Genomic DNA, 115343 nt, shown 5'->3' on the forward strand with positions numbered 1-115343 from the left:
TGCCCGGCGGCCAGGCGGGCGGTGCGCAGGCCGATGCCGCCGTGGATCATCGGCAGCACCGCGTTCGGCAGCACCAGGCCGACCACCAGGAACGGCAGCAGATCCGGTGCGGGCAGGGACTTCGCGGCCACCAGGGGCAGGCCGACGGCCAGCACCACCGCGAGCACGGTCAGCTCTGAGCCGAGCACCCGGTTGAGCGCGGAGCTGTAGCGCACCTCGTCCACCCAGACCCGGAAGGCCCGCTGCTGCTCGCGCACGGCGGCGTGGAAACGGTCCAGCACCCGGCCGCCCGCGCCGAAGGTCTTGGCCACCGCGATGCCGTCGCCGTACTCCACCGCGGCGGCGCTGACCTCGCGTTCGGCGGCGATCAGCCGGGCCACGTGCTGCGGCATGGACCGCATCGACACCCGGTAGCAGAGCAGCGCCAGCGCCGGGATGAGCACGGTGACCAGGGCGAGCCGCCAGTCCACCAGCAGCAGATAGCCCAGGCCGCAGCCGATCGCGGTGGCCGCGCCGAGGATCTCGCCGAGGGAGTGCGCGAACAGGTTGTGCATGTCCTCCAGGTCGTCCGTCATCGCCTTCTTGATCTGCCCGGAGCCCGCCGCGCGGAACCAGCCCAGCGGCAGCACGCCCAGCCGCCGGACCAGGCCGCGGCGCAGGTGGTGCAGCATGCGCGCGTCCGCGTGGTGCCCCAGGTGTGAGGACAGCGCGAGCAACACCAGCCGCAGCACCGCCCCGGCCGCTCCGGCCACCGCCCACCACAGCACGCCGCCGGATCCGGTCAACGCCGACCGCGCGATCTCGGCCACCGCGAGGTAGGGCGCGAGCCCCGCCGCCTCACCCAGCGCGGACAGCACCGCGCAGGTGATCAGGTGCCCGCGCACCGGCCGCAACATCCGCCCCGCCGCGCGAATTCCGATCAGCCGCGGCCCGACGTCGACGCTCATCCTCAACCCCCTAGGAAGGTTAGCCTTACCTAGGGCGAAAGGTTGCCGGTTCAAGTCGACTTGATGTCAACTGGCACGGTGACCCCACCCGCCGTCGCCATCAGCGAAGCCGCCGCCCTGTACGACCTGCCGCCCTCGACGCTGCGCTGGTGGGAGGAACGCGGCCTGCTCGGCCCACCCCCGCGCGACGGCGGCCGCCGCCGCTACCGCGAGGCCGACCTGCGTCGCCTCGGCGTGGCCTACCTGTGTTGCGTGACTGGGCTGATGCCGCTGTCCCAGGCCGCGGTGGTGGCCGCGGGCCAGGCCAGCCGGGAGGATTGGCAGGGCACCGTCGCCGGGCAGATCGGCGCGCTGGCCGACCGCATCGACCAGCTGACCGCCGCCCGCGACTACCTCCAGCACCTGCTCCAGTGCGAGGACGCGGACATGACCGACTGCCCGTACCTGGAGCGGGAGCTGGCCGAGCGGACGCCACGGGGGCGGTTGCCGCAGGAGGATCTGGTGTCTGCGGCTCGGGCGGCGAAGACCGGCGGGCGTGATGAAAAGGCGGAGCTGGGTGACGAAACGCGGTGTGTGAGTTGCGCGCGGGTGGTGGGGGAGGGGGTGCGGGGGCGGCCGCGGCGGTATTGCTCGGCGGCCTGTCGGCAGCGCGCGTACCGGGCCCGGCGGCGGCCGGGGTGAGGTGGGTGTGCGACAAGTGCCAACGTGGCGTGCGAGAACGGCCAACTCACCGTCCATAACGGCCAAGTCGGCGTCCATAGCGGCCAAGTCGGCGTGCGAGAACGGCCAACACGGTGTGGGGTTTGGCGGGGTGGGGTTAGGTGGTGGGGCGGGGGCGGAGTCGGGCGGTCAGGGTGGCGAGGCGGGTGGGGCGGGGGGTTCGGGTGGGCAGGGTGCCTGCGATGGCGTCTGTGAGGAGGGTGCCGACTGTCTCGGCTGCGCAGGCTTTGTTCGCGCCGATTCCGCCGGTGGGGCCGCGTTTGATCCAGCCGACCACGTAGGTGCCCGGCTGGACGCGGCCGCCCTTGTGCGGAATTGTGCCGGTGTCGGCGTCGAAAGGCAGGCCTGGCAACGGGTTTCCGCGATAGCCGACTGCTCGGATCACCTGGCCGGTGGCGATCTCGATCTCACCGTCCGGGCCGGTGACGCGTAGGCCGCGTACCTCGGTGTCGCCGACGATCTCCAGTGGCGCCGAGTGGAATCGGAGCACGATCCGCCTTCGGCCCGGCGCGGGTGGGGCGGACCAGTCGACCGTCTGCCGGGTAATCCCTTGCAGCAGCGCGGCTTTGCCGTCGCCGGTGTCGATGGCCTTGGTGGTGCGGGGGTCCTGGTCGTCGAGCACCAGGTCGAGGTCGGACCGCTCGGTCAGGGCGAGTAGTTCCGGCATGGTGTAGGCCGCCTCGGCCGGGCCTCGGCGGGCCAGCAGCACCACCTCGCGGACCTTGCTGGAGGTCAGCTGGGCCAGTGCGGCAGGGGCGATCGTGGTGCCGGTCAACGTGTTCGGGTCGGCGGCGAGGATGCGGGCGACGTCCAGGGCGACGTTGCCGTTGCCCACCAGCACAACGCGTTCGGCCGACAGATCCACCGCGGTGGCGGGGACGTCGGGGTGGCCGTTGTACCAGGCGACCACGGTGGTGGCGGCCAGGCTGCCGGACAGGTCTTCGCCGGGGATGTCCAGGGTGCGGGCGGCGGAGGCGCCGACGGCGTAGATCACCGCGTCGTACTGGGCGGACAGCTCGGCGGGGGTGAGACCGGCGCCGACCTGGACGCCCAGGCGCAGGGTCAGGCGGGGGTGCTGGTGGAAGCGGGCGAAGGTCTCGGCGATCTTCTTGGTGGACGGGTGGTCCGGGGCCACGCCGTAGCGGATCAGGCCGCCGGTGACCGGGAGGCGGTCGATCAGGGTGACCCTGGCGTTGGTGTGCAGCAACAGGTCCGCGACGGTGTACATGCCCGCGGGGCCGGTGCCGACCACCGCGATGTCCAGTGGCGCGAAGTCGGCGGGGATGGTGCGGCTGAACTCCGGCGGGCTCCAGGCGTGGAACATCGGCGCGGGTGCGGTCTCGGTCGGGGTGCGGCCGCTGTAGTAGTCGGCGTTGATCCGGGCGTAGGGCTTGAGACCGGCGGGCAGTTCGGCCACCGGGAAGATCGCGTCCACGGGGCAGGCGTCCGCGCAGGCGCCGCAGTCGATGCAGGCAGCCGGGTCCACGTAGAGCAGGTCGGTTTTGCCGAAGTCCGGCTCGTCGGGGGTCGGGTGGATGCAGTTGACGGGGCAGACCGCGATGCAGGACGCGTCGGCGCAGCAGGTCTGGGTGATCGCGAAGGCCATGGCTCAGATCAGGTTCGCTCGCTGGTAGAACCAGGTCGCGGCCTTGGTGAGCAGGCCGGCCGAGTTGAGGAACTCCATCAGGCCGGCGCAGCTGGAGCGCATCATGGACTTGTAGTTCTGGTTCGCCCTGGCCTCGCGCAGGGCCCGCCTGGTGTCGAGTCCGGCGTTGGCGTAGACCTTCGGGCTGACCATGCTGGTGACGATGCAGTAGGACACGATGGCCACCACCAGGCCGTTGATCTGCTTGCGCAGCCAGCCCGCGCCTTGCAGCCGTTCCAGGGTCTCCTCCCTGGCGAACTTCATGTGCCGGGACTCCTCGACCACGTGGATGTTGTTGATGGTGCGGACAAACGGCGCCACCCGGTCATCGCGCATCCAGTCCCGCTGCATGACGTCGAGGACCTCCTCGGCGACCAGGATCGAGGCGTAGGCGGCCTCGCCGTAGGCGACCGTTTTGAAGGCCCGGCCGAGTTCGATCACCAGCCGCTTCGGCCGGTACGCGGGTGCGCCCAGTTTCGCCGAGCCGCGGGCGAACATGATCGAGTGGCGGCATTCGTCGGCGATCTCGGTCAGCGCCCACTGGAAGGCCGGGTCGGTGGGGTCCTTGGCGTAGAAGTCCCGCAGGATCATCTGCTGCAGGATCATCTCGAACCAGATCCCGGTGCTGGCAACCGAGGCCGACTCCTGCCGGGTCAGTTCGCGCTGCTGTTCCGGGGACATCTCCGCCCAGTAGGCGGTGCCGTAGAGGCTGCACCATTCCGGGCTCATGCCGTGGTGCGCCGCGTCCAGGGGGGTTTCCCAGTCCACCTCGGTCGCCGGGTCGTAGGACAACTCCGACGACGAGTCCAGCAGCCTTCGGGCCACGGCCTGGCGGTCGGGTCGGGCTTCAACGGTGGCCATTCGCGGACTCCTTGTAAGCCGAGTAGCTGTTACTCAAGGTTACTGTAACCAAAAGTAACACATATGTCCGGTCTGGCCCAGACCCCGTGAGCAGCCAGGACTGCGGGCGCTCTGCCACCCGGGTTGCATCCGGCGCTGGACATCGACACCGGGCGGGCCCTCGGTCACGATCAGAGTCGGAAATCCCTCCACCAGAAGGGGGCCCGACATGGCAACCACCAACATCTCCCGCCGCGCCCTGCTGCGTGCCGCGGCCGTGCTCGGGGTGTCCGCGCCGCTGCTCGGCGCCTGTATCACCGGCGGCGGGCCGGGCGCCGGACCGGGTGAGCGCGGGGAGCGCAGTGCGCGCAACCCGTTCGGGGTCAAGCCCGGGTCACCGCTGGAGGTGGTGGTCTTCAAGGGCGGCTACGGCGACGACTACGTCCTAGCTGCGGAGAAGGTCTACCTGGAGCGATACCCGGGCGTGGCGATCGAGCACCGGGGCATCCAGCAGGTCGGCGACACCCTGCGGCCGCGGTTCGTGGCCAACACCCCGCCGGACGTGGTGGACAACACCGGCGCCGGCGCGCTGGACATCTCCGCGCTCGCGGCCGCCGGTCAGCTCACCAACCTGGCCGAACTGCTCGACGCCCCCTCCTGGGACGACCCGAACGTCACCGTGCGGAACACCCTGCTGCCCGGCGTGGTCGAGGACGGCGAGCGGGACGGCGTCTGCGTGCACCTGAACTACACCTTCACCGTGTGGGGCCTGTGGTACTCGAAGTCCTTGTTCGACCGGCAGGGCTGGACCTACCCGGCCACCTGGGAGGCCATGCTCGCGCTGTGCGCGGAGATCAAGAAGACCGGTATCGCGCCCTGGACCTACCAGGGCAAGTACCCGGACTACGTCACCGATCCACTGCTCACCATGGCCGCCAAATCCGGCGGCATGGACCTGGTGCGGGCCCTGGACAACCTGGAACCCGGCGCCTGGCGGCACGAGGCGGTGCGTGGCGCGGCCGAGGCCTTCGCCGAACTGGCCGGACGCGGTTACCTGATGCCCGGCTCGGAAGCGTTGTCGCACACCGAGGCCCAGGCCGCCTGGTGCCAGGGCAAGGCCGCGTTCATCCCGTCCGGCTCCTGGCTGGAGAGCGAGCAGCGCGAGGTCACCCCGCCGGGCTTCGAGATGACCCTGGGCGTGCTGCCCGCGCGCACCACGGCCGACAAGCTCAAACCCACCGCGCTGGAAGCCTCCAGCACCGAGTCCTACCTGGTCCCGGCCAAGGCCAAGAACATCGCGGGCGGACTGGACTTCCTGCGGATGCTGTTCTCCCGCAACGCCTGCCGCGAGTTCGCCCGGACCGCGGGCACGCTGCCCTCGGTGGCCGGGGCCACCGACGGACTGACCCTGTCCAGCGGACTCGGCTCGGTCAGCGCCGCGGTGCGCGCGGCAGGCACCGAGCTGATCAGCTTCCGGCACCGCGGCTGGTATCCGCAGCTGCGCAAGGCCACCGACGACGCGGTCGGTGAGCTGATCACCCGGCGACTCACCCCGGCGGCCTTCGCCGACCGCGTGCAACTGGCGGCCGACGCACTCGCCAAGGACTCCGGCGTCAAGAAGTACACCCGCAAATGAGACGGCGGGGGCTGGGTTTTGTCGCCTGCGCCTTGTTACCCGCGTTGCTGCTGCACGTGGTGTTCGTGCTCTCCCCGTACGCGCAGGCGTTCTACCTCTCGCTCACCGACTGGAACGGGGTGGCCGGGCAGGCGCGGTTCGTCGGGCTGGACAACTTCGTCCAGCTCGGCTCGGACCCGCTGTTCCTGGCCGCGGTGCGCAACAACCTGATACTGCTGCTGACCCTGCCACTGGGCACCATCGCACTCGGCCTGTTCCTGGCCACCGCGCTCAAGTTCGGCTCCCGCGGTGGCCGCTCCGGGGTGCGCGGGGCCCGGTTCTACTCGATCGTGTTCTTCTTCCCGCAGTTGCTCTCGGTGGCGATCGTGGCCGTGCTGTGGGGATTCGCCTACAACCCGAACAGCGGACTGATCAACGGCGGGCTGCGCGCACTCGGCCTGGACGGGCTGGCACGCAGCTGGCTGGCCGAGCCGGGACTGGCCCTGTTCGCGGTGCTGGCGGTGCTGATCTGGTCCGGCGTCGGCTTCTACCTGGTGCTGTTCAGCGCGGCCATGGACGCCATCCCGCGCGAGTTCTACGAGGCCGCGCTGCTGGACGGCGCCGGTCAGTGGACCACGTTCCGGCGGATCACCTTGCCGCTGCTGTGGGACAACGTGCAGGTCGCTTTCGTCTACCTGGGCATGGCCGCGCTGGACGGCTTCGCGCTGGTGCAGATCATGACCGTCGGACCCGGCGGACCGGACGGCGCCACCGAGGTCATCGGATTGTCCCTGTACCGCAACGCCTTCAGCTTCAGCCGGTTCGGCTACGCGGCCGCGATGGGGGTGGCGTTGTTCTTCGGCACCCTGGTCTTCGCGGTGCTGGCACTGCGCGCGGGCCGCCGGGAGCGGGTGGAGCTGGCATGAGACGGATCCCGCTGCACCTGGCGCTGCTGGGCTGGACCCTGGTCACCGGGTTTCCGTTGCTGTGGGCCGCGCTCAGCGCGCTCAAGACCGACCGGGAGATCCTGACCAGCCCCTGGTCGCTGCCGGAGAGTCCACAGTGGACGAACTTCGGCCGGGCCTGGACCGAGGCCGACATCGGCCGCTACTTCCTCAACTCGGTGCTGGTGGTCGGCGGCGCGCTGGCGCTGACCATGCTGCTTGGCGCGCTGGCCGCCTACGCGCTGGCCCGCTATCCCTTCCGTGGCAACAGGTTCGTCTACTACCTGTTCGTCGCCTCGATGTTCTTCCCGACCTTCCTGGCGCTGGTGCCGCTGTTCTTCACCGTGCAGCAGCTGGGCCTGCTCGGCACCCACCTCGGGCTGATCCTGGTCTACACCGCCTTCGCCACCCCGTTCACCATCTTCTTCCTGCACGCCTTCTTCCGCGGCCTGCCCAGCGCGGTGGCCGAGGCCGCCTTCATCGACGGCTGCTCGCACGCCGGGGTGTTCTTCCGGATCATGCTGCCGATGGCCCGCCCCGGCCTGATCTCGTTGGCCATCTTCAACTTCCTCGGCCTGTGGAACCAGTACCTGCTGCCGCTGGTGCTCAACCCGGACCCGGACAACTATGTGCTCGCCCAGGGCCTGGCCGCGCTGTCCACCAGCCAGGGTTACCGCGGGGACTGGAGCGGGCTGTTCGCCGGGCTGACCATCGCGATGCTGCCGGTGCTGGTGGCCTATGTGGTGTTCCAGCGGCAGATCCAGGCGGGGGCCACCGCGGGCGCGCTCCGCTGACTGTGGTCTGGATCACGTTGGGCAACCTAGATCAAGACTCCAGTGTGTACAGGAGAAGCCACGCGCGGTGGGCGCGCGGGCAGTCGAGGGGGAACAGCGCATGGGGTCGTTGTTATCGGCACGCGTGCTCACCGGCGCGGTTGTGTTGTCACTGGCGGTCAGTGGGTTGGTCGCGGGCACCGCGTCGGCGGCGGAGGGGCCGGACATCCGCAGCACGGTCTCGGTGCCCAGCGGGACCTACCTGCCGGGGGACCCGATCACCGTCAAACTCACCGTGACCAACGTCGGTGACCGGGGCGCCTACTACCTGCGCAAGCACGAGCAGTACGTCTCCGGCACCGGGTTCCACATCCAGGACATCAGCGACTGGGGTGATCTCGGGCCGGGCGGGCTCGGCGCGAGCTACCTGCCGGGGCAGTCCCGGGAGTACACGCTGCGCGGGCACCTCGGCGGGTGGGGCGGCGGGGACGCCCGGTTCAAGCTGGGCCCGTTGTCGCGCAACGATGTGAACCCGGCCGACGACCTCGGCGAGGCACTGGTGCCGGTGGTCTCACCGGAGACCAAGGTGGTGGTCAGCGGGCAGATCTACGGCGACGCCGACCTCAACGGCGCGCCCTCGGCTGGGGAGGGCCTGGCCGGGGCGACGGTGGAGCTGCGTAACAACGAGGGCGCGCGCACCGCGGTCACCGGCGCCGACGGCGGGTACTCCTTCCCAGGGGTGGCCACCGGCAAGTACTCGGTGAGCGTGCAGAGCCTGCCGGGCGGCTGGATCAGCCACGGGCACCAGGAACTGCGGCTGGACGGCGCGTCACCCGAGGTCAAGGTGCCGTTCCGGGCGCTGCGACCGCTCGCGGAGTCGCTGCGGGTCACCGTTGGACTGGACCAGGCGAGCTACCCGGTCGGCGCTGAGGCCGAGATCCGCCTGACCCTGACCAACACCGGGACCCGGCCGCTGACCGGGATCCACGTCGCCTGCGACCGGATCGACAACCGCCTGCAGCTGGAGGTCCCGCCGGAGGGCTGGGGCGAACTCGGCTACGACGCGGCCGGTGCGACGGTCCAGCCGGGACAGACCCGGGAGTTCCGGGTGCGTGGCACGGTGCCCGCGCACGGCGGGGTGCGCGGCTACCTGTACCAGAGCTGCGACTTCTACCAGCTGGAGGAGCACTCCGACGGGCAGCCCAGCGGACTGCTGGTGGCCAAGGTGACCGGGCGGGACGGGGCCGTCAGCGGCACGCTGTTCGACGACCGGAACAACAACGGCGCCGTCGACGCGGGTGAGGGGCTGGCCAACCAGGAGGTCCGGCTGATCGACCTGGACAACGGCCACGAGTTCACCGCACAGACCGACGGCGCGGGCCTGGTCAAGCTGGCCGGTCCGGCCGGGCGGTACCGGATGACGGTGCAGGGCTGGGGTTTCGTGCGCAAGGACGTGGTCTTCGACGTGGTCGCGCCGCCGAGTGACTTCAGCGGCTGGGCACACGTGCTCCGGCCGATTCCGGGGCGCTGAACGCGCGAAGGGGGACCGGCGAACTCGCCGATCCCCCTTCGCGGGTCAGGATTTCTCAGTGCATGGCCGGTGCGGCCGGGGCGCTGCCCGGCTGCTTGGCGCGGACGAAGAACGATCCGGCCAGGGCGACCAGGCCGATGACACCGGCCACCAGGAAGGCCATGTGCAGGCCCTCGACGTCCGGGCTGCCGGTGGAGCGGTCCACACTGCCCACCGTGGCCACGGTGATGAACACCGCGGTGCCCAGCGCGCCCGCCACCTGCTGGAGCGTGGCCAGGATCGCGCTGCCGTGCGAGTAGAGCTGCTCCGGCAGCGAGCCGAGGGACTCGGTCATCAGCGGGGTCATCATCAGGCCGAGGCCGATCATCAGCAGCACGTGGATGCCGATCACCGCGAGCAGCGGCGAACCCGGGCCGAGCAAGGAGAACAGCCACAGCGAGACCGCCATGGACAGCGCGCCGGGTATCACCAGCGGGCGGGCGCCCACCTTGTCGAACAGCTTGCCCACCGGGCGGCCGAGCAGACCGAGCACCAGACCGCCGGGCAGCACCGCGAGGCCGCTGACGAAGGTCGAGGTGTGCAGCACGGTCTGCAGGTACAGCGGTAGCAGGATCGCGCCCGCGCCGATCAGGCACACGAACAGCAGTGCGCTGAGCACGAGCCCGACCACGAACGAACGGTGCGTGAACGGCCGCAGGTCCAGCAGTGCCTTGTCCTCGCGCTGCAGGCGCAGCTGCCGCCAGCCGAAGATCAGCAGCGACACCGCGCCGACGAGCACCGCGACCCACGGCGGCACCGGCGAATGCCCGCCCGCGGACTCACCACTGGCGGAGAGGCCGTAGAGCAGACCGCCGAAACCGAGCGCGGACAGCAGCACCGAGAACAGGTCCAGCGGCACCGGGCGGGTCTCGCTGTGGATGCGCAGCAGGGCCAGGCCGGCCACCAGGGCGCCGACCGCCAGCGGCAGCACGATCAGGAACATCCACCGCCAGCCCAGCGAGGAGAGCACCGCGCCACCGATGGTCGGCCCGACGGCCGGGGCCACCGCGATCACGATGGTGATGGTGCCCATGGTCGCCCCGCGCCGCTCCAGCGGCACCAGGCGCATCACGGTGGTCATCAGCAGCGGCAGCATCACCGCGGTGCCGACGGCCTGCACGACCCGGCCGGCCAGCAGCACCTCGAAACCGGGCGCGACGCCGCAGAGCAGGGTGCCCAGGGAGAACGCGGTCAGCGAGACCGCGAAGACCTGGCGCGGGGTGAAGCGTTCGAGCAGGAAGCCGGTGGTCGGGATGACCACGGCCATGGTCAGCAGGAAGCCGCTGGTCAGCCACTGGATCGTGGTGGTGGGCACCTTGAGGTCTACGGTGAGGTCCCGCAGCGCGACACTCATGATGGTCTCGTTGAGGATCATCACGAACGCGGAGAGGACTAGCACCCCGATCAGCAGACCGGGGCGCGCCGGAGCTTGCTCCGGGCGCGGCGGGGCGGTGGTGGTGCTGGTCGTCATGGGGAGTGCTCCTGGCGGATCCGAGCCTGCGGTGATCAGGGAGGATGGGGAAACGATGGGCGACGGGCCCGGACAGCCCCCCAGCGTCACCTGATTAGGGTAACCGTTCTCCCGATCTGGTTCTTCCCAATTAGCCAGCAGCTGAAAGAGGCGCGGATCACAGCGCGGATCAGCGTTTGCCGTGCACAAAAGGATCCAGTTCGGCGGCGAAGGCGGCCTCGCCAACGCGCTGGCCGATGTTCTGGGCACCCGCCACGAGCAGCCCGCGTGGGCAGTGGTTCTCACTTCCGGGCAGGGTGAACTGCCCGATTTTCCGCCCGGTCCGGGCTTCTAGGACGGTGAAGCTGTAACTGGCGGGCACGATGTCCACGGCGCGCGGCCGTTTGGTCTCCTGGTCGGCGCAGTCACAGGTGCCGGTGCGCTGGGTGCCCGCCGGGGTGGGCAGGTACGCGCAGACGACCAGGGTCACCCGGTTCCGGTCGAGCTGGTCGGACATGGCCGGGTACCACCGCCGGGGTAGCAGCGGGGCGCCTGGACTCAGCGTGCTGACCAGCCAGCTCCCGCTGTGCAGCGCGGCCACGGTGGCCAGGTGCGGGCCGGGGCCGCGGTACTCGGGGCTGCGCGGGTTGTACGGGACGCCGTCGTAGCACCACTGCCGTTCCGGCACGGTCTCGGTGGGCCGGGGTTTGCCCGAGGTGGGGGCTGCCACAGCTGTGGTGGCGGGTGGTGGGGGCATGCAGCCGGGGAGCGAGAACAGCACGCAGACCACCGCCGCGACCCGGGCGGTCGTCACGATCTTCATCCGGGGATCGCACCACGGCTGGTGTGGCAGGTGTCCAGGGTTGGCAGGGTCCGGCCAGTCGAACGCAGTTTTGAGCGATCGCTTAATTCTGTTGTACGGTGGTGCCATGAGGATCGTGCTGCCCGGGGGAGCCGGGCACATCGGGGAATTTCTCGGCCGCGCGCTGGTCGCGCTCGGCCATCAGGTGGTGGTGCTGAGCCGGCGTCCCGCGCCCGCGCCCACACCGGGGATCGAGTGGCTGCACTGGGACGGTCGAACGCTCGGGCCGTGGGCCGGGCGGATCGACGGCTGCGACGCGGTGGTCAACCTGGCCGGGCGCAGCGTGAGTTGCCGCTACACCGCGGCCAACCTGCGCGAGATGATGGACTCCCGGGTGCACTCCACCCGGGTGATCGGCGAAGCCATCGCCCGCGCCGATCGCCCACCGGCGACCTGGTTGCAGATGAGCACCGCCACCATCTACGCGCACCGGTTCGACCAGGCCAACGACGAGACCACCGGCGAGATCGGCGGCGGCGAACCCGGGGTGCCGGACTACTGGGCCTACAGCGTGCGGATCGCGGAGAACTGGGAGGCGGCCCAACGGGAATCCGGCACCCCGGACACCCGGCAGGTCGCCCTGCGCACCGCGATCGTGATGAGCCCAGGACGCGGCGGCGCCTTCCACGTGCTGCGGCGGCTGACCCGGCTCGGCCTGGGCGGCCCGGTCGCGGGCGGGAAGCAGTACGTGTCCTGGATCCACGGCCAGGACCTGGTCCGCGCGGTGACCTTCCTCCTGGACCACCCGGAGCTGACCGGCCCGGTCAACCTGGCCGCGCCGAACCCACTGCCGCACCGGGACCTCATGCGCGCACTGCGTGCGGCACAAGGGATCCCGGTGGGCCTGCCGGCCACGAAGTGGATGACCGAACTGGGTGCGTTCGCCCTCCGCTCCGACACCGAACTACTGCTGAAAAGCAGGCGGGTGGTGCCAGGACGACTGCTGGAGGCGGGTTTCCGCTTCGACTTCCCGGACTGGCCAGCCGCGGTGACGGACCTGCTGCGCCGGGAACCGCGTCACCACAACGCCGTGATGCCGTAGGTGGCCGCGGCCACCGCCGCCGAACCGGGCAGGGTCAGCACCCAGCCCTTGGCGATATCGGCCGCCACCGACCAGCGCACCGCCGAGCGCCGGGTGGTGGCCCCCACGCCCATCACCGCCGAGGTGATCACGTGCGTGGTGGAGATCGGCGCGGCGAAGACGAACGCGGTCAGGTACAGCACCGAGGACGCGGCCAGTTCGGCGGCCAGACCGTGCGGCGGGGTCAGGTGGAAGATCCGCCTGCCCAGCGTGCGCATGATCCGCAGGCCGCCCGCGTAGGTGCCGGCGGCCAGTGCCAGCGCACAGGCCAGCACCACCCAGAACGGGACGTGGAAGCCGACCTGCTGACCGCCGATGACCAGGGCCAGCACGATCACGCCCATGCTCTTCTGCGCGTCCTGCAGGCCGTGACCCAGCGCCAGGCTGGAGGCGGAGACGATCTGCGCCCGGCGCATGCCGCGACCCACCTTGTGCGCGTTGCCGTTGCGGAAGGCCCACATGATCCCGGTCATCACCAGGTAGCCCAGGGTCAGCCCGACCAGCGGTGAGACCACCATCGGCACCACCACCTTGATCAGCACCCCGGACCAGTGCACGGTGGTGGCCGAGGCCAGCGCCGCGCCGACCAGACCGCCGATCAGCGCGTGCGAGGAGGAGGACGGCAGGCCGAAGTACCAGGTGATCAGGTTCCACACGGTGGCCCCGACCAGGGCGGCCAGCACCACCCGCAACCCGTGGTCGCCGACCGGGGTGTCGATCACCCCGGAGGCCACGGTGACCGCGATCGCGGTGCCCAGCAGCGCGCCGATCAGGTTCATCACCGCCGCCAGGGCCAGTGCCGCGCGCAGGGTGAGCGCTCTGGTGGACACCGCGGAGGCGATGGCGTTGGCCGCGTCGTGGAAGCCGTTGGTGTAGTCGAAGGCCAGCGCGAGCACGACCACCACCACAAGCATGGTGGACAGCATCAGGATTCCTTGACCGCGATGGTGCGCACCACGTCGGCGACGTGCTCGAAGGCGTCCGCGGCGGCCTCCAGCTGGTCGACGATCTCCTTGAGCTTCATGACCTCCAGGGCTTCCAGCCGCCCGTCGTAAAGCCGGGAGAGCAGTCGCCGGTAGGCCTTGTCCGCCTCGTTCTCCAGCGAGTTGATCTCGACCCAGTAGTCGGTCAGCCCCTGCGGGTCGGCCAGCCTGGGCAGCGCCTCGGCGGTGAGCTGGGCGGCCCGGCTGAGCAGCTCGACCTGGTCGTCCACGCCCTCGGGCAGCACGTCCACCCGGTACAGCATGGTCAGGTCGACCGCGGCGTCGATGTCGTCGACCACATCGTCGAGGCGGACCGCGAGGCGGTAGATGTCCTCGCGGTCGAACGGGGTGACGAAGGACCGGTCCAGGTGCTCGATGATGGCGTGCGTGGCACGGTCACCGACGTGCTCCAGCTCGTGCAGGCGCTCGGCCAGCTCGGCACGCCGCTCATCGGGCGCGCGCACGAACTCCCGCAGCACGTCCACGCTGGCGGCGATGTTCGCACCGGCTTCGGTGAACAGCTCGAAGAACCGCCGACTGGTGGGCTTCCGGCTTAGTCGCATTGTTGGTCAGCCACCCCGTCGTGGTTGGTGCTTGGTCATGCGCGCAACCTAATACGCGGTATCGGACCGGTTGCGCGTGGGTTAACGGGAGCTGGCCGGGTCCTTGGCGAGCAGCCGGGCGAGGTCCTGTGCGGGGGCGTCGGCGATCTTGCCGGCCTGTGCGGCCAGGGCCCAGCGGTTGGGTTCGTCGGCCGGATTCCAGCTGGCCGCGGTGTCCAGATGGTGCCGGGTCAGCCGGGTCAGGGCGGCCTGGCAGGCGGCCTCGCCGTCGGTGATGAGGGCCTGGGCGCGGGCGGCGCGGCGCAGTGGTCCGCGCAGCCGGTAGCGGCCCTCGGCCACCGGCTCTAGGAGGTGTGTCTCGACCAGGGCGTCGAGGAGGTCCTCGGTGGTGGCCGGGTCGGCGTCCAGGAGGGCCGCGGCGGCGGGCAGCGTGGTGCTGTCGCCGTCGGGCACGGCGAGCAGCCGCAGCGCCCGGCCCTGGTCGGCGGGAAGCGCTTGCAGGGTGGCGGCGTAAGGATCCTCGGCGGGCGGCACGGCTGGGGCGCTGAGGCGGCGGAGGGCGGTGGCCAGGCTCCAGTCCGGGCGGGCGGCCAGCCGGGCGGCCACGTTGTGCAGCACCTGGGGCAGGCCGTCGGCGTGCGCGAGCAGGGCCCGCACCGACTCGGGGTCGGTGTCGAGGCGGTCCGCGCCGATCGTGCGGGCCAGCAGTTCGCGCTGTTCGTGGGGGTCGAGGCCGGGCAGGGTGTGCCAGCGGGCGTGGGTGAGGCCGTGTAGCCGTTGGCGTGCGGTGAGCAGCATCGCGGGGCCGCCGGTGCCGGGCAGCACGGCGCGGATCCGGTCCTCGTCCACCGCGTCGTCGGCGACCAGCAGGATGCGCTGCCCGCAGGTGAGGGTGCGCCACAGCGCGCTGCGCTCGGCTCCGTCCGCCGGGACCTCGGTGACGCCCAGCGCGCGCAGCAGCACCGGCAGCGGGTCGGGGGTCTGGGCGCCGCGCAGGTAGACGTAGAACTGCCCGTCCGGGAAGTGCTCGGCGACCAGGTGCGCCAGGTGCACCGCGGCGGCGGTCTTGCCGATGCCGGGCCCGCCGGTGAAGGCGTGCACCGGCACCCCGGATTCCTGGGGGCGCAGCTGGGCGGCGATCCCGGTCAGCAGGGCCTGGCGGCCGGTGAACTCGGGCAGGTCCGGGGGCAGCTGCATGGGTTTGCGGGCGCGTTCGGCCGAGGACAGCGGGCGCACCGGGGTGGGTCCGGTCAGGCCGGGGTCGGCACGCAGGATGCGGCGCTGCATCTCGCGTAGTTCCGCGCCGGGGTCCAGGCCCAGTTCGTCGGTGAAGCGGCGCACCGCGTCCTGGTACAGCTCCAGCGCCTCGGCCTGCCTGCCGGAGCGGTAGAGCCCCAGCATGATCAGCACCCGGGCGCGTTCCCGCAGCGGCTCCTCGATGATCAGCGGGGTGAGCGCGGAGACCGCCTCGACGTGCCTGCCCAGTTCCAGTTCGGCCGCGGCCAGGTCCTCCGCCGCGGTGAGCCGCAGTTGCCGCAGCCGTTCGCGTTCCCGCTCGGCGTACTCCCCGCGCACCCCGGCCAGGGGCAGGCCCTGCCACAGTTCGAGGGCGGCCCGCAACGCGGTGGCCTCGGCGTCGAGTTCGCCGGTGCGGCGGGCCTCGCGGGCGGCGGAGAGCTGCTGCTGGAAGTCGGCCAGGTCCAGCTGACCGGGTTCGGTGGCCAGCGCGTAGCCACCGGCCACCGACCGGATCACCGAGGCGGGCCGGGCATCGCCGAGCGCGCGGCGCAGCCGGGAGATGTAGGAACGCACCATGCCGCCGACCGCGGGCGGCGGCGCACTGCCCCACACCGCCTCGACCAGCACGTCCTGGGTGGCCACCGTGCCCTCATGCAGCAACAGCACCCCCAGCAGCGCGCGTTGCTGCGGCGCCCCCAGATCGGTCTCGGCCCCATCCAGCCAGGCGCGGACCGGACCCAGCAACTCGAACCGCAGCCGTCTGCTCACCCGCCCCACCCTAGGCCCGATCGGCCTAGTGCCCGGCCCCGCCGCCACCGTCGACTTGGGCAAAGTGGTACGCCCACTTGGGCCAACTTGGCGTACGAGTTGGGCCAACTGGGCGGCGGAGCGGGCTGGTGACCGGGTCTGGAGCTGCGCGTCAACAACTCGTTCGCGGGGAGTGTGCACGGGGCTGGTCTGGTGGTCGGCATGACAGCGACTGAGTACACCGCCGCCGTGACCGTGACCGGCGAGGGCCGCAACGGCGGCCGCGCCGTGGCAGCCGACGGCGCCCTGGACGTCCGCTTCGCCATCCCCAAGGAACTGGGTGGCGCCGGCGGCGCGACCAACCCCGAACAGCTGCTCGCCGCGGGCTGGGCCTCCTGCTTCCTCGGCGCCACCCGCCGCGCCGCCACCGCCGCCAAGGTGCCGCTCAAGGACCTCGCGGTGGTGGCCGAGGTGACCCTGCACCACGACGGCGCCGGCTCGTTCACCCTCAGCGCCGCCCTGCACCTGGAGGTCACCGGCATCGACCAGGACACCGCCGAGCGGCTGGGCCGGGAGGCCCACCAGATCTGCCCCTACTCGAAGGCACTGGGCCCGACCATCCCGGTGACCATCGACGCCACCGTCGCCTGAGCCGCCGCGCTCAGCCGGCCGTCGCCGCGGCCGGCTGGGCCCCGAACCGGACAACCGGCAGTCTTGTTCACTTCCGCTTTGTGGCAGATCTGGTGCGAATCGGGGTAGGGGTGGTGTAAGGCAGCCCACCCTTTGTAGGTTCCCTACAAAGTGACGGCCCCGGCATGCGCGATCCGGGACATAGGTTCGCGCGACTGCGATCCAGCAGGGTATGTACTCGGTGCAGGCGACGCTCCGGGACCCGGACGTCGCCTTCCGCACGCGCGTACTTGGGAGGCTCTGCCGGTGTTCAGTCGTGTCGCCATCGTCAACCGTGGAGAGGCCGCGATGCGGCTCATCCACGCCGTCCGGGATCTCTCGGCGGAAACCGGGAAGCGGATCGAGACGGTCGCGCTCTACACCGACGCCGACCGCAACGCGACCTTCGTCCGGGAGGCCGATCTCACCTACCCGCTCGGCCCGGCCGCGAACCGCCCCTACCTCGACCTGGCCGTGCTGAAGCGCGCGCTGGTCGAATCCGGCGCGGACGCCGCCTGGGTCGGCTGGGGCTTCGTCGCCGAGGACCCGGCCTTCGCCGAACTCTGCGAGAAGGTCGGCGTCACCTTCGTCGGCCCCAGCGCCGACGCCATGCGCAAACTCGGCGACAAGATCGGCGCCAAGCTGATCGCCGAGGAGGTCGGCGTGCCGGTCGCGCCGTGGAGCCGCGGCGAGGTCGCCACCCTGGAAGACGCGCTGCGCGCCGGGGACGAGATCGGCTACCCGCTGATGCTCAAGGCCACCGCGGGCGGCGGCGGGCGCGGTATCCGCATGGTCGCCTCCGGCGCGGACCTGGCCGAGGCCTACGAGCGCACCAGCCAGGAAGCGTTGCGCTCCTTCGGTTCCGGCGTGGTGTTCCTGGAACGCCTGGTCACCGGGGCGCGGCACGTGGAGGTCCAGGTCATCTCCGACGGGGAGACCGCCTGGGCGCTGGGTGTGCGCGACTGCTCGGTGCAGCGGCGCAACCAGAAGATCATCGAGGAGTCCGCCTCCCCGCTGCTGTCCCCGGCGCAGACCGCCGAGCTGAAAGCCTCCGCCGAGCGGCTGGCCGTGCGGGTGGGCTACCGCGGCGCCTGCACGGTGGAGTTCCTCTACCACCCCGGCGAGAAGCTGTTCGCCTTCCTGGAGGTCAACACCCGGCTCCAGGTCGAGCACCCGATCACCGAGATCACCACCGGCACCGACCTGGTCCGGCTCCAGCTGCACGTGGCCGGTGGCGGCAAGCTCGACGGCGAGCAGCCCGCCGAACTCGGGCACGCGGTGGAGGCCCGGCTCAACGCCGAGGACCCGGACCGCGACTTCGCCCCCGCCCCCGGCCGGATCGCCCGCCTGGTGCTGCCGGCCGGACCCGGCATCCGGGTGGACACCGGCGTCAGCGAGGGCGACACCATCCCCGGTGACTTCGACTCGATGATCGCCAAGATCATCGCCTACGGCCAGGACCGCGAGCAGGCCCTCGGCCGGTTGCGCCGGGCGATGGCCGAGACCACGGTGATCATCGAGGGCGGCGCGACCAACAAGAGCTTCGTGCTCGACCTGCTCGACCAGCCCGAGGTGATCGACGCCAGCGCGGACACCGGCTGGATCGACCGGGTGCGCGCGCAAGGCCGCCTGGTCAACCACCGGCACTCCGCCATCGCACTGGCCGCCGCCGCCATCGAGGCCTACCTGGACGAGGAAGAGGTCGGCAGGCAGCGGCTGCTTTCCACCGCGCACGGCGGCCGCCCGCAGGTCCAGCACGAGGCCGGCCGCCCCCTGGACCTCAAGCTGCGTGGTGTCGGCTACCGGGTCTCGGTGGCCCGCACCGGCCCCAACCGCTTCCGGGCGGGCATCTCCGGCGGCGGCGACGTGCACACCGCCGAGATCGAGGTGGAGCGCTTCGACGAGCACTTCGGCCAGATCGTGGTCAACGGCCGCCGGTTCCGGCTGGTCTCGGCCACCCACGGCCCGATCCACCTGGTCGAGGTCGACGGCGTCACGCACCGGATCAGCCGCGATGAGGGCGGCGTGGTCCGCGCCCCCGCGCCCGCGCTGGTGGTCGCCACCCCCCTGGCCGCCGGTGACGAGGTCGAGTCCGGCGCGCCGATCCTGGTGCTGGAAAGCATGAAGATGGAAATGGTGCTGCGCGCGCCGTTCCGGGCCAGGGTCCGCGAATGCCCGGTGTCGGTGGGCAGCCAGGTCGAGACCGGCACCCCGCTGCTGCGCCTGGAACCCCTGGCCGAGGAAGGCGCCGAGGAAGCCGCCGCCGAGGAGACCGGCACGGTCGAGATCGACCTGCCCACCGAGCAGTCCGGGATCTCCGCGGCGCACCGGGCCGAGCGCGGCCTGCAGGACCTGCGCAGCCTGCTGCTGGGCTTCGACGTCGACCCGCACGACAACGGCCGGGTGCTGGCCGAATACCTGACCGCCCGTGCCGAACTGGGCAGCAGGCCGCTGCCCGGCGAGCTGGACCTGCTCACCGTCTTCGCCGACCTCTCCGAGCTGAGCCGCAACAAGCCCGGCAACGAGCTGGAGGTCGAACCGCACAGCCCGGTGCACAGCCCGCGCGAGTACTTCCACAGCTACCTGCAGAGCCTGGACGTGGAACGGGCCGGGGTCACCGAGGACTTCCAGGCCAACCTGCGCCGGGTGCTCGGCCACTACGGCGTCACCGAGCTGGACCGCACCCCGGAGCTGGAGGCCGCGGTCTTCCGCATCTTCCTGGCCCAGCAACGGATGTCGGTCGACGTCGCGATCGTCTCCGAGCTGCTGCGCCAGTGGCTGGCAGGCGCCGCGCCGCTGGAATCGCTGCGGGAGCGTGCGGGCCTGGCGCTGGAACACCTGGTGCAGGCCACCCAGGTGCGCTTCCCGGCGGTGTCCGACCTGGCTCGTGGCGTGGTGTTCCGCTGGTACGCCCAGCCGCTGCTGCGCCGCACCAGGGCCAAGGTCTACGCCGAGATCCGGGACGAACTGCGGCACCTGGACCGCAACCCGGACGCCGCCGACCGCGCCGAGCGGATCCAGGCCATGGTCGCCTGCTCCGAACCGCTGGTCCGGCTGATCGGCCAGCGCATCGGCCGCCCCGGCCGCGACCACGCGCCGCTGCTGGAAGTCCTGACCCGCCGCTACTACGGCAACCGCGGCCTGTCCGAGGTCACCGCCACCGACACCGCCGGCTGCCGGTTCGTCACCGCCGAGCACACCGGGGACGACGGCGCGGCCCGGCTGGTCACCACCGCGGTGGACATCGCCGCACTGCCCGAGGCCATCGCAGCCCTCGGCGGCTTCGCCAACGGCGTGGCCGAGCACGCGCTGGTCGCCGACCTCTACGTCACCTGGGAGGACCAGCCCGACGCGGACGCGATGGCGGTGCGGCTGGGCGAACTGCTCGCCGCGCACCCGCCGCCGGTCGCGGTCCGCCGGATCACCACCACGGTGGCAGGCACCAGCGGCGCGGTCATGCACCACCACTTCACCTTCCGCCCCGAGGCCGACGGGTTCGCCGAGGACCGGCTGATCCGCGGACTGCACCCGCAGATCGCCCAGCGGCTGCAGCTGGAGCGGCTGCGCGAGTTCGACCTCACCCGGCTGCCCTCGGCCGATGAGGAGATCTACCTGTTCAAGGCGGTGGCCAAGAGCAACCCGGCCGACGAGCGGCTGATCGCGATGGGCCAGATCCGCGACCTCACCCCGCTGCGCGAGTCCGAGGGCCGCCTGGTCGCGCTGCCCGCGGTGGAGGACGGCGTCAACGCCTGCCTGGGCGCGATCCGCAACATCCAGGCGCAGCGCCCGCAGAACAAGCGCTTCGACACCAACCGGATCATGATGTACGTCTGGCCCTCCACCGAGCTGGCCACCGACGAGCTGAACCAGCTGGTGCAGCGGATCCTGCCGACCGCCACCGGCGCCGGGCTGGAGGAGGTCCAGTTCCTGGCCCGCCGCCGCAAGTCCAGCGGCGAGCTGACCGAGGTCTCGGTGCGGATCACCCTGGACCCCGGCAACGGCGCCCGGCTGCACGTGGGCGAGCCGGACACCGAACCGGTGCGGCCGCTGGATGACTACCGGCAGAAGGTGCTGCGCGCGGCCCGCCGCGGCAACACCTACCCGTACGAGCTGACCGACCTGCTCGCCGGGCCCACGGGCGCCTTCGTCGAGCACGACCTGGACGAGCAGGGCGTGCTGGTCCCGGTGGATCGGCCCAAGGGCAAGAACAGTGCGGCGCTGGTGGCCGGGGTGGTGCGCACGCCGACCGAGCGGGTGCCCGAGGGCGTGACCCGGGTGCTGCTGCTGGGCGACCCGACCAAGGCCCTGGGCGCACTCTCGGAGCCGGAGTGCTCGCGGATCATCGCCGCGCTGGACCTGGCCGAACGGATGCAGGTCCCCCTGGAGTGGTTCGCGCTCTCCGCCGGTGCGCGGATCTCGATGACCTCGGGTACCGAGAACATGGACTGGGTGGCCGCGGCGCTCAAGCGGATCGTGGAGTTCACCCAGGCCGGTGGCGAGATCAACATCGTGGTCGCCGGGATCACCGTGGGCGCGCAGCCGTACTGGAACGCCGAAGCCACCATGCTCATGCACACCAAGGGCATCCTGGTGATGACGCCGGACTCGGCGATGGTGCTCACCGGCAAGCAGTCGCTGGACTTCTCCGGCGGCGTCTCGGCCGAGGACAACTTCGGCATCGGCGGCTACGACCGGGTGATGGGGCCCAACGGCCAGGCGCAGTACTGGGCGCCGCACCTGCCGGGCGCCCGCGATGTGCTGATGGGGCACTACGACCACACCTACGTGGTGCCGGGCGAGACCGCGCCGCGCCGGGCGGTGACCAATGACCCGGCCAACCGGGACGTCACGCCGTACCCGCACGCGATCGTGGACAGCGAGTTCAAGACCGTCGGCGAGATCTTCTCCAGCACGCACAACCCGGACCGCAAGAAGCCGTTCGACATCCGCACCGTGATGCGGGCCCTGTCCGACCAGGACCACCCGGTGCTGGAGCGCTGGGCCGGGATGGCCGACGCGGACACCTCGGCGGTGCAGGACGTGCACATCGGCGGCTGGCCGGTCTGCCTGATCGGCATCGAGTCCAAGTCGGTGCCACGCCGCGGTTTCCCGCCCACCGACGGCCCGGACACCTACACCGCGGGCACCCTGTTCCCGCGCTCGTCCAAGAAGACCGCGCGGGCGATCAACTCCGCCTCGGGCAACCGGCCGCTGGTGGTGCTGGCCAACCTGTCCGGCTTCGACGGCTCGCCGGAGTCGATGCGCAAGCTGCAACTGGAGTACGGCGCGGAGATCGGCCGGGCGATCGTCAACTTCGACGGCCCGATCGTGTTCTGCGTGATCTCCCGCTACCACGGCGGCGCGTTCGTGGTCTTCTCCAAGGCACTCAACCCGAACATGACCGTGCTCGCGCTGGAGGGCTCCTTCGCCTCCGTGCTCGGCGGCGCCCCGGCGGCGGCCGTGGTGTTCTCCGGCGAGGTCAACAACCGCACCGCCACCGACCCGAGGGTGGTCGAGTTGCAGGCCCTGGTCTCGGCGGCCAGTGGCGCCGAACGGGCCGGGCTGACCACCCAGCTGGCCGAGGTGCGCTCCTCGGTCCGGGCGGAGAAGCTCGGCGAGGTGGCCGCGGAGTTCGACCGGGTGCACAGCATCCAGCGCGCGGTCGAGGTCGGCTCGGTGGACGCGATCATCAGCGCCGCCGAACTGCGGCCGCGGATCATCGAGGCCATCGAACACGGCATGAAGCGCTGAACCCCGTCCCGGCAGCCGACCGCGCCCCCACCGGGCGGTCGGCTGCCGGTGCGTAGAACCGCGGATTTCCCCGATACGGGTCGATGTGCCAAGTTCTCGGGGTGCCCGAGACCACGGTCGTGACCACCCGGCGCCTGCTCGCCCACGCACTCGCACAGGTGCTCACCTCGGGTGTGGTGGGCGCGGTCGGGGTGATCTTCGGCCTGTCCGTGGTGGTGGCCAGCGTGCTGGTACTCGGCCCGGCGGGCGCGCTGGTGGGCCTGGTGGTGATCCCGGCCGGGCTCGCGCTGCTCTACCTGATGGCCACGCTGACCCCCGCGGCCTCCGCGCTCACCGACACCAGAGGCGGCCGGATCTGCTGGTCGGTGCTGGTCGGCGGCGTGGGCGGGCTGGGCTGGTGGCTCAGCGTCACCGTCAGCGAGGGCGTGCTGAGCACCGGCCGCACCGGCCTGCTGCTGGGCGGGGTGCCCTTCGCCCTGGTGGCCGGAATCCTGCTGCGCCGCTGGTACCTGTCACTCGGCTTCCTCGCCCTGACCCTGGCCATCGCCTACGGCTTCCTGCACGTCCTGGCGGTCGCGAGCCCGGAGCTGAGCGAACCCGACCGCAGGCTGGCCGCCGCCCGCCACACCCGCGCCGAACTGGCGATCACCGACCTCCCCGGCTACCACCGCACCCTGGGCGACCGCGGCTGGCAACTCACCCCCGTGGACCCGGCGGCGAACCGGCCCGAGCACCGCGTCTCGATCATCGGCAGCACGAGCTGGGACCCCGGTTCCTGCGCCACCCAGACCAGGCCCGGCGGGCCGCTGCGGGAGTGCGTCGCGGAGCAGCCCGGGCTGGAGTATCGGCGGGGGGAGGACTGGCATGAGTACCGGCGGGACGGGGTGCGGGCGGCGGTGCGTGGGGGGCTTGGGGTGGATCGGGGCGTGCTGCGGGAGGCGGCGTCGCGGGCGCGGGGGGTGACGGACGCGGAGATCCTGGCGTTGTTCCCGGCCGCGCCGCCGGAGCCGGAGACGGTGGTCGAGGCGGTGCGGAAGTTCGCCAGGTGGATCGCGGGGTAGGCGGTTCGTTCGCGCCGACGGATTCCGCGTCCCAGATTCGTCCGCTGCCACGAGGTGCCCGCAGCCGCCCATGCCTAGCGTTGGTCGTGATCCAGGTCACGTCAGGGCGAAGGGCGAAGGGCGCGGATGTCGAAGCTTGCGGAGATCGACGGCTGGCTGCGGGAGCGGCTGCCGGAACTGCTGGCCGCGCACGAGGTGCCGGCGGCGAGTGTGGCGGTGCTGGCCGGGGATGCGGTGGTCGAGGCCGCGGCCGGGGTGCTGAACCAGAACACCGGGGTCGGGGCGACCACGGATTCGGTGTTCCAGATCGGGTCGATCACCAAGGTGTGGACGGCGACGCTGGTCCTGCAGCTGGTGGATGACGGGCTGGTGGAGCTGGACGCGCCGGTGCGGACCTACCTGCCGGAGTTCCGGTTGGCGGCGGAGACCGCGGCGGCGCGGATCACGGTGCGGCAGTTGCTCAGCCACACGGCGGGCTTCGAGGGCGACATCATGACCGACACCGGGCGCGGGGACGACTGTGTGGCGAAGTACGTGGACCTGCTCCGGGACGTCGCGCAGGTCTTCGAGCCGGGGGAGTTGTTCGGGTACAACAACGCCGGGTACTCGGTGCTGGGGCGGATCGTGGAGGTGCTGCGCGGGAAGTGCTGGGAGGACTGCCTGCGGGAGCACCTGTTCGGGCCGCTGGGGCTGACGCACGCCGCGGCGGGGCCGTATGAAGCGATCCTGCACCGGGTCGCGGTGGGGCATCTGCGGCCGGATCCGGAGCGGCCGCAACGGGTCGCGCCGGTGTGGGGCATGTTGCGCTCCAACGGTCCGGCCGGGTCGATGCTGGCGATGACCGCCAGGGACCTGATCGCCTTCGCCCGGATGCACCTCGCCGACGGCCTCGCGGCCGATGGCACCCGGGTGCTTTCGGCGGCGAGTGCGCGGGCCATGCGGGCGGTCGAGGTGGAGCTGCCGGAATTGCGGGTGGTGGGTGATTCCTGGGGGCTGGGCTGGGAGCTGTTTCACCGTCCACAAGGGACAGTTGTTGGACATGACGGTGGGACCATTGGGCAATCCGCGTTCCTGCGGCTGGTGCCGAAGCACGGGGTCGCGGTGGCGCTGCTGACCAACGGCGGCAATCCGTTGGGGCTGGCCGAGAACATCGTGACCCGGCTGGTGCGCGACCTCACCGGAGTGGAACTGCCAGGGTTGCCCGAACCGGATCCGGCCCCGGCCCCGGCCGATGCGGCGCGGTACGTGGGCAAGTACTCCTCCTCGGTGGTGGACCGGGTGGTGAGCCAGGACGCCGAGGGGCGGCTGTGGCTGACCATGACGCCCAAGGGGCTGATCGCGGACATGCAGGGCCGTGCGGAGCAGACGAAGGAGTTGCTGCCCTGGCAGCGGGATGTGTTCCTGGTGGCCGAACCGGCGATCGGCGGGTACCTGCCGCACGCGTTTGTCGGGGATGACGGGCAGGGGCGGGCGAAGTTCCTGCACACCACCCGGGCGGATCGGCGGGTGTCGGCATGAGCGACATCGTCGAGCGGATCACCGAGGTGTTCACCGCGGCGGGCGCCCGGGGCTTCGTGCACGCGCGTGAGGTCGGAGTGACCGGCGGGGCGGAGGTCTCGGTCAGTGCGGACGAGCCGGTGGTGCTGGCCTCGGTGTTCAAGATCCCGGTGGCGGTGGCCTACGCCAGGGAGGTCGCGGCCGGGCGGCTGGACGAGACCGAGCGGACCGTGGTCACCGCCCGGTACCGGATCGGCGGGATCGGCACCGCGGGCAGTGCGGACGATGTCGAGATGAGCTGGCGGGACCTGGCCCGGTTCATGATGATCATGAGTGACAACGCGGCCACCGACGTGATCTATCAGCGGGTCGGCCAGGCCGCGATCGACGCCGTGCTCAGCGATCTGGACCTGCGGCGCACCCGGCTGATCGGCGACTGCCAGGGCCTGTTCGACTCGGCGTACGCCGAACTGGACATGGATGGCCTGGACCTGGAGCAGGGTTTTGCCCAGCTCCCGCCGGAACAGGTGTGGCAACTGTCCATTGTGGACCCCGAGCGGACCACCTCCTCCACCCCGAGGGAGATCACCGCGTTGCTGGAGGCGGTGTGGACCGACCGCGCCGGGCCGCCCGCGGCCTGCGAGCGGGTCCGGAAGATCATGGCGGAGCAGATCTGGCCGCACCGGCTCACCTCCGGGTTCGACTCGGCGGTCAAGCTGGCGGCCAAAACCGGCACGCTGCCCGCGGTCCGCAACGAAGCCGGGGTGATCACCTACCCGGACGGGCGCCGCTACGCGGTCGCCGTGTTCACCCGCGCGCACACCCTCGACGAGCGGTTGCCCGCGGTGGACGCCTCGATCGGCCGGGCCGCCCGGCTCGCCGTCGACCACCTCCGCGCCGGTTGAGACCCGACCCAGTCCGGGAGAAGACGATGAGATCTGTGCGCACCGCGATCGCCGTGCTCGGCATCGCCGCCCTCGGGGCCGCCGGCTGCGGCGCGCCGGGTGATTCGGCCGCCGGGAACCGGAAACTGGCCGACGGCAAGACCTTCACCATCGCCATCGCGGTGGAACCGGGCACCCTGGACCCCGCGATCACCTCGCTGTCGGTCGCCCGCGGCGTGGGCGCCTTCCTCTACAGCAGGCTGATCAGCCTCGGGCCGCGCGGCGAATTCCTGACCGGCCTCGCGGCCAAGTGGGAGGCCGACACCAAGACCGCCAAGTTCACCCTGCGTCCTGGCATCACCTGTTCCGACGGCGCGCCGCTGACCGCGGCGGACGTGGCCGCCAACATCGCGCACATCGGTGATCCGAAGAACAACTCGCCGCTGATCGGACTCCAGGTGATGCCCGGCACCACGGCCACCGCGGACCCGGCCACCGGCACCGTGACGGTGACCAGTGGCACGCCGGATGCCTTCCTGCTCAACAACATCGGCACCCTGCCGATCGTCTGCGGCAAGGGACTGGCCGACCGGTCCAGGCTGGCCAAGGGCGAGCAGGGCTCGGGCATGTACGTGCTGTCGGAGATCGTGCCCAACGACCACTACACCCTCACCCGCCGCAAGGACTTCGCCTGGGGACCGGGGGACTGGCCGCAGAACCAGCCCGGACTGCCGGACAAGATCGTCTTCCGGGTGATCCCGAACGAGGCCACCGCGGCGAACCTGTTGGTGTCCGGGCAGATCAACGCGGCCACCGTGCTCGGACCCGACCAGCAGCGGCTGACCGCGCTCAAACTCGCGCGCGTCGACCAGAAGGTGCCGATCGGGATGCTCACCTTCAACCAGGCCGCCGGGCACCCCGGTCAGGATCCGGCGGTGCGCCGGGCCCTGGTCCAGGCCGTGGACCTCAACGAGATCGGCAAGGTGCTCACCAACGGCGCGGGCAAACCCTCCCGCGGCGTGGTCACCTACGACGGACGGCCGTGCACCGGGGACAACGTCACCGGCAACCTGCCGGCCCCCGACCCGGCCGCGGCCGCCAAGGCCCTGGACGCCGCGGGCTGGCCGGCCGGGCCGGACGGGATCCGGAGCAAGAACGGGAAACCGTTGGCCATCAAGGTGATCCAGCCCACCGTGCTCGGTCCGACGCTGGCCGCCGCGGCGGAACTGATGCAGCAACGCTGGCAGGCCGTCGGGGCGCGGGTGCAGATCCAGCCGGTGGACGCCGCCGGGATGAACCAGGCGCTGTTCAGCACCGGTGACTGGGAGGTGTCCATGGCGCCACTGAGTTTCACCCTGCCCAGCCAGCTGCTCCCGTTCTTCGCCGGCACCCGGCCACCGCAGGGCGTGAACTACGGGCACCTGGACAACAAGGAGTTCACCGACCTCTCCCGCCAGGCCGCCGCCCAGCCCGGCACGAGCGGCTGCGCGCTGTGGGAGCGGGCCGAGGCGGCGCTGGTGAAGTCCCTGGACATGGTGCCCTACTACGACTCGGTGCGGCCCACCTTCATGAAGGGCGCCGAGTTCTACCTCGCCGAGGGCATCGAACCGACCTCGATCCGGATGTTCGCCGGATGAACCGCCACCGTGTGCAGAGAGGCGGAGCCCGATGACCAGCGCCACCGCGACTCCCGTGTCAGCCGGGCGGCGGGGCGGCCCGTGGCTGTCCTTCGCCCGGCGGCGGGTGCCGCGCTTCCTGCTCTCGCTGTGGGTGGTGATCACCGCCGCCTTCCTGATGATCCACCTGGTCCCCGGCGACCCGGTGCGCGCGGCACTGGGCCTGACCGCCTCGCCGGAGTTGGTCGCCGCCCGCCGCGCCGCGCTCGGCCTGGACCAGCCACTGCCGGTGCAGTACTGGCACTACCTCGGCAACCTCTTCCGCGGTGAGTTCGGCACCTCGATGCTCAGCGGCCTGCCGGTCTCCGAACTGATCGCCGACCGGCTGCCCGCCACCGTCGAACTCGCGGTGCTCGCCTTCCTGGTGGTGCTGGTGGTGGCGGTCCCGGTGGGCGTGCTGATGGCGGTGTGCACCAAGGGCGGCCGCCGCCGGGGCGCCGAACTCGGCTTCACCACCACCAGCGTGTTCCTGGCCGCCATCCCGGAGTTCCTGCTCGCGGTGGGCCTGATGAGCCTGTTCGCGGTGCAGCTGGAGTGGCTGCCGGTGGCCGGCCGGGAGCAGGCCGGGTCGATGGTGCTGCCGGTGCTGGCCATGGCCGTCGGTCCGGCGGCGGTGCTGGCCCGGATCGTCCGGGTCGAGCTGCTCTCGGTGCTGGGCAACGACTTCATCCGCACCGCGCGGGCGAAACGGTTGCCAGCCAGGCTGATCTACCTGCGGCACGCGCTGCCCAACGCGCTCACCGCGAGCCTCACCCTGGCCGGGATGCTGCTGCCCGCGCTGGTCGCCGGGACCGTGCTGGTGGAGAACGTGTTCGCCTGGCCGGGCCTGGGCTCGACCATCGTCAGCTCGATCCAGCAGCAGGACTACCCGGCGGTGCAGGCCATCGTGCTGGTCTACGGCGCGGGCGTGCTGCTGGTGAACCTGCTGGTGGACGCGCTGCTGGCGCTGCTCGACCCTCGTTCCGAGATCCGGGAGGTTTGATGCGTGCGGGTGGATCCGGCGCCCTGGCGGCGCTGCGCACCCCGGTCGGCGCGACCTCGGCCGCGCTGCTGGTCCTGCTGGTGGCCACGGCGGTGTTCGCGCCGATGCTGTGGGCCGAACGGGCCGCCGCGGTGGACACCAACGCCCTGCAGGAAGGGGCCTCGGCGAGTCACCTGTTCGGCACGGACACGCTGGGCCGGGACATCTTCCACCGGGTCCTGGTCGCCACCCGACTCTCCCTGGGCCTGGCCGTGCTGGCCACCCTGCTCGGCGTGCTCACCGGCGTCATCCTCGGCGCGGCGCCCACGGTGCTACCACCCTGGGCCGGTCGCCTGGTCACCTCGGCGGTGAACATCGCGGTGGCCTTCCCAGGACTGCTGCTGGCCCTGTTCTTCGCGGTGATCTTCGGCATCGGCACCGTGGGCGCGGTGCTGGCCATCGGTTTCGCGGTGGCGCCCGGTTTCGCCCGGCTCACGCACACCCTGACCGCCTCGGTGAGCGGACGCGGCTACATCGCCGCGGCGCGGGTGTCCGGGGTGGGCAGGCTGCGGATCCTGGTGCGGCACGTGCTGCCCAACATCGCCGAACCACTGGTGATCAACGCGACCATCGCGGCAGGCTCCGTGCTCACCGCCTTCGCCGGACTGTCCTTCCTGGGCATCGGCGTGCAGGCCCCGGCCTATGACTGGGGCAGGCTGCTGGGCGAGGGGCTCAACCGGATCTACCTGAGCCCGTGGTCGGCCCTCGGCCCGGCCCTCGCGGTGATCATCGCGGGGCTGGCGTTCAACCTGTTCGGCGAGGCCGCCGCCGCGGCGGCCGGTGGCCGGGAACGCGTGGACCACAAGGCCGTGCCACCCGAGAAGTCCACTGTGGACAGTGGCGGGCAGGCTTCGGACGGAGTGCTCGCGGTGGACAACCTGCGGGTGTCCTTCCCTGGTCCGGCCGGGTGGGTCACGCCGGTGCGCGGGCTGCGCTTCACCGTCCACAGTGGAGAGATGATCGGCGTGGTCGGCGAGTCCGGTTCGGGCAAGAGCCTGACCGCGCTGGCCGTCTCCCGGCTGATCGAGTCCCCTGGTCTGGTCACCGCCGACCGCCTGGACTTCCGCGGCACCCCACTGCTGACCCGCTCCGAACGCGAGTTGCGGCCGCTGCTGGGCACCTCCCTGGCCATGGTGTTCCAGGACCCGATGACCTCCTTCAACCCCACCCAGCGGATCGGCAGGCAACTCGCCGAGGTCGCCGAAGTGCACCACGGGCAGTCCCGCCGAGCCGCCCTGGAACTGGCGGTGGACCGGTTGGAGTCGGTGCGCATCCCGGACGCCGCCAAGCGGGCCAGGCAGTACCCGCACGAGTTCTCCGGCGGCATGCGGCAGCGCGCGATGATCGCGATGGGACTCATGGGCGAACCGGCCCTGGTCATCGCGGACGAGCCGACCACCGCGCTGGACGTCACCGTGCAACGCGAGGTGCTGCGGCTGCTGGCCCGGATCCGGGCCGAGCATGATGCGGCGATCCTGTTGATCAGCCACGACATCACCGTGGTCGCGCAGACCTGCGACCGGGTGCTGGTGATGTACGCCGGGCGGATCGTGGAGGACCTGCCCGCCGCCGAGTTGTTCACGGCGGCCCGGCATCCCTACACCAGGGCACTGCTGGCCGCGGTGCCCGATCTGGACACCGACCGGGACGCACCCCTGGCGGTCATCCCTGGCCGCCCGCCCGAACCGGGGGACCTCCCGCCGGGCTGCCCGTTCGCGCAGCGTTGTGCCGGTGCCGACGAGCAGTGTCGTACCGAGGAACCCGCGCTGGTCCAGCTCGGCACCGGCAACCGCCTCGCCTGCTGGCATCCCGGAGAGTCCGAAGTGGACGGACGGGCACTGGAGAACGTCACCGGGGGAGGGGCCGAATGAGAACGTCACCGGGGGAGGGGCCGAATGAGTGAGCTGGAGTTCGACCGGGTCAGCGTGCACTACGGCAGCAGGCAGGCCGGACTGCGCGCGGTGGACGAGGTCAGCCTGACCGTGGCGCCGGGTGAGATCCTCGGCCTGGTCGGCGAATCGGGCTCGGGCAAGTCCACCCTGGCCTGCACCGCGGCCGGACTCGTCCCGGTCAGCGGCGGACAGGTCCGCCTGGACGGCCAGGACATCCGGCGGTTACGGCCGCGGGAGCGCCGGTTGCAGATGGTGTTCCAGGATCCGTACTCCTCGCTCGACCCGCGGATGCGCATTGGCGAGTCCATCATGGAGGCCATGCCCAAAGGCGCGCACGGCGGCAAGGCCGGTCGGCAGGCCGAGGTGGCCCGGTTGCTGGAACTGGTGAACCTGGACCCCGGGCGCGCCGCGATGCTGCCCGCCCGGCTCTCCGGCGGGCAGCGGCAGCGGGTCGCACTGGCCAGGGCACTGGCCGGGCAGCCCAAGGTGATCATCGCCGATGAGATCACCTCCGCGCTGGACGTCTCGGTGCAGGGCGCGGTGCTCAACCTGGTCCGCGCCCTGCACCGCGAACTCGGGCTCACCATGCTGTTCATCTCGCACAACCTCGCCGTGGTGCGTTATCTCAGCGACCGGATCGCGGTGATGCGGCACGGCCGCATCGTGGAAACCGGCCCGGCCCAACAGGTTCTCGACGATCCCCAACACCCCTACACCCGCGAACTGCTGGCCGCCGCACCGTCCCGGCATGCCAGCCTGTTCGCCGAGGAGGCAACCCGATGACCGATGACCTGCACCGGCGCAGCGTGGTCGCGGACACGCACAACGACCTGCTCTGCTCGGTCGTCGGCCGCCCGGTCGAACGCTGGTCGCCGTACTTCCGCGAGCAGTGGCTGCCGCAACTGCGCCAGGGCGGGGTGAACCTGCAGGTGCTGCCGGTGTTCATCGACGACCTGTACCGGCCCGAGGGCGCGCTGCGCCAGACCCTGCGCATGATCGAGGCCGCGCACCGCATCGCCGAGGGCAACCCGGACGTGGTCGAGTTGTGCTTTGACGGCAACGACATCGACCAGGCCCTGGGCGCGGACCGGATCGCGCTGGTGCTCGCCCTGGAAAGTGCGCCGGGCATCGGCGAGGACGTCGAACTGCTGGAAACCCTGTCCCGCCTCGGCGTGCGGATCGCCTCGCTGGCGCACTTCGGCCGCACCGCGCTGGCCGACGGCAGCGGCGAGGACCACACCGGCAGCAAACTCACCAGGGCCGGGATCGCCGCGGTGGCCGAGATGGAACGGCTCGGCATGCTCTTCGACGTCAGCCACCTCGGCGCGGCGGGCGTGGACCACGTGCTGGAACTGTGCACCCGCCCGGTGATCGCCACCCACTCCAGCGCCCGCGCCCTGCGTGATCATCACCGCAACCTCACCGACGAGCAGCTCCGGGCCATCGCCGCCAACGGGGGCGTGGTGTGCGTGAACTTCTTCGCGCCGTTCCTGCACGAGACCGACTACCGGATCGAGCGGCTGATCGACCATATCGAGCACATCGCCGGGGTGATGGGCGTGGACAAGGTGGGCCTGGGGCCGGACTTCGTGAAGGAGGTCCTGGCCGACGTGGTCATGCCCTGCTGTGAGGCGGCGGAGGTCGAAGGCGTGCCCACCGACCAGTTCCTGCCCGGACTGGAGGGCCCGGCCGGACTGCCCCTGGTCACCGAGGCGCTGCTGGCCCGCGGCTGGGCCGAGGACGACATCGTGAAAGTGCTGGGCGGCAACGTGCTGGCCCTGTTCCGCGCCCAACTCGGCCGCCCCACCCACTGACGAGGAGCTGTCGCACCATGAGCAAGCGAGTCACCATCGAGGACCTGTACGGGTTCGCGCTACCGGAACAGCCCGCGGTCTCCCCGGACGGCACCCGGATCGTCTACGTGCTGCGCACCACCGACCGGACCGCCGACCGCGACCTCCGTACACTGTGGACGGTCCTGGTCGCGGGCGGCGAACCCCGGCAGCTCACCAGGGGCACCGCCGACGCCGCACCCGCCTGGTCCCCGGACGGCAGCCAGATCGCCTTCCTACGGGCCCAGGACGGACCGGCCCAGCTCTGGCTGCTGCCCGCCGACGGCGGCGAACCCGAGCAGCTGACCACGCTGCCACTGGGCGCGGGCGCCCCGGTGTGGCGACCGGACGGCGGCGCGCTGGCCTTCAGCACCGCGGTGGACCTGGCCGCCACCGACGGCGAGGACGAGGCCACGCGCACCGCCCGCGGCACCGCGCCGGTGGTGACCGATCGCCTGGGGTACAAGGCCGACGGCACCGGACTGCTGCGCACCTACCGCAGCCACCTGCACGTCCTCGACCTAGCCACCCGCGAGGTCCGGCAGCTCACCACGGGCGACTGGCACGCCACCAGTCCGGCCTGGTCCCCGGACGGTGCCCGGCTGGCTTTCGCCGCCGCTCAGGACCCCGATTCCGACCTGACCTTCCGCACCCCGGTGCACGTCGTGGCCGCCGATCAGCCTGGCGCGCAACCGGAACTGGCCGGACTGCCCACCGGCGCCGCCGGGACGGTGAGCTGGACCGCCGACAGCGCGGCACTGCTGGTGACCGGCCGCGACGACACCTCCTCCGGCCATCAGCACCTGCTCCGGGTGGACCTCGGCGGCGACGTGCACGACCTGTCCGCGCCCTTGGACCGCAACGTGATGGCCGGGATGCCCGGCTACCCCGGCGGCACGCCGACCCTCATCGATGACGGTCAGACGGTCCTGTTCTGCGCCAGGGACCGCGGCTACACGCACCTCTACGCCGTGGGTGTGCACGGCGGCGCCCCGCGGCTGCTGATCGGCGGCGAACAGGTGGTGTCCGGGCTGTCGGTCAGCGGCGATATCGCGGCCATCGTGCTCGGCACCCGCTCCTGCTACGCCGAGATCGCCGTGCTCAACCTGGCCACCGGCGAACTCGCCGTCCGCACCGGGCACAGCGAGTCCGCGGCCGAGCTGTTCCTGCGCGAGGAACGCGAGTTCACCGTCTCCGACGGCGTGGTGGTGCACGGCTGGCTGCTGCGCGACCCCGACCGCACCGGGCCGCTGCCGCTGCTGCTGGACATCCACGGCGGCCCGCACAACGCCTGGAACGGCGTGGCCGACCCGGTGCACCTCTACCACCAGGTCCTAGTCGCGCAGGGCTGGGCGGTGCTGCTGCTCAACCCGCGCGCCAGCGACGGCTACGGCGAGGCCTTCTACACCGCCGCGCTCGGCGCCTGGGGTGTGGACGACGCGCGTGATTTCCTGGAACCACTGGACGATCTGGTCGCCGAGGGCATTGCCGACCCGAGGCGGCTGGCCGTCACCGGGTACAGTTACGGCGGCTTCATGACCTGCTACCTGACCAGCCGGGACCCGCGCTTCGCCGCCGCGGTCACCGGCGGCGTGGTCAGCGACCTGACCAGCATGGCCGGTACCTCCGACGCCGCGCACTACCTCACCGAACTGGAACTGGGCAGCACGGCCGAATTCGGGCCGATGTCGCCGCTGACCAAAGTCGGCCAGGTGCGTACGCCCACGCTGATCCTGCAGGGCGGCGCGGACGACCGCTGCCCGGTGGGCCAGGCCGAACAGTGGTTCACCGCATTGCGCGAACAGGGCGTGCCCACCCGGCTGGTGCTCTATCCGGGCGGCGACCACCTGTTCATCCTCAACGGAAAACCCAGTCACCGGGCCGATTTCAACCAGCGGGTGGCCGACTGGGTCCGCCAGTACGCGGTCGAACCCGGCAAGCCGCGGCGCACGCCGATCGACGCCGCGCACTGGCAGCGGCGACTGTCCGCACTGTGCAAGGAATACGGTGTGCCCGGTGCGGGCCTGGGCATCCTGCGGCTGGACGGTGCCGCCGAGGTGGTCCAGGCCAGTCACGGCGTGCTCAGCACCGCCACCGGTGTGCCGGTCACCGACGATTCGGTGTTCCAGATCGGCTCGATCAGCAAGGTGTGGACCGCGACCCAGGTGCTGCGCCTGGTCGATGAGGGCAAGCTGGACCTGGACGCGCCCATCGCCGAGGTGTTGCCCGAACTGCGGCTGGCCGATCCGATCGCGGCCACCAAGGTCACCATGCGGCACCTGCTCAGCCACACCAGCGGCATCGACGGCGACGTGTTCACCGACACCGGCCGCGGCGACGAATGCCTTGCGCGCTATGTCGATTCGCTCGCCGAGGTCAAGCACAACCACCCGCTGGGTGTGACCTTCTCCTACTGCAACTCCGGGTTCATCCTGGCCGGCCGGGTGATCGAGAAACTCACCGGGCTGACCTGGGACGCGGCCCTGCGCGAGCAGCTGATCGAGCCACTCGGCCTGACCCACACCGGCACCCTGCCCGAGGAAGCCCTGCTGCACCGGGCCGCGGTGGGCCACGTCGGCGAAGGCGAGGCCACACCCGCCCCGGCCTGGATGCTGCCGCGCTCGTGCGGACCGGCCGGGCTGATCTTCGCCAGCACCGCCGACGTGCTCACCTTCGCCCGTATGCACCTCTCCGGCGGACTCGCCGCCGACGGCACCCGGGTGCTCTCCGCCGAGTCCGCGCTGGCCATGACCGACAAGCAGGCCGAGGTGCCGGACCCGCACGTGCTCGGCGATTCCTGGGGCCTGGGCTGGATCCGGTTCGGCTGGCACGGGCACCGGCTGATCGGCCACGACGGCAACACCATCGGCCAGTCCGCGTTCCTGCGGGTGCTGCCCGAGGCGGGTATCGCGGTCACCCTGCTCACCAACGGCGGCCAGACCAGGGACCTGTTCCTGGCGCTGTACCGGGAGATCTTCGCCGAACTCGCCGGGATCACCATGCCCGCACCCCTGGCACCCGCGCCGGAACCGCCGGTGGTCAACGCCGCCCGGCACCTCGGCCGATACGAACGGGCCGGGCAGCTGATCGAGGTCTTCCAGGGTGCGGCGGGACTGCGACTGCGGATGACCATCACCGGGCCGATGGCCGAGCTGGCCCCGGAACCACCGCGGGAGTTCGACCTGGTGCCGATCACCGACTCACTGTTCGCCTGCCGGATGCCCGGGGCCAAGGCGTGGATGTCGGTGACCTTCTACGCGCTGCCCACCGGTGAGCCTTACGTGCACCTCGGCGTGCGGGCCACCCCCAAGGTGTCCTAAGTGGACACCACAACCGGGCTCGCCATCCGGCAGCTCGACGACTTCGCCGAACTCGTTGCCGTGCAACGGTTGTACGAGCGGATCTGGCGGCCGGCGGCCGGGCAGCACCCGCCGATCACCGCCGAACTGCTGCGCGCGCTGAGCAAGTCGGGCGGCTACGTCGCGGGCGCCTTCGACGGCGGGGAGCTGGTCGGCGCCTGCGCCGGGTTCTGCTCCCCGCCCGCCGAACGCTCACTGCACAGCCACATCGCCGGGGTGGCGGCGCACCAGCGTGGCCGCGACGTGGGGTACGCGCTCAAACTGGACCAGCGGGCCTGGGCGTTGCGGCACGGGATCACCGAGGTGTGCTGGACCTTCGATCCGCTGGTGCGCCGCAACGCCTACTTCAACCTGGGCAAACTCGCCGCGGGCGTGGCCGAGTACCTGCCCGACTTCTACGGCCACCTGCGCGATGACCTCAACGGCGACGGCGCCAGCGACCGGCTGCTGGTGCGCTGGCGGCTGACCGACCCCGCGGTCATCGCGGCCAGTGCTGGACACCGGCGGCAGGCCGACACCACCGGCGCGGCCATCGGACTCGGTATCTCCGACTGTGGGATGCCGTTGCACGGCAACGACTCTGGCCGACGGACCGTGCTGGTCGCGGTGCCAGCGGACATCGAGGCGTTGCGGCTGGCCGATCCGGTGGCCGCGGCGCAGTGGCGACTGGCCCTGCGCGAGGTGCTCGGCGGGCTGCTCGCCGAGGGGGCGCGGGTCACCGGCTTCGACCGAACAGGCTGGTACGTAGTGGAAAGGACCGCGGAATCGTGAAACTCACCGGCGTGGAGCTGCGGCGGATCGAACTGCCCCTGGTGGCCCCGTTCCGCACCTCCTTCGGCACCCAGACCACGCGCTCGACCCTGCTGCTGCGCGTGGTCACCGACGAGGCCGAAGGCTGGGGCGAATGCCCGGCGATGGTCGATCCGGTGTACTCGCCGGAATACCTCGATGGCTGCGTGGACGTGCTCCGCCAGTTCCTGCTCCCGGCCCTGGCCCGCCACGAACACCTGGACGCCACCGCGGTCGCCCCGGCGCTGGCCAAGTACCACGGGCACCGGATGGCCAAGGGAGCACTGGAAATGGCCGTCTTGGACGCCGAGTTGCGGGCCAGGGGAGTGCCGCTGTCCCGGGAACTGGGGGCGGTGCGGGACCGGGTGCCCTGCGGGGTGTCGGTGGGCATCATGGACTCCATCCCGGAACTCCTGGCGGCGGTCGGCGGCTACCTGGACCAGGGCTACCGGCGGATCAAACTCAAGATCGAACCCGGCTGGGACCTCGAACCGGTACGCGCGGTCCGCGAGCACTTCGGTGCGGAGTTCCCGCTCCAGGTCGACGCCAACACCGCCTACACCCTCGCCGACGCCCGCCACCTGGCCCGGCTGGACCCGTTCGACCTGCTGCTGATCGAACAACCACTGCCCGAGGAGCAGATCCTCGCGCACGCCCAGCTGGCCAAGCTCATCCGCACCCCGGTCTGCCTGGACGAGTCGATCACCTCCGCGCAGACCGCCGCGGACGCGATCACCCTGGGCGCCTGCCAGATCGTCAACATCAAACCCGCCAGGGTCGGCGGCTACCTGGAAGCCCGCCGGATCCACGACCTGTGCGCGGCGCATGGCATCGCGGTGTGGTGCGGCGGCATGCTGGAAACCGGGCTGGGCCGGGCCGCGAACGTGGCACTGGCCGCGCTGCCCGGGTTCACCCTGCCCGGCGACACCTCGGCGTCGGACCGCTACTACCGCACCGACATCACCGAACCGTTCGTGCTCCAGGATGGGCACCTGAGCGTCCCCAGTGGACCGGGCCTCGGCGTCACCCCGATCCCGGACGCCCTGGCCGCGGTCACCGTCGGGACCGAGTGGATTCCTTTGTAGCGGAGATGGCGGACAATCAGCTGATGGGCAGCCCCCGGGCCGGACTCGGCCGCGTACTGGACGACCTCGGCAGCACCCTCGTCGACCTGGTCTGCGGCGACCCCGGCCCGGCCGGGCAGCTCGGCGGGGTGGTGATCCACGACCCCCTGGACGACCAGGGCCTGCCGCGCCAGGCCCTGGTGCTCGGCGTCGGCCTGCACACCCCGGCCGAGATCGTCACCCGGCTGGACGCGCTGGGCAGGCAGGGCGCGGCCGCGCTGGTGGTACGCGGTCCGGTGGCGGTGGACGCCGACATCGCCGCGGCCGTGCGCCGGTCCAAGGTGGTCCTGCTCGGCCTGGCCCGCGGCGCCTCCTGGACCCAGCTCGCCGCCATGCTGCGCTCGCTGATCGCCGAGGGCGAGGTGGGCGAGGCCGGTCCGGAAACCCTCGGCGGCATGCCGTCCGGGGACCTGTTCGCGCTGGCCAACGCGGTCGCGGCGCTGCTGGACGCGCCGGTGACCATCGAGGACCGCAGCTCCCGGGTACTGGCCTTCTCCGGGCGGCAGGAGCAGGCCGACCCGTCCAGGGTGGAGACCATCCTGGGCAGGCAGGTGCCCGCCCGGTTCGCCCAGATCCTGGCCGACCGCGGCGTGTTCCAGCAGCTCTACCGCAGCGAACGCCCAGTGTTCGTGGACGCCATGCCCAGCGAGGAACCCGGCGCGCTCACCCTGCCCCGGATGGCGGTGGCCGTGCGCGCGGGCGATGAGGTCCTCGGCTCCATCTGGGCCGCGGTCCGCGAACCCTTCGCCGACGACCGGGCGCAAACCCTGTGCGACGCGGCCAAACTGGTCGCCCTGCACCTGATGCGCTTGCGCGCGGGCGCGGACGTGCAACGCAGGCTGCGCGCCGACCTGGTCAGCACCGCGATGGAAGGCGGCCCCGGCGCGGCCGAGGCGGTCCGCAGACTGGGCCTCACCGACCAGTCCGCGGTGGTCCTCGCCCTGGCCCTGGCCGACTCGCACGGCGACGACCCGGCCCAGCACGCCCAGCTGGTCGCCGAACGCCAGCAGATCGCCGACGCCCTCGCGATGCACCTCAGCGCCGTGCACCCACGCGCCGCCGCCGCACTCGTCGGCGATGTCGCCTACGCGATCCTGCCCGTGCCACAGGATGATCCGGCCGCCGAGGAGCGGGTGCACCGCATCGCCACCGACTTCCATGGCCGGGTCGGCGACCGGCTGCCCATCCTGGTCGGCATCGGCTCCGTCGCCGTGGACGGCATGGCCCTGACCCGCTCCCGCGCCGGCGCCGACCTGGTGCTGCGGGTGCTGCGGGCCGGACGTGGCAGGCGCCCGGTGGCGCGGGTGAGCGAGGTGCACAGCGAGGGCCTGCTGCTCGAACTCGCCGACCTGATCGCCGAACGCGGCGACACCCTCACCGGCCCGGTCGCCCGCCTGATGGCCTACGACCGCAAGCACAACAGCGCACTGGTGGAAACCCTCAGCGCCTGGCTGGACGCCTTCGGCGACGTGGCCGCCGCCTCCACCGCGGTCTTCGTGCACCCCAACACCTTCCGCTACCGCCTGCGCCGCCTGGCCGAGGTAGCCGAACTCGACCTCACCGACCCCGCAGCCCGCTTCGCCGCCATGCTCCAACTCCGCCTCTGGCGCGCCTAAACCCCCACACCTCGTGTTGGCCGTTGTCGTACGGTGAGTTGGCCGTTATGGACGGCGAGTTGGCCCAACTGGTACGCCGGTTTGGCCAAAGTGGACGTACCAGTTGGGCCAAGTGGTACGAGTTCGGCCAAGACTGGGTACGACAACGGCCAACACGATGTGTGGGGTGCGGGTGTGTTCAGGAGGCGCGGGCCAGGGTCCGGCCGCCGAACTCCAGGCCGCGCAACCGGCCCTGCTGATCACGCAGGAACCGTCCGCTGCGGTGCCGGGTGTCCGCGGCCCGGCTGATGACCTCCTCGTCCACGAAGGCCAGCTCGAACGGCGGCGGCACCGGGAGATCGCCGTTCCCGGGGAAGACCAGCTGCGCGGACAACCTCGCGCCGGTCAGCGTGAGATCGAAGGCCAGATCCCCGTTGTGGTAGCGCCCCACGTACTCACCGAGCCCCGCCACCGGCTTGTCCACCACCGGCCGCGGCGCCAGCCGGGGCAGTCCGGCCAGGTTCTCGATGCACCAGTCCACGATCACCGGTCCCAGTTCGCCGCCGCCACCGCTGTTGGCCAGCACGGTGACCGCCAGGTTGTGCGCGGGCAGCGTGACGAATTCCGAGACCTGCAGGTTGCTGACATTGCCGCCGTGCCGCACGACCTCGGCGTCCCCGTGCGACATCCGCAGCCAGCTCAGCCCCACCTCCTCGAACGGCAACGCGCCGGTGCGCTGCGGCACCCACATCGCCGCCCGGGTGGTCGCGCTGATCGGTTCGGTGCCGCTGGTCTCCCCGGTGACCCAGAACCGCGCCCAGCGCAGTTGATCCCGCGCGGTGGACCACAGCCCGCCGGCAGGCCCGGCCGCGCGGTCGATGCCCAGCATCCGGGACACCCTGGGCGCCCCGTCCACCATCGCGTGGCCCACCGCGTGCTTGCGGGTGAGCACCTCCCAGGGCAGGAACACCGAGTCCAGCATGCCCAGTGGCGCCAGGATCCGGGTCCGCACCAGGTCCTCGAACGGGCTGCCCGCGATCACCTCGGCCAGGTAGCCTGCCAGGGTGAACCCGCTGTTGCTGTAGGAGAAGGCGTCCCCCGGCGGGAAGCACTGCGGCAACTGGCCGAACTGCTCCACCGCGGTCCAGATCGCGTCCTCGGCCCAGCCGCCGCCCAGGTCCCGGTCACCGAGCAGGCCCGAGGTGTGGGTGAGCAGGTGCCGGGCGGTGATGGTGGCCTGCGCCACCGGATCGGCCAGCCGCAGCTCCGGCAGGTAGGTCGAGATCGGCTGGTCCAGCTCCAGCGAGCCCTCCTGCGCCAAGGACATCAGCAGCGCGCCGGTGAAGGTCTTCGTGGTCGACCCGATAATGAACAGGGTGTCCGCGTCCACCGGCTGCCCGGTGTCCAGACTGGCCACCCCGGTGCACAGCACGCTCTCCCGCCCCTCGTGCAGGATCCCCAAGGCCGCGCCGGGAACCCCTGCCTGTGCCGCCGTGTCCGCCAGCAGAGCCCGCAGCTCCGCCAATGCTCCCACCATGGTGTGCAGGCCCCTCGCCGGTTGGTCTGTGCTGGTATCCACCGACGCTAGTAACGGGCTGCGGGCCCCGGTTGGTTCTGTGAAACGAATGATCGCCGCCGGATTCGTCAATCCCGACGACCGTATTCCTTGCCTGTTGAATACGGCTCGGCGCCCCCCAGGGACCCGCCGCGGCCGCAGAGTCAGTGCGACCGGTGGATCACTCGCACCGGACCCTGACTGTCTGAGGAGAACAGGATGCGTTCTCGACTGCGGCGCTCCGTCGCGGCGTTACTGGGGGGTGCGCTGCTGGCCGGAACGCTGGCCGCGGCTCCCGCGGCGGTGGCGCAACCGCCGCTGGACAACGCCGGACTGGCCAACGCCATGCTCGGCGGCTACGTCCGCATCGCCGATCTGGACCGCGACTACGCCCGGCACCTGGTGGCCAGCGCGGAACTGGTGGACTGGCGGAGCAAGAACCCGGCCGCCGACCAGACCGCCGCCACCACCCACTTCAACGCCATCCAGCGCGCCATCGAAACCGCGGTGCCCGAGGTGATCTGGGCCCAGGACACCGAGGACATCGTCGGCGCCTGCCTGGTCGCCCTGCAGGGCGTGCCGGGTGCGGTGCTCGACGGAGCCAAGATCACCGCGTTGCGCGGCGCACTCACCGTCCGCGACGTCACCGCGATCACCGGTCGCATCGAGGACCGGATCATGGGCGCGCTGCCCAAACAGTCCTTCAACGCCGGTTTCGCCGCGGCCGAGGCGGGCGCCTGGGCCGGGGTCGCGGCCACCGCCCGCGCCGACGCCGCCTTCAAGGGCGCCTGGGATCTGGGACTGGGCAACACCCTCGGGGTGAGCGCGGCCGCCAGCGGGCAGCAGATCGGCGCGCTGCCGAAGTTCACCCAGGTCCTCGACATCAAGCCGATCCTGGAGTGGTACGGGAACAAGCCCAAGTTCGAGGACGCCACCAAGGGCGCGGTCAAGCACCTCGGCGAGGGCCTGACCAACCAGCGCGGCGACATGGTGGTGGACCTGCGGAACCGGACCACCACGCACAAACCCGGCAAGAAGCCGGTCGAACCGGACCAGGCGGCCAAGGACGCGGCCGAGGAGCTGGAGAAGAAGCGGCAGAGCTACATCAGCGGGGCCAAGGGCGGCCTGGACGCGGTCGCGTTCCTGGTCGGCATCAACGATCCCGAGGGCGCCAAGCAGGTCCGCCAGTTCGCCGCGGGCGCGGTGCAGCTGGCCACCGCGGTGAACAAGTGCATCACCGCGTTCACCCTGATCAACAGTGTCTTCTCACTGGCCACGGTCGCCTTCACCGGCAACGTGATCGGCGCGATCAGCACCCTGGTCTCGCTGTTCGCCTCCTCCGGACCGACGGTGGAACAGGTGATCCTGGAGGAGATCGGCAAGCTGCAGAAGCAGGTCGAGCAGCTGAGTCAGCAGCTGAGCAGCCACTTCGCCCTGCTCGACGGCAGGCTCAACGACATCTACGCGGGCCTGACCGTGCAGCTCGGCCAGATGGACGCCACCCTGGAGGTGGTCAGGGGCCGGGTCACCGACATCGAGCGGGAGCTGACCAAGCTCGACAACACCACCAGGGTCATCGGCCGGACCGTGGTGCAATCCCTCGGCGACCTGTTCACCGAGCCCACCTGGCGGGCGGCGAACACCTTCGTCGACTTCCGCAAGAACTACCCCGGCCGCACGCCGACCTTCGAGGACTACAAGGGCCCGGAGAACGAGTTCCAGCGCCTGGGCAGCGAGGTCATGGCCAAGACTGCGTTCGCGGTGCCCGATGACAACCGCGACCCGAACGACGTGGCGGACAACCTCGACCTGTACGGACCCGAGGGCAGCATCGGCTACCTGGCCTTCTACGCCGCCAGGCTGTCCGGTCAGCCGTTCCCGGCCGCGCCCAAGGTGGGCAACCCGCTGCCGTGGAAGATCGCCGCGAACGCCTACACCCTGGCCACCGAACAGAATCCCGCACTGGCCAAGCAGTTCGCCCCGGAACGCGCGAACGCGGTGATCCAGGCCGGGCTCAAGATCAGGGACGGGGCGCTGCGGTTCAGCGAGCCGGGCCCGAACGGGACCGTCAACCCGTTGTTCGGCGGGCTGATGTCCCACTACACCAACAAGATCGCTGAGTTCTACGGCAGCAACGCCGAGCTGGAGAAGGAGATCACCCGGGACCGGTACGGCCTGTTCGACGGCCCGACCCAGAAGGTCCAGGACAAGGGCGGACTGGAGGGCGACGGTCAGACCAAGCGTTGCGACGCCGACGGCGGCGACCGGATCGACCGGCCGAACAACGCCAACGGCACCCAGCTCAAGCCCGCGATGATGCTGGCCCGCAACATCCACGACGCCCCGCCGTCCTACGACGCGTGCTGGATCGCCCGCTTCGACAACGAGGAGACGGTGGTCACCAGGATGGACTGCCCCGGCACGACGCCGTGCTACGACCGGAGCAAGTTCGGCAACCTGCGGGTGGAGTTCTACCAGCACACCCAATGGCCGGGCGCCGAACAGCGGCAGGCCCGGCGGATCGGCGCCTGGGTGGAGTACCGGGTGCGGTTCGAGAGCTGCTGGCTGATCGGCGAGTTCGAGGCGGGCTGCTCGCTGAAGACCACCGCGCCGCAGCAGACCGTCAAGGAGTGGCCGCGGTACCGCGTGGAGTTCGAGGCCAAGGGCATCGCACTGCACCCCGCCGACACCGAGGTCGACGCCGAGGCGCGGATGCGGAAGTTCCTCACCGCCCGCCAGCAGGACCACTACCGCTGGACGGCCAGGCAGATCCGGGAAACCAGCAGGCCCAACGAGGTCAACCTGGCGGTGCGGCTGCTGCGCGCCTACACCGAACTCGGCTTCCCCCGCGCGCTCAAGTCCGACGATCACCTGCGGGCGCTGCTGTACGGCTCCCACGCGTTGCACAACAGCGCCGCGGCCGAGCACCACGTGCTGTCCTGGATCTATGACCACGCCGCGAACAACCTCGGCAACGGGGTGTCGCCGTGGCTGTCCGACCAGTTCGAGGAGCCGGGTCCGCTGGGCTGCCAGCGCCTGCCCGGCCTGACCACCAAGGACCCGCTGGCGGTGTGCATGGCCTGGGCGGCGAAGGTGCGCCTGGACCGGCTGGCGGCCCGCTACACCGAACAGTTCGCCCAGCGCTACGAAGGCTCGGACCAGACGCTGCCGGAGGTGCAGCAGCAGTTGCGCAAGCTGTGGCTGGCGATGAAGGCGGTGTACCCGGCCTTCGCCTTCGCCGGGCCGATCGACTCGCTGCCGGTGGCCGCGCCCGCCATCCAGCGCTGGTCGAGCCCGGTGCCGGTGGCCGGTGGCGTGGCCACCGACAGCGAACCGGCGCTGACCGAACTCAACGGCAGGCAGATCGCGGTCTGGCGGGAGACCAACCACAAGCTGTACACCGCGGTCAGCGCGGACGGCCGGACCTGGAGCGCGAAATCGGAACTGGGCGGCGGATTCCCGCTCGGCACCGCGCCGAGTGTCACCGTGTTCAACGGGAAGGCGGTGGCCACCTGGAAGGCCATGTCACCGCAGCGGGTGCTGTTCCACTACTACAGCACCAGCACCGACGGCAGCACCTGGACCACCGTCCAGGGACCGCGAACCGACCCCGGCGGGCTGGAGGCGCCGGCGCTGGCCGTGGCCAACGGGCGGCTGTACGCCCTGGCCAGGAACACCGGCGGCGAAATGGTCCTCGCCTCCAGCACCGACGCGGTGAACTGGACCGGCTATGCGCGCATCCTCGGCGCCAACCGCACCAGCTTCCGCCCCGCGCTGGCCGCGGTCAGCGGAAAGCTCGCCGTGGCCTGGAAACACCCTGATGCCGCCGGTGCGGTCCTGTCCACCAGCACGGACGGCACCACCTGGACCGCACCGAGCGCGCTCGCCGGTGGCGCGGGCAACTACGCGAACCCCGCGCTGACCGCGGTGGCGGGCAAGCTCTACGCCCTGTGGCCCGGAGTCTCCGGTGATCAGCAGATCTGGGCGGCGAGCAGTGCCGACGGCATCGCCTGGTCCACCGCGGTGCCGGTGATCCGCCAGGCTCGCACCGCCCGGCCGCCCGCGGTGACCACCTTCAACGGTCGTCTGAACGTGGTGTGGAGTGACCAGGCCAACCGGCTGCACTCCGCGGTCAGCGCACCGCTGAGCTGACCGGACCGGGGCGGCCGGGCCAGCCCCGGCCGCCCCGGCTCAGCAGGCAAGATCGGGATTGTCGGTGGTCGCCGCTACGTTCTGCGTTGTCCCCGCCACAGTGGTGTGCGGACGGGTCCTCGCAGGGAGATGGTGCGTTGTCAGACTGGGAGAGGGCGAGCAGCGCGCGGGTGTTACCGCCCGCGCGGCCGCGCAAGCTCGCCAAGGTGCCGTTCGTCGAGCTGGCCGACGGGCGGTTGCAGGGGGTGGTGTCCAGTGGGTCGGACATCGGCCGGGTCTACGTGTCCTCGGTGGCGGTGGGGACGTACGCGTTTTCCTGTAGCACCAACAACAATCGGCCGTGTGGTGGGGCCCGCGGGCTGTTCTGCAACCACATCCTGGCGCTGATCACCGAGTCGGTGCTGCAGTACGGCGCGGCGCGGGTGGCGCGGTATCTGCGGGTGGAGGTCGCTGGCGAGGAACTCGACGCCCAGGCCATGTCCTCGTGCATGAGCGGCACCCACCCCGTGCAGGCGGACAGTGCCGCGGCGGCCCAGGTGTTCAGCCGGTTCCTGCGCCATCTGGCCTATCTGGAGCTGGCCCCGACCACCGCGCCGTTGCCGGAGATGCAGTGGTTCCCGGCGAGTCGGGCGGTGCCGTGATGCGGGCCGATCTGCTGGTGGAGCCGGTCGCCGGGCTGGCCGAGGCACTGGCCGCCCTCGACGCGGCGGACCGCGCGCTGGTCACCGGGTTGCTGCGACCGCAGGCCGCTGACCTGGCCGAACTCGCCGACGCGGTGGCGGGATCGCCGTTGGCGGGACGAGTTGCCGAGGCGGCGGAGAAGGCCCTGGCAGGCGCGGCGGGGGAGGAGCACTTCCTGGCTCTGGCCGCCGCGCGGACCGCGGTGGCCGGTTCGGTGCACGACGCGTTGCTGGACCGGGTGGCCGAGGCCACCGGACGGTCCCGCGATGCGGAGTTCGAACAACAGTCCACTGTGGACTCAGTGCCAAATGTGCTGCTGGCGGCCAGATCCTGGCTGTCCGACCTGGCGCGAGCCGGGTGGCGGGGGATCGACCAGGACCTGATTTCCGGTGCCGCGCCGGTCATCTCGGCCCTGCTGCCGGACCCGGCCCTGCGCCGCCTGGCCGCGCTGCTGGACGGATTCGCCGCCGAACTCGGCGCGTCCTGCCCCGGCTCGGCGCTGGAGCGGATCCCGGCCCGCCGCTGGGGTGACCTGTGGTCGCGGGCCATGCTGCTGACGCTCTCCGTTGGCACGCCGGAAATCGGCGCCGTCACCGGCCGACTGCTGCCGCTCGGGGTGGACCTGCACGAGCACGCCACCGCGGCGCAGGCCCAGGTGCACGCGATCCTCGAACCCGCCGACGGCGGACCGGCCCGGCTGGTGCGGGCCAGCGTGTCCACACCCAAGCCGGACACCGTGATCGGCGCCGGAATCTGGCAGCTGCTCCGGCCGCACCTGTCCTTGCTGGCCGCACTCGGCGCGGGCCGTTCCATGGACCTCACCGACATGCCGATCACCGCCGAGGGCGACCTCATCTGGCGGGACGAGCACGCCCGCACCGGCGAATCCGCCGACGCCTTCGTCACCGCGCGGGTGGCCCTGCCCACCGCGATCAGCGCACCCGCCGCGCCCCTGGACCGGCATCCGGCCCGCCTGGCCGTTCCGGTGTTCCTGGAGGGCTACGCCGTCGAACGCACCGGCGACACGCTGACCTTCACCGTCGCCGGAGAGCAGCTGAGCGTTGCCGCGGAACGGATTCCGGCCGCTGGGCCGCTCACCCCGGAGGCGGTCGCGACCTCCACCGCCTGCCTCGGGCTGCTGCGCTGGGACGCCGGGGAATTCAGCGTCCAGCCGCTCGCCGTGGAGACCATCGCGCGCAAGAAAACCGTTGCCCTGCATGCCGGAGCGTGGGCCGGGGGCACCACGGACAAGGTCGGCGCCAAGGCGGAGAAGGCCGCCACCGAGGCCACCGCGGTGCTGCGGGAGCGAGCCGGAAGGCTGTTGCGGAAATGACCCAGACGCAGGAGAACCGCCGCCAGGTGCTGTACTGGCGGCTGCTCGCCCGGCTGTTCGACCAAGAGGAGCAGGCCAGTCTGGAATCGGCCGGCCTGGCCGTGGTCGAGGACATCGGCCTGCCACCGGCCCTGCTGGACCCGCAGGTGGCGGTGGACTCGATCGTGCAGCGGCACCCGGAGCTGGCCGCGGAGTTCGACGGTCTGATGCTCCCCGCGGCCCAGGACGAACGCGATGGCGCGGCCGAGGTGCGGCGGGCGGCGCTGGTGTCCAAGGTGCTGCTCAACGTGTTCAACACCGGCACCGGCACGGTGAGCGCCGGACAGCTCTCCCGCTGGCAGGCCGACGCGGGCTGGCTGGAACGGGCGCTGGGCTGCAAGCCGGGGGAGTTGCGCGGCAACCGTTCCGGGGGCCGCGGGGTCAGCCCGACCGGCACCGGCGGCGCACCCGCCCCCGACCTCAGCACGCTGTTGCCGGAGATCGGGCCGGAACTCGGCGCGCTGGAAGGCGATCTGGTCAAGCGCATGCACCTGCGGGAGGTGCTGGCCGACCCGGTGCTGGCCGCGCGGCTCACCCCGAGCATGTCGCTGATCGAACAGTTGTTGCGGGACAAGGACAATCTCTCTGGAGTGGCGCTGGCCAACGCCAAGGCGCTGATCCGCCGGTTCGTCGACGAGGTGGCCGAGGTGCTGCGCACCCAGGTGCGGAAGGCCACCGTTGGCGCGCTGGATCGCTCGGTGCCGCCCAAGCGAGTCTTCCGCAACCTCGACCTGGACCGCACCATCTGGAAGAACCTGACCAACTGGAGTCCAGAGGAGGAACGGCTCTACGTCGACCGCCTCTACTACCGGCACACCGCGCGCAAAACCACGCCACAGCGGCTGATCGCGGTGGTGGACCAGTCCGGTTCCATGGTCGACTCGATGGTCAACTGCACCATCCTGGCCTCGATCTTCGCCGGACTGCCCAGGGTGGACGTGCACCTGATCGCCTACGACACCCAGGCCCTTGACCTCACCCCGTGGGTGGCCGATCCGTTCGAGACGTTGCTGCGCACCAATCTCGGCGGCGGCACCGACGGCACGGTGGCGATGACCCTGGCCCAGCCCAAGATCGCCGAACCGCGGAACACGGTGGTGGTGTGGATCTCCGACTTCTACGAGTGGCACGGCGAGCAGCTGTTCGAGAGCATGGCCGCCATCCACCGCTCCGGGGCCAAATTCATCCCGGTCGGCTCGGTGACCAGCTCCGGCCGCGGCAGCGTGAACCCGTGGTTCCGGGAGCGGTTCAAGGACCTGGGCACCCCGGTGATCTCCGGCCACATCAACAAGCTCGTGCACGAACTCAAGACCTTCCTGACTTCCTGAAAGGCACCACGATGTCCGACCTGTTGCGCGCACCGGCCGAACTCAAGTACGCGGAGGAGCTGGACTGGCTGGAGTCCGTCGACGACAGCCCCAAGCCGTTCTCCTGGCGGCTGTCCCCGAAGATGGTGCGCTTGTTCGTGCTGGGCGCCGAACGCGCCGACGGCCTGGACCGCCCGGTGGCGCAGAAGTGGTTCGGCGACCGCGGCATCGTCGAGCGGGCCATCGTCACCCTGGCCTCCGACCGTGGTCTGCTGCTCATCGGCGACCCCGGCACCGGCAAGAGCTGGCTGGCCGAACTGCTCGCCGCGGCGATCTCCCGCAACTCCACCCTGGTCGTGCAGGGCACCGCAGGGACCACCGAGGACCACATCAAGTACTCCTGGAACGTCTCCATGGTCATCGCCAAGGGCCAGTCCAGGGCCTCGATGATCCCCTCGCCGATCATGACCGCGATGGAGACCGGTCAGCTGGGCCGGTTCGAGGAGCTGACCCGCTCCACCAGCGATGTGCAGGACGCGCTGATCTCCATCCTGTCCGAGAAATACATCTCCGTGCCCGAGCTGGACAGCGACGGCATTGTCTTCGCCAAGCCCGGTTTCTCCATCATCGCCACCGCCAACAGCCGGGACCGCGGCGTCAACGACCTGTCCTCCGCGCTCAAGCGCCGGTTCAACTTCGTGCGCATCCCGGTGGTGACCAACAAGAAGAGCGAAACACAGATCGTCCGCTTCCGCACCGAGGAACTGTTGCGGCGGCACCAGATCGAGCTGGACGTGCCGCCCACCCTGCTGGACGTGCTGCTGCGCAGCTTCGCCGACCTGCGGGCCTCGGCGGCCGCGGCGGGCAGCGATGAGGAGAAGCTGGAATCCGCGCTGTCCACCGCCGAGCAGATCGGCGTGCTGGAGGACGCCATCCTGCACAGCAACTTCTTCGGTCAGCGCGCGCTGACCGCCCGCACCCTGGCCTCCTCGCTGGTCGGCTCGCTGGCCCGGCGGGAGCCGGAGGATCTGGCCATTCTCAACAAGTACCTGCACGGCGTGGTCGAACCGCGCAGCAAGGACGAGGGCGGGGACTGGCCGGAGTTCCTGGAGGGCGGTCGGGACGCGATCGCCAGCCTCGCGTGAGCGCGGTGGAGGGCGGCGCCTTCGCCGCGCTGCGCGGCCAGCTCAGCGGTGCCGCGGCCGAGTTCGCGGACGGACCCGGTGCGCTGGAAGGGATCCTGCTCGGCATCGTGGACGATGTGGACCGCGCGGTGCGCGAGCCACTGGAGATCTTCCCGGTCTGCCACCACTCCCCGGCCTCGGCCGTGGCGATGGCCAGGCGGCTGCGGGAGAAGCAGCCCAAGGTGGTCTACCTGGAGCTGTGCGAGGACCTGGCCCCACTGCTGACCGAGTTGCGCAACTGCCGCCTGCCGGTGGCGGTGCAGGCCTTCGCCACCGAGGTCGAGGGCTTCCCGGCCGAGTGGGCGCCGCTGTCGGTGGTCGCGCCGATCACCGAGGCGTCCGCGGAGTACCAGGCCATCGCTTACGCCCTGGACACCCCTGGCGTGGAACTGGTCCTGGTCGACCGCTCCGCCGACCACGTTTTCCAATGGGAGGAAAGGGAAAACCCTGCCCCCGACCCGGACGCGCCACCGGCTGAGGAAGAAGCCGCACTGCACGGCGACGCGATCGGCGTGGAGATCGGCGACCTGCGGCCGCGCTTCGCCGAACTGGAGGAGCACCTGCTGCGGCACGGGCGGGTGCGGCACTGGTCGGAGTGGTGGCACCAGTACGTGGAACTGCCGCTGGGCGACAGCGATCACGACACCTACCGCCAGGTGATGTTGTTGATCGGCAGCCTGTTCCGGCGGCTCGCGCCAGGGGATCCGCACCGGGTGCGGGTGGATGAGGACCGCGAGCGGTACATGTGGACCCGGATGCGCGCGCACCTGGCCGCCACCGGCACGGATCCCGCGGACTGCCTCTACCTCTGCGGCGCCTTCCACGCGGCCAGCCGGGTCGCGGAGTTCGGCGTCGAGGGCACGGACGGGTTCGTGATCAGCCCGCCAAGTGCGAGTAGCTGGCAGTACGGCCTGATCCCGTCCAGCCACGCCGCGATCGAAGCCCAGTTCGGCCTGGCCGCGGGTTCGGTGTCGATCGCGGCCACCGAATGGGCCAAAAACGTCAAGCGCACCCGGGTGCCCCCGTTCCAGCTCGACGGCCAAGCCGGTGGCGGCAAACGGAAAAAGCCCGCCGCCCTGCCCAGTCCGGTGCCCGCCATCGCCACCGCGGACCAGCTCTCCGGTTTCCTGCGCCGCCCCGCGGTGCTCGACGAGGTGGACCAGGCCGAGCTGCTGGGCTGGTCGGTGGAGATCGTCCGCGCGGCCCGCCGCAACGGTTACCTGGCCTCCACCGCCGACGCGATCTCGGTGTACGAGACCTCGATCCTGCTGGCCGGTATGCGAGATCGGGCCAAGCCGACGCCGTATGACTTCCAGGACGCGGCGGTCACCTGTATCGAGAAGGACGTGGTGCCGGGCAGGCGCGATGTGCGCCGCATCGTGGAGATCATGATGGGCGGCGACCGGATCGGCCAGGTCGGCTACGACGCGCTGCCGCCACTGGCCCGCGACGTGCACGACCGCCTCGCCCCGCTCAACCTCAAGCTGCACCAGCGTGGCGTGCAACGAGCGCTGCTCGACATCGCCAGTCAGCCGGAGCTGGCGCGCTGCTCGGACGTGCTGTGGATGCTGCGGTACCTGATGCCGCACGGCACCGCCCGCCCGATCATGGGCCAGCGCAGTCTGGGCGAAGATCCGATCCAGGAGTCCTGGGACCTGGCCCTGGGCACCCACCAGCGGGCGCTGATCGAACTCGGCTACGAGGGCGTCAGCCTGGAACAGGTCCTGGAACAACGCCTGCGCCGCAACGCCCACGACCCCCAGGCCACCGCCGCCAAGGTCCTCGAAGCCGTCGAGGACGCGACGCTGTACCTGCGCGGCCACCGGCTGGCGGGCGAACTCGGCACCCGCGCCCTGGAGGTCCTGGCCACCGAACGCAGCGTCGACGGCGCCCCGGACGTGCTGCGCCGGGTCCGCCGCCTGCTGTCCTACTACCGCACCAGCCAACCCGCCCTGCCGTCCTGGATCGAGTCCTTCGTCAAGACCGGCTACGCCCACTACTGCACCCTGCTGCCGACCGCCTTCACCGACGAGGACGCGGGCGTGGACCAGGTCGCCGCCATGCTCGGCTTCCTGTTCAGCATGGAAACCCTGGCCCTGTCCCTGGGCTGCGATCGCACCCAGCTCGAACTCGCCATCGCCCAATCGCATCCACAGGACCCGGCCAAGGTCGCCCTGCTGTGGGCCGCCCAGGTCCAGCTCGGCACCCTGTCCCGCACCGAACTGCGCAGCCGCTGCGACGACCTGCTGGCCAACCCCTTGGTGCTGCCCGCCTATCCCCGCTACCTCAGCGGCTTCGTGCACGCCCTGGAACCGGCTCCCGGCCTGGCCGACTTCGTGGTGGAGGCCATCTCCAACGCCTTCGCCCGCCTGCCCGACCCGCTGCTGCTGCCCTGGCTGCCCACCCTGATCACCACCCTGCGCGCCCGCGGCAGCGAGCAGGTGCCGATGCTGATCCGGGAAGCGGGCCGGATCTTCCCCGGCAGGCTGACCGCGCTGGACGAGTGGGTGCCGCCCTGGCAGGTCCAGCCGGAACCGGTCCCGGTACGCCGGTCGGCGAGCGGTCAGGGCAGCACGTTGCTGGCGGCACATCCCGCTGCCTGCGACGCGGTGGCGAGCCTGCTGGGCTGCACCGACCCTTGGGCGGCAACGGGTTCAGCCCCGGCGGGCGCGGAGTTGATCAGCCGTCACCCGGCCACGGCGGTGACACTGGCGGGGGTGCTGGCCGCGTTGTGAGCCGGTGCGCCCTCAGCGGGCGAGGAGCCGGGCGATCCACCCCCGGCGAGGGAGCAGCCAGTCGGCGATATCGGCGACCACAGCCGGATCAACGTGCTGGGGTGACTCGTAGTCCGCCGGGGCAGACGGCCCGGATCCGGCGAAGAACAGGTGGTCGTCGGCCTCGTGCACCCGGATGACCACGTCCGCCCGGTGCGCCAGTCCCGCCCGCCAGCTGACCAGATCCTCGGCCACGGTGACCTGGTAGTCGCGGCCGCCCTGCAGGATGAGCATCGGCTTGTCCAGGGCGGCCGCGGTGCCGACCGGGTCGTAGTCGCGCAGGTCCAGCCAGTACGAACCCGGCCACCCGAAGAGCAGCTCCGCACCCGGGGTGTCCGCCGCCAGCCCGGGATCCTCGACCAGCGCGGCCTGCCGGGTGAAGGACTCCACCACACCCGCCGTCGCGGGGCCCGGATCCAGCTCGGCCAGGTAACCGGCGACCCTGATGATGGCCCGCGGCAACGGCAAGGTGTCCCCGGCGAGGATGACCAGCCCAGCCACCGACGCCTCAGCCGCCGCGACCCGGGGCGCGGCCTTGCCACCCCCGCTGTGCCCCAGCACGAACACCCGTGCCGGATCCACCCCCGCCTGCCGCTGGAGCAGCTGCACCGCGGCCACCGCGTGCGGCACGTACTCCTCGACCATGGTGAACCCCGGCTCCGCCGCGACCCGCGGGTGCACGTGGTTGACCTTGTCGAAGCGCAGCACCGCGACACCCCGGCTGGCCAGCCCCCAGGCCAGGTCCTTGAACGGCTTGTTCGGCCCGGTGGTCAGGTCCCGGTCGAACGGCCCCGCGGTGAGCAGTACCACCGCCGGATGCGGCCTGGACCCGCGCGGCAGGGTCAGCGTGCCGGGCACCGCCAGCGGCCCGGACCCGACCGTGATCTCCTGCTCGGTGAACTTCGGCGGCGCGGCATAGCGCGGCGGCGTCCACGCCGCGGCCGGTGGCCGGAGCACCAGATCGTGCAAGCTGCCGTGGTCGTCCACCGACAGCTCCACCGTGAGCCCACCGCGCTCATAGGTCACGGGCACACTCGCCCGCACCAGCCCGGCCCCGGCAGGCGCGCACACCGGATCCCCGACCGAGACGATCGCCCCAAGCCTGGCGAGCTGCCCCTCCCACCCCACCCGCAACGCCGGTGTGGGCGCGGCCGCCCGCAATCCCGGTGAGAACAACTCCTCGACCTCCGCGAACCGCCCCTCCCGCGCCATCGCCACCACCGCCGTCGCCAGCACCACCGGATCCGCGCCCACAGTCATCCCCTCACCAACCGTTCTCATCTTTTGCGAACGGTAGCATGACATGAGATCGTTCCGGGGTGGACACCCTGGAACTGCTGGCCCACCCGGTACGCCTGCGGATCGTGCACGCCATGAGCGGTGGCCGGGAACTCACCACCGCCCAGCTGTGCGCCCGCCTGCCCGACACCTCGAAAGCCATGGTCTACCGCCACGTGGACCTCCTGGCCACCGCGGGAATCCTGGCGGTGGCCGAGGAACGCCGGGTCCGCGGCGCGGTGGAACGCCGCTACCGCCTCCGCCACGACCGCGCGGCCGTCGACGCCGAAGCCGTGGCCGCGGCCACTCCCGATGACCACCGCCGGGTCTTCGCCACCGCGATGGCCGTCCTGGTCGCCGAGTTCAACGCCTATCTCGACCGGGAGAGCAGCGACCCGGCAGCGGACCTGGTCGGCTACCGGCAACACGCGGTGTGGCTCAGCCGGGAGGAACTGGAGGAGCTGATCGGGGAGTTGCGCCGGGTGCTGGTGCCCCGGCTGACCAACCAACCGGCGGCGGACCGCGCGCGGTATTTGCTCAGCCCGATCCTGTTCCCGGTTGAGCCGTCAGGGTGACGGGCGTGCGGACTCCGGTTCCAGCACGGCGGCCGCACGATGTCGGCGCCCGGTGTACCAGGCGATCGCGCCGCACAGCAGCGCCAGCCCCGCCACCGCCAGCAGCACATCGGTCACCGAGGACACGATCAGGGCTAGGACCACCGGGCCGGTCAGGCCGCCGAGGCGGTTGAAGAAGGACACCGTGCCGGTGGCGCGGCCGCGGCGTCGCGGGTCGGCCAGGTCGGCGGCGATGGGCAGGAAGACCGCGGCCATGGTGTTGACCGCGAACAGGGCGGCGGCCAGGACCGCGGCGGAGAGCCAGGAGACGGCGGCGGTGAGGCCGGAGGTGGTGAGGGCGAGCAGGAGGGCGGCGGTGCACAGGGCCAGGCGGACGGCCAGGGGGATGGGGCCGGTGCGGCGGTAGATCAGGGCGAGCAGCACCGCGCACGGGACCATCACGACCGCGACCGCGGTGAGCAGGGCGTTGGCGGTGGTGAGGGTGAGGCCGCTGGCCCTGGCCAGGGAGGGCACCCAGGTGGTGAGGCCGAAGGTGAGCAGGCCGACGGTGGCGGCGTAGAGCCATTGCAGGCGGGCGCCGAAGGCGTTGCGGGCGTGGGGTTGGGGCTGGGCTTCCGGGGTGGGCTGGGTGTGGGCGCGGTCGGGCACCAGGAAGGTGGCCAGGACCAGGAGCAGGCCGGTGGGGGCGCCGATGAGCCACAGCACCCGCCAGCCGTAGGTGGGTTCCAGCCAGAGGGCGGAACCGGAGGCGATGAGGTAGCCGATCGCGGTGGCCACCATGGACAAACCGGCCACCACCGGGCCGCGGGCGCCGCCGGGGAACAGGTCGGCGAGCATGGTGATCAGCAGCGGGGCCAGGCCGCCGACGGCGGTGCCCATCAGGAAGCACATCACCACATTGCCGGCGAAGGTGGGCATGCAGCCGCACATGCTGGTCGCGGTGAAGGCGAGCACGGCGATGAGGTAGGAGTTTCGGCGGCCGATCCGTTCGGCCAGGCGGGTGAACAGCAGGGCGCCGGTGGCGGTGCCTGCCAGGCCGCCGACCGCGAGCAGGGAGGCCGTTTGCGGGCTGATGCCGTACTCCAGGCGCATGCCGGGGATGACGAAGCCCAGGGTGGAGGTCTTGCTGATGTCGATGGCCAGTGCGGCGGTGGCCACCAGCGCGACCAGCGGGCGGCCGCGGGTTCCGGTGGCGGCGCGGGCGGGTGCGCGCGCCGTGCCCTGCCACACCGCGGCGGCCAGGGTGGCCAGGATTCCGGCGCCTGCCAGGAACATCTCCGGCATCTCGGCCAGTGGCATGCCGTGCAGGATGCTGTCGCCGGGTGCGGCCATGCCGGGCATGGGCATGCCGGTGGTGTCCATCAGGAACGCGCGGAAGAACCCGACGATCGAGCAGATGATGGTGGTCGCCGCACCGGCCACCATGATCGCTCGGTAGGGCCGCGTTGGCGGGGACAGCGCGACGGACATCCGGACCTCGCTCTCGCTGCTCGGCCTACTTCCTTGCCGGACAACGGTATGGCCGGGATCGGGTTTCGCCATCGCCCGTCCGCGCTAGTCCGGTTGCACCGGGAAACCGGTGGCTCGTCCGGAAAAGGCCCTGTTCGGCAGGTGGTCCATTGTGGACAGTCGAGCGCGATCGCCGGGCCGCGACCGTTTCCGGTCACCGGTCGAACCACTACGGAGAAGCGACCTCGGCGAAACGCACGGCGCCGCCGACCAGATTTCCCTTTTCGGCGATCCGGGCAAGATCGACGGTGATGTCCGTTTCCCTGGATTCGGCCGTTCGGGCCAAACGCAATCCAGTGCCAATCAACAGCACCACCCGGCCGGTGCGGTTCGCCGCCCAGCGCCACGGACCTGGCAGAACAATGGGCGCCGCGGCCACCAGACTGCGCTTCGCAGGCCACACCACCGTCAGCAGATCGGCGCGATCCAGGTGGACCCGCCAGCCGGCCGGAGTGGGTAAGAACAGGCGGTTCAGGTCGGTGACCGTGCGCAGGCCGGCGGCCAGCGCGGCACTGGTCAGCAGGCCCTGGCCATCGGTTGACCTGCTGGTTTCCCCCTCGGCGAGCAGGACCGCGATCCGATTGTCCGTTTCCCCCCAAATGCTCGCTTTGATGTGCAATCGAGCCTCGATGCTCATCCCGGCACGATACATCCGATGGCCCTACCTCGCGTCAGCAGATTGGGTGATCCGGCACCGTAGAAAGTAGTCAAACGGACATTGCCCCCAAATTCTGTGTATTTACCCGGAGTTACCCCGGTGTGGACAGCAAGTCGATCCGGGCGTACGTTCGAAATCAATTCGAGCCATTCTGGGACTAAGGGGAACCGCATATGACTGCGGGGAATCCGCGCGTTCGCACGACTCCCACCACGGACAACCGCGCAGGAGACCTGCTGCTGGCGGCGGGGCGTTTGCTCAGCCGGGACGAGACCTCCGCGGACCTGCGGGCCACGTTCCAGCGCGGCGGGCGCGAGGGAGATGCCTTCTACCGGGACCGGTGGAGCCACGACAAGGTGGTGCCGTCCACACACGGGGTGAACTGCACCGGGTCCTGCCGGTGGAACGTCTACGTCAAGGACGGCATCATCACCTGGGAGTCCCAGGACGTCGACTACCCCTCGGTGGGGCCGGACCGGCCGGAGTACGAGCCGCGCGGCTGCCCGCGTGGCGCCTCCTTCTCCTGGTACTCCTACTCCCCGTTGCGGGTGCGCTATCCCTACGCGCGCGGTGTGCTGGTGGAGATGTTCCGCGAGGGGCTGCGGGTGCACGGGGACCCGGTGGCCGCCTGGGCGTCCATTGTGGACGATCCGCTGAAACGCCAGGTGTACCAGCGGGCCAGGGGCAAGGGCGGGCTGGTGCGGGTCAGCTGGGACGAGGCGGTGGACATGGTCGCCGCCGCGCACGTGCACACCCTCAAACGCCACGGCCCGGACCGGATCGCCGGGTTCTCGCCGATCCCGGCGATGTCGATGGTCTCGCACGCGGTGGGCTCCCGGTTCATGGCGCTGCTCGGCGCGCCGATGCTCTCCTTCTACGACTGGTACGCCGACCTGCCGCCCGCCTCGCCGCAGGTCTTCGGCGACCAGACCGACGTGCCCGAATCCGCCGACTGGTGGGACGCGGCCTACCTGATGCTGTGGGGCAGCAACGTCCCGGTCACCCGCACCCCGGACGCGCACTTCATGACCGAGGCCCGCTACCGCGGTCAGAAAGTCGTGGTGTGCTCACCGGACTACTCCGACGCGACCAAGTTCGCCGACGAGTGGCTGGCCCCGCACCCGGGCACCGACGCCGCGCTGGCCCTGGCCATGGGGCACGTGGTACTGCGGGAGTTCTTCGTGGACAAGCAGGAGCCCTTCTTCGCCGACTACGTGCGCCGCTACACCGACCTGCCGTTCCTGGTCACCCTCACCGAACGCGCGGCGGGCCTGGTGCCCGGCAAGTTCCTCACCGCCGCCGACCTCGGCTCGACCGAACCGGGCGCGGAGTGGAAGACCGTGCTGCTCGACGAGCGCACCGCGGAACCCGTGGTGCCCAACGGTTCCCTCGGCTTCCGCTGGCTGGACGAACCCGGCCGGTGGAACCTGGACCTGGCCGAGGTCAGCCCGGCACTGAGCGCGCACGGCGGCGGCGAGGTGGCCGAGATCCTGTTGCCGCGCTTCGACGACCCCACCGGCCAGGCAGACGTCAGCCGCCGGGGCGTGCCGGTGCGCCGGATCGGCGGCAACCTGGTCACCACCGTCTACGACCTGCTGCTGGCCCAGTACGGGGTGGCCCGGGACGGCCTGCCAGGGGAGTGGCCCACCGGCTACGACGATCCGGACCAGCCCGGCACCCCGGCCTGGCAGGAGGTGGTCACCGGGGTCCCGGCGGCCAGGGCCACCCGGATCGCCCGCGAGTTCGCCGACACCGCGATCCGCTCCCGTGGCCGGTGCATGATCGTGATGGGCGCGGGCACCAACCATTGGTTCCACTCCGACCAGGTCTACCGCTCCTTCCTGTCCCTGCTGCTGCTCACCGGCTGCCAGGGCCGCAACGGCGGCGGCTGGGCGCACTACGTGGGCCAGGAGAAGGTCCGCCCGCTCACCGGCTGGGCCACCCTGGCCGGCGCGCTGGACTGGTGCCGCCCGCCACGGCAGATGATCGGCACCGGCTACTGGTACACCCACACCGGCCAATGGCGCTACGACCGGGTCACCGCGGACACGCTGAGCTGGCCGGGCGCGGCGGGCGAACTGGCCGGGATGACCGCGGCGGACTGCCTGGCCACCTCGGCCCGGATGGGCTGGATGCCCTCCTACCCGACCTTCGACCGCAACCCCCTCGACCTCACCGACGAAGCCGAGGCAGCGGGCCAGGAACCGATCGCACACGTGATCTCCCAGCTACAGCAAGGAAAACTGGGCTTCGCCTGCGAGGATCCGGACGCGCCCGCGAACTGGCCGCGGGTGCTCACCGTGTGGCGGGCCAACCTGCTCGGCTCCTCGGCCAAGGGCAACGAGTACTTCCTGCGGCACCTGCTCGGCACCGACGCCACCCTGCGCGCCACCGAAACCCCACCGGAGCAACGCCCGAAATCGGTGCGCTGGCGGGAGAAAGCCCCCGACGGCAAGCTGGATCTGTTGCTGGCCCTGGACTTCCGGATGACCAGCACCACCCTGTTCGCCGACGTCACCCTGCCCGCCGCGACCTGGTATGAGAAACACGACCTGTCCAGCACCGACATGCACCCCTTCGTGCATTCCTTCAACGCCGCGGTCGACCCGCCCTGGCAGGCCCGCACCGACTTCGACGCCTTCCACGCCATCGCCGCCCGGCTCAGCGAACTCGCCGTGGACCACCTCGGCACCCGCAAGGACCTGGTGGTCACCGCCCTCCAGCACGACACCCCCGGCGAGGTCGCCCAGCCCGGCGGGGTGCTGCGGGACTGGCGGACCGAAGGCGGCCAACCAGTGCCAGGGGTCAACTTCCCCGCCCTGACCGTGGTGGAACGCGACTACACCGCGATCGCCGCCAAACTCGCCGCACTCGGCCCGCTGCTGGACAAACTCGGCACCACCACCAAGGGCTACACCGTGGAGGTCGAACCGGAACTGCGCTGGCTCGGCGAGTCCAACGGCCTGGTCACCGGCGGCCCCGCGGCCGGACGGCCCCGGCTGGACACCGACCAGCGGGCCGCCGACGCCGTGCTGGCGCTGTCCGGCACCACCAACGGCAGGCTCGCCGATGAGGGCTTCCGGGTGCTGGCCGAACGCGTGGGCAAACCATTGCGGACGCTGTCGGAACACCACACCGGGCACCGGATCACCTTCGCCGACACCAGATCCCGGCCCGCGCCGGTGGTCACCAGCCCGGAATGGTCCGGCGATGAGGGCGGCGGCAGGCGGTACGCGCCGTTCACCATCAACGTCGAACAGCTCAAACCCTGGCACACCCTCACCGGCCGCCAGCACTTCTTCCTCGACCACGACTGGGTGGCCGAACTCGGCGAGCAGCTCCCGGTGTACCGGCCACCGCTGGACATGCACCGGCTCTACCAGGAACCCCGGATCGGCCCCAACGGAGCCGAGGTCACCGTCCGGTACCTCACCCCGCATTCCAAGTGGTCCATCCACTCCGAGTACCAGGACAACCCGATCATGCAGACGCTCTCCCGCGGCGGACCGGCGTTCTGGATCAGCAAGGCCGACGCCGAGGCGATCGGGGTGGCCGACAACGACTGGGTGGAAGCGGTCAACCGCAACGGGGTGGTGGTCGCGCGGGCCATTGTCTCGCACCGGATGCCCACCGGCACCGTGTTCATGTACCACGCCCAGGAACGCACGGTGAACGTGCCCAAGACCGAGACCACCGGCCGCCGCGGCGGCATCCACAACTCGCTGACCAGGGTGCAGATCAAACCCACCCACCTGATCGGCGGCTACGGCCAGCTCAGCTTCGCCCTCAACTACTACGGGCCGACCGGCAACCAGCGCGATGAGGTCACCGTGCTGCGCCGCCGCTCCCAGGAGGTGACCTACTGATGCGCGTGATGGCACAGCTGGCCATGGTGATGAACCTGGACAAGTGCATTGGCTGCCACACCTGTTCGGTCACCTGCAAGCAGACCTGGACCAACCGGGAGGGCGTGGAGTACGTCTGGTTCAACAACGTCGAGACCAAACCCGGCCAGGGGTATCCGCGCCGCTACGAGGACCAGGAGAAGTGGCGCGGCGGCTGGAAACTGGGCCGCAACGGGCGGCTGAAACTCAACGCGGGCAACCGGTTCTCCCGGCTGGCCAACCTCTTCGCCAACCCGGACCTGCCCGCGCTGGCCGACTACTACGAGCCCTGGACCTACGACTACCGCAACCTCACCGAGGCCCCGCTGGGCGAGGACACCCCGACCGCGCGGCCGATCTCGGCGATCACCGGCAGGCCGACCAGCCCGAAATGGGGCCCCAACTGGGAGGACAGCCTGGCCGGCGCGCCAGAGCACGCCCAGACCGATCCACTGGTGGAGAAGCTGGGCAAGAAGATCAGCTTCGAGTTCGAGCAGTCGTTCATGTTCTACCTGCCGCGTATCTGCGAGCACTGCCTCAACCCCTCCTGCGTGGCCTCCTGCCCGTCCGGCGCGATGTACAAGCGGGCCGAGGACGGCATCGTGCTGGTGGATCAGGACGGCTGCCGCGGCTGGCGGATGTGCGTGACCGGCTGCCCGTACAAGAAGGTCTACTTCAACCACCAGACCGGCAAGGCGGAGAAGTGCACCTTCTGCTACCCGCGCCTGGAGGTCGGTCAGCCCACCATCTGCGCGGAGACCTGTGTTGGGCGGCTGCGCTACATCGGTGTGCTGCTCTACGACGCGGACCAGGTCGGCCAGGCCGCCAGTGTGCGCGACGACAAGCAGCTTTATGAAGCGCAGCTGGGGGTTTTCCTCGATCCGCACGACCGCGAGGTGGTCGCCGCGGCCACCGCGGCGGGCATCCCGCACGACTGGATCCAGGCCGCCCAGCGCTCCCCGGTGCACGCGCTGATCACCGAACACCGGATCGCGCTGCCACTGCACCCGGAATACCGCACCATGCCGATGGTCTGGTACATCCCGCCGCTCTCGCCGGTGGTGGACGCCTTGGCGGAGACCGGTTTCGACGGCGAGGACGCGGACAACCTCTTCGGCGCCATCGACGCGTTGCGCATCCCCCTGGAGTACCTGGCCGAACTGTTCACCGCGGGGGATCCCGGCCCGGTGCGATCCTCGCTGCGCAAACTGGCCGCCATGCGGGCCTACATGCGTTCGGTCAACCTGGGCGAGGAACCCGACGAGCGCGCACTGGCCACCGCCGGACTCACCCCGGCCAGTGTGCACTCGCTGTACCGGCTGCTGGCGATCGCCAAGTACCAGGACCGGTATGTGGTGCCGACCGCGGGCATCGGGCGCGCGCACGAACTGGAGGGCATCGCCGCCACCTGCAGCCTGGACACCGACGGCGGCCCCGGCATGGGCGGTCCGGCGAGCAACGGCACGGACTTGTTCGTGTGGCGGGACGGCGAACGCCCGGCCGGACTGTTCCCGACGCTGAGCCGCAAGGGCGGACGATGAGGACCCGGCAGACCCGGCTGCTGCACCGCATTGGCGCGCTGTGCCTGCACTGGCCGGACGAGCAACTCCGGCAGACCCTGCCGCTGGTGGCCGAGGCGGCCAGGGAACTGCCCGCGCCGCAACGGGTCCTGGTGCTCGCGGCGGTGGCCGAACTGGAGCGGCTGGGACCGGTGGCCGCCGGACAGCGCTATGTGGAGCTGTTCGACACCAAGCCCGGCCGCTGCCTGTACCTGACCTGGTACACCGACGGCGACACCCGCCGCCGCGGCGCGTCCCTGGCCCGGCTCAAACAGGTCTATCGCGAACACGGCGTCACACTCACCGACGGCGAACTGCCCGACTACCTGCCGGTGCTGCTGGAATTCGCCGCCACCGCGGGCGATCCGGGGCAGCGCCTGCTCGCCGAGTTCCGGCCCGCGCTGGCCAAACTGCGCGAATCAGTGTCCACAGTGGACACTGTGTACACCGGGCTGCTGGACGCGGTCCTGAGTACCATTCCCGTGCCCCGTAAAGGTATCCGCACCCTGCCGAACCCGCCGGTGGAGCGGGTGGGGCTGGAACCCGTGCTGCTCGGCTATCCCACCACCCGCGCGGAGGGCGCCCGATGACCAGTCCGATCGACCTGCTGCTCTGGGGTGTGCTGCCCTACCTGGCCATCGCCTCGATGGTCGGCGGCACGATCTGGCGGTACCGGCACGACAAGTTCGGCTGGACCACTCGCAGCTCGCAGCTGCACGAGTCCCGGCTGCTGCGCATCGCCAGCCCGCTGTTCCACTTCGGCCTGCTGTTCGTGGTCGGCGGGCACGTGATGGGCCTGCTGGTGCCCAAGGCGGTCACCGAATGGCTGGGTGTGGCCGAACACGAGTACCACCTGGTCTCGCTGACCATGGGCACCCTGGCCGGGGCGGCCACCGTGGCCGGACTGGGCATCCTGCTCTACCGCAGGCTGCGCGTGCCGGCCGTGCGCCGGGCCACCACCGGCAACGACAAGCTGACCTATGTGCTGCTGGGCGGCGCGATCCTGTTCGGCATGGCCGCGACCGTGCTCACCAACGGCGTCGGCGGCGGCTACGACTACCGGACGACCATCTCGCCCTGGTTCCGCGGCATCTTCCTGCTCAACCCGGATCCGGCGCTGATGGCCGGGGTGCCACTGAGCTTCCAGCTGCACGTGCTGACCGGGCTGCTGCTGTTCACGCTGTGGCCGTTCAGCCGCCTGGTGCACGCCTTCAGCGCACCGGTGAGCTATCTGCTGCGGCCGTACGTGGTCTACCGCAGCCGGGACGGCGCGCGGGTCGCGGCCAGGGCGCCGCGCCGGGGCTGGGAACAGCGCTGACCCGCGCGGCGGTCTACGCCGGCCTGGTCACCTTCGGGGTCACCCTGCTGATCGCCGCGGCCGCCGTGGCCACCCACCTGCCACTGCTGTTCCCTTCCCTGGGACCCACGGCGTACCTGCTGTTCAGCAGCCCGCTGACCGCCCCGGCCAGCCCACGCAACACCCTGCTCGGCCACCTGATCGGCGTGCTGGCCGGGGGCATCGGCCTGACCGTGTTCGGACTGACCCAGGCCGCCCCGGACCTGACCCACCTCACCTGGCCCCGGGCGGGCGCCGCGGCCCTCGCGCTGAGCCTGACCTGCGGTGGCATGTCCCTGCTCGGCCTGTCCCACCCACCCGCGGGCGCCACCACGCTGATCGTGGCGCTCGGCCTGATGCGCACCCTGCCCGAACTGGTCCTGATCATGCTCAGCGTGCTGGCGCTGACCGCGCTGGGCGCGGTGGTCAACCGGCTCAGCGGCATCCCGTATCCGCTGTGGCGTCCCCGGGAGTGAGCCGCAGCCGGGGTGTGCTCAGCTGCCCGAGCCCGTGCTCCAGCTCGGCGGCCTCCGCGCGGGCCCACCCGAGCAGCCCGGCCACGTCGATCCCGTACGGCGGATCCTGCCGGTACGCCTCGATGTTCCCGGCGCCGCGCTGGAGCAGGCTGAACGCGCCGGTCCGGTTGCCGCGGGCGGCGTGCGTGGCGCCCACCGCCAGTTGCGCCAGGCCCTTCCACAGCATCCGATGTTCCTCATCCGAGGACTTCCAGGCGTCCTCCAGGATCTCGTGCGCGTGGAACGGCATGCCCGCGTCAAGGAGCCGCTGCGCCTCGGTCAGCGTCACCTCCGGCGTGCGGACGACCCCCTCCGGCAGGCGCTCGATGCCGGGTGCGCCGTGCGGTAGCGGTCTGCCCAGGCCGTCCCGTGGGCGGGCGTTTCGGGCGCGACCTTCTTCATCGCGGTCGCGGTCGAGCTGCTGCGCACTGCCATCCGAACTCACCCGCCCATCATCCCACCACTGGTGGCTCAGGCGCCGAAGGTGCGACGGTAGGCCGACGGGGTGGTGCGCAGCGCGCGGCGGAAGTGCTGGCGCAGCAGCTGGCCGGTGGCGAAACCGGTGCGCTCGGCAATGCGGTCCACGGTCAGGTCGGTGGTCTCCAGGAGTTCCCTGGCCGCGGTCAGGCGTTGCTGGTTGAGCCAGCGCAGTGGGGTGAGGCCGACCTGCCTGCTGAAGTGCCGCCCGAAGGTCCGGGTGCTCATCGCGGCGCGCTCGGCGAACTGCCGCAACGTCAACGGCTCGTGCAGCCGGTGCAACGCCCAGTCCAGCACCGAACCCAGGCTGTCGGCCTGTCCCGCCGGCGCGGCGGGTGGTGGGATGTACTGGGTCTGGTCGCCCTCCCGGTGCGGGGCGATCACCATCCGTCGCCCGACCTCGGCGGCGATCGCGGTGCCGAAGTCCTTGCGCACGATGTGCAGGCACAGGTCGATCCCGGCCGCGGTGCCGCCGCTGGTGAGGATGTCGCCGTCGTCGGTGTACAGCGCGCTCTCCGCCACCCTGATGCCCGGGTAGTCCCGGCGCAGCCGTTCGGCGTACATCCAGTGCGTGGTCACCGTGCGCCCCTCCAGCAACCCGGCCGCGGCCAGCACGAACACCCCAGAACACACCGCGGCCAGCCGCGCGCCGCGGCGATGGGCCCGCCGCAGCGCGTGCAGCAGTGATTCCGGCGGCCGTGAGGAGATGCCTGCCGGGACCACCACCAGATCGGCCGCCTCCAGCGCGACCAGGCCCTCGGGGGCCTCCAGCCGCAGCCCGTCCGGGGTGCGCCGCGGCCCGGGATCGGCCTGGCACAGCGTCAACTGGTACCAGCGCGGGGTCAGATCGACCCGGTCGCAGCCGAACACCTCGCACGGCACCGCCAGCTCGAACAACCCCACCCCGCCCAGCAACGGCACCACCACGCGCAGGCGTCGCCCCCCGGTCACCACCATGGCGCGAATCTATCGAGAGCTGACCGCCAGCACCCTTACCCCGAGGTAGCGCGGCAGTCAATCTGGAGGGGGATGGGCCAGGGGGGAAAGTGTGCTGCACATGGTGAATTTCGCTCTGCTGGGCGCGATCGAGATGTACTCGGGTAACCGCCGGATTCACCTGGGTCACGCCAAACAACGCGTGGTCCTGGCCGCCCTGCTGGCCGAGGCCAACCGCCCGGTTCCGTTGCCAGTACTGGAAGATCGCCTCTGGGGCCAGCACCGGCCACCCAGCAGCCGGGCCACCCTGTATTCCTACCTCTCCAGACTGCGCGCGATCCTGGCCCAGACCGGCGGTGCCGCGATCGAGCGCGGCACCGACGGTTACCTGCTCGCCACCCCCGAACGCGCACTGGACCTGCACTGCTTCCAGGACCTGCTCCACCGGGCCCGCGCCGAACCGGACTCCGGCCTCGCGACCACCCTGTTCGAGCAGGCGCTCGCGCTGTGGCGGGGCGAGTTCTGCGCCGGGGTAGACCTGCCCTGGTTCAACAGCCTGCGCGAGACCCTGCACGCACAACGCCTGATCGCCGAACTGGACCACGCCGACCTCGCCCTGCGCCAGGGCCGCCACTCCGAGCTGCTGCCCGCCCTCACCACCCGGGCCGCCGCCCGCCCACTGGACGAACGCGCCGCCGCGCAACTGATGACCGCGCTCTGGCAGTCCGGCCGGGCAGCCGAGGCACTGGAACGCTTCGCGGTGCTGCGCACCAGGCTGGTGACCGAGTTGGGCGTGGATCCCGGTGTGCCGCTGAGGGAACTGCACTGCCGGATCCTGCGCGGCCTGACCCCGTGGCCCGGTGAGCGCGCTGGCTGGGGCTGGCGCAGGCGACCGGCCCACGCCAGCCCCAGGCAGCACGCCGGTGCTCAGTCCCGGTTGAAATAGGCGTTCTGCTGACCCTGGCAGTCCCACTGCTCGGCGACCGCCCCGTTGGCCATGCTGCGCCCGGCGATCTGCAGGCACTTCCCGCTGTAGACGTTGCGCAGGTAGAAGTACCGCGGGTCGTTCTCCTTCTGGCGCAACTCCCAGTACGCCTCGGCCTGGCCGGCGCAGGTGTACAGCTCGGCCCTCGCCCCGTTGGCCTTGCTGGGCCCGGCGATCTTGAGGCACTGGCCGGGGTGGTCCCGGTGCTGGATCCAGACGCCCCTGGCGGGGTCCAGGTTGAAGATCCAGTACGCGGCGGGTTGCGCCAGACACTCCCATTGCTGGACCCGGGCCCCGTTGTGCCCGGTGTTGTTGGCGGTCTCCAGGCATTTCCCGCTGTGCAGGAACTTCATGTGCGCGGTGAACGGCGGCGGCGCCGCGGCGGAGGCCGGTGTTCCGGCGCCGAGGATGACCAGGGTGACTATCGCGACGAAGATCGCGACTTTGCTGTGTGTTCGCATGGGAGCACCGTGCCGGAGTCGCCATGGACAGTTCTTGGAGGATTCTTGGATCCATTGCGGAAATGGGATTGACCTGCCCTCGGCGGTAGGTAATGATGAACGCACACCACGAGCGAGGAGGGGACATGACCAGTATGCGGCGTCACTCCCGACGATCCTCGTCAAGCAGCACCGGCTCCCCGCCATGACGTGCACCGCGTCGTGCCCAGGGAGCCGCCCATCGGGAAACCGATAAGGGCGGCTTCTCTTATTTGGTGTGCCTGAATGTATTTCTTTTTACCCTTGTAGCTCAGTTGGACAGAGCGCCGCATTACGAATGCGGAGGTCCCAGGTTCGAGTCCTGGCAGGGGTGCTGGCAATTCAGCCCTCATGGTCCAACGGAGAAGATGCCGCCCTCCGAAGGCGGCGATGCAGGTTCGATTCCTGCTGAGGGCACCAGCTCAGGGCCAGTTCGCGGTCACCTCGCCGATGGCCTGATCCAGGATCTCCAGCCCCAGCCCCAATTCCTGCTCGGTGGCGGTCAGCGCCGGCGCGATCCGGAACACCCCGCCCATCCCCGGCAGCTGCACGATGTTCATATGCAGCCCCAGTTCCAGGCAGCGCTGGGTCACCGCCGCGCCGAGCGCGTCCGAGCCCTGCTTGGTCTCCCGGTCCACCACCAGTTCCAGCCCCACCAGCAACCCTCGGCCACGCACGTCGCCGACCACTTCGTGCTGCGAGGCCAGCTCCCGCAACCCCGCCCGCAACACCTCGCCCAGCCGCACCGCCCGCTGATCCAGGCCATCGCGCTCCAGCACGTCGAGCACGGTGTTGCCGACCGCGGCGACCAGCGGATCGGAGACGTGCGTGGTGAAGAACAGGTAGCCCCGGTCGTGCGCCTCCTGCTCGATCTCCGCGCTGGTGATCACTGCGGCCAGCGGCAGACCGGCGCCCAGGGTCTTGGACAGGGTCAGGATGTCCGGGACGATGCCGTCGCGTTCGAAGGCGTACCAGGTGCCGGTGCGGCACAGGCCGGTCTGCGCCTCGTCCAGGATCAGCAGCATGCCGCGCTCGCGGCACTTCTCGTGCAGGGCGGCGAAGTAGCCGGGCGGGGGTTCGAGCACGCCGCCGGAGGACAGGATCGGTTCGACCAGGCAGGCGGCCAGGTTGCCGGTGGACTGGGCGTCGATCAGGTCGAAGCCGAAGTCCAGCTGACGCCGCCAGTCCAGGGTGCCGTCGGGCGCGAGGAAGTCGGGGCGGTAGGTGTTGGGGGCGGGGATGGCGAAGTTGCCGGGGGCGGCGGGGCCGTAGCCGCGGCGGCCCGCGCTGTAGGTGGCGCCCGCGGCGGCCTGGGTCATGCCGTGCCAGGAGCGGGCGAAGGAGACGATCTCGTGCTTGCCGGTGACCAGTTTGGCCATGCGCAGCGCGGCCTCGTTGGACTCGGCGCCGGTGGTCAGCAGCTGCACCTTCGCCAGTGGCGCGGGCAGGGTACCGGCCAGGCGGCGGGCCAGCTCGACCACCGGGCGGCTGAGCATGCCGCTGAACAGGTGGTCCAGGGTGCCGATCTGGCGGCGCACGGTGTCCACGATGGCCGGGTGCGAGTGGCCCAGGATCGCGCTCATCTGCCCGGAGGTGAAGTCCAGGATCCGGCGGCCGTCCTCGGTGCGCAGGAAACTGCCCTCCGCACTGGCGATGATCTCGGGCGTGAACGTGCCGCCGTAGCGGACCAGGTGCCGATCGACGTCGGCCCAGAACTCGGTGACCGGGGTACCGGTGGTCGGAGCAGCCATGACCCCGACGCTACGACCGGCCGAGCAACGGGTCCAGCTCACAATTCCGACTGTCCTGTTCGGCGGAACCGAACAACAATGACAGCGTGTTGAACCCGTGGCGGCTGCGGCTGCTGAGCCAGCTGGACACCCTGGGCACCGTGCGCGCGGTCGCCCAGGCGGCCAGGCAGAGCGCGTCCAGCGTGTCCCAGCAACTCGCCGTGCTGGAAGCGGAAACCCGCACCCAGCTGCTGGAACGCACCGGCCGCCGGGTGCGGCTGACCCCGGCCGGGCAGCTGCTGGCCCGGCACGCGCGGGCGATCCTGGACCACATGGACACCGTCGAGGCCGAACTGCGGGTGCTCGGCGAGGAGCCCACCGGGCTGGTCCGGCTGGGCGCGTTCCAGAGCGCGATCCACAGCCTGGCGGTGCCCGCGGCCACCCAGCTGGCCCGCAGCCACCCGCACCTGGAGGTCGAACTCCTCGAACTGGAGCCGCACGAGAGCATCCCGGCGCTGCGGGTCGGCGAGGTCGACCTGATCATCACCACCCCGGACTTCGTCGAGGTCCCACTGGGCCCGGACGTCGACGTGGTGCCCCTGGCGGTGGACCCGGTGGTGCTGGTGGTCCCGCCCGAGCAGGCCGGGCACGGCCCGGTCGACCTGGCCACCTGCGCGGGCGAGCCGTGGGCCTTCGACATGCCGGGCTCCTACATGGCCAACGTGACCACCCGGCTGTGCCGCCAGGCCGGGTTCGAGCCGCGAGTGGTGTGCCGGTTCAGCAACTACCTGATGACGTTGCAGCACGTGGAGGCAGGCCTGTCCGTGGCCCTGCTGCCCGCCCTGGCCGTAGACCACCGCTACCGCGTCGCCACCCGCGAACTGACCCCCGCTGTCACCCGCACCATCACCGCCGTCCTGCGCCAAGGCGCCCGCCCCCGCCCCGCCCTGAACCTCCTCCTCGAAACCATCCGCCACCTCCCCATCCCCGCGGCCCTGTCCGCCCCCTAACCCCCACACCGTGTTGGCCGTTCTGGACGGTGTGTTGGCCGTTGTGGACGGCGAGTTGGCCAAACTGGTACGCCAGTTTGGCCCAAGTGGGCGTACCGGTTGGGCCAAGTGGTACGAGTTCGGCCAAGACTGGGTACGACAACGGCCAACACGCCGGGGGGGTCTCAGGATCAGGGGGTGTCGATCACTGAGTCGAAGCGGAGGCCGCTGGAGCCCTGGCCTCGGCCGGTGCCGCGGCGTACGCCCAGCCACACCACCACGCGGCCGTCCCGCCAGCGGGTGCGCTGGAAGGACAGCGTGAGCCGGGTGCCGGTCTGGGTGACCTCTTCCTCGTTGACGAAGTACGGTTCGCCTCGGTCCAGGCCCTCGCGCAGCAGGTCGGTGCGTGGCCGCACCACCGCGCGCGGTTGCGCCGGGTCGGCCGGGCGGATCGCGCTGGGCAGGGCGGCTCGTTGCAGGTGGATGGAGCGACGGGTGTTGTCCTGGTGCACTGGCACGAACGGGATCCAGTGTTCCGGCACGGTGTTCATCACCTCGTAGGACACCGGGGCGAGTGGCGGTCCCGGTGGCTGGGCGGGTTGGTGGCGTTGCCGCCAGGCCACGGATTCGGCGGCGATCTCACTGCCGCGGCGGGGTTCGCCGGTGGCCGTCCGCACGGTCTGTTCCACGCCCCACACCAGGTTCGCGTTCTCATCCCGCAGCAGCACCACCTCCTCCAGCGCCGGGCCCTCGGCGATCTTGGGCACGCTGGCGGGCAGCAGCAGGCTGGTGTCGGCGGCCACCGGGTCGGCGCCCAGGTTGTCCAGGCTGAACATGGACCAGCGCCGCCAGTCCTGGTCCGGGCCCGCGTTGGCGGGCTCGACCACCGTGGGAATGCCGAAGGTGTCGGTGATGGTCACGTTTTCCAGCGTGGCCAGGGATCCGGCGGGCAGGTCGCAGGGCAGCTGGTACCAGTCGTTGCCGTAGACCAGGGCGAATTCCAGGAAGATCAGCCGGGCCAGGTCGGTGCTGTCCGGGGTGACCGCGGCGAAGTTGGTGCGTCCGTCCTCCACCGCCCACCAGCGTGGCAGCGGCATCCCGGCGTACCGCACCGGGGCCGGGAACACCGTGCGGTGGAAGGGTTTTGGCGGTCGGGTGCCGCCGAGTGGGAGGTTGGCGTCCACGGAGAAGGCGTGCCAGTCCAGGGTGCCGCCGGGGTATTCGCGGGCGGTGAGGGTTTTCTGCGCACCGCCGGGCAGGGTGGTGCCGACGGAGAAGTTGTGCTCCAGATGCCTGCCGTCCCAGGCGTCCTCACCGGTGGGTTTCAGCTCGGGCTGGATGTTGGCGGGTTGCTGGATGAGCGTGTCGAACCAGTCGCGCAGTTCCAGGCCCAGCCGGATGATGGCCTGCTTGTGCAGGGTGAGGCCGAGTAGTTCCTCGATGCCGTCGTAGGCGGTGCCGCCGCGGTACTTGATGTGGTCGTAGAGCTGGTAGCCGTCCAGGTAGCGCCCGGCCATGGCCTGCATGCTCGCCCACACCTCGGGATGGGCCAGGCGCGGACTGTCCTTGTCCTGCAACGGATCCGGTAGCGCGATCGGGTACTTCTTGACGTACTGGGCCCGGAATGAGGCGAGCAGTTCGCCCAGTCCCAGCGGCAGGGTGGCGAGCAGTTTGAACCAGCGGCGGCCAATGGCCAGGCGCAGGTCGAAGGAGACGCGTTCGGTGCCCGAGGTGAAGCGCAGTGCCCGCCGTTCGGCCAGTGCTTCCACCGGCAGTGGCTGCTCGGGCGGGAGTTCCACCGGATTGCCGTCGAACGGCTTGAACCGGCTCACGCTGGCGGCCTGCACGGTGTAGGAGGCGGTGACGGGAGAGCCGCCGTCGGAGGCCTGGAACTCGCCGAGTTGCCATTGCCGGGTGAGCAGCCACAGCGGATCGCGGATCTCCGCGCGCAGTGCCCGGTCGAAGTCGGTGGTGCGCGGACGGCCTTCCAGGCGGTTCCACACGCCGACGGTGGGTTCGGTGCGTTTGGTCAGGTCGCGCGGGAAGTCGAACGGCACGGGTTCAGTCATGGTCGGCCTTCCAGCGCAGGTTGGCGAGCGCGAGATCGGTGCTGATGGTGATCTGCTGCCGGGTCGCGGACATCACGGTGGCCGGCAGCAGCTGCGCGTACGCGGTGTCGTCGAGCTGGGCGGGTTCCACCGCGCGGCTGCGGGCCAGGGCGAAGGTGTCCCGGATGGCGTTGACCAGGTGCACGCGCTGCCAGTTCTGCGGCGGGTCGGTGACCACCGGCGGCGCGACGAGCAGCATGGCCTGCGGTGGTTCGGAATCGGGGCCGTCGTAGTGCACGGCGATGCCGGTGGTCTCGGTCTCGGCCGGGATCACCTCGGTCCACTCGTCCAGCAGCAGCCCGGCCCTGGTCTGGCCGAGTAGTGCGCCGGTGGCGTAGTGCGCGGTGTAGAGCACCTTGTCCTCGGTGATCGGCACCGGTTTGCCCGCACTGTCCTTTGTGAACTCCAGCCCGAGCCAGGAGTCGTTTTCCCGGTAGGGCATTTGGATCGGGGTGAGCGCGGGTTCCCGCCAGGGCGCCATGCCGAGCAGGCCGGGGCCGCTGAACAGCACATCGCCGAGAGCTACGGCCTTTTCCCAGCGGCGTGGCTGTTCGCGCACCCTGGCCACGCCGTGCAGCCAGTCGTCCACCGGGAAACGCCGGGCTTCCAGGTGTTCGAGGAGTTCGCGGCTGTCGAAGTGGGCGTCCCGCCACTGGTCGACCAGCTCGTCGGACGGGGTGAACTCGGGCACGACCAGGACGTCCTCGCCGAGCATGGCCTTGAGCGCGTCGGTGGCGGCGGTGACCTTGTCCGGTCCGGTGAGCGCCGCGTCGTAGGCCAGCAGGGCCTTGTCCGCCAGGGTGTTCCGGTCCTCGATGTCCTTGTTCAACTGGGCGGCCCTGGCCAGGAGGTCGCGGCCGAAGTCCACCACCCGCTGCTGGAACGGTGTCAGGTCCAGGCCCACCGGGTCGATCGCGGACAGCGGCGGCAGGGCGGCGATTTCGGCGAACAGGCCGCTGAGGGTGACCTTGGTGGTGTTCGCGGTGCGCGCGATGACGTCCATTGTGGACTTGAACGTGCTGCGGCGGTTGCCCACGGTGGTGCGCAGGGTGCGCGGGCGATCGGGGCGGGGGCTGGTGATGGTGGTGCTGAGCAGGCGTTCGGCCTGTTCCAGCAACCGGAACCGCTCCTCGTCGGTGGCCGCGGCTGGCAGTCCGTCGTACTTGGTGATCAGCACGTCGGCTTCCTTGAGCACCAGGTCCAGGCGTGTGGCGGTGCCGCCGAGGGCGGCGAGCAGTTCGGCGAACAGTGTGCCGCGCCACCGGGTCAGTTCGCCCCAGCCGCTGCGCACCAGGCCGAATCGGCCTGCGGCGCCGATCAGGTCGGCGTAGCGGATGAGGAAGGTGTCGATGTTCTTGAGCAGCTCGGCGGTTTTGGGTCCGGCGGGTGGGTAGAGCGCGCCGAGGTCGGCGCCGTAGGTGGTGGTGCTGGTGAGCAGCGCGCCCAGGGCTTTGCGTACCGCGGCCGGGCGGTCCCGCGGGATGGTGACCGCCGTGTCGGCGGCGCGGTCCACGGTGGCCACGCCCGCGCCGGGCACCAGGTCGGTGGGCCGGACCGGGCGGGCCGTGGTGAGCAGCGTGCGCAGTGCGTTGATCAGCGGGGACAGCTCGAAGAAGGTGATCCGGCCGTTGACCCGGGTGGTGAACTCGATCTTCGGCCGGACGTCCGGGCGCGGGGTGTCGGCCTTGAACACCGCACCCAGGATCCGGTCCTCCAGGTCGGACTGGGTGGCCGTCTCGCCAACCGGCCGGACTGTCCACAGTAGATCGATGGGTTGCAGGCCGAGGTCGCCCATGGACACCACGCGGCCGTCGGCGCGCTTGCGGATCGGGTCGAACCAGGTGACCTGGGCGACCAGGTTGTCCGGCCGGGGCAGCAGTTGCGGCAGCCAGTCGTTGACCGCGGGTTCGGCCTGGGCGCGCGGGGTGGCGGACAGGCCGGGGGACAGGCCTGCCCGCAGTTGCAGGGCGAAGCGGTGGGTGAGTGTGGTGCCGCTGCGCGGGGTTTCCACGATCGCGGGCTCGGGCGGGAAACCGGCCTTGGCGTAGGCGTCCAGGGTGGCGGCGGCGCGTTCGTGGTTGCCGAGCAGGGCCTGGTGGGTGCCCTCGGCCACCGCGAGGTCGGCCAGCGCGTCGTGCAGATTGCGCAGGTTCTCGACCTCGGCGTGGATCGCGATCAGGTCTTCTCGCGGTGGGTTCGGCGGCAGGCCGGTCTTGCCGAAGGGGTAGACGCGGTGCGCCGGATCGGTGGCCCTGGTGACCGAGCGGTGCAGTTCCAGGCCGTCCACGACCACCCGGGCCTCATGCTCGGCGAACTCCGGCGGCGCGCCGGGCGCGGGCTCGTCGAGCTTGCCGAAGCGCAGTGGGAAGGCCGCGCGCAGTGGTGCGAGGTACTTGTCCAGTTCGCGTTCGGGGTGGCCTTCGTGCAGGCCGCGTTCGAACCGGTAGCCCAGTAGCGCGCCCAGGGATTGGCCCTGGCGCAGGCCGTCCAGGAGTTCCAGGGCGACCCGCACCCGGTCGGAGCTGAGGTTGACCGCGAACTCGCCGCGTTCGGTGCTGCGGTTGGCCAGGTAGCCCGAGCGCAGCACCGCGGCGGTGCGGGCCTGCGCGGGCGAGGGGGTGTGGATGTAGCCGCCGTTGTCTCTCGGTGACAGGTCGGGTTTGACGTTCTCCAGCCAGCCGTAGGCGCCCAGGTGGATACCCTGCGCGGCACCGGGTTGCGCCCGCAGTTCGGTGAGGCGTTCGGTGGCGAGGCCGAGCCGCCAGGCGTCCAGGCGGTAGGTGGCCAGGTCCAGGTGTTCGGCCAGCACCCGTTCCAACCGGGCGGTCGGGGTGGCCGCGAGGACCTCTACCGCGTCGAGTTGTTCCTTGAGCGCGGCGGTGTCCGGGTTGGCGGCCAGCACGGTGCTGATGTGTTTGGCCACGGTGACATCGGTGCTGCCGGTGATCAGCGGATCGCTGGAGTACAGGCGGCGGTAGCGGCTTTCGCTGTCCAGCACGCCGGTTCCGGTGGTGAAGTGCTTGACGTGCACGAACAACGGGTCCCGGTCGGCCAGGTCGGTGGCGTCGGCCACCCCGGCCCGGATGGCCAGTCGGCGGGCGGTCTCGGCGAAACCGAGTAGCACGGCGTGCCGGGCCAGGTAGTACAGCAGCGCGGCTGGCGGCGTCCCGGCGAAGCCGGTCTCGTTGCGGATCACGCTGAGGTCGGTCTTGGCGTTGGCGGTCAGCCAGCCCAGGTAGTTGCGGCCGTTGAGGTCGTAGGCCCGGATGGGGTCCTCTTCGGACAGTGGGCGGTCGTCGATGAGCGGGGCCAGCAGTGGGTGCTGGCTGTCCACGAACAGCCTGCGTAGCAGGTCCGGATCCGGGTTGGTGGCACCGAGTTTGGTGAGCAGGGCCTGGATCGGCGGGGCCATCCGCAACCGGCGCAACGCGTCCAGGATGCCCGCGCCTGCCGCGCCCAGGTTGGCCCGGTTGAACAGGTCTTCCACGCTTTGCGCGTACCGCTGGTGGTACTCGGCCGAGCCCGGGTGCAGGGCCAGGATGTCCAGGAGCTTCTGGTGCGGGTCGCCGCCAGGTTTGTGCAGGTGCTGGACCTTCTCCGCGGCCACCCGGTCCCAGTCGGCGGCCGCGGCGTCCAGGACCTTCTTGAGCGTGTGCCGGTGGGTGTTGGCCGCGGGCCAGCTGAGCGCGCGGAAATCGGTGGCCGGCACGATGCCGTAGGGCTGGCGGCCGATCTTGAGTACCGGCAGCGGGCCGCGGCCGGAGACGTTGCGGACGAAGAACTCCCGTGTCTTGGCCACGGCCTCGTCGTCGAGCAGCGGGTGCAGGGTGTGCCGCAGGAAACTGCCCCAGGTGGCGGGCCACAGCGCGATGTTGGCCGCCTTGGCCTCGGCCTGGTCGGTGCCGTCCGCGCCGGGCAGACCGGGCAGCTGGGCCAGATCGAGGCCCAGCAGTGCGGCGAGTTGCGGTCCGTCCTTTGTGGACTTCCAGTCGGTGGCGGTGAAGCTGGCGGCAGCCGCGCGCCGGGCCGCCTCGGCCTGGTCGCCGGGACCGGCCGGGAGTTGCTCGGTGTTGTTGGTCGGGGTGCCCTGGGGCAGCAGGCTGAGCCCGGAGGTGCTGCGCAGTTGCCGTTGCAGCTGCTGGGTGAGGGCGGCGGCGGTGCCCTCGGCGTCCGGGTTCTCCCGCAGGCCGTACACCAGCAGGGTCGGGATCCCGGCGTCGATCCGGGCGTTGCGGGCGATCCGCACGCCCAGGCCGCGCCGGTGCGCCTCCTCGAAGTTGGTGAGCCACTTCAGCGCCTCCGGCACGTGCAGTTCGCCGGTGGTTTCGTTGATCTTCGGTTTGTCCTGGGCGCCGGGGTCGGGGCTGACCGCGAACGGGCCGAGCACCGGTTCCGAGGTCAGCTCGAAGATCTGGGTGTCGCCGTCCAGTGCGAGCACGGTGAACCGGTCCGGCAGCAGCCGCGCGGTGGCCGGGGTGGTCCAGGACTTGGCGGCGATCTTGTCCGGCGGATACGGGGCCAGCACCAGGAAGGCCACCACCACCGTGTTGTTCGGACTCAGCTCGGCACCGTCCACTCCGGACGGTCGGCGGGACCGGATCACGTTGGCCCGGCTGGAACCGACCGCGGTGATCAGAGCGCGGTCGGCCGCCTGGACCTTCTCGCGGTCGCCGTGCGCCTGCCAGATCGCGGTCCAGTAGGTGATGGTGGGCTGGCGATCGGCCGCGGGCACCGGCGTGGTGGTGACCACCGGCAGTACGACTGCTCCGGCGGGCGCGTTGGTGGGACGCTCGGTTTCGTTGGCGGGCTTGCGTTCGGTGAGCAGCCAGGTGGCCCGGCCCGGTGGGATCCGCCCGGCCAGTTCGCGCCAGGCGGCCTGCTGGGCCACCGCGCTGCTGCCCGCGCGCCACAGTGCGGTCCAGTAGGCGTCCAGGGCGTCGAGTTCGGCGGGGCTGACCTTGGGCTCGAACTTGTCCACCGCCCACTCGTCCGGGTAGATCCGGATGAGCAGTTCGGTTGCGGTGAACCGGGTTTCCAGTCGGACGGGGCCGAGCAGGACCGGGTGCCGGTTACTCAGTGGCGTCGTCATCGGGCAGCATCTCCTGAGCGTGGACGGCCATCAGCACCGGGGCCTGGAAGAGGATGTAGGCGAACTCGGCGGAGCTGAGCCCGGCGTGCCAGGCGGGCAGCTGCACGTCTTCGAGGCGTTGCGGCACCTTCTCGTCGTCGTCGCGCACATCGCTGAGCTGCGCCGACAGCGGCACCGTCGGGGTGGCCGACAGGTTGAGGAAACCCTTGGGCGGCACCGCGTTGTCCACGTCCGGCCAGGAGAGGTCATTCCACACCTCGACGTCCTCGGCCTTGCTCTCGTCCAGCCCGAACCGCGGATCGCCGGGCCGTTCCTTGATCACGAAGAACCAGCCGGAGCCGTCCTCGCCGGGATCGGTGGTGCGGCCCTCGGCCTCGGCCTCCGACAGCGGGAAGCCCAGCAGGTACAGGTCCGGTTCCACCTTGGCCTCATAGATCGGCAGCCGGATCTCGGTGACAGGGCTGGGCCGGTTGGGATCGGCCAGGTCCACCGGTTTGCGTTCCTGGTCCTTGAGGATCTCGCCGGTGACCGGGTCCCGTTGCCAGCGGGCCTTGTGCGCGTAGATGGCCGCGTTCGGGTACTTCTTGAGCAGTTCGCCGCGGATGACCAGGACCAGGTTCTCCTCCTGCGGGCGGCCGAGCCCGGCGTCCCTGGCGTCGTTCTCACCCAGCTTGGCGGTGGCCGGCCACTGGTGGATGGGTTTGATGTCGTAGGTGGCCTCCCTGGACTGGCCGGGCTGCCCGATCGGCTGCCAGAACTGGCGGAACGGGGTGCCGCGCTGGTCGGTCGGATACTCCCGCCACAGCAGTTCGCGCGCGAGTTCGTGGTTGAGGCCGACCATGAACGCCTCGATGTAGGCCTGGTCGGTGAGCAGCAGGGTGATCGTGTTCGGCGGCACCAGCCCGAGGCTGGGCACGAACGCCTCCACGTCCAGGTCGCGCAACGCCTGGTACATCGGCAGGTCGATCCGCGGGTAGGCCAGCGCCTCGGTCAGTCGCGGGGTCTCGCCGGTGAGCCTGCCTGGCACCTTGACCGAGTCCCGCAACCGCTTGAGCACGGTGCTGTCCGACCGGATGTTGTCCAAAGTGGACTGTGCGGTGCCGGTGACGCCGAGCTGCGGGCGTTCCGGCATCCTGGCTCCGGCGAAGGACCCATTCCAGCCCTGGTAGAGCGAGCTGATCGCCTTCTTGAAGTTCAGTGCCTCATCGCTGTCGTTGCCCCCGGGCAGGTCGGTCTCCAGGTCGGTCAGCTCGCGCAGTTTGAAGCGATTGTTCTTGGGCAGACCGGGAACCGGGTCCGGCGGTGGGTCGTTCGGATCGGCGTCCAGCAAGGCCGGGGTGCCTTCGACATCCTTGGGGGTGATCAGCGAGACCGGCTTGCGCTTGGGCACGGCCGCGGTCACCCCGGCCGGATCGTCCATGCGTGGCAACAGTTCCTCGGCACTGGGACCCGCGGCGTCGAGCGCGCCGGGGGCCGGTGGCGGGAACAGCTTGCGCATCAGCCGGGAGGCGGGGCGGGTGGCGCGGCGCATGGCCGGGGACACCGGCGCGCCCGCGATCCGGGAGCGGGCCACCCGGAAGCCGACCGCGACCCGTTCGGCCGGGGCTGCCTCGGTGCTGTCACCCTCGGCGGTGACGCGGGTGTGCACCGGTGCGGTCCAGGTCAGCTTGCGACCCGGGCGCGGGGTGTCGTCCAGGAGTTGCTCCTCCCGGGTTTCCGGCTCGAAGTGCTTCTGCTGCAAGGAGTGTCCGACCTCGCGGTGCAACTGGGCGGCCCGGATCCGGGCGTTGCCTTCGAGGACCTCGCCGACCTGGGCCCAGGCCGCGGCCATGAACTCCTCCTGGCGGTCCTGCACGATCAGGGTGCCGAAGTTGGCCGCCACCCGGTAACGCGGGTCCAGGTTGAGTGTGTGCAGCCAGTTCGGGTTGGCCGGATCCGGTACCAGCGATTCGCCGGTGCGGCCGGTGAGCAGCCTGGAGGTCAGCGCGGGCCAGCGCCCGTACAGCGGCGGGGTGATCACCGGGTCGGCGGGTTCGGGCAGTGCGGTCAGGCCCGCGTTGGCCTGCACCGGGGCGGTGGTGAGGTAGTCGTCGGCCAGGTTGATCAGTTCGGCCAGCTTTTCCTGGAACGGGTGCGGGAAGGCTTCGGCCCAGCGGTCGAAGATGTCCAGGGGCCGGTCGGTTTGCAGTGCCCCGCCCAGTTTGAGCAGGCCGCGGGTAGGGGCCAGGATCGGCGGCAGGTCGTAGCCGGGGGAGCGGCTGACGTCGATGTCCCGGCGGGCGATCTTCGGATCGGCGAAGCGAGGTTCCAGGATGCGCACCAGGTACTCGAAATCGCCCGCGGTGCCGGTCTGGAAGAACCAGCGGTGGTAGTAGGGCAGCGGCCCACCTGCCCCGCCCCAGCTGGGCGCGAGCGCGTCGGCCGAGGGAAACTGGCCCAGTCCGGCCAGGCGGCCGTTCTCGAAGGCGGGCACCAGGAACGCGTGGTAGCCGGTGTTGGACTGGAGGTGGCGTGGGCAGACCAGCCGGGAGCAGGCCAGGTCCGGGTTCTCCCGCAACACCCGTTCCAGCGCGGCCAGGGGGCCGCCCGCGGCCGGGGCGAGCACCGCCCCGGACAGGTCGCCGTTGACGTGCACGTGCGCCCAGGCGCCCAGTTCCATCGGCGGCGGCAGGGTTTTCGCCGGATCCAGCACGGTGATCGCGGGCAGTGGCGCGCCGGGCACGGTGATCCCGGTGAACTCATCGCCCTCGCCGGGACTGCTGGCCCCGGCCAGCACCACCAGCGCCAGCCACGGCCGCACCCGCCCGGCGGTGCCGGTGTGCCGGTCCGGGCTGTACCGCCAGGGGAAGTCCTCCTCGTAGAACTCGATGTGCGCCAGGTAGTTCGGCTCGAAGTTGGTGATCCAGGGCAGTGGTTCGACCCGGGAGACGGCCCGCTGGTCGACCCCGATCACATCGCCCGGCCCGTACAGCGCGATGGTGCGTGAGACGGGCTTGAAGGGCTTGGGATCGGTGGGCTTGAGTGGTTCGCCCTTGATCTCCAGCTCGACCGGGATGCTGATCCGCGAGTTCAGCACCACCGCGTCTTCGTCGATGTGCGTGGCCAGCCCGGCCCGCAGCCAGGGCAGGAAGGAGTAGCCGCTCATCACGGACCGTCCACTGTGTACACCTCGGTGACCGCGGTGAGTTCGGCGGTGCCGGGGGTGGCCGCGGTCAGCCCGGCGCGTACGACGCCGCCGGTGACCACGACCCGTTTCCCGTCGGAGAGCGCCACCGCGCCCAGGTCCCAGCGGGCCTGTTCCGGCAGGCCCGCATCGTCCCAGGCGCCGGTGGCCAGGTTGAACAGCAAAGCCTTGGCGTAGCCGGTGTCCCCACGCGCGCCGCCGGTGCCGCCCACGATGAGCACCCGGTTCCCGCTGACCGCGATCGCCCGGTGCGCGGCCCGGCCGCCGGGCAGGGGCAGGGCCACCGGGGTCCAGGCGCCGCCGGTCGGGTCGAACAGTTCGGCGGTGGCCCGGTGGAACGGATCGAACCCGCCGTCGGGGGTCATGCCGGGTGCGCTGCCGCCGGTGACCAGGACCTTGCCGCCGACCAGGGTGGCCTGGTGCTGGGACCGGGGTTCGCCGAGCACACCGGTGGTGGCGGTCCAGGTGTCGGTGTCCGGGTTGTAGACCTCGCAGTAGGCGAGCGCGGCCTCCTGGTCCCGCCGGATCGGCACCGCGCCGCCGACCACCAGCACGTGCCCGTTGGGCAGGCGCAGCGCGGCGTGCCCGGTACGCGCGTCCAGCATGGGTTTCTTGGTGGTCCAGGTCTTGTCCGCCGGATCGAACAGCTCGACCCGGTTGAGGGCCTGTTCGGAGTTGGCGGTGCGCGTGGTGCTGCCGCCGGTCACGAGTACTTTGCCGTTGCTCAGCAGCACCGCGCTGTGTCCCCAGCGCGGCCCGGCCATCTGGTTGACCACCGGCTCCCACTTGCTGCTGGCAGGGTTGTACAGCTCGGCGGTGGGCAGTCCGGCCGCTGGGAACTGGCCGCCGCCGGCGATGCCGCCGATCACCAGGACCTGGCCGCCGGTGAGCGCGGTGGTGCTGTGCGCCCGCCGGGCGGTGGTCAGCTTGGCCAGCGCGGTCCACTTCTCGGTGCCGCTGTCATAGCTCGCGGTGTCCGCGCGGGCCCCGGCGGCGCTGCCGTCCGAGCCGCCCGCGATCACCACCCGGTCCGGTTTCCCGGTCTCGGTGACCAGCACCGCGCCGTCGGTGCGGCCGTTCCAGCTGCTCGCCACGGGCGCGTCCGGCACGCTCTTCCAGGCGCCGACGGCGGCCAGGATGGGACTGGTCATGGCAGGTTCCCTCTCATGCGCCCGGTCACGGGATGTAGGTCTCGGTGCCGGCGGTGATCGCGCCGCCGTGGGTGCGGCCGCCGATGATCAGGACCCGGCCGTCGCCCAGTTCCACCACGGCGGCGTCCCAGCGGCCGGTGCGCAGTGCGCCCGCGGCCACCCAGGTGTCGCTGTTCGGGTCGTAGGCGGTGACATTGCGGAAGCCGGTGCCGCGGGCGGCCAGGCTGGTGCCGCCGATGACCAGCAACCGACCGGTGCGCAGGGCCACCGACCGGTGCCCGGTGCGACCGCCGGGCAGCTCGGCCGCCGGGCTCCAGGCGTTGCCGGACAAGGCTTCCACGCCGGTGAGTCCGTCTGGCCGGTACGGCGGGTCCTGGTGTGCGGGCAGCTGCAGGCGGGGTGCGATCGGGTCGCCGCCGGTGACCAGCACCCGCTGGCCCAGTGCGGTGGCCTGGTGGCCGCTGCGGGGCAGGGCCAGAGCCGGTGCGGCGGACCAGGTTCCGGTGGTCAGATCGTAGCTCTCGCAGCTGGTGCGGGCGCTGTCCGGACCGCCGGTGGCAAAGGCGCCGCCGATCACCAGCACAGTGTTGTCCCGCAACAGGGCCTGGTGGCCGGTGCGGGTGTCCAGCATGGGTTTGGCCTGGGCCCACTTGCCGTCCGCGCCAAGTAGTTCCACTGTGGACAGTGTGCGGGTGTCGCGGCCGCCGGTGATCAAGGCGGAGCCGTCGGGCAGCGCGGTCGCGGTGTGCCCGGCGCGGGCGCCCCGCATCGCGGGCAGCGTGGTCCAGGAACCGGAGATCGGGTCGTACAGCTCGGCGGAGGTGAGTGCCTTTCCGGTGCTGTCCAGGCCGCCCGCGACCAGCACCCGGCCGGTGGCCAGGAGGGTGGTGGTGTGCTGGACGCGGGCGGTGCTCAAGGGTTTGGCGGGCAGCCAGGCATCCGCGACCGGGTCGAATAGCGCGGCCTCGGCCACCGGTACGCCGTCCGCGCCGGTGCCGCCGACCAGCAGCACCTTGCCGTTGCCGAGCCGGACCGCGCCCGCCCCGGCCACCGCCAGGGGTGCGGCGGGGGAGTCCGACCAGGTGCCGGATGCGGCGAGCGGACCGGCGAGTTCGGCCAGTGGGATGACGTGCAGGGTGTCCGCCAGCCGGGGGTCGGCCTTGGTCCACTCGGCCAGTGCGTCCCTGGCGGTGGTGAGGCTGCGGAATTCCGGTTCGCGCAGTGGTGCGCCCAGTGGCGGGAACGCCTGGGCGTTGTCGCGTTTTTTGGTGATGACGTAGCGCTGGTCCTGGATCCGCACGGTGTCGGTGGCGGCGAAGGGCTGCAACTGGGTGGCCCGCTGGGCCGAGAGCGGGGAGCGGGCGGTGCTGCTGCCCGCGATCAGGTGCTCGAACACCGCAGGGCTGATGCTCACCAGCCGCTTGCGCACTGGCGTGGCCAGTGCCTCGGCCGCCGACATCCTGGCCACCCCCGGGATACCGCGCTTCTTGTCGGTGATGATCTCCTCGTACCGCGCGCTGCGCCGCACCACCAGTGAGCTGAGCAGGTTCGCGTCTCCTGCGGCCAGTTCCAGGCCCGCGTTCTGCGTTTCGTAGGCTGGCCGGGACAGCTTCTCGGCGTCTGCCAGTTGCTGGAACTGGGCCATGGCGAACTTCTCGCCGGTGCTGGCCACCCGGCGCAGGCCGCTGTCCTGCTTGGGTTCGAAGGTGAACCGGTTGCCGTCGCTGGGCGCCTGCTGGCCGACCTTGTCGATGCGCACGTCCAGGGGCAGCGCCCGCTGCCGGATGAACAGGCTGCCCAACGGGTGCAGCACCAGGTTGTCGAGGGGGTTCGCCGGGTCCAGGGTGCGCAGGGTGACCAGGGCCCTGGTGCCGCCTGCGGGCAGCCGGGTTTCCCAGCCCTCGGTTTTGCCGAGTTCGGTGCCGAGCAGTTCCAGCACGGACACCGGCGGCAGTGTGGTGTCCCGTTTCTCGCCCCAGCTGATGTCGAAGTCGGCGGAGATCTCGAAGAACAGCAACGAGATCGAGCCCCGCCCGGCGGCCCGCCACGGCGCGGGGCCTTCCAGCTGGAAGCGCAGGTCGATGCCGAACAGGCCCACTCCGAACGCCTTGAGGCTGACCCCGGCGGAGATGGAGATGACGAAGGAGAACGGGGAGAACCGGAACAACGCGTCGAAGGCCAGATGCCCGTGCAGGCCGAAATCGCTGAACCCCAGGCGTAATTCGGCTTTGGCGCCGAACTGGGCGGAGTTGCTGGTGATGGCGAAGTACCCGGAGACCCGGATCAGCGCGGTGGGCTGGTTCAGGATGTCCACCGACAGCCGCGGCGGCACCGGGAACGGCAGCGGCGGCGGGGTGAAGGAGGGGTGGAAACCGCCCACGGTCAGCACGAACTCGGGGTGGTCGCCCCAGGCCACCAGCAGGCCCATCCCACCGTCGATGGTCATGGTCAGGATGCGCGAGTCGAACAGCTGGGCGTAGAACCAGAGCCGGGACTTGTCCGGCTCGAACGCGCCGACGAAGGCCACCTGGATCTGGATCAGCGGCAACGCCTTGTGCGGCAGGATGCACTTGAGCACACCCAGGATGGCGATGGTGCCCGGCGGGATCTCCACGATCACCCCGAGCGAGACGCTGACCAGGGTCGGTGTGCCCCAGCCGATCTTGGCCATCGGGCCGATCAGGAAATGGCCCTTCTCCGGCGGGAAGAACCGGCGCAGGTCGGAGATGATCCGCGGCGCGTTGGCCACCACATCCTGGGGGAACATCACCGACTCGATGGACCCGGTGCGCACGCCCTCGGTCAGCGCCTGCAGGTCCATGCCCCGGTTGAGCCCGATCAGCCCGCCCACCGCGAGCAGGGTGAAGCCGTAGCCCAGCTGGATCCCGCCGCCGCCGAACTCGGTGGCGATCACGATCAGCAGCGAGAATCCGCTGTCCCCGTCCGGGAACCGGGTGCTGATCAACCCGATCGCGTTCAGCTCGATGAACCCGGCGAACTCCAGGGACAGCGCGCCCGCGTACTCGCCGCGATCGGGGTCGGCGTAGAGGAACCCGCCGCCGGCGATCAGTCCGGCGTTCACCGAGAGCCCGATCCCGTTGGGCGCCTTGAACCGGAAGCCCACATCCACCGGCCCGAGGTTGCCGCCGCCGCCGGGGAACCGGACGTCCGCGATCACCCCGAGCCGTTCCACGGTCGCCTTGATCGGCCCCAGTTCGGCCTTGAACGAGCCGGACAGCTCCACCGGTGCCGCGTCGCCGGTGATGCCCACCCCGATGAACAGCGTGGTGATCTCGATCGGCCCCAGTCCGACGTTGATCGGCAGCGCCAGGTCGAGTGATCCGCTGCCCTCCAAACGCAATCCGGTCGAGGGCGACCACAGCGCCCGCAGCTCGAACCCGGACTCGATCTTCGCGCCGCGGGTGATGGTCTTGATGAACCCGTCCGCCTTGGACAGGTCGATGACCACCCGCCCGCCGTCCAGGCGCAGCTGCACGGTCGGTTCCGCGCCGGAGCCTGCCTGCACCTGGAGGCCGAGGGCGAGCGCGAACCGGGCGATCTCCAGCCGGGAGGCGCCGGTCTGGCCGAGCAGCACGATGGGTTCGTCGTTGGGCCGCTTGGCTTCCAGGGACACCTCGGCGTCGAGAACGCCACCGGCGCCGGGTTCGATGGAGATGGCCAGCGGCGGGGTGATCCGGCCCTGGACCCGGCCGGTCAGCCGGGAGCGGCTGGTGAACTTCAGTGTCCATAGTGGACCGAGTTGCACGGTGTGGGTGAAGTCGGCGGTGGTCTGGGCCTGGGTGTCCAGCCGCAGCGACGGGGGAGTGCTGCCGGGGTCCACGGTCAGGGTGCTGCCCTCGGCCTGGAAGCCGCGGCCGCCGCCGGGGAAGGTCAGGTGCTGGAAGCCGCGGTGCTGGGCGGCCAGGTAGTTGGCCAGCCGGATGAACAGTTCGGAGCCGTCGAAGTCCGGCTCGCCGAAGCCGAGCGCCTCGCGCAGCATGGTCGCCGGATCGGTGACCAGTTTGAGCAGCCGGTCGAAGTGCAGCACCCGGTAGCGCACCGGCACCACGGTCGGATCGGCCGGATCGGCGGGCACCGCCACCCGGTCCACGATGCCCAGCACGGCGAGGAGGTCGGCCAGGGTGTGGTTGGTGCGTTCCAGGTGGGTGACCGCGGCGTAGTCGATCAGCCGCTTTGGCAGTGCCCGGACCGCCCGGACCAGCCGTTCCTTCTGCGCCGGGGTGAGCCCGGCGGCCGCCGACACCACCGATTCCAGCGCCGGACCGAGCGCGTCCACCGCGCTCAGCGTGGATTTGATCGCCCCGATCAGGGTCACGCCCTCGGCCAGGATCGCGGGGGCGTCGCCGGAGTTGATCGCCCCGGCCAGCCGCTGCACGATCGGCGCCAGCCCACCGGCCTGCACCACCACCGTGCCGATGGCCCCGGCCGCGCTGCCCAGCCCGTCCGGCGCCCACACACCCAGCTCGCTCAGCAGGAACTGCTCCCTGGTCTCCGGCGCGAGCCGATCGGCCAACGGGCGCAACGCCTCGCCGAGTTCGCGGGCGAGCAGTTCCAGGGTTCCGGCGGACATCACGCCTCATTCCGGGGTAGCTGGTCGTAGTCCTCGGCTGGCACCCCTGGCACGGCGAGCACGAACTCCCGGTACTGCGCGATGTCGGCCCGCAGTTCCGGTCCGGCGAACGGGATCAGCTCGTCGAGCAACCGGGCCAGTCCGGCCGCGACCGGCTTGCCGCCCAGCCGCGCCGGAATCGGGATCCGGTGGCACTGTGCGCTGTGCAGGGCCAGCCGCACCAGCTGCGGACCGTGCAGCCGCAGCCAGGCCACCAGCAGCCGCCGGTGCAGGTGGATCAGGCCCTGGATCTCCGGCGCGTGGGTGCCGATCAGCTTGCCCAGCAACCGCCCGGCCTCGGTGTGCTCCACCCTGGCCCGCAACGCCGCCAGCAACTCGGTCACCGGTTCCTGGGCGGTGGCGTAGGCGGCGGTGGGCAGCACCAGCGGCTCGTCCGTGGTCAGCGCGGCGCCGGTGCTGTTCTTGGCCTTGTCCACCGCCTTCTCCGCGTTGACCTTCCCCGCGCCCCAGCCACTGTCCGGCGGCGGCGGATCCGGCACGCCGTCCGGCTTGTCGCAGGTCTCCCGGAGAAACTGTGCGATCTTGTCGTGGCCGAGGTTTCCGTTGGCCTCCAGCATCAGCGCGACCACCCCGGTCACATACGGGGCGGCCTGGCTGCTGCCGCTGTGCTCGACGTAGCGCTCCTTGCCCTTGCCCCTGGCGCCTGCCCTGGCGGAGAGGATGGCGATGCCCGGCGCGCTCACATCGGGTTTGGGGGTGGGGCGGACGTCGGTGGTGGGGCCGCGGCCGGAGAATTCACCGCGGGTGCCGGTCGGGCCGTGGTAGGCGCCGACGGTGATCACATTGCGGGCCGTGCCCGGGTTCTCCACCGTGGTGGTCGGTTCCTGCTTGTCGAACTCGAAGATGAAGTGCCGGTCCTGCCCGGTGTACATGCCCCAGACGTGGTACGGGGTGCCGGCGTTCTCCAGTTGCCGCAACACCAGTAGCCAGTTCCCGGGCAGCAGGGTGCCGTTGGCGCGCGGCCGGACCTTCAACCAGATGTGCCGCTTGCCGCTGGGCAGGTTGTTGATCGTGGAGGAGGCCTGGACGGCGTGCCCGGCCAGGGTCACCGCCACCGGTGGCGGGTCCGGGAACTTCCCGTCTGCCGGATCGGGTCCGGTGCCGGGGACGATCGGCGTGGCCAGGGTGGGCCCGAACCCGGGGAAGCGGCCAGGGGCGCCACCGGGCAGCGGGACGGCCAGGTCCAGGGAGATCCGGCCGGGACCGCTGTACCAGACGTGCAGCTCCAGCAGCTGGGTGTGGTTGTCCGGCACGATGATCGTGTGCTTGGCCTCGGTGTTGGCGGGCACCGTGCCCACGGTGTGCATGCCGCCGCGAGGCTGCGTGGTGCTCTTGCGGTAGAGGTCATCGTCCTCGACCTTGGCGGCCTCGTTGCCAGCCGCCACCACGATCACCCGGCCCTTGGTGCCCGCGACCAGCTTGTCCAGCTCCAGTTCCAGCTTGCTGGTGCCGTCGTGCGGACCGTCGCTGCCGCCGATGCTCAGGTTGGCCACGGCCGGTTTGGCCGCGGTGCCAGGGGCTCGCCACGGCTGGTCCAGGATGAACCGGATGGCGTCGACGATCTCGGTGTCATCACCGAGACTGGTGCGCACGGCGACCAGTTCGGCCTGCTTGGCGATGCCTACCACGGTGTCGGCGCTGGAGGAGTCGTCCAGCTCGACCGAACTGCCCGCGGCGATGCCCATCACGTGTGAGCCGTGCCCGGAGCCGCCGTCCCGGGAGTAGAACGGGTCCACCGCGCCGGTCAGCGCCGTGTTGATCTCCTGCTGGGTGTACTCCCGGCCGAACTTGATGGTCGGCTTCCAGTTCGAGCCGCCGGGCTGCACCCCGATCGAGTCCAGGCTGTAGGGATCGAAGGTGGCCGCGGCATAGGTGCCGATGAAGTCGATGACCAGGGCCTGGTCCGGGAACGGGCCGCCGCTGACCTGCACGTCGGCGGCCGGGATCCGGCCGGGCTGGACCAGCTGGGCCTGCAACGTCTCCTTGGTCAGCGGGAAGGTCAGCACATCGGTGTGGAACCCCTGCGCCGCGCCGGGCACCGTCCAGCTGATCCGCACGGTGGACCCTGGCGCGACCGGCCCGTCGTGGCCGAGGGTCTGCCGGGTGGTGATGACCTGATCAAGCAACCGCACGATCCGGGTCGGCCCGGTCGGACTGGTGCGGAACGCGGCGTGATGCACGTCGATCCCGCTGTCCACCACCCCCACCACCACACCCTTGCCGGTGTAGTCGGGCGCCGCGGCCTGCCGAGGCGGATTGCCCATCCGCGCCACCTCCCAGCTCGTGACCGAGAGTCGGGGCGCGCGCGGGTGAGGTCAACCGATCGGTGGACTGACTGCCTCAAAGGGTGCCCGGCCGGACAGCGGCTACCGCGCAGGCGGCAGGTCCAGTTCGACGGTGCCGCCGGTGGTCGCGGTGACGGTGCCCGCGGTCTGCTCGGCCAGCCACTGCCGGAACGCCTCCACCCCGGCCTCGGGCACGTGCACGGTGAGCCGCACGCTGCTGTCGTACCCGACCTCGGCGATCCGGTGTCCGGCGGCGCGCAACGTGTGTTCCAGCCGCCCTGCCTCGGCGTGCGCGGCGCTGATCTCCAGGGTGCGGAATCGTCCCCGGCGCAGCGTGCCTACCGCGTCCACCGCCTCGGACACTGCCCGCCCGTAGGCCCGGACCAGCCCGCCCGCGCCGAGTTTGGTGCCGCCGAAGTACCGGGTCACCACCGCCACCACATCGGTCAGCTCCCGCCGGGCGAGGACCTCCAGCATCGGCACCCCCGCCGTGCCCGCGGGTTCCCCGTCGTCGCTGGAGCGCTGCGCGCCGGAGCCGAGCCGGAACGCCGAGCAGTTGTGGCTGGCGTCCCAGTGTTGCTTGCGCACGCCTGCGACGAACTCCGCCGCGGCCTCCTCGGTCGCCACCCTGGCCAGGCTGCACCGGAACCGGGATCGCTGGATCTCGATCTCGTGCACGCCGTCGCGGGCGATGACGGTGGTGGCCGGGGTGTCGGTCATGGCAGCACGGTAGCGCGGGGTGCTCTGGTTGATCAGGTGACGGCGCGCTTCAGCGGGATGCCGGGGTTGGCGAGCCGGGCGGGGTCCAGCGGTAAATTCTGCTGCATGATCTTGCGCGCGTGCAGGATGTCCTGGGGTGCGTTGACCGCCAGGATGGCGCGCAGCCGGTCCTCGTGCAGCCAGCAGGCGCTCCACCGGGAGTCGGTGGGCGCACCGCGCCAGCGCAGTTCGTCGCCGGGGTCGTGGTGGCCGAGGAACTGCACCCGGTGGCCGAACTGCTCGGACCAGCCATACGGCACCGGATCGTAGACGCTGTCCTTGCCGTTGAGGTTCTGCCCAGCCACCACCGCGGAGTTCTGCGCGTCGTCGAAGTGCTCGCAGCGCAGCAGGCGGGCATAGCGCCGCGAGTGGTAGCTGGCCACGTCGCCCGCGGCGTAGACGCCGTCGAGGTTGGTGCGCAGGTGCGGGTCGACCAGCACGCCGCCGTCGACCCGGACCGCCGAGCCCGCCAGCCAGTCCACCGCGGGCCGGGCGCCCACACCGACCAGCACGGCGGTGGCCGGGAACACCTCGCCGGTGCTGGTGATCACCGCGTCCGGTTCGACCGCGGCCACCCGTTGCCCGAGCCGCAGGTCGATCCCGTTCTCGGTGTACCAGCGGGCGAAGACCGCGCCCACCTCGACACCGGCCAGCTCGTCCAGCGGCGCCGCGCCTGCGTCCAGCACGGTGACCCGGCAGCCCAGCGCGCGGGCGGCGGTGGCGGCCTCCGCGCCGATCCACCCGGCCCCGACGATCACCAGATCCCCGGCCTGCGCCATGAGCCCGCGCAACCGGCAGGCGTCCGCGTGCGTGCGCAGCAGGTACGGCATTCCGGCGCCGGGCAGCCGGATGGGTGTCGCGCCGGTGGCGATCACCAAGTGGCGGTAAGGAAAACGGCCGCGTTCGGTTTCCACCACGCCGTCGTGCAGCGCGGTCGCGGTCTGGTCCAGGCGCAGTGTGATGTCCAGGCCGGTCCAGTCCACCGGCAGGGTGGGTGCGGTCAGGTCGCCGTCCAGGAGGACCTGTTTGGACAGTGGGGTCCGGTCGTAGGGCGCCAGTTTTTCCCTGGACAGCACGGTGATCGGGCCCGGGTAGCCGAACTGGCGGGCCGCGACCGCGGAGTTGGCGGCCGCGACCCCGCCGCCTACGACGAGGAGCACGGCGGTAACTCCACCCACACCACGCCCTCGTCCACCCGCACCGGGTAGGGCTGCAACGCGCAGGTGGCCGGGTTGAGGCCGCGGCCACTGCGCGCGTCGAACTCCCACAGGTGGTTGCCGCAGGTGAGGGTGTCGCCGTCCAGATCGCCTTCGTGCAGTGGCCAGTTCTGGTGCGGGCACTGGTTGCGGTAGGCGCACACCTCGCCGTCCAGGTTGACCAGCAACACCTTGTGCCCGGCCAGTTCCACCCCGGTCATGTCGCCTTCCCACAGGTCCTCCGCCGGCAGCGCGCTGACCCACCGCCCGGCCACCTGTTCCGGCGCGCTCACCGCGGTACCGCCAGCACCCCGGCCCGTGCCCACAGCGCGGTGCGCGCGGCCGTGCAGCCCAGGGCGAGCACCTCGGCCGCGTCGGGGTCCTCGGGTTCGAGCACGGTGGCCAGCGCCCGCACCGCGGTGTCGGCCAGCGGCGCCCTGGCCCGCGCCCATTCCGCGATGGCCTCGGCGGCGACCGGGCTGCGGGCACTGGCGTAGCCGACCACGGCCGCGCTCCAGCGGTCTCGCCGGGCGGAGTCGGCGGCCAGGTTCTCCAGCAGCAACCAGGTGAGTTGGTCGCCCGCCTCCTTGGCGGCGGCGCCCAGGCCGTCGAGCAGCAGGGCGTCCAGGGTGGGCAGCAGCACCAGGTTGGCGGTGGTGAACGCCTCGCCCCAGTCGTAGGTGGCCAGCGCCTCCTCCATCGCACGGCGCGCGGGCTGCCAGGCCGGATCCGACTGCCACAGGTGACGTTCGGTGCTGGCGAACCCGTCCAGGGGCCAGGCGGTCTGCAATTCCCTGGTGCGGTAGGCGATGTGCGAGGTGCGCCGCAGCTGGTCGGCCATGGCGAAGGAGGCCGCGTTGGTCAGGTAGGAGGTGGGGGCCAGCAGCGCGAGGTAGGACTGGAGCAGCTGGGCGGCGTGGCAGTAGTAGCGGGTGGTGGTGAACAGCAGCCGCAACCGTTGCCGCCACTGGGCGGAGAGCGTGGCGTCGTGTCCGGCGTCGGCGAATTCCGAGAGCAGGCTGGCCACCGCGGTCTCCCGGTCGCGGGCCTCGGCGACGTAGCGGCGGTAGGTCAGCGCGTCCGGATCGCGGCAGGCGCTCCAGTCCGAGGTCTGCAACCGGGACTGGTCGCGGTAGGTGGTCAGCCACAGGTTGGCGGGGGAGGTGGGGCTCTGTTCGAGGGGGGCTGACCGGATCCGCCGGGTGGTGTAGTTGGTTTCGTGGCTGACGATCTCGTATTCGCTGGGCTTGCGCCGGTTCTGGGCCAGCGCGCTCCAGGTGCGCAGGGGACTCATGGGCTCGCCTCTCCGGAGCTGTCCGTGCGGAAGGACCACTGCACCGCGGTGCTGCTGATGGAGATGCGCCCGGCGAAGGAGGTGGTCATCGCCTCCAGCATGCGCAGCTCGAAGTGCTGGTCCACGTGCTCGCGCAGGGTCGCCAGCCGCAACCGCAGGAACCCCGGCCCTTCCACCCGCAGGTAGGAACCCTGGTCCCGCACCACGACCTCGATCTCCGGGTTGTCCTCGATGATGGCGGCCAGCACCCGGTCGGTGTCGGCCAGCCGCAGCAGCACCGGGCCGACCGGCGGGTTCACGACTGCTCCTGGTAGGCCACCAGCAGGTGGTCGAAGGCGGCGATGCCACAGTCGGCCACGGTGGCCTCGGCGGGTTGCGGTTTGCCTTGGTGGTACACGACTTTGGCCCGGTCCTGGGCGGGCAGCCGCAGTCCCTCGGAGTGCACGGCGATCTTGGCCGCGACCTCGGTCATCGTGTCCACTGTGGACAGTACGATCAGCAGTTGCAGGAAGTCGCCCTCGAAGATGGCGTTGACCGGGACCGCTTCGGCGGACATCAGGCCACCCCCGCCCCGGTCCGGCCGTACTCGGCGATCCAGGACTCACCGGTGGCGTCCGAACCCATGGACTGGGCGTCCAATCCCATGTAGGCCAGCACACCCGGCAGGTCCGGCGGCTGGATCTCGCCGAAGAGCAACCGGTCGGTGAGGGTGTTGAGGTTGAGCGTGTCCCGGTCGTCCCACCAGTACTGGCGGCAGGCCCTGGAGCAGAAGTGGTGGGTGCGGCCGTTGTGCCGCAACGACCAGTCCCGCACCAGCCGCCGCCCGTCGTAGCCCCGGGTCGGGCACAGGTTGGGCAGGTGGCAGTTGGAACACAGCCACGGCAGCGTGGTCAGCCCGCCGGCCGCGGTCACCCCGCGCTGGAGGTTGCCCGCCATCAGATCCCACTTGGCGCCGAAGAGGTTCTGCCAGTCGGGGTATTTCTCCCGCAGCCAGTCCCGTTCGTCATCGGAGACCCCGGCCGGGCTGTTCCACCACACGGTCGGGCGCAGCAGCCAGAAGCCCAGGTGCATGCCGTGGTGCCAGGTGTCCAGGCCCTGCATGAAGTCGTCCCAGTACCAGGGGGTGCCGATGCCGTAGTCGGCCAGCGAGCGTTTGTACTGCCCGACCACCCACTCCTCGATGAACTCCCGGTAGCAGTGGGTGCGGCTCTCCAGTGGCGAGTAGTAGTCCATCACCGGCCCGGTCAGCGCGGCGAAGGCCCTGGCGGCGAGCCAGAACATCTTGTGGATCAACCGTTCGGCCCGCACCGGGTCGTGTTCGAGGAGGATCTCCAGGGTTGGTCCGCCCTGCTGGGCGTGCCGGGCCTCATCGGTCTGGATGGAGCCGACCATGTTGGAGAAGCCGATGTCCCCGGCCCGCAGCGCGTCGGCGGACAGGGCGACGAACTGCAGGTTGGTGAAGCCGCTTTCCAGGGTGAAGGGCAACTGGACGGCCACTTCGACCGCGTCGGCGGAGGAGATCATCCGGTCCAGCAGGCAGCGCATGGCGATGGTGACCCAGTTGTCGGTGTGATAGGCCTTCTGCGCCCAGTCGTACTGCGGGTCCAGGTGGATGAAGGTGTGCGCCAGGGCCAGGGTGAGCTGGGTGTGCCGGATCTCGTCCAGCACGCCGAAGACGGCCATGTTCCGCCAGGACCCGGACAGGCCGAACCGGGCCATCCGCAGTTCGCCGAGCGCGGCCAGGTACTCCAGTGAGGACACGCCGCCGAAGTGCATCTTGGTCGCGGACTTCCAGCCCTCGGTCAGGTCGTCATAGACCGAGGAGCGGCGCATGGCCTCCATCACCGCGTAGGCCGCGGTCTCCTTCTCCGCCTGCGAGGTGGCGTAATCCCGGAACGTGGTGTGGTAATCCTCCCGCCATCTATCCCAGTCGGCTTCGGGCACCTCGCCGCCGCCGGAAAGCCATTCCGGGTAGATCATATCGCGGTCGACGTAGCTGATGTCCCATTCGACATCACGCAGGATCGGGTCCCATTCCTCGCGGTTGATGACGGCCATCACCGGCCTCCGTTCAGTTGACTTCGTGATAGCCGAGCTGACGCCCGAGGTCGCTGTTGCACCAGTACGCGGTGACCGCCCCGATCAAGCCGTCGGCGGCCATGCGCAGGATGAACAACTGCCGGGACTCAAAACCGCGCCCCTGGCAGGGTATGTTTCCCCACGGCAATTTCTGGGTGCCCGCGAGCACCACTTTCGCGGCCACCGTGGCCGTGTGGTCGGAGACCAGGCCGCGGAGGTCGACGGTCAGATCGGGAAAGGCCATGATGAGTCCGCTCCACAACGGCCTGCCAATGGTGCGGACGTGTCCGTCGGCACGCAGTACCTTGGTTTTGCCAGGGATTTCGAAAGCGGGATAGTCCAGGCGGGCGCGGGTGCCGCACAGGGCCACCATCGCCTCGGTGTCGTGCCGGGCGAAGGCGGCGAAGAACGCTGTCGCCAGGGTGCTCGCGGGGGCGGTCATGCCGGCACCTCGATCGGCTCGGGCAGTGCGGTGTGCTGGACGCCCAGCTCACGCAGCAGCAGGCCGTGGCACCAGCGCGCGTCCCAGGCGGTGATCCGTTCGCCGTCGTGGTCGAGCACCCAGGCGGTGCGGAACTCGATGTGCCGCCGCTGTTCGGGCGCGCCGAGGAAGGCGGCGAACTGGGTGCCGCCGATCGACAGCTCCAGCACCTCGGCGCCGTCCCCGGCGAACCCGGACCGGGGCCGTAGCCGCAGGTCGGGGAAGGCGTGCAGCAGCTGGCCAAGGAAGGAGCGGCCGACGGTGCGCACCGGTCCGTCCAGGCCGAGCGGTTCCAGGCACACCGTGGCCGCCGGGTCGAACAGGGCCAGGGCCGAGTCGAGGTCGCGGTGACCGAGGTGGTGGGCCAGCCTGCCGCCGAGGGTCTCCGGGAGCTGTCCACCCCTGGCCGGGGGCGCGGGTGCGGCCGGGGGTGGGCAGCCGGGCAGGCCGAGGCGGGTGAGCAGGGCATGCGCCACCGGCCCGGCCGATTCCGGGTTCTGGCCGGTCAGCAGCTCGCGGTCGGTTACCAGGTGCGCGGTCCAGGAGCCGGGGCCCTCCTCGAACAGCGCGCCTGCCTGCTTCAGCGCGGACTCCGGCTCGGTGGCCTCGGCGGCCCCGGGCAGCTGCCTGGCCTCGTCATTGCTGAGCGCGGTGAGCCGGTGGCCCTCGAACCACCAGTGCCCGTCCGGCCGCGGCCCGGCGGCCAGCAGCGCGGCCGGGCCCTGACCCAGCGCGCCGATCGGGCGGCCCGCCGCGTGCAACAGCCGGAGCACCCGGCCGACCTCGGCATCCGCGCCCAGTTCGGCGCACACCCCGCGTCCGCCGGGCAGCAGCAGCGCGTCGAAGGCCAGCACCCCGGCCTCGGTCAGCGTGGCCAGCGCGCTCGGCGCGTTCAGCTCCGGCTCGGCCCCAATGGCGGCCGCGGTGGCCTCGGCCGTGGTGCCGGCCTCGGCGCTGACCTGCTCGATCTCCGCCTGCACTGTCCCGGGGTCGAGGGGGTCGGCCAGCCGGGTCTCGGCGAGCACCTCGGCCAGGTCGCGGCCGGTGCGCCGGGCGATGTCCACGGCCTGGCCCAGGCGTGGCCAGGCATCCAGGGCGGGCACCCCGGCCTCGATCATCGCCGCGTGTATCGACCGGGCCGCGGGCAGGTTGAGTTCGGCCCATTGGCTCCTGGTCAACCGCACCCATTCGGCATTGTCCCGAAATGTGCGGATCAGTGCGCGGACAAAAGCGATGTCCGCCCAATGGTGGTGCCAGGCGGGTGTCAGGCTTTCCGAATCCGGCTGCGGCAGATCGCCATTCGGGGTGGCGATCGTGAAGTCGACGCCGGCCCGGCGGAAACACCGGATCGGTATCAGTAGATCGGAGGCCCAATACCCGGCGGAATCCGGGCGTGAGCCGCTGACAACGCAGAGCACTCGCGTCAACGTGACTCCATTCTCAAGACTGTCGCACTCGGCGAACCGTCTGGAGGTGCACGCATATTGTCGACCCGGGGAAGAACGGGGCGTAACCGCCGTCAGTGGAGTGAGGCCCCTCACCCCATCAGGTGGCGAGAATGCGTTTTTATACACCGCGTCACCAGTTGGCTAGACAACGCGGTAACACTGCTGGGGGACCCTCGGTAGAGGTAAGATCAATAAGTCACAGCTGCTTTTCCTGGCCGGTCGATCGGGTCTAGAGTTTTCGGCGATTCCCTTGGAGGGCGAATGCGCCTGTTCGGAAAGCCAAAACCCGGCATCGTGGTCATCGGCGGCGGAGCCTGTGCCGCCTCGGCGGTCGGCACATTGCGCGAACAGGGCTACGACGGCAAGGTCACCGTCGTCAGCGATGAGGCCGAGTACCCCTACGAACGCCCGCTGCTGTCCAAGAAATACCTGCTGGACAACGAGTCAGGGTCCACCGGCATCCACACCCGGCAGCCCGGCTGGTACCAGGAGAACGAGATCGAACTGCTCTTCGACACCCGGGTGCGCCGGATCGACCCCAAGGCCCGCCGGGTGCAGCTGGCAGGCGGCCGCGACCTGCCCTACTCCCGGCTGCTGATCGCCACCGGTGGCCGGGCCCGCCTGCTGCCCGGCCCCCGCAGCGACCGGCTGCTCTACCTGCGCACCAGGGCCGATGCCCAGCACCTGGGCGAGCAGCTGAAACCGGGGCAGCACCTGGTGATCCTGGGCGCCGGGTTCATCGGCTGCGAGGTGGCCGCCGCGGCCCGGCAGCGCGGCCTGCGGGTCACCCTCGTCGACATGCGCGCCGGACCGCTCAACCGGGACCTCGGCGACCGGCTCGGCGGGGTGCTGGCCGAGATCCACCGGGACAACGGGGCCGAACTGCGCACGGGGGAGCGCATCCGCACGGTCACCGAGACCCCGTCCGGGCTGGTGGTGCAGACCGACAAGTCCCGGCTGGACTGCGATGTGGTGCTGGCGGCCCTGGGCATGCAGCCCAACTGCGATCCCTTCGCCGACACCGGCCTGGAGATCGCCGACGGGCTGGTGGTCGACGAGTTCGGTCGCACCAACGCCGACGACGTCTTCGCCGCCGGGGATGTCGCCTCGCAGTACAACCCGACCTTCCGGCGCAGGCTGCGGGTGGAGCACTTCGACAACGCGGTCAAGGCGGGCGCCTCGGCCGCGACCAACATGATCGGCAAACCCGCGCCGCTGGTGGACCCGCTGTGGTTCTGGACCGACCAGTACGGCCACAACATCCAGGCGGTCGGCCAGCTCGGCCGCGGCTGCACCGAGGTGGTCCGCGGCGAGGTGGACGAGCTGCGGTTCTCGGTGTTCTACCTGCGCGAGGGCCTGGTCCGCGCGGTGCTCGCGCTCAACCGGCCGCGGGACGTGCTGCACGGGCGCAAGCTGGTCCTCAACGAGATCCCGGTCAGCGCCGAGGTCCTGGCCGACCCTGGCACCGACCTGGCCGCCCTGCTCCGGGCCCACCGCCCACCCCGTTGAGCCCCGGTGGAACTGGACACCACCCAGGTCGTCATCGCGCTGGTGGCGTTGATCGGCGGCGGGATCGTCACCGCCGTCGGGTCGATGCTGCGGACCAGTTTCGAGGCCAGGACCGCGGGCAGGCTGATCTACGCCGAGCTGACCCGCAACGCCGCCGCGGTCGCCTTCTTCCGCCGCTCCGGCGCCTGGCCGGCCACCGTGATCAGCTACACCGCCTGGGACCAGTGCGGCAAGGAGATCGCGCAACTGCGGGACAACAGCACCTTCGAGGCCGTGCACCGGGGCTACAACGCACTGGAGGCCATCCAGTTCGTCGCCGCGGACACCGCGCTGGACCCGCGGCAGAAGACCGACCTGATCAATGGCGCGGTGCTGGAACTGGGCAACGGCATCCGGGCCATCGGGGCCAAGGCGCGGGTGCCGCCCGCCCGGCTGGAGACCGAGATCCGGCGGCTGTCCGCGCGGCCGATGACCGCCCGCTGGGAGATGAACGTGCTGGAGGTCGGCGGCGCGGTGCCGCCCGCCCTGCTGGCGGCCATCATCGACCAGGCGGGCGGCGACGCTGAGACCGGCGTCGGCACCCCGGCCAAGCCCGCCCGGAACGCCTCGAACGCGGTGCCCAGGGCCGACTGCACGGTCTATGACGCCGCCGGTGGCCAGCCGCTGCCTGGCCGCGCGGTGCGCACCGCGGGTGATCCGCCGACCAGGGACCCGGCCGTGGACGAGACCTACGACGCGCTGGTGCTGGTCGCCGAGTTCTGCCACGAGGTGCTCGGCCGCTGGTCCCTGGACGACAACGGGATGGAACTCAGCGCCGTGGTGCATCACGCCGACGGCGTGGGCAACGTGCGGCTGCAGGCCGGGCGGGTGGTGGTCGGCGACGGCGACGGCCTGGTCTTCGGCCGGTTCAGCGCCGCCGCCGAGGTGGTGGCGGGGGAGCTGTGGCAGCGCATGCCCGAGATCGCCGCACTCCAGCCCACCGGCCAGGCGGGCGCGCTCGGCCAGGCACTGCGGGATGTCTTCGGCCTGCTGTGCGCGCAGTACGCCGCGGACGAGACCGCGGCGACCGCGGACTGGGTGGTGGGCAAGGGCTTGCTGCTGCCCGGCGTGTACGGCGTCGGCCTGCGCTCACTGGCCGAACCGGGCACCGCCTACGACGACCCGGTGCTGGGCGCGGACGAACAGGTCGCGCACCTGGACGCCTACCTCGCCGACGGCCCGGCCCAGCTCAACAGCGGCATCCCCGGCCACGCCTTCTACCTGACCGCCACCGAACTGGGCGGCCAGTCCTGGATGCGCGCGGGCCGGATCTGGTACGAAGCACTCACCTCCGCCGACCTGCCCGCGGACGTCGACTTCGCCACCTTCGCCCACCGCACGGTGGACCAGGCCGCCCGCATCTACGGCACCGGCAGCCTGGAACACACCGCCACCGCCGACGCCTGGGCCGCGGTCGGCATACCCACCACCCCGCCCTGACCCACCCTCCCGTCCCACTTGGCCCAACTGGTACGCCCACTTGGGCCAAACGGGCGTACCAGTTGGGCCAACTCGACGGGCGGGCGTGCCCGTCAGCGGGCCTCGGGTGTGCCGGGCTGGTCGTGGGTGGCGCAGTGGATGCCGCCGCCACCGCCGGCGATGGTGGTGATGGCCACCGGCACGATCTCCCGGCCGGGGAAGTGCTCGCGCAGCACCTGCTGGGCCCGGTCGTCGGCCTGGCGGTCGCCGAAGCGGGGCACGAACAGAGCCTTGTTGGCCACGTAGAAGTTGACGTAGGAGATCACGCTGGTGTCCTGGTAACCGGCTACCTGGTCCGGGTCGGGCTGGATCAGTTCGACGACTTCCAGCTTCTTGCCGTTGGCGTCGGTGGCGTCCTTGAGCACGGTCTTGGCCTGCGCGGCCGAGCGGGACCAGGAGTCCGGCGGGGTGCCGGGGGCGGCCTGGTCCAGCAACACCGCGCCGGAGGCGGCGAAGCGGACCAGCGAGTCCACGTGCGCGTCGGTGATGTCCTCGCCGCGCACCCCGGCGAACCAGATCACCTTGCGCACGCCGAGCGCCTTCTTCAGCTCGGCCTCGATCTGGTCCCGGCTCATCCCGGGGTTGCGGTTGTCGTTGACCATCGAACTCTCGGTCACCATCAGCGTGCCCTGGCCGTCGGTCTCGAATGAGCCGCCCTCGCCGACCAGCGGCGTGGCCACCCCGGGGATGCCGTACTTGGCCAGCACCGCGGCGGCGACCTTGCCATCCCGGTCGTGCTGCTGCTTCTTGCCCCAGCCGTTGAAGTGGAAGTCGACCCCGGAGACCTTGCCGCCCTCCTCGACGAAGACCGGCACGGTGTCCCTGGCCCACAGGTCGTCCACCGGGATCGGCACCACCTCCACGTCCTTGCCGCAGGCCCGCTGCGCGGCCTCGGCCTGCTCCGGCCGGGCCAGCAGCACCACCGGCTCGAAGCCCGCGATGGCCTGGGCCAGCCGGGCGATGTCCGCGCGCACCCCACCCAGGTCCTCGCCCCAGATCCCGGTGGAGGCCGGCCAGGACATGAAGGTGCGGGCGTGCGGCTCCCATTCGGCGCCGAACCGGCGGGAGGGGGCCGCCGCCTGTTCCGGGGTGCCGCTGGGGGTGCTCGACGGGGCGGGGGAATCCGGGTTCGAGCAGGCCGAGGCGAGGGCGAGGGCGCCAAGGCCGGTGAGGCCGTGCAGCAGGGTCCGGCGGGACAACGGGTTCGGTCGCAAGTGCTCACTCCACTGTGGGCTGGACGGCGGGCAGCCATTTACTGAAATTTTAGTCAGTCTAGCGGAGCCGGGTGACAGCCGCGCTCAGGTGGGGTTGGCGACACAGCCCGCCCCGGTGGTCAGGCCCAGTTTCCGGCGCACCGCGTCCAGGTAGGCGCAGCCGTCCCGCTTGTTCGGCTCGACGTAACCGCCTTCGTGCCACTCGTTCCAGGCGTAGAGCGAGACGAAGTTGTCCACGGTGGAGGGCCGGGTGGACTCGGCGATGTCGGCGCGCACGTTGTCCAGCAGCCGCTCGAAGCCGGGCAGGTCGGCGTCGGGATACCAGCGGAAGCGCTCGCGCAGCTTGGCCGGGTCAGGCCCGGGATCGGGGATGGAGATGGCGATCCGCGGCCGCTCGTCGAAGTCCGAGGTCGCGCAGCGCAGCAACGAGCCGGGGTAGTTGCGGAAGAAGCCGCGCTGGTTGTCGGCGTAGCGCTGGTAGGAGCGGGAGTCGTCGAACTGGCCGAGGCAGTCGCTGCCGTCGAAGCCCGCCCCGGCGGGCGGCACCCCGTTCAGCGTGATCAGCACCTCCTCGCCCAGCTTCTCCCTGGCCCGCGCCCGGATCGCGTCGGTGAACCGGCGGGTATCCGCGACGTGCGGCCCGGTGGCGGTGCCGTTGCCGACACCGCGGGCGTCGCACACGCCGATGATCGGCCTGCCGTCGTTGGCGCGCAGGTAGTTGGGCCTGGTCAGGTAGCTGTCCACGATGGTGTTCGCGGCCTTGGTGATCTGTTCCAGGGGCAACTTCAGTGACACCGGGCCGTCGGTCCAGGGGTGCAGGCAGGTGAGGATGTTGAAGTCGATATCGGTGCGGTTGCTCGCGGCCAGGTAGGCGCGCAGGCCCTCGATGTAGTTCTCCGCGCCGCCGTCGGCCGGGTTCCAGTACCAGTAGAAGCTGAAGTACCGCAGTCCGGCGCCTGCGGCCTGGGCGACCTGTTTGCGCAGGGTGTCCGGGTTGGCGTCGTCGTAGAAGCCGATGGCCGGTTCGCGGTCGGTGAAGTCCTCCTGCGGCCAGTGCCAGGCGTTGCGCGGCACCCCTGACCCGGCGAAGTCCCGCAGCCCGCCCCACCAGTCGTTGTCCCGCTGGTACACCCGCTTGACCCCGGCGATCAGGGACTGGTTGCCCTTGGCGTCGAAGGTGCCGAAGTAGATCGCCCCGGTCCGGTGGAACGCGGGCCAGACATAGCCCAGCGGCCCGTCGGTCCGGTACCCCAGCGCGAGGAAGTCGGCCTGCTTGCGGGCGGGCACCGCGCGCCACTCGGCGCCGTTGGACATCCGGTACAGCACCTCGGTCCCCGGCTGCCGGGTCGCCCCGGTGTGGCCGAGCACGCCGCCCTCGGTGAACCGGCCGGAGTCGAGCAGGCTCTGCCGCTCACTGGCCGAGGCGGTCAGCAGGTACGCCGAGCGGTCGGCCACCCGCAGCCGGTAGAGGGGCTGGCTGCCGGGAAAGGCCTGCCGCCGCAGGAAACCGAGCCGGGTGTGCTGCCGGGCCATCCCGTACTGCCCTTCGGCGGCGTTGCCCTCGGCCTGGGACAAGGTCCAGAACCAGCCTGCCTGCCCCGCGGTGCGGTACTCCAGCAGCGGGACCGGATCGGTGACCTTGTCCTCGGCGTTGGCCGCCACTGCTCGCGCGGCCGGGGCGGTGAGCAGGGCGGCCAGTAGACACAGCACGAGCAGGGCGCAGCGTGTGATCACGGGTGCAGCTTCCCGGCCACCCCCGCGCCCCGCAACCCGGCTGACGGCGCCACCGCGCCCTGCCGTGTTCAGCCGAGTGCCAGCCGGGGCCAGTTCGCGAGTTCGGCCAGCAACCCGCGGTCGTGGGTGGCCACCACCACCGCGGCGCTGGTGTCGGCCATCGCCGTGGTGAGTTCGTCGACCAGGGCGGGGGAGAGGTGGTTGGTCGGCTCGTCGAAGATCACCAGGTCCGGGCGGGCGGCCAGGCGCAGGGCCAGGTCCAATCGCCGTTGCTGGCCAAGGGACAGCCGGGCCACCGGGGTGCGGGCGGCCTCCCGGTCCAGCAGGCCGGTGGAGGTCGGCGAACCGGGCAGGGCCTGCCGCTCGAACAGTTGCCAGGCGGTCAGTTCGCCTGGCCAGTCCGGGACCTCCTGGGCGATCAACTCGATCCGTGCGCCCGGCAGGTGCCGCACCTCGCCCTGGCTTGGCGTCAGCAACCCGGCGAGCACCGCGAGCAGGGTGGACTTGCCGGTGCCGTTGCCGCCGGTGACCAGCAACCGGTCGCCGCCGTCCAGGGTGCGGGTGACCGGCTGGTCGAGCCGCCCGGTCACCCGCACCGCGTCCACCCGGACCAGTCCGGCGCCGGTGCGGGTGCGTGCTTCCGGCCAGCGGAAGGTGAGTGGCGGTTCGGGCACGGTGACCCGGTGCTCGGCCAAAGCCTCCTGTGCGCGGTTGAGCGCCTGCACGACGCCCGGCGCGCGGGACTGCCGCTGGTGCTTGCCGGTGCCCTTGTCCGGCCGCCAGCCCGTGCTCAGCCGGGACCGGGCCTGGTCAAGGGCGGTGGCCAGGCCGCGTTGTCCGGCCTGCTGCTCCTCGTACTCCTGCGCCCACCGCGCCCGGTCCCGGCGGCGACCGTCCACCCAGGCCTGGTAGCCGCCCGCGTACCGGCGTGGTTTGCCGTCCTGGGCCGGGTCCAGGTCGAGGAACTCGTGTGCCACCTCGCGCAGCAGGGTGCGGTCGTGGCTGACCAGGGCCAGCCCGCCGCGGTGCGTGCGCAGCCGCTCGGCCAGGAAGGCCAGGCCGCCCGCGTCGAGGTGGTTGCTGGGCTCGTCCAGCAGCAGCAGATCGTGCCCGGCGCTGAGCAGACAGGCCAGCCGCACCCGGTAACGCTGCCCGACGGAGAGGGTGCGCAGTTCGCGTTCCCGGTCGGGACAGGCGTCGAGCCCGGCCAGGGCGATGTCCAGGCGGCGCTCGGCATCCCAGGCGTCCAGGCGGGTGGCCGCGTCCAGGGCACGGGTGTACTGCTGCTCGGCCTCGGCGAGGCCCCGGGTGAGGCCGTCGGTGGCTTCGTCCAGGTCGCGCAACGCGGTGCGGGCGGCGTGCAGGGCTTCGTCGGTCAGCGAGCCGACCGTCTCACCCGGACCGGCGGGCAGGGCCTGCCGGGACAGGCCGAAGCTGCCCGCGCTGTGCACCGAACCCCGGTCGGGGAGGCGCAGTCCGGCGAGCACGTGCAGCAGGGTGGTCTTGCCGCGGCCGTTCTCACCGACGATGGCCAGCCGGGACCGGGCGGAGACGGTGACGGAGACGTCGGTGAGCAGCACGCGACCGCCCAGGGTGACGGAGATGTCGGTGGCGCGCAGATGTGGGGTGATGGACAAGCGAATGCTCCGCAGCTCTCGGGGGAGCCGGGCAGCACGAAGTGGCGCCGCCCGGCGATGGCCGGAACGGCGGGCAGGGAGGAAGTGCTCGGTGCGCCGCCGTCAGGCGGCGATGCGGGGCGGCATCGCCGTGCTGATCGCGGCGTAGCCGGTACTGGTGCACATGGCGGCGAGGTTAGTCCGCGTCGCGGCGGCGGCCAACCGGATTTCCGGGGGTCAGGCCGCCCGCGAACGGCGTGCCGCGCCACGGTTCGAGGGTGGGCGTCACGTACTCCACGATCGCGGGCATTTGCGGGGCGAGCGCGAGGAAAGCGATGCCGCGCAACATACCCACGGCGTTGACGAACCCCAGCACGTCCGCCCGCAACTCCCGCAGGCCGTTGCGCTGGGCGCCGCGGTTGTAGGCGGCTTCCAGGTCGGGTCCGAGTGCGGCCAGATCCCATTCGACCGGGCCCAGGGTGACCAGCTCGAAGTCGGCGTAGCGGTCGCCGTCCACCCCGGCGAAGATGTTGGCAGGTGGGGAATCGCCGTGGATGGGCTGTAGGTCGATCCCGGGGAAGGCCTGCTCGAACGCCGTCCGCGAGCGCACCAGTGGCTCCAGCACCCGCCACTCGTGGCGAGCGCGGTCCAGGTCGGCCGGATCGAGCAGATCGGGCTGGTCCCCAAGTAGCGCAAGGCCTTCGGTGATGAACTCCGGTTCGGCCGCGGACAGGAACGACAGCTGCCCCGGGTAGTCGCGCAGCGCGGCGTGCAGGTCGGCGGTGCTTTCGGCATTGGCCGCGTAGTCGGGTTCCTTACTCCGGTCCTCCGCGACGAGCTGCCAGAAGGTCATGGAGAACCCGTTGCGCCGCACGGGTTTCCGCGGCACGAGCGGGCTGGGCGGGAGGACGGGGACGCCCTGGTCGGCCAGCCACCGGGTCACGTCCAGCTCGGCCTGCTGGCGGTGCGCCAGCGCGTCCAGGCCCGCGGATTCCGGCAGGACAACGGGAATCCGGGCCACCACCGGCGCCGGGGCGAGGTGGACCACGACGGAGAACAGGTCGTGCAGCACCCTGGCCTCGGTGACGGCGAGACCAAGATCCCGTCCGGCGCCCACGGCCGCGTCCACCGCGGCGGCGGTGCGGCGGGCGAGGTCGGACCGGGTCAGGTAGGTGGTCATGGCTCGATCTTCGCTGTCGGTGCAACCCATTACTCTGCCGCGGTGGCACTCAGGGAGATCGACAACAGCTGGATCGGGGACGACCTCGACGACCTGCTCGCCTACTTCGAGGCGGACCCGCCCGAGTACGGCGCGCACCGGGTGGTGGTGGCCAGGTGCGCCGACTGCGCCGGTCAGGTCTTCGTGCTGGAGACCGACGAGTCCGGCAGCTGCGTGCGCCGCACCTGCGCGGGCTGCGACCGCACCGTGCCCATGCTCGACTCGGCCGAGCACTGGCCGACCCTGGACGAGGAGGCCGAGGCGCGCTACTTCGTCGAGTGCGTCTGCGGTGAGGACAACGTCGAGACCGCGGTCGGGTTCACCTTCCGGGACGGCACCCCGGCCGCCGACGTGCACTGGATCTATATCGCGATCCGGTGCGTGGCCGACGGCAGGCTGGGCTACTGCGCGAGCTGGCGGATCAGCTACGGGCCCTCACATCACCTGGTCGACTCGGTCTGACCCGGCTCGCCGGCGGGTTCGAGCAACTGCCACCAGGGCATCACCGGCGCGGGCGCCGCCACGTCCACCCGCTCGCCCGGCCGCGGGATCGCCACCGCGACCTCCCGGGCCTTGGCCTCCGCCCACAGCCGGTCCACCGGCTCGGACCAGTCCTGCACGCCCAGGGTGAAGGTCGCCCAGTGCACCGGCACCAGGAGGCCGCCGCGCAGGTCCTGGTGCGCGGTCACGCCCTCCTCCGGGGTCATGTGGATGTCCGGCCAGGTCTCCACGTACGCGCCGATCTGCACCAGGGTCGCGTCGAACGGACCGTGCTGCGCGCCGATCTCGGCGAAGCCGGGGAAGTAGCCGGTGTCGCCGGTGTAGAAGACCCGGTGCTCGGGGCCGATCAGCGCGTAGGAGGCCCACAGCGTGTCGTCCCGCTTCAACGCCCGCCCGGAGAAGTGCTGGGCCGGGGTGGCGATGATCTCGACTCCGCCCGCGGTGACCGATTCCGACCAGTCCAGCTCGATGATCCGGTCCGCGGGCACCCGCCAGCGCCGCAGGTGCGCGCCCACGCCCAGCGGCACCACGAACGGCGCGGTCTGGGTGCGCACCAGCGCCCGCACCGTGGCCAGGTCCAGGTGGTCGTAGTGGTCGTGCGAGATGATCACCGCGTCCACCCGCGGCAACGCCTCCACCGGCACCGGCGGCCGGTGCAGCCGCCGCGGTCCGCCGAAGGGCAGCGGCGAGACCCGCTCGCCCCACACCGGATCGAGCAGGATCAGCCCGCCGTCCAGCTCCACCAGCGCGCTGGAGTGCCCGTACCAAGTCAGGTGCACGCCCTGCCCGGTCGGCGGCTGCGGCTCCACGAGTGGCACCAGCCCAGCCGGTTTGCGCTGCTGTTTGCCCAGCACCAGCTCGCGCAGGATCTTCGCCCGGCCCGTCGGCGCGGCCAGCGTGCGCGCGCGGTTGCGGAAGGCGCCGTCGCGGTACTGCGGGGACCGGGTCACCCTGTCCCCGCCCGCCCGGCCGCCGAACTGGGCTGGCAGTTCGCGCAGCAGCCACACCAGGGCCGCGGCCAGCGCGCCGAGCAGATATCGGATCATGCGACCGATCATCCCGCAGCCAACCTGTGGCGGCTCTCAGCAGCGCGTCCGCTGTGGACTGTCGGTGGGCGGCACTATGTTGGGCGCCGTGAACGCTGGGGAACGCATCCGGGAACTCGCTGATCAGATCGTCGCGCTGCGCGACGCCTACTACCGCGGCTCGCCGCTGGTGGCCGACGCCGAGTACGACGCGATCGAGGACGAACTGCGTGCCTTGATCGAGGCCAACCCGGAGCTGACCCCCGACCCGAATCCCCTCGATCAGGTCGGCGCGCCCACCGTGCTGCACGCGCCGGTCCGGCACTCCCGCCCGATGCTCTCCCTGGAGAAGGCCACCAAACCCGAGCAGGTGGTGGCTTTCTTCGGCCGCTTCCCCGGCCAGCCGGTGGTGGTCATGCCCAAACTGGACGGACTCTCCCTCGCCCTGGTCTATGCGGAGGGCAGGCTGGCGCGGGCGGTCACCCGCGGCGACGGCAGCACCGGCGACGATGTGACCCCGCTGGTCCGCGCCCTGGTCGACGGGGTGCCGGAGCGGGTGGACGCGCCCGGCCGGGTCGAGGTGCGGGGCGAGGCGGTGATGCTGCGCTCCACCTTCGCCGCCTACAACCTCGCGCACCCGGACAAACCGCTGATCAACCCGCGTAACGCGGCCGCGGGCACGTTGCGCGCCAAGGATCCGGCCACGGTGTCCGAGCGGCGGCTGCGGTTCTTCGCCTTCGACCTGGACACCTCCGCCGGCGGCGCCGCGGCCGACCTGGGCGAGGGGCTGCGTCAGCTGGGGCTTTCCGGTGCGGACATGCGGCTGTGCGCCGACGCCGAGCAGGCCCAGGCGGTGATCACCGAGATCGAAGCGGGCCGCAACGACCTGGACTACGACCTCGACGGCGCGGTGCTGCGGCTGGCCAACCGGGACGCTTACGGCGCCGCGGGCACCCGGTCCAGCTCCCCGCGCGGCGCGCTGGCGTTCAAGTTCGCCGCCGAGGAGAAGACCACCGTGCTCGCCGATGTGGTCTGGGACGTCGGCAAAACCGGCAAGATCGCCCCGGTGGCGCACCTGGAACCGGTGTTCGTCGGCGGCACCACGGTCACCAAGGCCACCCTGGCCAACCAGGAGGTCATCAGGGCCCGTGGCATCCGGATCGGCGACACCGTGCTGGTGCGCCGCGCCGGTGACGTGATCCCGTTCGTGGCCGGGGTGCTGGACGAGTCAAAGCGCACCGGCGCGGAACGCGAGATCGTGCCACCCACCACCTGCCCGTCCTGCGCGGAACCGCTCACCGAACAGGGCAACAGCCGGGAACTGTTCTGCACCAACGTCTCCTGCCCCGCCCAGACCGTGCGCAGGCTCATCCACTGGGCCTCCCGCGCCGCCGCCGACATCGAGGCGGTCGGTCCGAAGTGGATCGAACGCCTCGCCGAGGCCGGGCTGCTGGAGAACCCCTCGGACTTCTACACCCTCACCGAGGCGCACCTGCTTGAGTTCGACCGGATCGCCGAGGTCTCCGCGGCCCGCATGATCGAGTCCATCGCCACCAGCCGCAAGGTCGGCCTGCGCCGCGCCCTGATCGGCCTGGCCATCCCGATGGCCTCCGAGGGCACCGCCACCCGCCTGTGCCGCGCCGGTTTTGGCTCCCTGGAAGAGGTCGCCGACGCGGGCGAGGAACGCCTGGTCGCGGTGGAGGACATCGGCCCGAAGGTCGCCGCCTCACTGACCGAACACCTCACCCGGCTACGCCCCGAGATCGACCGCCTGCGCGAATGGGGCGTGTCCCTGGACGTGCGCGAGGAAGACCTGCCGCCCGTGGTCGCCGCCGACGCGCCCCTGGCCGGTAAGACCGTGGTGGTCACCGGCGCGATCAACGACCCGCGCTCCGGCGAGAAGGTGCCCCGCCCGGCCTTCCAGCGCCTGTGCGAGAAAGCGGGCGCGACCATCGCCTCCTCGGTCTCGGCCAGCACCGATCTGCTGATCACCGGCGCCGACGTCGGCGCGAGCAAACTCGCCAAGGCGGAGAAGCTGGAGGTCGAGGTCATCGACGCAAGCGAGATCTGGCAACAGCTCATCGCCGCCGGCCTGGCCTAAGCATCCGGCGCGTTGGCCGTTGTCGTACACAGTCTTGGCCGAACTGGTACGCCCACTCGCCAACACGCCGTCCAGAACGGCCAACACAGCGTCCAGAACGGCCAACACGGTGCGGGTGGGGGCTTGCTTAGCTTGAGTTTTTTAAGCTCTCAGAGCCTGATCGGGCACCTGGTTAATCATTCCTTCTTGCGACAGTCGGAAGATCACACCAAGGGCTTCAATGATCAGTGTGCACCACGCCAGCGCGGCCGCCGCGCTGGGGGACCTGTCTGGGCTCCGTCAGGAGTTCTCTCGATGTCTGACCGCGCGGGCGGACGCGTTGTTCGAGCTGACTGATGCGGCCTTGTGTGCTGACGGGCCGGTTACCTCGTTGGTCGTGCTGTCGTTGGAACCCGAGCACCGGCGTGGTCACGGCGCCTTGTACGACGGTCTGAACCAGGGCGGGGTTGATATCGGCCGGTTCCGCAATGTTGTTGCTCGCCAGCAGGTTGCCCGCCGCGACGACGGCCGGATCGTTCTGGCCATCGATGTCAGCCACTGGCTCCGACCGGATGCCAACACCAGCCCCGAACGGCTGTTCTGTCACACCTACGCACGCGGCAAGGGTCAAGCCCAGATGGTCCCCGGCTGGCCGTACTCCTTCATGGCGGCCCTGGAACCCGGTCGCACGTCGTGGACGGCGTTGCTCGATGTCGTGCGCATGCGCCCAAGCGATGACCACACCGACCTGGCCGCTACTCACCTACGCGCCGTGGTGGACACGCTGATCACCGCCGAACATTGGCGGGAGGGCGATCCCGCGATCTGGATCGTCGGCGACAGCGGCTACGACGGTCCCCGTCTGGCGTTCCTGCTGGCCGATCGCCACGAAGGCCAACTGCCGATCATGGAAGGCACGGTGATCCGGCTCCACGTCGACCGACTACCCGGCACGGGAACTCCGAAACCGTCATGGCTGTGGTACTCCGCCACCGCAACCACAGGCCAGATGGATCGACTATGGCAGATGTTCCTGCGCCGTTTCGATCTGGAACACACTTTCCGTTTCCTCAAACAAACTCTCGGCTGGACCGCACCCCGCGTCCGCACAGTCGAGGCAGCGGATCGATGGACCTGGCTGGCGATCGCCGCCTACACCCAACTCCGGCTGGCCCGTCATCTTGTGGAAGATCTACCGCGTCCCTGGGAGCGACAGGCGGCCGCACCCACCCGGTTGTCGCCGACCCGGGTCCGGCGGGGATTTCGCCGAGTTTGCCTGACAATCGGGTTGTCCGCGAACGCGCCGAAACCCACCCGGCCCGGCCCCGGACGCCCAGCAGGATCACGAAACTCTCGCCGAGCCCCGCTCCACGACCCCGGAAAACTCGCCAAAACAGACATCAAAGCTTAAAACTCAAGCTTAGTGCCCCAATCCCACCGACCACGCCCACAAACACCCAGCTCAGCGACCCGCGACCCCGCCAGGTCGGGATCCGTGAGCCAAGTCAGGTAGCGAATCATCTGCGGTCCGCCTTTCCGTCCAGGAAGATGATGATACGGCCGTTAAGGAGATTCGGACGCTACGCGCCACCTATCAATAGGGTGGGAATACGTACCCGAATCGGCGACTGCGGTGACGGGGGAATAAGACGAGCATGGAGTCATCGGACTCGAATCAAGGAGAAACCATGCGACTCGTCCAGTCGGCCTTGACCGCTTTGGCGGTCGGAGCGGCCACCGTGGCACTCGCCTCGCCCACCGGCGCGGAGACCCCGCGGCCCCCGGACCAGGTGGTGGGGTTCGCACACGAGGCCACTCCGCTTACAGTCTGGGAGAACCCCCGGGGCTGCCAGACGCTGCCCGTAGGCACTGACCTGATCTTCAACCAGACCGAGAGAACGATCACGATCTACGCCGACCCGCTTTGTCTCGTTCCGATCGAGCCGTTCGGCAGGGTGAGGCCCGGCTTCGGGACGCACGTCAGCGCAGCCGGCAGCTTCAGGGCCTGATGCCATCCACCGAAGTAAGGAACTCCTTGTTCGCCGTGGATCTCGTGGTCGTCGGCCTTGGCTACGTGGGGCTTCCGCTCGCTCGTCGGGCTTGCGCGGCTGGGCTTTGGGTCCGGACACAGGGATGCCTCCGTTCGAGTGTCCCATCAGGACATCACGGGCCGGGTTGTCGAACAGGCTCAAAGCTTGTTCTTTAACCTGCGGGTGTTGGCGACCGACCCCAGTTGATCATGAGCGCAGCCCTTGAGTGATCATTCCTCTGGCGACAGTGGAAGATCGACTTAAGGGCTGCGGCGAACAGTGCGCACGATCCCGACCACGAGGCGGCGGCCGGGGAGCTGGCCCGGTTCCGTCAGAAGTTCTACGACTGCCTGACCGCCCGGGCGGACGCGTTGTTCGAGCTGGCCGACGCGGTGCTGTGTGCCGATGGACCGGTGACCTCGCTGGTAGACCTGACGCCGGAGCATCGGCGAGGCCACGGCGCCCGCTACGACGGGCTCAACAGCGGCCCGATCGATGTGGCCCGCCTGCGCGTGGACCTGGCCTGTCTGCCCCTTCCCGGACCGATGACGGGCGGATCGTCCTTGCGGTGGGCCTGAGCCCGTGGCTGCGTTCGGGCGCGGCCACCAGCGCGGAGCGGTTGTTCTGGCACGTCTACGGACGCGCGAAGAGCGCCTCGCAGCTCATCCCCGGCTGGCCCTACTCCTTCGTGGTCGCGCTGGAGTCCGGCCGCACCTCGTGGACCGCGATGCTGAACGCGGTCCGGCTGGGCCCTGCCGATGACGCCACCGCCGTGACCGCCGACCAGTTGCGCACCGTGGTCGGACGGCTGGTCACGGCCGGGCACTGGACCGATAGTGACCCGGACATCCTGATCGTGATGGACAGCGGCTACGACGTCACCCGGCTGGCCTTCGTGCTGGCCGACCTGCCCGTGGAGGTCCCGACAGTTGGGACCGGCTTCATCCCCGGCTCACCCACCGCACCTGCTGGCTCGACCACGAGGGTGAACTCCCGGTCATCGAGGGCACGCTGCGGCGTCTTCAGATCGACCACCTGCCCGGCGACCGCAACCCCGCCCCGGTGTGGCTGTGGTCCTCGGCCACCGGCGCCACCGGTGAGGATGTGGACCGCTGGTGGCGGTCCTACCTCCGCAGGTTCGATCTTGAACACACGTTCCGACTGTTCAAGCAGACCCTCGGCTGGACACGCCCGCAGATCCGTACCTCTGATGCCGCCGACCGCTGGACCTGGATCGTGATCGCCGCCCACACCCAACTGCGGCTGGCCCGCCCCTGGTCGAGGATCTACGCCGCCCGTGGGAGAAGCCCGCCGCCCCGGGCCGTCTCACTCCCGCTCGCGTCAGGCGCGGCTTTCGGAACATCCGCCCGACGGTCACCTTGCCCGCCAGTGCGCCGAAACCCGGCAAGCCCGGTCCCTGACGCCCACCTGGTTCCACGAACCGCAGGCCAGCCGTACGCCACGACGTCGGAAAGACCGTCAAACGCGACCTCTCCGTGGCCGAGCATCAAAACCAGAAGGGTTAAAGAACAAGTCTAGGGGCGGCGGGCTTCGACCAGCCAGGCGCGCGAGTCGAAGTGCACGCCGTCGGCGGTGGTGTGCGCGTCGAGGGTGGCGCGGAGCCGGACGCGGGCCTGCTCGGCTTCGGTGGCGTCGAGGGTGTCGAGCACGTCCTGGAGTTTGAGCTGGTGGAGCACGGCGTCGAAGGCGGTGGCGCTGTCCGGGCCGTAGTAGACCGGCTCGTGCACGTCGGTGAACTTGATGTCGGTGAACCCGGCCGCGGTCAGGATGCCCTCGGTGACCGCAGGGTCGCCGAGCGAGAATGTGTTGGGACCGCTGGGGGTGGCCGGTGCGGCGGTGTAGGTCTGGCGGATCGCGGTGGCCCACTCGTTGCGGTGCTGCGCCTGCCAGACCAGCAGCACCAGCCGCGCCCCTGGCCGCAGCGCCCGCCCGATGTTGGTGAACGCGGCCACCGGGTCGGCGAAGAACATCGTGCCGAACCGGCTGACGCACAGGTCGAAACGACCCGGTGGGAACTGGTGCACCTGGGCGTCGGCCTGCTCGAAGGTGATGTTGGTCAGCCCCTGCTCGGCGCTGAGTTGACGGGCCCGCGCCAGCATCGGCACCGAGATGTCCACGCCCAGCGCGCTGCCGTCGACCGCGGCACGAGCTGCCTCGCGGGTGGCCTGGCCGGTGCCGCAGCCGACGTCGAGCACGTGGTCCCCGGCGTCGACCCGGGCCGCGGCGCGCAGGAGTTCGTTGTGCCGACGCAGTTCCGCGTCGTAGTCGAACAGGGTGGCCATCACCGTCACCTGGTCCTCTCGATAGCGAGGTCGGCAGGCCCGTCGCGGAGCACGCCCCGCACCCGGTCCAGCGACACCGTTTCCGGCTCGAACTCCGCCAGCCACCAGGTGGCGCCCGCCTCGGCGTAGGGCGCCGGATCGGTGCCGGGTGGCAGGGGGACGGCGATGTCGTACCGGGTTGTCCGCGGCCGGCGAAGATCAGTGATGGTAGTGACGATCTCGGCGAGCTGGTCCGGGTTTTCCAGATTCACTGGGAAGAAGCCGTCCTGCCGGGCCGCGCGGCGCAGCGGTTTCGCGTTGCCGGGACGTCCCGCGGCCCACACCGGCACCCCGGGACGCTGCACCGGCGCAGGCAGGAACTCGATGCCGTCGACGGTGTAGTGCCTGCCGCGGTGCCGCACCGGCGCACCGGACCACGCGGCGGTGAGGATCTCCAGCGACTCGTCGAGCAGCTCGCCCCGCCGCCGATCGTCGAGTTCTTCCCCGGTCGCACTCAGCTCGCCCGCGAAGCGATCGCTGCCGAGTCCGACGCCAAGGGTGAGGCGGCCACCGCTGAGCCGGTCCAGGGTCGCGGTCTCCTTGGCGAGTTTGGCGGGCCGGCGGCGGGCCAGCGGGGTGACCATGGGGCCGAAGCGGAGGCGTTCGGTGGCGGTGGCGATCGCGGCCAGGGTGATCCACGGGTCGGCCACCTGCCGGACCGGCGCCCGCCAGCGCAGGTGGTCCCAGACGAACACGCCGTGCCAGCCCGCCTCCTCGGCCTCGGCGGCCAGCCGGGCCACGGCCACCGGGTCGGCGAGTTCGTCGAAGAGCGGCAGCCAGAGCGCCGAGCGCAAGCCGGTCATGCCCGCCCGTCCGCGGTGTGCTGGAGCAGCGCCGGGACGAAGATGTCCCACAATGGCCGCGGCAGATCGTGCCCGGCGCCCGCCAGGATCAGCAGCTCCGCCCCGGGAATCGCCTCGTGCACCGCGTGTCCGTGCGGGAGTGGGCACACCGGGTCCAGGTCGCCGTGCACCACCAGCGTCGGCGCCGTGATCGCGGCCCAGTCGCGGGCGGACCCGTCGAAGCTCAGCGCGTAGTGGTTGCCCAGCATGGCCGCGAGATCGCGAGTGCGGGCCACATCCCGCTCGACCAGCGTGCGCACGGCGGTCTCGTCGAAGTAGGGCGAGCCACCCGAGCACGCTTTCGCTGACGCGACAACGTAATCCACCACAGCGGCGGGATCGGCGGGGTCCGGGTCGGCGGGGATGCCACTGCCGAGTTCGTCCGAGGACGGCGGTAGTCCGTCCGCACCCGTGGAGGTGGAGACGAAGGTCAGCGACGCCACCCGGTCGGCGTGATCCACCCCGAGCAGCAGCCCGATCCCGCCCGCCATGGACCGGCAGACGACGTGCGCCCGCTTGATGTCCAGTGCGTCCAGGATGCTGAGCGCGTCCGCGGCCAGGTCGGTGTAGGCGTAGCCCGGCTGGCCCGGCGGGTAGCTCGTGGACCGGCCGGTGTCCCGGTTGTCGTAGCGGATCACGAACCGGCCGCGGCGCGCGAGGTGTTGGCACAGCTCGGTTTCCCACCACAGCATCGAGGCGGTCGCGCCGTCGGCGAGCAGGATCGCCGGGTGCGCGGGATTGCCGAAGGTCTCAACGCACAGCTCGACATCGTTGATCTGGACGAGCTGCTCGCCGGGGGAGTGGTGATCGGTCATGAGCGCCACGTTAGGCCCGGGAAGACATCGGTAAAAGCGATGGATACCGATCAGGTTGATCGGCGGCGGCGATGTTTGTGTGGGTAGGGTGTGCCCATGTCCGATGTCGAACTGCGGCATCTCGCCGCGATGGCCGCCGTGGTGGACGAAGGCTCGTTCGGGCGGGCGGCCGCGCGGCTCGGGTACACCCAGTCCACGGTGAGTCAGCAGATCGCGGCCCTGGAGAAGGCCGTCGGCGGCGCCGTGTTCGACCGGCCGGGCGGGCCGCGACCGGTGCGATCCACCCCGCTGGGCAAAGTGGTGCTGGCCCACGGACGCGAGTTGCTGGCGAAGGCCCAGGCGCTGACCGCCGCCGTCGACCGGTTCAAAGCCGGGGGCGGCCGGGTCGACATCGGCACCTTCCAGAGCGTGTCCAACGTGATCCTGCCGCAGGTCATCCGCGGCCTGCGGGCCGAGCAGCCAGACTGCGACATCCGGCTGTTCGAGGAAGAGGTCGACCAGCCGCAAGTGCAGGACCTGGACCTGATGTTCTTCGACGGGCGCGTCCACGGCGAGGTCGAACACCGCAAACTGCTCGACGACCCCTACCTGCTGGTGGCCCGCCGCGACACCTTCCCCGACGGCCCGGTGCGGGTGGACCGGCTCGACGGGGCGCCGATGGTGGCGCACCCGCCGATCTGCGACCAGGCCCGCCTGGAGCAGGTGCTCACCCGGCGCGGCGTGCGGCCGGACATCGTGTGCCGCACCGCGGGCAACGAAACCGTGCTGTCGATGGTGCGGGCAGGCATGGGTTCGGCGATCCTGCCGCGACTCATCGTGCACAGCGCCGACATCGGCGCCGACGCCTCGCTGCGCGTGCACGAGCTGAAGCCGGCGCTCCCGCCGCGCGAGATCTTCCTGTTGTGGCAGGCGAATCGCACCCAGTCGCCCCTCGCGCGGCGGGCGATCGAGATCGCGGTGGAGGTCGCGGACTCACTGGACGCGGAGCTGGCCTACTGAGGCCGACCCGAGCTGGAGTTCCCGCAGTGCCAGCCGCTGCCCGAGGACGGCGTAGTGGCAGATGTGGCCGTGGTAGCAGGAGGTGCTGATCGCCCGCGGTTCCATGCCGTGCGCGGCCGGATCGTGTTGGCCGTTGTCGTACCCAGTCTTGGCCGAACTCGTACCACTTGGCCCCACTGGTACGCCCACTTGGGCCAAATTGGCGTACCAGTTGGGCCAACTCGCCGTCCACAACGGCCAACGCGGCGGCGGGTGGGGGAGCTGTCGTTCAGCTGTCGAGGTGGAACCTGCCTCTTCCCATAGTTCTATCCATACATGTACCTTCCGAACCATGAAGGAAAGCCGGATCGAAGACGATCTGCTGGACGCGGCGGGAGTGCTGGCCCGGGCCGGGCTCGTGTCGGCCTTCGGCCACGTGTCCGCGCTGCTGGCGGACGGGTCGCTGCTCATCACCCCGCCCCGCCCGCTGGGCTCGCTCACCCCCGCCGACCGCGCGATGGTCATCGCGCCGGCGGCCACCGAACTCCCCGAGGGCACGCCGCGGGAGGCGTGGATCCACCTCGCGATCTACCGGGCCCGCCCGGATGTGCGGGCCATCTGCCGGGCCCAGCCCGAGACTGCCACCGCACTGGCCAGTGCGGACCTGCCGATCCGCCCATTGCACGGCCAGGGCGCGTTTCTCGGCACCGAGGTGCCGGTTTTCCCCGATGTCCGCCTGGTGCGGGACCGGGACCGAGCAGAGTCACTGGCCGCGGCACTCGGCGCGTCGCCCGCACTGCTGTTGCGCGGCAACGGCGCGGTCACCGTTGGCGCGGACCTCGGGCAGGCGGTGGCCCGGATGTGGCTGCTGGAGTCCTCGGCCCGAATCAACGCCCACGCCGCGGCCGGTCGTCCGCGTCCGCTGACCCAGGACGAACAGGACGCCTGGCTGGCCGCCGAGACCGAACTGCTCGGCCGCCTCTGGACCCACCTCCGCACCGACTGCTCGAAGGGACGACCGTGATCACGCTGCACGACATCGCCTACGTACGGTCCGGCACCGCGGACGCCGCCATCGCGGTCGGCTTCGCCGTCGACGTGGTCGGCATGGAACTCCTCGGGCACGAGGAC

85 protein-coding genes and 2 tRNA genes (2 of these 87 cut by a window edge) are annotated in these 115343 nt (G+C 71.0%); 46 read left to right on the plus strand and 41 right to left on the minus strand.

Annotated features, from left to right (window positions below; all coding sequences use genetic code 11):
• Positions 1-947 carry the 5' portion of an ABC transporter ATP-binding protein gene (locus ACTOWY_RS21175; protein WP_441311384.1) on the minus strand. The gene continues 799 nt to the left of window position 1, outside the view, so the window shows 947 of its 1746 coding nt (coding positions 1-947); it begins with the start codon at positions 945-947; its stop codon lies beyond the left edge, outside the window.
• Positions 948-1025: 78 nt separating this feature from the next.
• Between ACTOWY_RS21175 and ACTOWY_RS21180 the strand changes: the two genes are divergently transcribed.
• A complete protein-coding gene (locus ACTOWY_RS21180; protein ID WP_441311385.1) occupies positions 1026-1628 on the plus strand; it encodes a helix-turn-helix domain-containing protein in 603 nt (200 codons plus the stop codon).
• Positions 1629-1764: 136 nt separating this feature from the next.
• On the opposite strand, the gene ACTOWY_RS21185 is transcribed toward ACTOWY_RS21180, so the two are convergent.
• Positions 1765-3273, minus strand: coding sequence for an FAD-dependent oxidoreductase (locus tag ACTOWY_RS21185; protein ID WP_441311386.1), 1509 nt, complete (start codon positions 3271-3273; stop codon positions 1765-1767).
• 3 nt (positions 3274-3276) lie between these two features.
• Positions 3277-4173, minus strand: coding sequence for an AurF N-oxygenase family protein (locus tag ACTOWY_RS21190; RefSeq protein ID WP_441311387.1), 897 nt, complete (start codon positions 4171-4173; stop codon positions 3277-3279).
• 208 nt (positions 4174-4381) lie between these two features.
• On the opposite strand from ACTOWY_RS21190, the gene ngcE reads away from it, so the two are divergent.
• From ngcE to ACTOWY_RS21210, 4 genes are all read left to right on the plus strand, one after another.
• Positions 4382-5788, plus strand: a complete 1407-nt coding sequence (gene ngcE, locus ACTOWY_RS21195) for an N-acetylglucosamine/diacetylchitobiose ABC transporter substrate-binding protein (RefSeq protein ID WP_441311388.1) — start codon at positions 4382-4384, stop codon at positions 5786-5788.
• Positions 5785-6693, plus strand: a complete 909-nt coding sequence (locus tag ACTOWY_RS21200) for a carbohydrate ABC transporter permease (protein ID WP_441311389.1) — start codon at positions 5785-5787, stop codon at positions 6691-6693. Before ngcE ends, ACTOWY_RS21200 begins: the two co-directional genes overlap by 4 nt.
• Positions 6690-7505, plus strand: coding sequence for a carbohydrate ABC transporter permease (locus ACTOWY_RS21205; protein WP_441311390.1), 816 nt, complete (start codon positions 6690-6692; stop codon positions 7503-7505). The genes ACTOWY_RS21200 and ACTOWY_RS21205 overlap by 4 nt, the downstream gene beginning before the upstream one ends.
• A 100-nt stretch (positions 7506-7605) precedes the next feature.
• Positions 7606-9015, plus strand: a complete 1410-nt coding sequence (locus tag ACTOWY_RS21210) for a carboxypeptidase regulatory-like domain-containing protein (protein WP_441311391.1) — start codon at positions 7606-7608, stop codon at positions 9013-9015.
• Positions 9016-9070: 55 nt separating this feature from the next.
• Here ACTOWY_RS21210 and ACTOWY_RS21215 read toward each other — a convergent pair whose 3' ends face one another.
• Together ACTOWY_RS21215 and ACTOWY_RS21220 are read right to left on the minus strand one after the other, a co-directional pair.
• Positions 9071-10525 carry an MDR family MFS transporter gene (locus tag ACTOWY_RS21215; RefSeq protein ID WP_441311392.1) on the minus strand — a complete coding sequence of 485 codons (1455 nt, stop codon included), beginning with the start codon at positions 10523-10525 and terminating at the stop codon, positions 9071-9073.
• 169 nt (positions 10526-10694) lie between these two features.
• Positions 10695-11327, minus strand: coding sequence for a hypothetical protein (locus ACTOWY_RS21220; RefSeq protein WP_441311393.1), 633 nt, complete (start codon positions 11325-11327; stop codon positions 10695-10697).
• 106 nt (positions 11328-11433) lie between these two features.
• Here ACTOWY_RS21220 and ACTOWY_RS21225 point away from each other — a divergent pair, with 106 nt between their 5' ends.
• Positions 11434-12408, plus strand: a complete 975-nt coding sequence (locus ACTOWY_RS21225; RefSeq protein WP_441311394.1) for a TIGR01777 family oxidoreductase — start codon at positions 11434-11436, stop codon at positions 12406-12408.
• Here ACTOWY_RS21225 and ACTOWY_RS21230 read toward each other — a convergent pair.
• From ACTOWY_RS21230 to ACTOWY_RS21240, 3 genes are all read right to left on the minus strand, one after another.
• Complete coding sequence (locus ACTOWY_RS21230; protein WP_441311395.1) at positions 12384-13373, minus strand: anion permease; 990 nt, start codon at positions 13371-13373, stop codon at positions 12384-12386. The two genes, ACTOWY_RS21225 and ACTOWY_RS21230, sit on opposite strands and share 25 nt — an antisense overlap.
• The gene (locus tag ACTOWY_RS21235; RefSeq protein ID WP_441311396.1) at positions 13373-13993 is read right to left on the minus strand and encodes a DUF47 domain-containing protein; all 621 of its coding nucleotides are present in this window, start codon (positions 13991-13993) and stop codon (positions 13373-13375) included. Before ACTOWY_RS21235 ends, ACTOWY_RS21230 begins: the two co-directional genes overlap by 1 nt.
• 81 nt (positions 13994-14074) lie before the next feature.
• Positions 14075-16000: a BTAD domain-containing putative transcriptional regulator gene (locus tag ACTOWY_RS21240; RefSeq protein WP_441311397.1), complete on the minus strand. Its 1926-nt coding sequence runs from the start codon at positions 15998-16000 to the stop codon at positions 14075-14077.
• Between the two features lie 201 nt (positions 16001-16201).
• Here ACTOWY_RS21240 and ACTOWY_RS21245 point away from each other — a divergent pair, with 201 nt between their 5' ends.
• From ACTOWY_RS21245 to ACTOWY_RS21310, 14 genes are all read left to right on the plus strand, one after another.
• Positions 16202-16630 (plus strand): Ohr family peroxiredoxin, encoded by a 429-nt coding sequence (locus tag ACTOWY_RS21245; RefSeq protein WP_441311398.1) that lies wholly within the window; start codon positions 16202-16204, stop codon positions 16628-16630.
• A gap of 285 nt (positions 16631-16915) precedes the next feature.
• Positions 16916-22399 carry an ATP-binding protein gene (locus ACTOWY_RS21250; protein WP_441311399.1) on the plus strand — a complete coding sequence of 1828 codons (5484 nt, stop codon included), beginning with the start codon at positions 16916-16918 and terminating at the stop codon, positions 22397-22399.
• A 101-nt stretch (positions 22400-22500) separates the two neighbouring features.
• Positions 22501-23460 (plus strand): hypothetical protein, encoded by a 960-nt coding sequence (locus ACTOWY_RS21255; RefSeq protein WP_441311400.1) that lies wholly within the window; start codon positions 22501-22503, stop codon positions 23458-23460.
• A 126-nt stretch (positions 23461-23586) separates the two neighbouring features.
• Complete coding sequence (locus ACTOWY_RS21260; protein WP_441311401.1) at positions 23587-24978, plus strand: serine hydrolase domain-containing protein; 1392 nt, start codon at positions 23587-23589, stop codon at positions 24976-24978.
• A complete protein-coding gene (locus tag ACTOWY_RS21265; RefSeq protein ID WP_441311402.1) occupies positions 24975-25862 on the plus strand; it encodes a serine hydrolase in 888 nt (295 codons plus the stop codon). Before ACTOWY_RS21260 ends, ACTOWY_RS21265 begins: the two co-directional genes overlap by 4 nt.
• Before the next feature lie 26 nt (positions 25863-25888).
• Positions 25889-27478 (plus strand): ABC transporter substrate-binding protein, encoded by a 1590-nt coding sequence (locus ACTOWY_RS21270; RefSeq protein ID WP_441311403.1) that lies wholly within the window; start codon positions 25889-25891, stop codon positions 27476-27478.
• A 31-nt stretch (positions 27479-27509) separates the two neighbouring features.
• Positions 27510-28499, plus strand: a complete 990-nt coding sequence (locus tag ACTOWY_RS21275) for an ABC transporter permease (protein ID WP_441311404.1) — start codon at positions 27510-27512, stop codon at positions 28497-28499.
• Complete coding sequence (locus ACTOWY_RS21280) at positions 28499-30409, plus strand: dipeptide/oligopeptide/nickel ABC transporter permease/ATP-binding protein (RefSeq protein WP_441311405.1); 1911 nt, start codon at positions 28499-28501, stop codon at positions 30407-30409. The genes ACTOWY_RS21275 and ACTOWY_RS21280 overlap by 1 nt, the downstream gene beginning before the upstream one ends.
• A gap of 24 nt (positions 30410-30433) precedes the next feature.
• Positions 30434-31213: an ABC transporter ATP-binding protein gene (locus tag ACTOWY_RS21285; protein ID WP_441311406.1), complete on the plus strand. Its 780-nt coding sequence runs from the start codon at positions 30434-30436 to the stop codon at positions 31211-31213.
• Complete coding sequence (locus ACTOWY_RS21290; RefSeq protein WP_441311407.1) at positions 31210-32244, plus strand: dipeptidase; 1035 nt, start codon at positions 31210-31212, stop codon at positions 32242-32244. Before ACTOWY_RS21285 ends, ACTOWY_RS21290 begins: the two co-directional genes overlap by 4 nt.
• Positions 32245-32261: 17 nt before the next feature.
• Positions 32262-35582 (plus strand): serine hydrolase, encoded by a 3321-nt coding sequence (locus tag ACTOWY_RS21295; RefSeq protein WP_441311408.1) that lies wholly within the window; start codon positions 32262-32264, stop codon positions 35580-35582.
• Positions 35583-36392, plus strand: coding sequence for a GNAT family N-acetyltransferase (locus ACTOWY_RS21300; protein ID WP_441311409.1), 810 nt, complete (start codon positions 35583-35585; stop codon positions 36390-36392). It abuts the gene before it with no gap.
• Complete coding sequence (gene menC / locus ACTOWY_RS21305; protein ID WP_441311410.1) at positions 36389-37495, plus strand: o-succinylbenzoate synthase; 1107 nt, start codon at positions 36389-36391, stop codon at positions 37493-37495. The genes ACTOWY_RS21300 and menC overlap by 4 nt, the downstream gene beginning before the upstream one ends.
• A 23-nt stretch (positions 37496-37518) precedes the next feature.
• Positions 37519-39150 (plus strand): PucR family transcriptional regulator, encoded by a 1632-nt coding sequence (locus ACTOWY_RS21310; protein ID WP_441311411.1) that lies wholly within the window; start codon positions 37519-37521, stop codon positions 39148-39150.
• Positions 39151-39328: 178 nt separating this feature from the next.
• Here ACTOWY_RS21310 and ACTOWY_RS21315 read toward each other — a convergent pair whose 3' ends face one another.
• Complete coding sequence (locus tag ACTOWY_RS21315) at positions 39329-40666, minus strand: serine hydrolase domain-containing protein (protein WP_441311412.1); 1338 nt, start codon at positions 40664-40666, stop codon at positions 39329-39331.
• A 237-nt stretch (positions 40667-40903) separates the two neighbouring features.
• Between ACTOWY_RS21315 and ACTOWY_RS21320 the strand changes: the two genes are divergently transcribed.
• The 6 genes from ACTOWY_RS21320 to ACTOWY_RS21345 all read left to right on the plus strand — a co-directional run bounded on the left by ACTOWY_RS21320 (position 40904) and on the right by ACTOWY_RS21345 (position 52115).
• On the plus strand, positions 40904-44836 hold the full coding sequence (locus ACTOWY_RS21320; RefSeq protein ID WP_441311413.1) for an exo-alpha-sialidase: 3933 nt from the start codon (positions 40904-40906) through the stop codon (positions 44834-44836).
• Positions 44837-44973: 137 nt separating this feature from the next.
• On the plus strand, positions 44974-45477 hold the full coding sequence (locus tag ACTOWY_RS21325; RefSeq protein ID WP_441311414.1) for a hypothetical protein: 504 nt from the start codon (positions 44974-44976) through the stop codon (positions 45475-45477).
• Positions 45477-46850, plus strand: coding sequence for a hypothetical protein (locus ACTOWY_RS21330; protein ID WP_441311415.1), 1374 nt, complete (start codon positions 45477-45479; stop codon positions 46848-46850). Before ACTOWY_RS21325 ends, ACTOWY_RS21330 begins: the two co-directional genes overlap by 1 nt.
• A complete protein-coding gene (locus ACTOWY_RS21335; RefSeq protein WP_441311416.1) occupies positions 46847-48217 on the plus strand; it encodes a VWA domain-containing protein in 1371 nt (456 codons plus the stop codon). Before ACTOWY_RS21330 ends, ACTOWY_RS21335 begins: the two co-directional genes overlap by 4 nt.
• A gap of 11 nt (positions 48218-48228) precedes the next feature.
• Positions 48229-49341 (plus strand): ATP-binding protein, encoded by a 1113-nt coding sequence (locus ACTOWY_RS21340; RefSeq protein ID WP_441311417.1) that lies wholly within the window; start codon positions 48229-48231, stop codon positions 49339-49341.
• The gene (locus ACTOWY_RS21345; RefSeq protein ID WP_441311418.1) at positions 49338-52115 is read left to right on the plus strand and encodes a hypothetical protein; all 2778 of its coding nucleotides are present in this window, start codon (positions 49338-49340) and stop codon (positions 52113-52115) included. Before ACTOWY_RS21340 ends, ACTOWY_RS21345 begins: the two co-directional genes overlap by 4 nt.
• A 12-nt stretch (positions 52116-52127) precedes the next feature.
• Here ACTOWY_RS21345 and ACTOWY_RS21350 read toward each other — a convergent pair whose 3' ends face one another.
• A complete protein-coding gene (locus ACTOWY_RS21350) occupies positions 52128-53414 on the minus strand; it encodes a hypothetical protein (protein WP_441311419.1) in 1287 nt (428 codons plus the stop codon).
• 59 nt (positions 53415-53473) lie between these two features.
• Between ACTOWY_RS21350 and ACTOWY_RS21355 the strand changes: the two genes are divergently transcribed.
• Positions 53474-54007, plus strand: coding sequence for a helix-turn-helix domain-containing protein (locus ACTOWY_RS21355; protein WP_441311420.1), 534 nt, complete (start codon positions 53474-53476; stop codon positions 54005-54007).
• Here the strand turns inward: ACTOWY_RS21355 and ACTOWY_RS21360 are convergent.
• Together ACTOWY_RS21360 and ACTOWY_RS21365 are read right to left on the minus strand one after the other, a co-directional pair.
• Positions 53999-55477 carry an MFS transporter gene (locus ACTOWY_RS21360; RefSeq protein WP_441311421.1) on the minus strand — a complete coding sequence of 493 codons (1479 nt, stop codon included), beginning with the start codon at positions 55475-55477 and terminating at the stop codon, positions 53999-54001. The genes ACTOWY_RS21355 and ACTOWY_RS21360 overlap by 9 nt on opposite strands.
• 208 nt (positions 55478-55685) lie before the next feature.
• A complete protein-coding gene (locus ACTOWY_RS21365; protein WP_441311422.1) occupies positions 55686-56153 on the minus strand; it encodes a hypothetical protein in 468 nt (155 codons plus the stop codon).
• Positions 56154-56347: 194 nt separating this feature from the next.
• Here ACTOWY_RS21365 and ACTOWY_RS21370 point away from each other — a divergent pair, with 194 nt between their 5' ends.
• From ACTOWY_RS21370 to ACTOWY_RS21390, 5 genes are all read left to right on the plus strand, one after another.
• On the plus strand, positions 56348-60040 hold the full coding sequence (locus tag ACTOWY_RS21370; protein ID WP_441311423.1) for a nitrate reductase subunit alpha: 3693 nt from the start codon (positions 56348-56350) through the stop codon (positions 60038-60040).
• On the plus strand, positions 60040-61599 hold the full coding sequence (narH, locus tag ACTOWY_RS21375) for a nitrate reductase subunit beta (protein WP_441311424.1): 1560 nt from the start codon (positions 60040-60042) through the stop codon (positions 61597-61599). The genes ACTOWY_RS21370 and narH overlap by 1 nt, the downstream gene beginning before the upstream one ends.
• Positions 61596-62207 (plus strand): nitrate reductase molybdenum cofactor assembly chaperone, encoded by a 612-nt coding sequence (gene narJ, locus ACTOWY_RS21380; protein WP_441311425.1) that lies wholly within the window; start codon positions 61596-61598, stop codon positions 62205-62207. Before narH ends, narJ begins: the two co-directional genes overlap by 4 nt.
• Complete coding sequence (gene narI / locus ACTOWY_RS21385; protein ID WP_441311426.1) at positions 62204-62935, plus strand: respiratory nitrate reductase subunit gamma; 732 nt, start codon at positions 62204-62206, stop codon at positions 62933-62935. The genes narJ and narI overlap by 4 nt, the downstream gene beginning before the upstream one ends.
• Positions 62936-63000: 65 nt before the next feature.
• Positions 63001-63429, plus strand: coding sequence for an HPP family protein (locus ACTOWY_RS21390; protein ID WP_441311427.1), 429 nt, complete (start codon positions 63001-63003; stop codon positions 63427-63429).
• Here the strand turns inward: ACTOWY_RS21390 and ACTOWY_RS21395 are convergent.
• The gene (locus tag ACTOWY_RS21395) at positions 63389-63913 is read right to left on the minus strand and encodes a DUF309 domain-containing protein (protein ID WP_441311428.1); all 525 of its coding nucleotides are present in this window, start codon (positions 63911-63913) and stop codon (positions 63389-63391) included. The genes ACTOWY_RS21390 and ACTOWY_RS21395 overlap by 41 nt on opposite strands.
• Before the next feature lie 26 nt (positions 63914-63939).
• Positions 63940-64902 carry a helix-turn-helix domain-containing protein gene (locus tag ACTOWY_RS21400; RefSeq protein WP_441311429.1) on the minus strand — a complete coding sequence of 321 codons (963 nt, stop codon included), beginning with the start codon at positions 64900-64902 and terminating at the stop codon, positions 63940-63942.
• Positions 64903-65002: 100 nt separating this feature from the next.
• Here ACTOWY_RS21400 and ACTOWY_RS21405 point away from each other — a divergent pair, with 100 nt between their 5' ends.
• Positions 65003-65827 (plus strand): AfsR/SARP family transcriptional regulator, encoded by an 825-nt coding sequence (locus ACTOWY_RS21405; RefSeq protein WP_441311430.1) that lies wholly within the window; start codon positions 65003-65005, stop codon positions 65825-65827.
• Here the strand turns inward: ACTOWY_RS21405 and ACTOWY_RS21410 are convergent.
• Positions 65809-66327 (minus strand): RICIN domain-containing protein, encoded by a 519-nt coding sequence (locus ACTOWY_RS21410; protein WP_441311431.1) that lies wholly within the window; start codon positions 66325-66327, stop codon positions 65809-65811. The two genes, ACTOWY_RS21405 and ACTOWY_RS21410, sit on opposite strands and share 19 nt — an antisense overlap.
• A gap of 278 nt (positions 66328-66605) precedes the next feature.
• Here ACTOWY_RS21410 and ACTOWY_RS21415 point away from each other — a divergent pair.
• Positions 66606-66679 (plus strand) — tRNA-Arg (locus tag ACTOWY_RS21415).
• 11 nt (positions 66680-66690) lie between these two features.
• Positions 66691-66765: transfer RNA gene (locus ACTOWY_RS21420), tRNA-Arg, on the plus strand.
• A 2-nt stretch (positions 66766-66767) separates the two neighbouring features.
• Here ACTOWY_RS21420 and ACTOWY_RS21425 read toward each other — a convergent pair.
• Positions 66768-68096 (minus strand): aspartate aminotransferase family protein, encoded by a 1329-nt coding sequence (locus ACTOWY_RS21425; RefSeq protein ID WP_441311432.1) that lies wholly within the window; start codon positions 68094-68096, stop codon positions 66768-66770.
• An 86-nt stretch (positions 68097-68182) separates the two neighbouring features.
• Between ACTOWY_RS21425 and ACTOWY_RS21430 the strand changes: the two genes are divergently transcribed.
• A complete protein-coding gene (locus tag ACTOWY_RS21430) occupies positions 68183-69085 on the plus strand; it encodes a LysR substrate-binding domain-containing protein (protein WP_441311433.1) in 903 nt (300 codons plus the stop codon).
• Between the two features lie 170 nt (positions 69086-69255).
• Here the strand turns inward: ACTOWY_RS21430 and ACTOWY_RS21435 are convergent, their stop codons facing one another.
• The 15 genes from ACTOWY_RS21435 to ACTOWY_RS21505 form a co-directional block, all read right to left on the minus strand.
• Positions 69256-71133, minus strand: coding sequence for a hypothetical protein (locus ACTOWY_RS21435; protein ID WP_441311434.1), 1878 nt, complete (start codon positions 71131-71133; stop codon positions 69256-69258).
• Positions 71126-76261: a hypothetical protein gene (locus ACTOWY_RS21440; RefSeq protein ID WP_441311435.1), complete on the minus strand. Its 5136-nt coding sequence runs from the start codon at positions 76259-76261 to the stop codon at positions 71126-71128. Before ACTOWY_RS21440 ends, ACTOWY_RS21435 begins: the two co-directional genes overlap by 8 nt.
• Positions 76242-79406, minus strand: a complete 3165-nt coding sequence (locus tag ACTOWY_RS21445) for a hypothetical protein (protein WP_441311436.1) — start codon at positions 79404-79406, stop codon at positions 76242-76244. The genes ACTOWY_RS21440 and ACTOWY_RS21445 overlap by 20 nt, the downstream gene beginning before the upstream one ends.
• A complete protein-coding gene (locus tag ACTOWY_RS21450; protein WP_441311437.1) occupies positions 79406-80596 on the minus strand; it encodes a Kelch repeat-containing protein in 1191 nt (396 codons plus the stop codon). The genes ACTOWY_RS21445 and ACTOWY_RS21450 overlap by 1 nt, the downstream gene beginning before the upstream one ends.
• Positions 80597-80621: 25 nt before the next feature.
• A complete protein-coding gene (locus ACTOWY_RS21455; protein WP_441311438.1) occupies positions 80622-85187 on the minus strand; it encodes a DUF6603 domain-containing protein in 4566 nt (1521 codons plus the stop codon).
• Positions 85187-87511, minus strand: a complete 2325-nt coding sequence (locus ACTOWY_RS21460; RefSeq protein WP_441311439.1) for a S8 family serine peptidase — start codon at positions 87509-87511, stop codon at positions 85187-85189. The genes ACTOWY_RS21455 and ACTOWY_RS21460 overlap by 1 nt, the downstream gene beginning before the upstream one ends.
• Positions 87512-87613: 102 nt before the next feature.
• A complete protein-coding gene (locus tag ACTOWY_RS21465) occupies positions 87614-88252 on the minus strand; it encodes a YigZ family protein (RefSeq protein ID WP_441311440.1) in 639 nt (212 codons plus the stop codon).
• Positions 88253-88284: 32 nt separating this feature from the next.
• The gene (locus ACTOWY_RS21470; protein ID WP_441311441.1) at positions 88285-89451 is read right to left on the minus strand and encodes an NAD(P)/FAD-dependent oxidoreductase; all 1167 of its coding nucleotides are present in this window, start codon (positions 89449-89451) and stop codon (positions 88285-88287) included.
• Complete coding sequence (locus ACTOWY_RS21475; RefSeq protein WP_441311442.1) at positions 89436-89780, minus strand: Rieske (2Fe-2S) protein; 345 nt, start codon at positions 89778-89780, stop codon at positions 89436-89438. Before ACTOWY_RS21475 ends, ACTOWY_RS21470 begins: the two co-directional genes overlap by 16 nt.
• A complete protein-coding gene (locus ACTOWY_RS21480; protein ID WP_441311443.1) occupies positions 89777-90781 on the minus strand; it encodes a toluene hydroxylase in 1005 nt (334 codons plus the stop codon). Before ACTOWY_RS21480 ends, ACTOWY_RS21475 begins: the two co-directional genes overlap by 4 nt.
• Entirely contained in the window at positions 90778-91080 is a 303-nt protein-coding gene (locus ACTOWY_RS21485) for an MmoB/DmpM family protein (protein ID WP_441311444.1), read from the minus strand. Before ACTOWY_RS21485 ends, ACTOWY_RS21480 begins: the two co-directional genes overlap by 4 nt.
• Positions 91077-91337 carry a toluene-4-monooxygenase system B family protein gene (locus tag ACTOWY_RS21490; protein ID WP_441311445.1) on the minus strand — a complete coding sequence of 87 codons (261 nt, stop codon included), beginning with the start codon at positions 91335-91337 and terminating at the stop codon, positions 91077-91079. The genes ACTOWY_RS21485 and ACTOWY_RS21490 overlap by 4 nt, the downstream gene beginning before the upstream one ends.
• Positions 91337-92839: a toluene monooxygenase gene (locus tag ACTOWY_RS21495; RefSeq protein WP_441311446.1), complete on the minus strand. Its 1503-nt coding sequence runs from the start codon at positions 92837-92839 to the stop codon at positions 91337-91339. Before ACTOWY_RS21495 ends, ACTOWY_RS21490 begins: the two co-directional genes overlap by 1 nt.
• A gap of 13 nt (positions 92840-92852) precedes the next feature.
• Positions 92853-93302: a nuclear transport factor 2 family protein gene (locus ACTOWY_RS21500; protein ID WP_441311447.1), complete on the minus strand. Its 450-nt coding sequence runs from the start codon at positions 93300-93302 to the stop codon at positions 92853-92855.
• Entirely contained in the window at positions 93299-94519 is a 1221-nt protein-coding gene (locus ACTOWY_RS21505) for a DJ-1/PfpI family protein (protein WP_441311448.1), read from the minus strand. The genes ACTOWY_RS21500 and ACTOWY_RS21505 overlap by 4 nt, the downstream gene beginning before the upstream one ends.
• Before the next feature lie 531 nt (positions 94520-95050).
• Between ACTOWY_RS21505 and ACTOWY_RS21510 the strand changes: the two genes are divergently transcribed.
• Entirely contained in the window at positions 95051-96298 is a 1248-nt protein-coding gene (locus ACTOWY_RS21510) for an NAD(P)/FAD-dependent oxidoreductase (RefSeq protein WP_441311449.1), read from the plus strand.
• Positions 96299-96304: 6 nt separating this feature from the next.
• Positions 96305-97777, plus strand: a complete 1473-nt coding sequence (locus ACTOWY_RS21515; protein WP_441311450.1) for a M4 family metallopeptidase — start codon at positions 96305-96307, stop codon at positions 97775-97777.
• A 92-nt stretch (positions 97778-97869) separates the two neighbouring features.
• On the opposite strand, the gene ACTOWY_RS21520 is transcribed toward ACTOWY_RS21515, so the two are convergent.
• From ACTOWY_RS21520 to ACTOWY_RS21535, 4 genes are all read right to left on the minus strand, one after another.
• On the minus strand, positions 97870-99030 hold the full coding sequence (locus ACTOWY_RS21520; protein WP_441311451.1) for an agmatine deiminase family protein: 1161 nt from the start codon (positions 99028-99030) through the stop codon (positions 97870-97872).
• A gap of 84 nt (positions 99031-99114) precedes the next feature.
• Positions 99115-100764 carry a glycoside hydrolase family 99-like domain-containing protein gene (locus ACTOWY_RS21525; RefSeq protein ID WP_441311452.1) on the minus strand — a complete coding sequence of 550 codons (1650 nt, stop codon included), beginning with the start codon at positions 100762-100764 and terminating at the stop codon, positions 99115-99117.
• Between the two features lie 68 nt (positions 100765-100832).
• A complete protein-coding gene (locus tag ACTOWY_RS21530; protein ID WP_441311453.1) occupies positions 100833-102401 on the minus strand; it encodes an ATP-binding cassette domain-containing protein in 1569 nt (522 codons plus the stop codon).
• A 175-nt stretch (positions 102402-102576) separates the two neighbouring features.
• Positions 102577-103560, minus strand: a complete 984-nt coding sequence (locus ACTOWY_RS21535; RefSeq protein ID WP_441311454.1) for an aminoglycoside phosphotransferase family protein — start codon at positions 103558-103560, stop codon at positions 102577-102579.
• A 42-nt stretch (positions 103561-103602) separates the two neighbouring features.
• On the opposite strand from ACTOWY_RS21535, the gene ACTOWY_RS21540 reads away from it, so the two are divergent.
• Positions 103603-104061, plus strand: a complete 459-nt coding sequence (locus tag ACTOWY_RS21540; protein ID WP_441311455.1) for a hypothetical protein — start codon at positions 103603-103605, stop codon at positions 104059-104061.
• Here the strand turns inward: ACTOWY_RS21540 and ACTOWY_RS21545 are convergent.
• Entirely contained in the window at positions 104040-105146 is a 1107-nt protein-coding gene (locus tag ACTOWY_RS21545) for an MBL fold metallo-hydrolase (protein ID WP_441311456.1), read from the minus strand. The genes ACTOWY_RS21540 and ACTOWY_RS21545 overlap by 22 nt on opposite strands.
• Before the next feature lie 88 nt (positions 105147-105234).
• Between ACTOWY_RS21545 and ligA the strand changes: the two genes are divergently transcribed.
• The 4 genes from ligA to ACTOWY_RS21565 all read left to right on the plus strand — a co-directional run bounded on the left by ligA (position 105235) and on the right by ACTOWY_RS21565 (position 109813).
• A complete protein-coding gene (gene ligA, locus ACTOWY_RS21550) occupies positions 105235-107226 on the plus strand; it encodes an NAD-dependent DNA ligase LigA (RefSeq protein ID WP_441311457.1) in 1992 nt (663 codons plus the stop codon).
• 220 nt (positions 107227-107446) lie between these two features.
• Complete coding sequence (locus ACTOWY_RS21555) at positions 107447-108616, plus strand: transposase (RefSeq protein ID WP_441311458.1); 1170 nt, start codon at positions 107447-107449, stop codon at positions 108614-108616.
• Between the two features lie 277 nt (positions 108617-108893).
• Positions 108894-109214 carry a hypothetical protein gene (locus tag ACTOWY_RS21560; protein ID WP_441311459.1) on the plus strand — a complete coding sequence of 107 codons (321 nt, stop codon included), beginning with the start codon at positions 108894-108896 and terminating at the stop codon, positions 109212-109214.
• A gap of 371 nt (positions 109215-109585) precedes the next feature.
• Positions 109586-109813: a transposase gene (locus ACTOWY_RS21565; protein WP_441311527.1), complete on the plus strand. Its 228-nt coding sequence runs from the start codon at positions 109586-109588 to the stop codon at positions 109811-109813.
• Positions 109814-109913: 100 nt separating this feature from the next.
• Here ACTOWY_RS21565 and ACTOWY_RS21570 read toward each other — a convergent pair whose 3' ends face one another.
• The 4 genes from ACTOWY_RS21570 to ACTOWY_RS21585 all read right to left on the minus strand — a co-directional run bounded on the left by ACTOWY_RS21570 (position 109914) and on the right by ACTOWY_RS21585 (position 113234).
• Entirely contained in the window at positions 109914-110051 is a 138-nt protein-coding gene (locus tag ACTOWY_RS21570; protein ID WP_441311460.1) for a hypothetical protein, read from the minus strand.
• Positions 110052-110770: 719 nt separating this feature from the next.
• Complete coding sequence (locus tag ACTOWY_RS21575; RefSeq protein ID WP_441311461.1) at positions 110771-111538, minus strand: class I SAM-dependent methyltransferase; 768 nt, start codon at positions 111536-111538, stop codon at positions 110771-110773.
• A 5-nt stretch (positions 111539-111543) separates the two neighbouring features.
• Positions 111544-112380, minus strand: a complete 837-nt coding sequence (locus ACTOWY_RS21580) for an LLM class flavin-dependent oxidoreductase (protein WP_441311462.1) — start codon at positions 112378-112380, stop codon at positions 111544-111546.
• Positions 112377-113234 carry an alpha/beta fold hydrolase gene (locus tag ACTOWY_RS21585; RefSeq protein WP_441311463.1) on the minus strand — a complete coding sequence of 286 codons (858 nt, stop codon included), beginning with the start codon at positions 113232-113234 and terminating at the stop codon, positions 112377-112379. Before ACTOWY_RS21585 ends, ACTOWY_RS21580 begins: the two co-directional genes overlap by 4 nt.
• Positions 113235-113330: 96 nt before the next feature.
• On the opposite strand from ACTOWY_RS21585, the gene ACTOWY_RS21590 reads away from it, so the two are divergent.
• Complete coding sequence (locus ACTOWY_RS21590; RefSeq protein ID WP_441311464.1) at positions 113331-114233, plus strand: LysR family transcriptional regulator; 903 nt, start codon at positions 113331-113333, stop codon at positions 114231-114233.
• On the opposite strand, the gene ACTOWY_RS21595 is transcribed toward ACTOWY_RS21590, so the two are convergent.
• Positions 114207-114422 (minus strand): hypothetical protein, encoded by a 216-nt coding sequence (locus tag ACTOWY_RS21595; protein WP_441311465.1) that lies wholly within the window; start codon positions 114420-114422, stop codon positions 114207-114209. The genes ACTOWY_RS21590 and ACTOWY_RS21595 overlap by 27 nt on opposite strands.
• Positions 114423-114564: 142 nt before the next feature.
• Between ACTOWY_RS21595 and ACTOWY_RS21600 the strand changes: the two genes are divergently transcribed.
• Both ACTOWY_RS21600 and ACTOWY_RS21605 read left to right on the plus strand, forming a co-directional pair.
• Positions 114565-115236: a class II aldolase/adducin family protein gene (locus ACTOWY_RS21600; RefSeq protein WP_441311466.1), complete on the plus strand. Its 672-nt coding sequence runs from the start codon at positions 114565-114567 to the stop codon at positions 115234-115236.
• On the plus strand, positions 115233-115343 hold the beginning of the coding sequence (locus ACTOWY_RS21605; RefSeq protein ID WP_441311467.1) for a VOC family protein. The gene runs 774 nt beyond the window's last position; the window shows 111 of its 885 coding nt (coding positions 1-111); the start codon lies at positions 115233-115235; its stop codon lies beyond the right edge, outside the window. Before ACTOWY_RS21600 ends, ACTOWY_RS21605 begins: the two co-directional genes overlap by 4 nt.

The sequence above is a fragment of the Crossiella sp. CA198 genome (assembly GCF_052078295.1).
Lineage (GTDB): Bacteria > Actinomycetota > Actinomycetes > Mycobacteriales > Pseudonocardiaceae > Crossiella.

Coding starts and splice junctions, on each gene's coding strand:
- ACTOWY_RS21185 (WP_441311386.1), bottom strand. CDS start 3,273: ATGGCCTTCGCGATCACCCAGACCTGCTGCGCCGACGCGTCCTGCATC.
- ACTOWY_RS21190 (WP_441311387.1), bottom strand. CDS start 4,173: ATGGCCACCGTTGAAGCCCGACCCGACCGCCAGGCCGTGGCCCGAAGG.
- ngcE (WP_441311388.1), top strand. CDS start 4,382: ATGGCAACCACCAACATCTCCCGCCGCGCCCTGCTGCGTGCCGCGGCC.
- ACTOWY_RS21200 (WP_441311389.1), top strand. CDS start 5,785: ATGAGACGGCGGGGGCTGGGTTTTGTCGCCTGCGCCTTGTTACCCGCG.
- ACTOWY_RS21205 (WP_441311390.1), top strand. CDS start 6,690: ATGAGACGGATCCCGCTGCACCTGGCGCTGCTGGGCTGGACCCTGGTC.
- ACTOWY_RS21210 (WP_441311391.1), top strand. CDS start 7,606: ATGGGGTCGTTGTTATCGGCACGCGTGCTCACCGGCGCGGTTGTGTTG.
- ACTOWY_RS21215 (WP_441311392.1), bottom strand. CDS start 10,525: ATGACGACCAGCACCACCACCGCCCCGCCGCGCCCGGAGCAAGCTCCG.
- ACTOWY_RS21220 (WP_441311393.1), bottom strand. CDS start 11,327: ATGAAGATCGTGACGACCGCCCGGGTCGCGGCGGTGGTCTGCGTGCTG.
- ACTOWY_RS21225 (WP_441311394.1), top strand. CDS start 11,434: ATGAGGATCGTGCTGCCCGGGGGAGCCGGGCACATCGGGGAATTTCTC.
- ACTOWY_RS21230 (WP_441311395.1), bottom strand. CDS start 13,373: ATGCTGTCCACCATGCTTGTGGTGGTGGTCGTGCTCGCGCTGGCCTTC.
- ACTOWY_RS21235 (WP_441311396.1), bottom strand. CDS start 13,993: ATGCGACTAAGCCGGAAGCCCACCAGTCGGCGGTTCTTCGAGCTGTTC.
- ACTOWY_RS21245 (WP_441311398.1), top strand. CDS start 16,202: ATGACAGCGACTGAGTACACCGCCGCCGTGACCGTGACCGGCGAGGGC.
- ACTOWY_RS21260 (WP_441311401.1), top strand. CDS start 23,587: ATGTCGAAGCTTGCGGAGATCGACGGCTGGCTGCGGGAGCGGCTGCCG.
- ACTOWY_RS21265 (WP_441311402.1), top strand. CDS start 24,975: ATGAGCGACATCGTCGAGCGGATCACCGAGGTGTTCACCGCGGCGGGC.
- ACTOWY_RS21270 (WP_441311403.1), top strand. CDS start 25,889: ATGAGATCTGTGCGCACCGCGATCGCCGTGCTCGGCATCGCCGCCCTC.
- ACTOWY_RS21275 (WP_441311404.1), top strand. CDS start 27,510: ATGACCAGCGCCACCGCGACTCCCGTGTCAGCCGGGCGGCGGGGCGGC.
- ACTOWY_RS21280 (WP_441311405.1), top strand. CDS start 28,499: ATGCGTGCGGGTGGATCCGGCGCCCTGGCGGCGCTGCGCACCCCGGTC.
- ACTOWY_RS21285 (WP_441311406.1), top strand. CDS start 30,434: ATGAGTGAGCTGGAGTTCGACCGGGTCAGCGTGCACTACGGCAGCAGG.
- ACTOWY_RS21290 (WP_441311407.1), top strand. CDS start 31,210: ATGACCGATGACCTGCACCGGCGCAGCGTGGTCGCGGACACGCACAAC.
- ACTOWY_RS21295 (WP_441311408.1), top strand. CDS start 32,262: ATGAGCAAGCGAGTCACCATCGAGGACCTGTACGGGTTCGCGCTACCG.
- ACTOWY_RS21310 (WP_441311411.1), top strand. CDS start 37,519: ATGGGCAGCCCCCGGGCCGGACTCGGCCGCGTACTGGACGACCTCGGC.
- ACTOWY_RS21315 (WP_441311412.1), bottom strand. CDS start 40,666: ATGGTGGGAGCATTGGCGGAGCTGCGGGCTCTGCTGGCGGACACGGCG.
- ACTOWY_RS21320 (WP_441311413.1), top strand. CDS start 40,904: ATGCGTTCTCGACTGCGGCGCTCCGTCGCGGCGTTACTGGGGGGTGCG.
- ACTOWY_RS21330 (WP_441311415.1), top strand. CDS start 45,477: ATGCGGGCCGATCTGCTGGTGGAGCCGGTCGCCGGGCTGGCCGAGGCA.
- ACTOWY_RS21335 (WP_441311416.1), top strand. CDS start 46,847: ATGACCCAGACGCAGGAGAACCGCCGCCAGGTGCTGTACTGGCGGCTG.
- ACTOWY_RS21340 (WP_441311417.1), top strand. CDS start 48,229: ATGTCCGACCTGTTGCGCGCACCGGCCGAACTCAAGTACGCGGAGGAG.
- ACTOWY_RS21350 (WP_441311419.1), bottom strand. CDS start 53,414: ATGACTGTGGGCGCGGATCCGGTGGTGCTGGCGACGGCGGTGGTGGCG.
- ACTOWY_RS21360 (WP_441311421.1), bottom strand. CDS start 55,477: ATGTCCGTCGCGCTGTCCCCGCCAACGCGGCCCTACCGAGCGATCATG.
- ACTOWY_RS21365 (WP_441311422.1), bottom strand. CDS start 56,153: ATGAGCATCGAGGCTCGATTGCACATCAAAGCGAGCATTTGGGGGGAA.
- ACTOWY_RS21370 (WP_441311423.1), top strand. CDS start 56,348: ATGACTGCGGGGAATCCGCGCGTTCGCACGACTCCCACCACGGACAAC.
- narH (WP_441311424.1), top strand. CDS start 60,040: ATGCGCGTGATGGCACAGCTGGCCATGGTGATGAACCTGGACAAGTGC.
- narJ (WP_441311425.1), top strand. CDS start 61,596: ATGAGGACCCGGCAGACCCGGCTGCTGCACCGCATTGGCGCGCTGTGC.
- narI (WP_441311426.1), top strand. CDS start 62,204: ATGACCAGTCCGATCGACCTGCTGCTCTGGGGTGTGCTGCCCTACCTG.
- ACTOWY_RS21400 (WP_441311429.1), bottom strand. CDS start 64,902: ATGGTGGTGACCGGGGGGCGACGCCTGCGCGTGGTGGTGCCGTTGCTG.
- ACTOWY_RS21405 (WP_441311430.1), top strand. CDS start 65,003: ATGGTGAATTTCGCTCTGCTGGGCGCGATCGAGATGTACTCGGGTAAC.
- ACTOWY_RS21410 (WP_441311431.1), bottom strand. CDS start 66,327: ATGCGAACACACAGCAAAGTCGCGATCTTCGTCGCGATAGTCACCCTG.
- ACTOWY_RS21425 (WP_441311432.1), bottom strand. CDS start 68,096: ATGGCTGCTCCGACCACCGGTACCCCGGTCACCGAGTTCTGGGCCGAC.
- ACTOWY_RS21435 (WP_441311434.1), bottom strand. CDS start 71,133: ATGACTGAACCCGTGCCGTTCGACTTCCCGCGCGACCTGACCAAACGC.
- ACTOWY_RS21440 (WP_441311435.1), bottom strand. CDS start 76,261: ATGACGACGCCACTGAGTAACCGGCACCCGGTCCTGCTCGGCCCCGTC.
- ACTOWY_RS21445 (WP_441311436.1), bottom strand. CDS start 79,406: ATGAGCGGCTACTCCTTCCTGCCCTGGCTGCGGGCCGGGCTGGCCACG.
- ACTOWY_RS21450 (WP_441311437.1), bottom strand. CDS start 80,596: ATGACCAGTCCCATCCTGGCCGCCGTCGGCGCCTGGAAGAGCGTGCCG.
- ACTOWY_RS21455 (WP_441311438.1), bottom strand. CDS start 85,187: ATGTCCGCCGGAACCCTGGAACTGCTCGCCCGCGAACTCGGCGAGGCG.
- ACTOWY_RS21460 (WP_441311439.1), bottom strand. CDS start 87,511: ATGGGCAATCCGCCTCGGCAGGCCGCGGCGCCCGACTACACCGGCAAG.
- ACTOWY_RS21465 (WP_441311440.1), bottom strand. CDS start 88,252: ATGACCGACACCCCGGCCACCACCGTCATCGCCCGCGACGGCGTGCAC.
- ACTOWY_RS21480 (WP_441311443.1), bottom strand. CDS start 90,781: ATGAGTCCCCTGCGCACCTGGAGCGCGCTGGCCCAGAACCGGCGCAAG.
- ACTOWY_RS21490 (WP_441311445.1), bottom strand. CDS start 91,337: ATGTCCGCCGAAGCGGTCCCGGTCAACGCCATCTTCGAGGGCGACTTC.
- ACTOWY_RS21495 (WP_441311446.1), bottom strand. CDS start 92,839: ATGGCCGTCATCAACCGCGAGGAATGGGACCCGATCCTGCGTGATGTC.
- ACTOWY_RS21500 (WP_441311447.1), bottom strand. CDS start 93,302: ATGACCGCCCCCGCGAGCACCCTGGCGACAGCGTTCTTCGCCGCCTTC.
- ACTOWY_RS21510 (WP_441311449.1), top strand. CDS start 95,051: ATGCGCCTGTTCGGAAAGCCAAAACCCGGCATCGTGGTCATCGGCGGC.
- ACTOWY_RS21535 (WP_441311454.1), bottom strand. CDS start 103,560: ATGACCACCTACCTGACCCGGTCCGACCTCGCCCGCCGCACCGCCGCC.
- ACTOWY_RS21545 (WP_441311456.1), bottom strand. CDS start 105,146: ATGATCCGATATCTGCTCGGCGCGCTGGCCGCGGCCCTGGTGTGGCTG.
- ACTOWY_RS21555 (WP_441311458.1), top strand. CDS start 107,447: ATGATCAGTGTGCACCACGCCAGCGCGGCCGCCGCGCTGGGGGACCTG.
- ACTOWY_RS21560 (WP_441311459.1), top strand. CDS start 108,894: ATGCGACTCGTCCAGTCGGCCTTGACCGCTTTGGCGGTCGGAGCGGCC.
- ACTOWY_RS21575 (WP_441311461.1), bottom strand. CDS start 111,538: ATGGCCACCCTGTTCGACTACGACGCGGAACTGCGTCGGCACAACGAA.
- ACTOWY_RS21580 (WP_441311462.1), bottom strand. CDS start 112,380: ATGACCGGCTTGCGCTCGGCGCTCTGGCTGCCGCTCTTCGACGAACTC.
- ACTOWY_RS21585 (WP_441311463.1), bottom strand. CDS start 113,234: ATGACCGATCACCACTCCCCCGGCGAGCAGCTCGTCCAGATCAACGAT.
- ACTOWY_RS21590 (WP_441311464.1), top strand. CDS start 113,331: ATGTCCGATGTCGAACTGCGGCATCTCGCCGCGATGGCCGCCGTGGTG.
- ACTOWY_RS21600 (WP_441311466.1), top strand. CDS start 114,565: ATGAAGGAAAGCCGGATCGAAGACGATCTGCTGGACGCGGCGGGAGTG.